The following is a 114,062-nucleotide window of genomic DNA, read 5'->3' on the forward strand; positions in this document are numbered from 1 at the left end:
GACTCTAATCAATTCTGGAGGAAATTCGCAGTGGCAGGTCAGTCTTCGACGCCCACGACAAGGCCTTCGACTTCTTCCGTGGCACCTGCACGCGCGGTATCTACGACAACATGAAGACGGCGGTGGAGGCCGTCTTTATCGGCAAGCAGCGGCTCTACAATCGCCGTTTCCTGGGGTCGGTTCCGGCTGGGGGCGGAATGACACTCTAAGCCGTTGCTTCCTTGGGCCAGAGATATTCGCCGGTCAGTAATATGTGTGCCCAACCCAGCGGAGAGGTATGCGCCAGCAATTCAGGCGGCACGTCGAGCCCTTCGTTCCGCCGCTCTGCGACGGCATGGCCGAGATGGACGGTATTCCAATAGACGACGATCGCGGTCAGGAGGTTGAGGCCAGCGATCCGGTAATGTTGTCCCTCTGCCGTGCGATCGCGGATTTCACCCTGGCGACCGATACGCAACGCATTCTTGAGGGCGTGGTGGGCCTCGCCCTTGTTGAGCCCGATCTGGGCGCGCCGCTGCATGTCCGTGTCGAGGATCCACTCTATAATGAAGAGTGTGCGTTCGATACGACCGACCTCCCGCAGCGCGACCGCGAGATCGTTTTGGCGCGGATAGGAGGCGAGCTTGCGCAGGAGTTGGCTGGGCCTGATCTTGCCGGCGGCCATAGTGGCAGCACAGCGGAAAAGGTCAGGCCAGTTGGCAACGATCAGTCCTTCGCGGATTTTACCGCCTACCAGCTTGCGCAATTCTTTGGGTGTCGCATCGGGATCGAACACGTACAGCCTCTTCGACGGCAGGTCCCGGATGCGCAGGACAAGGCGGTATCCGAGCATGCAGCTGGTCCCGAACAAGTGATCGGTAAAGCCGCCCGTGTCGGCATATTGCTCACGAACCTGACGGCCGGCATCGTTCATGAGCAGACCGTCAAGGATGTATGGAGCCTCGCTGACCGTCGCGGGAGCAGTCTGTGACGCGAACGGCGCGAACTGGTCGTTGACGTGAGTGTAAGCCTTGAGGCCGGGTTCGTTTCCATACTTGGCGTTGACCATGTTCATCGCCTCGCCCTGCCGAGCTGAAGGGAAAAACTGGCCATCGCTCGATGCGGTCATACCCATGCCCCAGAAGCGGGACATCGGCAGCTTTGCCTGCTGACCTGAGACCCGACTTCCCTCCAGTTTTCGGGAGAGTCTTGGGTTTTTAATCTGGCCTCATGCGGCCTGTTTTTCCATAGCCATTTTCATTGCGAACTCGCTAGGAGTGATATTGCCCAGCGATGAGTGGGGTCTGTTGTTGTTGTAATCCTCCTTCCATGCGGTGATTGCGGCGCGGGCTTGAGCAAGCGACGAGAACAGCGTCTCGTTCAGGCATTCGTCACGGAAGCTGCCGTTGAAGCTTTCAACGAAGCCGTTCTGCATCGGCTTGCCGGGGGCGATGTAGTGCCAGTCGACCTTTGTCTCCTGGCACCATTTGAGGATGGCCATGCTGGTCATCTCCGTCCCATTGTCCGAGACGATCGTCCTCGGTTTTCCGCGTCTGGCGATGAGACTATCCAGTTCACGGGCAAGCCTTGCGCCGGGCAGGGATGTATCAGGGATCAGGCACAGGCATTCGCGGGTGAAGTCGTCGACCACCGCCAGAACACGGAACCGGCGGCCGTCGGTGAAGGCATCGCTGATGAAGTCCAGGCTCCAGCGCTCATTGGGGCGTGAGGGTAGAGCCAGAGGACGCCTGGTTCCCAAGGCTCGCTTCCGGCCGCCGCGCTTGCGCACCGTCAGCTTCTCCTCCCGATAGAGACGCCGAAGCTTCTTCAGGCTCATGACGATCCCCTGCCGGTCGAGCATGATGTGGATACGCCGCCTGACGGTGATTGCTTTGCAATCACCTGACGGCCAATGGATAACCGAAGCGGCGACGCTTGGATGCCACCTTCTTCATCGCCTCCCGAATGGCCGCATCGTCCGGCCGCACGCTGCGATATCGCATGCTCGACCGATCCACCGATAGAACCTCGCACGCCCGACGCTGGCTCACTCCATGCTGTGCACAGACGTGAACCACCGCATTCCGCTTCACATCGGGCGTCACCATTTTTTTGCGGCGACATCCTTCAGGATCGCATTGTCCAGCATGGCCTCGGCGAGCAGCTTCTTCAGCTGGGAGTTCTCGTCCTCGAGCGCCTTCAGCTTGCGGGTATCCGACACGTCCATGCCGCCATACTTCGCCTTGTATTTGTAGAAGGTTGCATCCGAGATGCCGTGCTTGCGGCAGACATCAACCGTCTTCGCGCCGTTCGCCAAAGCTCACCCTGCTCCTTCAATATCCCGATGATCTGTTCTTCCGTGAACCGTGAACGCTTCATTCGTCCGTCTCCTTGATGTGACGGACTCTACCAAATTCTGGAGGAAGTTCAGGGGCTCAGGTCACGGGTCACTTCTCAGTGCAAATCAACAGGCACCCGACGATATCGGCCCTGATCCGTAGAAATTTCCCATCTTCAAGGAAGCTCTAACTGATCTGTCACTGATGGAAAGCCTCGATGTTGCATTTTTCCGGGGTCCCGCATACTACCTTGAGCNCGGGTCACTTCTCAGTGCAAATCAACAGGCACCCGACGATATCGGCCCTGATCCGTAGAAATTTCCCATCTTCAAGGAAGCTCTAACTGATCTGTCACTGATGGAAAGCCTCGATGTTGCATTTTTCCGGGGTCCCGCATACTACCTTGAGCACGAGGTTGTCTGGTCACTGGACAGCGCCAGAAATCTGCAGCAATGCCCTGATGGTTAATGGTATCAAAGAGAACATTGCTCCTTGAATCCTTTCATGGCTTTGAACGCCATGGGTCCGGCGAGTCGAGGATGAATAGGAGCATCTGAAGAGAGTATAAGAGGTTAAATGACCGAAGGTCGACCAGCGGATTTTACAATCTTTGCCCATGTCTTTTACCCTGACACATGGGAGGAAATGGTCAGTGACCTGGATGCAGTGATCCGACAGCCTTTTGACCTCGTCATTACGCGCCCCACGGGCTCCAGCGCAGTGGCGCGACCGCAGAGTGCATATCTTCGTTTTGTGACAGAAATCGAGGTCGAAAATCGGGGCCGGGATATCCTACCGTTTCTGACGGCCCTGAAGCACCCAACCGTCAAATCCTTCGATATCGGTTTGAAAATACATACCAAGCGGTCTCCCCATCGCCGAGATGGAAATGGGTGGAGACAGTTTCTGGTGGGGTCGTTGCTCGATACGGAAGACGACGGGTGCTTATCAGGCCAGAAGTTACTGGCTTGCGAACCTGCGATTGGTTTGATAGCGCCAAGGGCTCATCTCCTGCCCCTCGGTGGACGTACTGCGCTGAATGAGAAGACCATGATGCAAATTCTGCAACGAATTGAGAATTTGCATGCGTCGGAGAAAGGCGGAGTTGTGTCTCGGGAGTGTGACTTCCCTGACCTTGTCGAAGGTCGCCGCTTTTCCGCTGGAGCGATGTTCTGGTTTCGCCGAACAGCCATGAAAACGGTAACGGATATCGACTTTACCGATCTTTTCGTTCGTGAAAGTGGTCAACTCGACGGAACTGCCGCACACGCCTTCGAACGTATGTTTGCTGTCACCGTTGAGCGGGAAGGTATGATTGCGGCCGCAATGGAGAACGTCAGAGCGATCTTAGATCACCGCGATGCCTCGTTGTCACGGCGGGAACTGACCCAGCTTGTGAACGATAGCTTGGCGCATGACAATCCGTTTGTGCTGCCCTTGGCGGACTTCTGGCGCCGTCACCCCACCCTTTTGAAACTGGCGCACGGGATCTACACAAACCTGCCCCAAAGTTCGGTTCGGCTTTTACGGCGAAGCCTGGGGCGAGGATGGTAGCTCTGTCCGAGGTTCGAATTGCTTTCATCGTGACCGAGGACTGGTTCTTCGTGTCGCATTTTCTACCAATGCTGCGCGCGGCAAAGGAACTCGGCCTAGGAGTCGTTGTGATTACGCGTGTGGGCAAGCATCGACACCTGATCGAGAATCTCGGGGCTCGGGTCGTTCCGCTGGACATTGAGAGGGGGCACCTCGGTTTTCTGTCAATCGGCTCGTCGATCGTCCGGATTGCGAAGACGCTGAGGCACGAAGAAATCGATCTCGTCCACTGCATCGCTCTTCGTAGTGTTGTCACTGGAGGCATTGCGGCGATGCTGGGCGGGGTAAAAGGCAGAATCTTTGCGATCACCGGCGGGGGATTGCTGGCTGCGGATAAAAGCCCGAAGGCAGCCATAGGGCGTTTTGCTCTGCGATGCCTTTTCCGAATTACCCGCATGGGTGGGCGAAGCCACTTTCTGTTCGAAAACGTCACTGACCCGGAGACGTTCGGGCTGAAAGCAGCGGAGCCGGGCGTTACGGTTCTGGGCGGCGCTGGCGTGAATCCAGATTATTACACCCCGCTTCCCATGCCATCCGGCAACAGCCTCAAGCTTGCGATTGTCGGTCGGCTGGTGTGGTCGAAAGGTGTCGATCTAGCGGTGGAAGCCGTATCAATCGCTCGTGAGCGAGGTCACGATGTTACACTTTCGCTTTTCGGTCTTCCCGACCCATCCAATCCGCGGTCGCTTTCTGTCGAGGCGCTGGAAGCGTGGTCTCGTCTTCCCGGCATAAAGTGGCGAGGTTCGAGCAGCGATGTGCGGGAGGTCTGGGCAGAGCACGATATGTGCTGCATGCCGACACGCGGTGGAGAGGGCCTGCCCCGTTCCATTTTGGAAGCGGCGGCCTGCGGTCGACCGATCCTGACAACCAATGTGCCGGGCTGCCGTGACTTTGTCCGCCACGGTCGTGAAGGATGGCTGGCGCCAGTGGATGACGCTGCAGCGTTGGCAGAGCGGATTTGCGCGTTGGCGGGAGATAAGGCGAGCATCGTCGCAGCGGGTTCCCGTGCTCGGGAACGCGTAATCGAGGGATTTACAGAGGCCCGCGTGATGGGACAGGTTCAGGACGTCTATCGCGAACTGTGCAAAGCGATCGGCCGACCACTCTGATTAACGAAAATCTGCGCCGTCTTCTAGCTGCGGGAGCGCGTGCGTCACAGTTGGATGTCTAACTCGGACTTTGCGATCTTCATCAGATAGTGGCCATAAGCGCTCTTGCCGAGTTCGGTCGCGAGATCTTGCAGCTGCCTTTCGTCGATATAGCCCATGCGGTAGGCTATTTCTTCGGGGCAGGCTATCTTGAAGCCTTGCCGCTTTTCCAGCGTGCCGACGAAGTCGGCGGCCTCTAGAAGGCTGTCCGGCGTACCGGTATCCAACCAGGCATAACCTCGCCCCATAACTTCGACCGTCAGTTGGCCTCGCTCAAGATAGATGCGATTGACGTCGGTGATCTCCAACTCACCGCGTGGTGATGGCTTGAGGTTGGCCGCGATTTCAACCACCTGTTTGTCATAGAAATAAAGACCGGTGACTGCCCAACTGCTTTTTGGCTTTGCCGGTTTTTCCTCGATCGATAGTGCTTTCATGGTGCTGTCGAATTCGACGACGCCGTAGCGCTCGGGATCGCTGACGTGATAGGCGAAGACCCGTGCGCCGCTCACCGTGGAGGCACCAGCATGCAAAAGCTGCGGCAGGCCGTGGCCGTAATAGATGTTGTCGCCGAGAATCAATGCTGAGGGATTGGAGCCAACGAAATCGGCGCCGATGATGAAAGCTTGCGCAAGGCCATCAGGGCTCGGTTGAACCGCGTATTCGATGGATATGCCCCATTGGCTGCCGTCACCGAGCAGTCGCTTGAAGGCTTCGCTGTCATGCGGCGTGGTGATGATGAGGATTTCCTTTATCCCCGCCAGCATTAACGTTGTGAGGGGATAATAGATCATTGGCTTGTCGTAAACCGGCATCAACTGCTTGGAGACGGCCTTTGTGATCGGGTAAAGGCGTGTGCCTGAACCGCCTGCCAGAATGATACCCTTCATATCTTTTCCTTCCATGTGTGGGCAGCTCGAACAGGCCCTTGCCTAGAGCAGGCGATCCAATACGACATTTGTGGATTCCTTCCAGTCAGGCAGAACGATTCCATAGGCCTGTTTCAGTTTTTCGTTTGAAAGCCGTGAGTTGGCCGGGCGCTTTGCCGGTGTCGGGTAGTCTGCTGTCGTGATACGACCAACGGACACCGACTTGCCGCTCTTGTCCCGCAGAGCCGCAAAGATCGTCTCGGCGAAATCGGCCCAGGTCGCTTCGCCGCCGCCAGTCAAGTGGAACACTCCACGCAGCTTTGGATCAGGATCGTCACGCAGGCGCTTTGCTATGGCAATCACAGCATCGGCAATATCCAGCGCACTTGTCGGCGCTCCATGCTGATCGGCTACCACGTTGAGCGTATCGCGGGTTTCCGCCAGCCGCAGCATGGTTTTGACGAAGTTGTTGCCAAAAGGTGAATAGACCCAAGCGGTGCGCAGGATGGCATGGTTGGGATTGGCGGCAGCGACGCCTATTTCTCCTGCCAACTTCGAGCGGCCATAGACCGAAACCGGACCAGTCGCATCCGTCTCGACATAAACACCCTGCTTGTCGCCGGAAAATACATAATCGGTAGAAAGGTGTACGATAGGAATACCGAGTTCCCTGGCAACTTCAGCGATCGCCGTCGGCCCGGCAGCATTGACTGCGAAGGCAAGAGCCTCTTCGCTCTCTGCCTTATCGACTGCGGTGTAGGCGGCTGCGGAAACGATCGCATCCGGTCTGATGCCGGCGAGGACCGTGCGCATCGAGGCCAAATCGGTGAGATCCAGTTGCGGACGCCCAACCGCGACTATCTCGACGCCGGCGGCTGGACCACGTTCCAAAAGAGCCGAGACGACCTGCCCTTGTGTTCCCGTTACGGCAATGCGCATCACTCAGTCCTTTTTCAGCACACCCAGGCGTTCTCCCGAATAGACGCCTTTCCTCAACGGCTGCCACCACCATTCGTTTTCCAGATACCAGCGGACTGTCCGTTCGATGCCGCTTTCGAAATTCTCCTGTGCCTTCCAGCCCAGTTCCGTTTCCAGCTTGGTGGCATCGATTGCGTAGCGCGCATCGTGACCGGGCCGGTCGGTAACGAATGTGATAAGATCGCTGTGTGGCTTTGATTGAGGGCGCAATTCGTCCATCAAGGTGCATATGCGGCGCACCACCTCGATGTTGCGGCGCTCGTTGCGGCCGCCGACGTTGTATTTTTCGCCGGGACGCCCGCGTGATGCGATCAGGTCAAGCGCCCGCGCATGGTCATCAACGTAGAGCCAATCACGAATATTGGTTCCTTCGCCATAAACCGGCAGCTGCTTGCCCTCCATCGCGTTGAGGATGATTAGCGGGATCAGCTTTTCCGGAAAATGATAAGGTCCGTAGTTATTCGAGCAATTCGATATAATCACCGGCAAGCCGTAAGTCCGATACCAGGCGATTGCCAAATGGTCACTTGCCGCCTTTGAAGCCGAATAGGGCGAGGATGGATCGTAAGCCGTAACCTCCTCAAAGAGGCCTTCATCACCAAGTGAACCATAAACCTCATCCGTAGACACATGCAGGAAGCGGAACGCTTCCTTCCCGGCGGGCGGCAGGCTGTTCCAATAGTGACGGGCGGCCTCAAGGAGCGAAAACGTGCCCACTACATTGGTCTGAACGAACTCGCCCGCGCCGTTGATGGAACGATCGACGTGACTTTCCGCGGCCAGATGCATAATGCGGTCGGGTTGGAACGTGTCTATTGCCGAGCGCATCTTTGGGAAATCGCAGATATCGGCCTGTAGGAAACTGTAATTCGACGCGCCTTCAATCTCCTTAAGCGAAGCCAGATTGCCGGCGTAAGTCAACTTATCCACGTTCAGGATTTCCGCGCCAATGTTCTTGACCAGATGGCGCACGAGAGCGGAGCCGATAAAACCTGCTCCGCCGGTGACGAGAATACGCATGATCTACTCCGCTTGCAGCCGTAAGGCAGATGGTCAGAATGAAAAGAACGGCGGTAAGTCCGCAAGTTTCGGCTGCACCTTGTCCTTCTCCGACAAAACCGCATTGTCGAGGGGCAGCGGCCAATCGATGCCGATTGCAGGATCGTTCCACAGCAGGCCACGGTCGCTGACGGCGCTATAGGGCGCTGTTACCTTGTAAGAAATGATGCAATCCGGCACGAGTGTGGCAAAGCCATGGGCAAATCCCGCAGGGATCCACAGTTGTTCTCCATTTTCCTTGGAAAGCTCGATCCCGTACCACTTGCCATAGGTTGGCGAACCAACGCGGATATCGACGGCGACGTCGAAAATGCTGCCGGCGATGCAGCGAACCAGCTTGCCCTGCGCGAACGGATCGAGTTGAAAATGCAAACCGCGCACCGTACCAACCGCCGCGGAAAGTGATTCGTTTTCCTGAACGAATGTTACGTCCGCCACATTTTCGCGAAACCAGGCGTCCTTGAACACTTCCGAAAAATATCCGCGATGATCGCCCAATCTCGTCGGGGTGATCTTGGCCAAGCCGACCAAAGGCAAAAATTCAATCTTCATCACGTACCTGCATCTTTCCTCAGGTCCGTTCTAGTTGGCTGGCATCAGTTTGCAAGAGGCATCGGATGATTGCCCGGGAATCGCCATCCTAACCAGACACCGGCTCTGCCAGTTGTCGTTTGTTTGTCCTGGCTTCTGCAGTTCCATCGAGCAGTTGCTCAACGAGATCCCGTGCATTGGCGGCGCCGAGCACCATGGGCGATCCGTCGTTCCGCAGCAACGAATGTGCGGAGATGGCAGTTCCATCTCCAGGCGCGACCAGCCCGAATGTCCTTACCCCGCGCGCGGCGGCAATCCTGACCACGGAAGCAGTCAGACTTTCCGGGTCCTTTAGGGAATCGCCGGCCGTCAGCAGAAAATCTACGGTGCGCAGTATGCGATCATCCTCGGCCATGATGGGTTCGGCCTCGAGGGCGTATGGAATTATCTGGCGTTGGATCAGGGGCCGTGTGGAACCGGCAAGTGCATGCGGCGTCACCAGGACTCGTAAAAGAACATCCTCTCGGTGACGCAGTTCATCGATAACGGACAAAAGCTGTTCGGAACTCTCCGGGGCATCGAGCAACACCGCGACCTCTCCCGCATATGGAGTCTTTACATAACCTGGGCGAATCTTTGTTGTCGCATCGTCGATGAGGGTGGCCCAGGCCTTGCCGATGGCTCTGGGGGAATAGGTTGCGGCCAATATTGGCCGAGCAGCGGCGATTGCGGCGGCGCGTTCTTTTGCTCCATCCTTTCCAAGGAAACGACGCAGGCCCGCTTCCCAGTCGTCGAAGCCCACGGCTCCCGCCAAGGGCTCCATCGAAGCGAGACGGGTTGTCACCACTGGCACGCCATATTCAAGCGCAAGCACTGCCCGGTTCGCAGACTTCGTGACAGAGAAAGCGTCCATGCCGAATGGCAGCAGACATATGTCGGCCTCTTTGAGGCTGTCAAAAACAGCTTCCGTGGACCAATTTATATAACGCGTTGGGACGTCGATTTGAGCGATTGCGCTATCGAACAGATCCTTCTTGTTTGAGATAACCGTCAGTTCCAGCGGAATATCTTTGTTCACGGCTTCAAGAGCCGGAGCTGCAAGCAAAAGAGCCAACATGCCGAAATCGCTATGTGCCGCACCGTAATTTCCGAACCACACGACGGATTTCAGGTGGCCCTGGGTGGCGCTGTTTGCGCATGCAGACTTTAATTCGTCAACGGTTGCAGCCTGAGGGCCTTTGCTCGGCGGAGGAGGGGTTCTGCGGTCGAGTCGGGAAAGCCTCGTGCCGAAGAGCCTGAACGCGGTTGAGATTTTGCGTCTCAGGATCATCATCGCGTCTGCCGGATGGCGTGCTGCATGAGCCGCAAACCGAGAGCCGCGTTGCGCGATGGCGGCAGGCCGTTTCTCGGCGGGTTTTACCGCCTCCTCCTGAAGTCGCTTTGCTGCTGCGAAGCTGGTCCTTGTCTCAATCTGATCGGGAATGACGACGAAGCGCGCCCCCGGTCTCAATATTGGTCTTAAGGCTTCAGAGAGCGCCGGGCTCGGAACGACGATTGCATCAGCGAAAGCACCAATACCGGCGAAACGAAGGGCCGGGTGCAGATCGGGTGTTTTGGGGTAGTTCGCCACAATGATATTGTCGCACAGATCGATCAGTACCTTGACGCCCTGATCCTTGGCCAAGCCTGCCAACTTCACGCTGTCGCTGTCGAGAAGTTTGACGAAAACAATCGCATCGAGCCCTTTAAGGTGTGGAATTACCTCTTTCGAGGAGCGGTAGAATACGCTTTCTATGTCAAGTTCGCCTAAGGCAAGCGCAGGATAATAACAGCGGTAGCGCGTGCTCGCCACCATGTAGCTGAGCTGGGGGCTGACCCAGGCAACTCTGGCGCGGGGGAGATCTGTCATTAAAATCTCTCGACTTGATGGAAGTTACCAGCCAATAATCACAGACCTTGCGCGCATACAACAGCATAGCGCAACTTTTGAGTACGGTTCGCAATGGTTTCAAGATGTTGTCATGTTTATGACGAAATTGCCTGCGTTTCCCGAAAGACGTTATTTTCAGCAACGCCGACAGATGATGCCAGAGCAACGCTTCCGCTTTACACTGTAGATGGCAGCGGTTCGGCCCTAAGCGGCAGCCGCCTTCTCCGCCTCCAGCAAAATAGGGCAGGCGGATTTCCACACGCTCCAGTCTGCGTCTTCCAACATGCGAATTGGCCTGGCTTCAGAGCTGTTGATTGATCTCCGGCCTGTCATGGTATCTGGAGATGATTGCGGCGCGCTCCGTGGCAAGTCCAGCAAGCTTCAATACGCGCTCAAGCTGAGCGGCCATATGGTTGAGCCCGTGATGACTGATGAGCCGTTCGCGCGCGTTTGCAAGTGTTCGTTCTGCCAGCGCGCGGTCAGCAAGAACTTTCGGAAGTTCTTCGGTCCATTGCGTATCGCCAATCCGCACTGCTGCACCATTCTGACTGCAATCTTGATAGATTGGGTGATCCGAGACGATGGTCGGGATACCAGATGCTGAATATTCCACCCATTTCGTATCGGTCTTGGCCTCGTTGAACCGGCCGGGGCGCAGCGGGGCCAGTCCCCAATCCCAGCGCATGGCGGCAAGCTGACGCAAAAATCCGTCGTAATCGCCGACGGCGGGCAAGTGCTCGACGCGTGCACCGAAGGCACCTAGCTCCGGCGGAGGCTGCAACGAGCCGAAGACGGTGAAGTGCAGATCCGGATTGCTGGTAAGGGCTGCGACAACGCCAGGTAATGCAAGCTGGAGATCGGCGGCGTGACTCGACGACGCCATATAACCAAATCTGGGTCTGATCGAGCCAGCGGAGCCAAGCGTTGAAATCGGATCGCTTGCGCTAGCAATTTCTCCGACGAACAAGCGAGCAGAGATCTGTGCATGCTCACGCAGTTGTTCAGCCAGTCTTGCCGTCGAGAGGTATGCGGTATCTGCCCCCTTGAGCAAGGTTCGGATTGCCTGTTGGCGCGCCGGAGCGCCGTATTTCCTGGCTTTTTCGACGCCAGCCTCGGGCGGAACCTCGAAAAGGTTGTCATCGATATGATAAACAAGCGGCACGTTCTTATCGGCGCATATTTGCAGAAGCGTTTCGGCAAGCGAGCCGCCATAGCGGCTGACGAATATGAGATGTGGGGCCGCTTGCTGCCAGGCGTCGGCAAAAAGTTGTTGAGCCGTCCTTCCTGATTTCACAGCAAGACGTTCGTCTTCCTCCGTTACGACCACCATTCGCAGATCGCCAGCCGCTACCGCTGCTTGAGCTGGACGAAGAAGATTGATCTGAAGGGTTGCCCCCGCAGCGTCGGCAACTACCAGCAAGCGGAGCTTTGCCCTGTCGGGATCTTCCGGTCCCAGCAAACGCCCAACCGAACTGGATGATCGATAGCGTCGCTTGGCCATCGATATCAGTCGAGCAAACGAGTCCTCTATCCACTGTGCCATAGCTAGGTACTCTTATCACTCAGGTCGCATATCAAATTGCACCATCGCTCTATTCGAGCGTTGATGCTTTTGAAGCGGGGCGCGGCAATGCCTGTTTCTCTGCCGAACGGTCTCGGTCATTTCACTCGCTTCCCATATTGGGATCACGCCACAAGATCCAGCCAAAGTCCTTGTTGTTCGGAGATGTGCTCAGGAAAAAGTTTGAGAACAGCCCTTTCTCGATTGCGATCATAGCCAACTGGCGGAACGCGCTCGGAGTGTAATAGTGCGCGTGGATGGAATAATTTCGCGCGGCCAGATCCTCCGGGGTGTTATACGGAGCCGTATACTTGCACCATTTCTCGTATTTTGCCGACGTCAGCGCCCAAGCGCCTGCTTCATACTCCGAGAGCCAGTCCGTCGGTGTGCTCGCCGGTTGGCGCAAATCGAAACAGTAGCGCAGGTCAGGTACGACGCCCACGACAACACCTGTCGGTTTGAGCCTGTTCGACCAGTTTTCCAAAACCCCAAGCGGATTCATGAGGTGTTCGAAAACATGGTTTGAAAAAATGAAGTCGAGACTTCCCGTTTCGCAGCATTCGATGCGTTGAGCATCGCCAAGGATGTAACGAGACCACAATTCCTGCTTTTCGGGGGTAACTTCAATATGTTTACCGTAATTTCGCAGCCATTCGTCGATGGGCAGCGCTTCCAGATAGCGTACATCCACGTCGGCACTCGGCTTCACGAAGGGATTGCTTCCGGGGCCGACTTCAATGCCCGTGCCCCGGAGATAGCCGCGTGTCGCCGCACGCGGGTCGAAGACAGGGCCTGATTTCAATTCGAGAGGCTTATCGCTCGAATTGACGATCTCGAGATCGTATCCATCGGTGTAGCCGATCCAGCTTGGCCACGTGAGCAAAATGGCGCCTTTCGAATCAAGGCTCGCGACCGAATCCGCTCGGCGACCATCGGAGGAACAGACATTGATTTTTATAGGCGAGGGGGTGTTTTCGGCTCCCACGAGGCTCCAGCCAAAATCGCGCGGGAATGTTTCCATCACAGCGAACTCGTCAATCCGCTTCAACTTCAACCGCGCGCCGGGCTGTAGGGTCACACCGCAGAACCATTGTGGTTTATCATAGCGAAAGGGCTCGACGCTCCCGTCAAGGATCTCTACACATCGATCATTGCGTTTGACGATATCGAATAGATTCACACGAATACTCTGCTTCTAGGAGGGGATGGGCTGCTGCCCTATAGTCCATACCCCGTGTCGGTCTCCTCGCCAACACCGCCGCGCGGTGCTTCTTTAACGCAAACGTGGAACCTCACAGGCAAATCTGCCTCACCCGACCCAACGGCAACCCGATGAAGTCGTTTGGGCGGGAAAATATATAAAGATTTCACGCTTCAGCCACGCATGCACGTTTGCCACGGCGGGGAAGATCGAGACGGGCGAGGCTGGGGTTCCAAAGCCGAGGCACTGAAGAAGGCTGCTCTCCAGCGCCTCGTGCAAAGGGGCATTTAGCCCATGATGCGGCGTTTCAACGAACTCAAGGTTCCCAGGATGCCGCTGCTCGCCGCGTGGGCAACGGATGCGGCTGGCCCTTTTTCCTTCGCAAGCTTGGCCTCGTAGGCTTTCACGGCTGCCGCTCGCTCGCGCGCTGCCTCGTAGACCGCTTTATGCTTGACAAAGCCGGCAGCCGCGTCGATGGCCTCATAGCGCTTAACCTGTTCCGGCGTGATCGCCCGCACAGGGCCGGCTCCGGCATCCTTGATCTCCTGGATCACGGACGGGCGGATGTAGCCCAGATTGACCTCTTCCTCAATCTGGCTCAACTTCATCGAGCCATTCTCAAGCATGATGCGAACTTCTTCGAGGAAGAGGTAGCCGGTCGGGTTGTTGGCAAAAACCCAGGGCTGCGTGTTCATGTCCGTCCAGTGGATCAAGCCGGTCTTGTTGGGCTCGTAGTGCTCCAGGCTATTCCACTCGAACGGCACGCCGTAGTTGATCTCCGACTCATCCAGAATGCACATGTCGTAGAGCAGATCCTGATAGGTGTATTGCCCATCGAGGCCGGCAATTATCTTTACCGGATCCCAATCGGAAAGAGCTTCGCAATCGAGCAGCATCACAGAGCATTGTTTGACGCGCTTCTTGAGTGCGCCGGGCTTAGATTGGTTCTGTGCCTGATCCGGCAGTTCCTCTTGGATGATGACCTTGGCGCCGTTGAAGGGCAGGTTCCACAACTCCCGGAAGTCGCGGAAGACCAGCATGTCGGCATCAAGGTAGATGGCCCGGCCCTTGTATCCCATCAACTGCGGAATGGCGAAGCGCGTGAAGGAAAAGCCGGTACGCTTTCCTTGCCTTATATCCTTGGGATCAGGCAGCACCACGTCATGCATCGACCGCAGCTTGATATTCATGCTGGTGTGGCGCTTGATGGAATGCTCGAGAACAGGGACCGCGAGAAGCTGTGATCGGTCCGAGCCCACGAATATGTAGGCGGTGTCGCTGTCATTCTCGTTCGTCATGCCGAACTCCATTCTTGCCTGAAATAATTCCTCGCGCACGAGTAGCGCCGGACTCTAAGCACCTTTAGCGTCGTAAGCAAGCCATACGCTCGGCCGTTCACCGGGCTGAATACAGATTGATTGTCATGGATTTAGCATTTCGCAACTTGTTATGCGATGTCGCTCGAGCCGCCTGAGCCAAGGACCAGTCCGGATACCGGCTTGAGTAACAAGGCCTCATGCGGTACAGAGCGGTCGAAGGGAAACGGAAATGAATGTCTTGAAGAAGATTTTGAAGTCTTTCAGCGGTTCTTCCGCGAACCGTGTGAATGAGATGCCTGTCGCCCATGAGGTACAGGTGCCCGCCAAGGATGAGGCCCCGGCACCTGCCGCGCCTCAGAAGGTGGAGGAGAAGACGGTTTATCCGGCAGGCGAGGTTCCGATCCCTGGCGTCGACAATCTTCCTGACGACGAACTCGATCGCTTGAACAAGCTGCTGCCGTGGGCGGCTTTTGTTCTGGATAGCAAGGGGCGCCAGTTCGGTGTCGCGCATTCCGCGATCAAGCGCAACGTTCCGCAGGCAATGCCTGATCCGCGTATCGTCGAGCTTGATCGGCGCATTCCGTTGCGTGATCTGACCGTGTTTGAGATCGGCTGTTTCGAGGGTATTCATACCTCCGCGCTGGCAATGCGCGCCCGGCGTGTGCTGGCCTGTGACAGTCGCATCGAAAACGTTGTCAAGAGCATCGTCCGCTGTGCCATGTACGGAACGTCTGCGCACATCTTTCGCTGGGATGCTGAGGAAGCCTTGCCTGCCGGCGTTTCGGTCGATTGTGATGTGCTGCACCATGTGGGCGTTCTGTATCACCTGACGGACCCGGTCGGACATCTGAAGACGTTGTTGTCGCACGTGCGCAAGGGGGTCATGCTCGACACCCAGATCGCGCCAGAAGATGCAAAGGCGCTTACCTACGAATCCGGCGGACGGACATACCGATATCATCACTATCGCGAAGCGGGTCGTGAAGCGCCGTTTGCCGGCATGCTCGATCACGCCAAGTGGTTGTTCAAGGACGATTTGCTGGCGCTTTTGGCCGAGGCTGGCTTCGATTCCATCGATGTGGCCAATTTCGAGATACAGCGCAACGGTCCCCGTATCCTGATCTATGCAACTCGCAGCAGCAGTGGCAGCTGAGACGGTCGGAAAGCCGCTGGTAGCGGGCGCGCAGCTAAATTCAGGCAATGAGAAGGCCGCGAAAGCAATGATGCAAACCTTTGGCGAGATCTCGCGCAGCGCTCGGCTGGCGTGGGATCTTGCGCATCGCGACATAGCCAGCCGCTATGGCAATTCCATCGGCGGTCTTTTGTGGCTTGTAATCACCCCCGTGAGTTTCGCGGGGATTTACTGGATGGTTTTTGGCTATTTCCTGCAACTTAAGTGGCTCAACCCTGCAACGGGGGTGCAGGTTCCTTACATCGTGCCGCTTTTTGCTGGTTTGGCAACCTACCTGCTTATCAATGACGTTGTCATGTCGTCGTTGTCGACCTTCAGGATGAAGCGGGAATATGTCAGGAGGGCCGCGGTTCCCATATGGGTGCTGTGGCTTTCGACGCTGATGCGCGTTGCTGTCGGTTCGGTGGTGAATTTCGTGGTTCTGGCTGCCATGGCCTTTTTCACGGGGCTTATGTCGCTGAATTCTCTATTGGCGATTCCCCAGGCGTTCCTGCTGGTGGTGGTCGCCGCAAGCGCTCTTTCTCTCTTTCTTTCGCTGCTTGGCCCGTTTTTCAAGGATCTTGACGAGCTTTCGCGTATTCTTCTGCGCGTGCTGTTCTATACTTCGCCGGTTACGTATCCCCTTAGCGCGGTGCCCGAGCGTTTTTCTGGCTTTATGTGGGCCAACCCTTTGACTGTTCTCGTCGAAGCTATACGCAATTCGTTCGTTTTCGGATTGCCGCCAGCGCCTGTTTCTTATGTCGTGACGTTCGCTTCTTCCGTGGCACTTTTTGGGGCGGGAATTTGGCTTTATTCACGCCTGAGAGGACCGATCGTCGATGTCGTCTGATGTGCTTCTGCAAGCTCACGGTGTCTCCAAGACATATTCCATGTCATTGTCTCCTCGCGAGCGATTTTTCGAGGCGGTCTTTGGCTGGAGACCGAACAAGCCGCACCATGTGGTGCTGGAAGACGTGGACATCGAAGTTCGTCGGGGTGAGACGCTTGGCATCATGGGCCGCAACGGCGCGGGCAAGACCACGCTGCTCGGCATTCTTGGTAATGTAATCGAGCCGTCTGCCGGCACCATCACGCGCCATGGCCGCATCGCCGTCCTGCTTGCTGTAGGGGCCGGCTTCAATCCACAGTTTACCGGTCGTGAGAATGCCGAACTCTTTTGCAGCCTGATGGGTCTGAGCAACGCAGAAACCGCCGAGCGCATGAGTTCCATTATCGCGTTCGCCGATCTTGAAGACTACTTCGACATGCCGCTCAGAACCTACTCGTCAGGCATGATGGCGCGCCTCGGTTTCGCTTGTGCGATCCATGTCGATGCTGATGTTATCATTATTGATGAGACTTTGGCGGTCGGCGATGCCAATTTCCGTGTCAGATGCTATGAGCGTATCAAGCACATGCAGGATAGTGGCCAGACATTCCTTCTCGTCAGCCATAGCCCAAACCTGATCGCCAACTTCTGCACGCGGACGATTGTCATCGAGAAAGGCCGAAAGGTGTTCGACGGCTCTCCCCTGGATGGACTCAACACCTATAAGGATATTCGCGAAAATCTTGCGGCCGGGAAAAAGCCTGCCACGGGGGGTGTCAACGGCTCCGATCTCGTGGCGCCAAAGCTTCGACTTGAGAATGTTCGCTTCAACGAGGTTACGGGCGACAACGGTGTCAAACGTGGCATTTTGACCTGTGAACTGTTTGCTGAGGCCGATGTTGCAAATCCTGTCGTGAGTTTCGGCATCCGCAACCAGGAAGGGATCGTGATCTGCAGCTACGACAGCGAGCGTGACGCGAACCAACTGAAGCCGCTTTCGAGCGGTGAACGGCTGCCGCTGGTGCTGCAGTTCGACAATATCCTGCTCGCAGGAGCCTATTTTATCAGCGCGCGTGTAGCCGAACAGGTCGGTGACGTGACGCTTACCCTCGGGACCCATCACAACGTCGCCCGTTTTGACGTCGTAAGTAGAGGGACAAACTCGGGGCTGGTTAATCTCAACGCAACGCTGGCTACGGCCAGCGCTTCGCATAATGACGGTACGTCACAGGTAGCAATTGGATGACAACAACAAAAGATCCCGCCAAGACCCCGAAGCGGCCGCCGGTATACAGCGTCCGACAGGAACTTCCCCACAATCGGCCTTACGAACTCTATTATGCCGAGAAAGTACCTTTGCTTCAGGTCTTTGAGAAGGCTGCTCTGGCTTGGGACAACCGCTCGCGTTCGGGTATTCTGGGAAAGCTGGCGCGGTCGGCTGGCCTCGGGAGGCCGATGCAGGCCGCGGAATGCGGAGTTTACCGCGGGCATTCGCTGGTCGCATGTCTGCGGATTGCAAGGGATCTGCGCGTGCCGGTCAATTTTGTCGGGCTGGACAGCTTCGCAGGCTTGCCATCGCTGGTCGAAGAGGACCTGAAGGTCGCGCCCGAAAACGCGCCTTACCGGAAAAAGGTGCTCTTCGATGACACCTCGTTCGAGGCCGTTAGCGAACTCGTCAAATCCGCCGGTTTTGCTGGCAACGCCAAATTGATCCGCGGCTTTTTCGTGGATACTTTGCCGACGCTCGAGGAAGCCCGTTACGACTTCGTCAACATTGACTGTGATCTATACGCGCCGCATATCGAGTGCCTCGAATATTTTTATCCGAAGATGAACCCAGGCGGCATTATCTTCTTTGATGATTATCACTCTCACGATTTTCCGATGGCCAAGGACGCCATCGATAAATTTCTGGAGGATAAACCGGAAATTCTTCTGCACCTGCGGTTCGGACCAGAGGGTACCAACCATACCAAGTGCTACATCGAAAAGCTGTAGCAGGGGAAACATGGCCGCATGTCGGAAAGTGTGACTATTGATCCCACCGCTCGCATCGATGAACGCGCAGTCATCGATGCTGGCGGCGGTAGCGTAAAAATAGGACGCAAGACCACAGTCGCTTCCTTCGCAATGATCCTTGCGCATGGAGGTTCCATTGAGATTGGCGACTTTTGCAGCGTCAACCCGTTTTGCGTTTTATACGGCCATGGTGGTCTTAAAATCGGAAATTATGTGCGTATCGCCACGCATACCGTGATAATTCCGGCGAACCATGTTTTCGATGATCCCGACACCCCGATCACAAGCCAGGGATTGACCAAGCTCGGCGTCACGATCGAAGATGACGTTTGGATTGGTGCTGGTGCCCGTATCCTTGACGGTGTGACGATAGGAAAAGGCGCGGTTATCGGGGCAGGGGCCGTCGTGACAACGAACGTGCCGGAGCTGGCCATTTTTGCCGGCGTTCCCGCACGCAAAATCGGGGAACGTGGCGCGAACCGGTCGACGACCTGACGTGGTGCCGGTTTCTTGCGTCAATGGTAGCTGAGGCCGCAATCTCAGGGAGTGTTCGTGTGGCCGAAAACGACGGGCGAGTTGAGTTAGCAGACAAGGCGGCGAAGGTTTTACCTCGGCAACTGCGCATCGCGGTGGTGGCGCGGGATATAGACGGGGTAAATGAGCGGCTTATTCGGCGAGCGTTGTGGCCAGCGTCGATCTGGCAATCGGCTGGCTATAGGGTCGACATTCATCTGACGCCGCCGCCGCGAAAGCGGCTGAAGCGTTACGCCGCGCTTGTGATGATCGAGCCCTCACTTACAGACGAGTTGAACTGTTGCGACGAGGCAGTCAGGCTCGGCTTGGCGCTCGTTATCGATGTCGGTTTACCTGAAGCAATCCGTCTTTCCGGTCAGAGCCGGCTAGCCGCAATTTCTGCGACGACCCGTGATTGCCTGGCATTGGCAACGGTCATCACAGCGAGGTCTTCTGCAGCGGCGGAAGACCTCGCCAGCCTTGTGCCTGTCGACGTGGAAACGGTGGTGATTCCGGATCCATCTGAGGCTGCTACTCGGAAAGCCCGGTTGTTGGAGGTCTTCCGGGGTGAGCTTCGCGGAGCAAGGATACGAAGCCGCTTGTCGTCGGTGCCGCAGCAGTGGCTGTCGCCGCGAAGTCCGCTTGTTGCTCCATGGCGCATGTTCAATATGGCGCGCTCGATTCCGTTTTCCTGGTGGCTGACGCGCGTGCCCAGCGCAGTGGCAAGACGGATTTTGAGGCGATTTGGGTTGATCGCTGGTCGGGCGTCCGAAGCGTCATCCGAAGTAGAGGCAAAGCCGGCATCGAAGGCAGCGGACCATGGCGTTGTGGCCACGCCCGTCGCAGATGCCAGCCGTCAACTCACGCCGCATGTGGACCCGGCGACAAGTGCGCGGCAATGGATCGACGTTATGGAGCGCGCCCTACTGACCGCCGCGACAGGGCTAAAGCAGGCACCGCGGGTTAAAGTCCTATTTTTGCTGGACCTGATCCAGGATCTTGATGTGCTGTTGCCGATTGTGGAGCGGATGCGCACCGATCGCCGTTTCGCATTAACAGTTGCAGTCACAGACTGGCTGGACAAGGTTTCCCCGCGGGTATCGCGCGAACTGTTCGCTCGGTCGGTGATCCCGCTGGTGATTACCAAGAAGGACGCTATCGAGGGGTCGGAGCCTGACCTCGGCCGAATAAATGCTGTCGTCACGGCCTGTGAAACCAATCACCCCGCGCATCGCGTACCCCATGCGGTTGTGCGTCGCGCCAACAGTCGCGGCATTCCGACTTATACGCTCCAACACGGGCTGGAGAATGTCGGGCTTACCTATTTCGAGTCTTATCCCGATCACGAAGGTCCGATCGAAATGGCTTCCTCGACCATTCTGACCTGGGGGCCAGTCGAGAAGCTGCCGGCAGAGATGAACCCCATGATGCGGGTACGCTGTCTGGCTGTCGGGACGCCTAAGCCACCGCAGGCAACAAGGGTGGAGTTGCCTCTTCGGTCGCAGGGGATGGTCGTGGCAGTGTTCGAGAACCTGCATTGGGAGCGTTACACCGATATCTATCGCGGCGCCTTCATCCGGGATCTTTGCGAGGTCGCGGCCGCGCGCCCGGCCATAACGTTCCTTTTAAAGCCACATCACGCGGGCAAATACCTTGCCAAAAACAATCATCTGCTGGCGGATGCCCCGAGCAACATCGTTTTGGCCGATCCTTCGGTGCAGCCTTGGGAAGCCTACACAGCCAGCGCAATTATCGGCTCTGTCGATGCGGTTATCACAACGCCGTCCACGGTCGCTCTCGATGCTGCCCGAGCAGGTTGCGCCGTCGCGGTTGTTGGTTATGGAATGGCGCTGCCGGTTTATGAACCTTTGCCGGTTTTGACCGGCACTGGCAATTGGCTGAGTTTCATCGATGACGTTACCGCCAGGTCGATCGATTTGCAGTCTCGTCTGGAAGAATTTCGCATGCGACATGTTGTGGAGGGCGACGCCGTTGGTCGTATCCTTGATAAAATTCTCGCGGACGCCGGCCGCGTTAGCGAAGTGAAGCGGTCAGAACAAAAGGCATGATGAAGGTTCCCGATATGCCAACGTTACCCCGGCGCCTCCTTGCGGCTCTGCGCAGACGACTTGGCGAAAGCTCGAAGGCTCCCCCCCAGGCACATGCTGAAGGCCCGTTGACGTATGCCTATTGGGTAAGCCGCTACGCGACAATCGGTTCCTCCGAGCGCCGCCGTCTCGTTGATCTACAGCAGAAACTCGTCAGGCCGCCGCTGATGTCGGTGCTGATCGACGCGCAGAATGCCGGTCCCGAGCAAATCGAGCTGACCCTGCGTTCCATAAGTGAGCAAACCTATGATCGCTGGGAAGTAATCCTCGTCAATCTCCCTGCCGAATGCCGAATCCGGAAGGACGGGGTACAAGTCAAGATGTTTACGGCCAAGCGGTTCGATAGCGGGGTCGTTGAAAAGTTGCTGGAGATCGCCTCGGGTACGCTTCTCGTGCCGGTAACTGCAGGGGATCAGTTGTCCCCGGCAGCTTTGACGGTTTTCGCGCTTGGATTTGCGGAAACGCCCCATGCGGTCGCGCTCTACGCAGATGAGGATCGCATCGATTTAGCCGGGCGACACACCGATCCCTGGTTCAAGGGCGCCTGGAGTCCCGATCTAGTGTTGGCCCAAGCCTATACCGTAAGGTCATGCGCTTTGAACCGCGAGGTGGTTGAGGCTGCAGTCTCGCAAGTCATCGATTCATGCTCGTTGACAAGCGTAACCTATGCGATCTGGCTGTGGATTGCTGCACATGACGAGCTTTCGATCCGGCATCTGCCGTTCCCGCTTTATCATCAAAGGGCCGATGCGCCTCGCACGGAGCCTGCCGCCTTTGCTGATGTAGTCCGGACTTCACTTTTCGTGCGACAGCATGGCCTTGAAATTCGCAGCAATGACAACACGGGAGCCGGCTTCCGTCATGTTGTCTGGCCTACGCCGTCCCCTGCTCCACGAATATCCCTTTGTGTCCCGACACGCGATCGTGTGGAATTGCTCTCGAACTGCATCGAAGGGCTGCGTCACCGTACCGACTGGCCTGATCTCGAGATACTCATTGTTGATAATGGTAGTGTCGAGGCAGAAACCCTTGCCTATCTCGGCAGCCTTGTGAGCGACCCACGGGTAAAAGTGCTGCGTGATGATGGTCCGTTCAACTTCTCGCGGCTTAACAATCTTGGTGCTGCAGCCTCAACCGGCACGTTGTTCGGCCTCATCAATAACGACCTCGCCGTCAAGGAAGCCGGCTGGCTGCGTGAAATGGCAAGCCTTGCCGTGCGTCCGGATGTCGGTGCCGTCGGAGCGCTGTTGCACTATGGCAACGATACGGTTCAGCATGCTGGCGTCGTGATGGGAATCGGCGGTCTGGCTTCCCATATCCACAAGGGCCTACCCGCCGGGCAGCAGGGCTATCAGGGTCGCGTGGCGGTAACGCAGGATGTGACATGTGTCACCGCGGCGTGCCTTGTCACGCGGCGTGATGTTTACGACCGTCTCGGTGGACTGGATGAGGAGCGTTTCCCCGTTGCATATAATGATGTGGACTTCTGTCTGCGTGTGCGCAGCGCCGGGCTCAGGGTGATTTATACCCCACATGCCCTTTTATATCATCTGGAGTCTGCTTCTCGCGGGCGTGATGATGGAGGGGCGCGCCGGGCCCGGCTTGAGCTCGACAAGGCAGCCATGCGGGAAAGATGGGGAGAGAAACTCGCTGAAGATCCATTCTACAGTCCAAATCTCTCCAACAAGGCCACGGATTGCCGACCGGCATTTCCTCCACGTGTCTTGCCGCCATGGGCAGAGGCCTTCGGGGATCAGGGTGTTTGAGGTCCAAAAGAGCCCGGCTGCGGGATCTTTCGCAGCGGCATAACCTGGAGCGAATGGCGGTGGCGTAGTGTTCAGGCGCCTTGGGGCTGGACGTTTCCCACGGTCATGCCTGAGAGCTCGATGGTGTAGATGACTGTCTCTTCTTCCGGGGAAAGGTCGACACGGTCTCCGCGCCGTATTCCCGTCAGAGTGTCCATGGGAGCGGCAGGGAAGTGATCTTGTCCAACTCTGGCCATAACACGGCCTTCGAAGACGAGAATCATGTCGTCGCATTCGACGTCGATTGCCGCCGATTGCCTGATGACGTGCCTTTTCATGATGTGCGTGAAATAGCCGCGTCGGGTCATGACATTGAGGTCGGTGGTTTCGCCGGCGATCACTGTGGCCTCGATCGGTGTTTCGCCGGAGAAGGAATAGGGCGCGCTGTCGTGACCGAGGGTTATTTCGCTTCCGTTGGAATTCAGGAGGATGCCGTTTCCCTGCAAGACTGCGATCGTCCGGTCTATGCCTTCGAATTGCGAGAAAGGTCCGGGCCTGGCAACCGTCGCCATGCTGATCCGCCAGAGAAATTCCGGATGGATTTCTCGGTCCAGGTGGACGGCTATCTCTCTGGTCAATCCGCCGCCATTCTTCCAGGGAGTGACCGGAAGATCGTCGTAACGTAAAAGTCTCACCTGCACCTCCCGGTGTTGGGCAAAGGCCTTCCGGGGACGAAGGCCTTTGCCGGTTCATCAGTTTCCGAGAATACCGGGGAGACGAAGCCCCTTCTCGCGGGCGCAATCGGCTGCGATGTCATAGCCGGCGTCGGCATGGCGCATGACGCCGGTCGCCGGGTCGTTCCACAGAACACGCTCGAGGCGGCGGGCGGCATCATCGGTACCGTCGGCGCAGATGACCATGCCGGAGTGCTGAGAAAAGCCCATGCCGACGCCGCCGCCATGATGCAGCGAGACCCAGGTCGCACCGGACGCACAGTTCAAGAGCGCATTGAGCAGCGGCCAGTCTGATACGGCGTCGGAGCCGTCCTTCATCGCTTCCGTCTCCCGGTTCGGGGAGGCGACGGAGCCCGAATCGAGGTGGTCGCGGCCGATGACGATCGGCGCCTTGAGCTCGCCGTTGCGGACCATCTCGTTGAAGGCGAGACCCAGCTTGTGGCGATCGCCGAGGCCGACCCAGCAGATGCGGGCGGGCAGGCCCTGGAAGGCGATGCGTTCGCGCGCCATGTCCAGCCAGTTGTGCAGGTGCTTGTTGTCGGGAAGAAGTTCCTTCACCTTGGCATCGGTCTTATAGATGTCCTCCGGATCGCCGGAAAGCGCCGCCCAGCGGAAGGGCCCGATGCCGCGGCAGAAGAGCGGACGGATATAGGCCGGCACGAAGCCCGGAAAGGCGAAGGCGTTCTCGAAACCTTCCTCCTTGGCGACCTGGCGGATATTGTTGCCATAGTCGAGCGTGGGGATGCCCATGTTCCAGAAATCGACCATTGCCTGCACATGCACTTTCATGCTGGCACGCGCCGCCACTTCTACCGCCTTCGGGTCGCTTTCCTGCTTCGCCCGCCATTCGGCGACTGTCCAGCCGGACGGCAGATAGCCGTGGATCGGGTCGTGGGCGGACGTCTGGTCCGTGACGATATCGGGCTTCACGCCGCGGCGCACGAGTTCAGGGAAAATCTCTGCGGCATTGCCGAGCAGGCCGACGGATTTGGCTTCGCCGGCCTTGGTCCACTGGTCGATTAGTGCCAGCGCCTCGTCCAGCGTATGCGCCTTGGCATCGACGTAACGGGTGCGCAGGCGGAAATCGATGCGGGTCTCGTCGCATTCGACGGCAAGGCAGCAGGCTCCGGCCATGACGGCGGCGAGCGGCTGGGCGCCGCCCATGCCGCCGAGGCCGCCGGTCAGGATCCACTTGCCCTTGAGGTTGCCCCCATAATGCTGGCGGCCGGCCTCCACGAAGGTCTCGTAAGTGCCCTGCACGATGCCCTGGGTGCCGATATAGATCCAGGAGCCGGCGGTCATCTGGCCGTACATGGCGAGACCCTTCTTGTCCAACTCGTTGAAATGATCCCAGGTCGCCCAGTGAGGCACGAGGTTGGAATTGGCGATCAGCACCCGCGGCGCGTCTTTGTGGGTGCGAAATACGCCGACCGGCTTGCCGGACTGCACCAGCAGCGTCTCGTCTTCCTCCAGCGTCTTCAGCGTGGCGACGATGGTGTCGAAATCGTTCCAGGTGCGGGCCGCGCGTCCGATGCCGCCATAGACCACCAGCTCATGCGGGCGCTCGGCGACATCCGGATCGAGATTGTTCATCAGCATGCGCAGCGGTGCTTCGGTCATCCAGCTCTTGGCGTTCAGCTCCGTTCCGCGCGGGGCACGGACATCGCGGATGTTATGACGTGGGTTGGAAGTCATGCGGGTTCCCCTGTCGAATGATGGTTATCGTTTCAAGTCCGGCGCGATCTCTTCCATGCGCACCAGAATGTTTCTGAGGTAAGTTCGGAGACGTTCCGCCCTTGTCGCATCGTAAGCGAAGGGCGGCGCCTCGGTCTGAAGATGGGTCGATTGGGCAAGTTCCATCTGGATCGCGTGAACGCCATCCTCCGGCCTGCCGTAGTGCCGGGTGGTCCAGCCGCCCTTGAAGCGGCCGTTCAGGATGCTGCTGTGGTCGGTTGCCGCTGCGGTGATGTCGACGGCGATCTTCTCGATTTCCGGGGCGCAGGTGCGGCCCATGTCCGTGCCGATGTTGAAATCCGGTAGCCTTCCTTCGAAGAGAAAAGAGATGCGCGAGCGGATCGAGTGGCAATCATAGAGGATCGCCACCCCGTGAATGGCTTTAACCCGCTCGATCTCGGCCGTGAGAGCGGCATGGTAAGGCGCATGAAATTGCTCAAGCCGCCTCGCGATCTCGGCTTCATCCGGCGCTTCGCCGTCCTTCCAGATCGCCGTGCCGTCGAAATCCGTTTCCGGCACGAGGTCGGTCGTGTTCTGGCCGGGGTAAAGGCTGACGCCTTCCGGATCGCGGTTTGCATCGATGACATAGCGGTGGAATGTGGCCCGAACCGTCGTTGCCCGGGGTAGCAGGCCGGCATAGAGTTCGTGGATATGCCAATCGGTGTCGGCAAGAATCCTGCCGTTGTCGTTCAACCGTTCCCAAATGTCGGGCGGAACTTCGGTTCCGGTATGCGGAAAGCCGAGAATGACAGGGGAACTGCCTTGCTGGACCTCAAATACGTCCATATCAGCTCTCCAGGACCGGGAGGATATCGGCCGAGACGGAGGCATTCAATGCTCCGGTGGCGATGAGATCGCTCGCCGCCTTGAGATCGTCGGCCATGTAGCGATCAAGCTCAAGGGTCGGAATTGCCTCGCGGATCGTGGCGATCGCTTTTTCAAGTTCCGGGCTCGTTGCAAGCGGGGCCCGAAATTCCACACCCTGCGCTGCGGCCAGCGCCTCGATGCCGATAATGCCGAACAGGTTTTCAGTCATCTGCAGCAGCCGGCGGGCGCCGTGGCAGGCCATGGAAACGTGATCTTCCTGATTGGCCGAAGTCGGCGTGGAGTCGACCGAAGCCGGATGTGACATCTGCTTGTTTTCGCTCATCAGCGCTGCCGAAGTCACTTCAGCGATCATCAGGCCGGAGTTGAGGCCGGGTTTCTTGGCGAGGAAGGCCGGTAGGCCATAGGACAGCGCGGGATCGACGAGAAGGGCGACACGCCGCTGGGCAATCGCGCCGATTTCACAGACGGCAAGGGCGATCTGGTCGGCGGCAAAAGCCACCGGCTCGGCGTGGAAATTGCCGCCGGAAACCACCGAATTGTCCGAGAGCACCAAAGGGTTGTCGGTGACGGCGTTCGCTTCGATTTCCAGCGTGCGTGCCACCGAGCGCAGGAGATCGAGGCAGGCGCCGTCGACTTGCGGCTGGCAGCGGATGCAATAGGGATCCTGCACGCGTTCGTCGCCCTCGATATGGCTCCGGCGAATGACGGAATTATCGAGCAGGGCGCGAAGCGTTGCAGCTGTATCGATCTGTCCCTTATGCCCGCGAAGCGCATGGATGTCCGGATGGAATGGTGCGGAAGATCCCATGGCCGCATCGGTCGACATGGCACCGGTAATCAGCGCCGCCTGTGCCGCCCGGTGCGCCCGAAAGAGGCCGGCAAGCGCCAGCGCGGTTGAGGTCTGGGTGCCGTTGATCAGCGCCAGACCTTCCTTGGCGGCCAGTACGACCGGCTCCAGTCCCGCCCTTTCGAGGGCGGCGGCGCCGGAAAGCCGCTCGCTGCCGAAGAAGGCTTCGCCTTCACCCATCATCACGGCGGCCATATGAGCCAGTGGAGCAAGGTCGCCCGAGGCTCCGACGGAGCCTTTTTCCGGAATGACCGGTGTTACGCCTTTTTCCAGCATGGCCTCGATGAGGCGGATCAGTTCCAGCCGCACACCGGAGGCGCCGCGACCGAGCGAAACCAGCTTCAGCGCCAAGATCAGGCGAACGACGTTTTCCGGCAGGGGAGCGCCGATGCCGCAACAGTGGGAGAGGATCAGATTGCGCTGGAGTGTCGCCACGTCGGCGCTGTCGATCTTGATTGAAGCGAGCTTTCCGAAGCCTGTATTGATGCCATAGACGGGTGCATTGCCCTTGGCGATCTCGGCGATGCGGGCCGCGCCCCTGGCGATGTTGTCGTCGGCGGCGCGATCGAGTATCGCCGCTTCGCCATCCCAATAGACAGCGGCAAGCTGCGAGAGCGTTACGCGACCGGGAATGAGCGTGATGGTCATGCCTTGATCCTTTGTCCCTTGTAAACTCTTGCATGAAGCGGGTTGAAGCCGATGCGGTAGACAAGCTCGGCGGGGGTCTCGACATTCCAGATCGCGAAATCGGCGGATTTGCCGGCTTCGAGCGTGCCCGTTTCCTCCAGCAGCCCGAGGGCGCGGGCGCCCTCGCGGGTCGCGCCGGAGATGCATTCCTCGACGGTCAGGCCGAAGAGTGTCGCGGCCATGTTCATGGCCAGCAGGAGGGATGTCAGCGGAGAGGTGCCGGGATTGCTGTCGGTGGCGACGGCGATGCGCGTGCCGGCGTTGCGGAGGGACTGGAGCGGAGGCTTCTGCTTCTCTCTGATGGCGTAGAAGGCGCCAGGCAACAACACGGCGACGGTGCCGGCCTTCGCCATGGCCCTCGCGCCCTCGTCATCGAGATATTCGAGATGGTCGCAGGACAGTGCCCCGTAGGAGGCCGCCATCTTCGCTCCCCCCAGATTGGAGAGCTGTTCGGCATGCAGCTTGACGGGGAGGCCCAGCGACTTTGCCTTGTCGAATACGCGTCGCATTTCGTCCACCGAAAAGGCGATGCCTTCGCAAAAGCCGTCGACCGCGTCGACGAGACCCTCGGCGTGAGCCGCTTCCAGGCCCGGCAGAACGATCTCGGCGATGTAATCGCCGTTACGGCCCTTGTACTCAGCCGGCGTCGCATGGGCCGCCAGCCAGGAGGTGATGACGCGCACCGGGCGGATTTCCTGAAATCTGCGCGCAGCCCGCAGCATCTTCAGCTCTCCTTCGATGTTCAGGCCGTAACCGGATTTGACCTCGATGGTGGTCATCCCTTCCGCCAGCAGCGTGTCCAGACGCGGTAGCGCAGTCCTGACGAGACCTTCGACATCGAGCGCATTGGTGGCCTGGACGGAGGAGACGATGCCGCCGCCGGCCCGGGCAATCTCTTCATAGGTCGCTCCTTCAAGACGCATTTCGAATTCGCGCGCGCGGTTGCCGCCATAGACGATGTGGGTGTGGCAATCGACCAGGCCCGGAGTGATCCAGCGGCCGTCCAGGTCGTGCCGCGAAGCAGCGTTCCGTGCTTCCGGGGGCAAGTCGGCCATCTTTCCGACCCAGGCGATACGTCCGTCGCGAACCAGCAGCGCGCCGTCGTCGATGATGCCGAGGCCCGTTCCTGTGGGAGCGAGCGTTGCGATACGGGCGTTGGACCAGAGCGTTTCCCGCTCCAGGCGTTCGTCGTCCGATATGGAAGTATCGTTCCCGGTCATTTGCGTTGACCCTTTCATTTGTTGAAAACATGTATATACATAATAGGTCGATTGGCAAGGCCGAATTTGAAATCGGCGGCGGTGCCGGCAATAGTGGTCCGCGCAAACTGGAGATGACGCCCTTGATGACGATCCACGCAAAGTCCGCCTTCCTGGCCGATGGTTGGGCCAGCAATGTCAGGATCGACCTCGAGGGGTCCATCATTTCCGGGATCACGCCGGACGCGGACGCGCAGCCCGGAGACGACCGGCGGGATGTCGTGGTGCCGACGCTTGCCAACCTCCACAGCCACGCTTTCCAAAGGGCCATGGCGGGACTGGCGGAAACTCGCGGCCCGTCCGACGACAGTTTCTGGAGCTGGCGTACGACCATGTATCGCTTTGCGCTGTCCATGACGCCCGATCATGTCGAGGCCGTCGCTGCGCAGCTTTACATGGAGATGCTTGAGGCCGGTTATTCGCGCGTCGGCGAATTCCATTATTTGCACAATGACAGGGATGGCGCCCGATACGGAGACGTCGCGGAGATGGCCAGTCGTATCGCCGCCGCGTCGGCGGAGACGGGCATCGGTCTGACCCTGCTGCCGGTCTTTTATGCTCATTCGGGTTTCGGGGGGCAGCCGCCCATCGATGGCCAGCGGCGGTTCATCCATTCGCCTGAGAGTTTCGGCCGGCTGATTGAGCGATGCCGGGACATTGTTGCGTCGCTTCCCGGCGCGGTGCTCGGCATTGCCCCCCACAGTCTGAGGGCTGCAACGACGGAAGAGTTGCGTGCCGTGCTGCCGCTTGCCGGTGCGGGTCCCGTGCATATTCATGTCGCCGAGCAGGTGAAGGAGGTTGAGGACTGCCTTGCCTTCTCGGGGGCGAGACCGGTCGAATGGCTGCTCGACAACATGCCGGTAGACGACCGCTGGTGCCTCATCCACGCTACCCACATGACCGAAGATGAAACGAGGCGAATGGCGCAAAGCGGCGCGACCGCCGGCCTTTGCCCAATCACCGAGGCCAATCTCGGCGACGGCGTGTTCAATGCGCCGCTTTTCCTGGCCGAAGGCGGGCGATATGGCGTCGGCTCGGACTCGAACGTCCTGATCTCGGTCCCGGAAGAATTGCGCATCCTCGAATATTCCCAGCGGCTTGCCCGGCGCGCCCGCAATGTGGTCGCCGATCCCGGCGGGTCTACCGGCCGCAAGCTCTTCAACGAGGCCCGGCTCGGAGGCAACGCGGCCCTGCAATGTGACACCGGACTTCAGGTCGGCGCCGATGCGGATATCGTCGCATTGAATGCCTCTCTGGTGCCGCATGTCGGACGCGACCGGCTGCTCGATCACTGGATCTTCGCGGGCGGCGTGTCGGTGGATGCGGTCTGGGCAGCGGGACGAAAACTGGTCGAGGGCGGGCGGCATGCGAAACGAGAGGCGATCTCGGCGCGGTTCCGTGCGACCATGGCGGAACTCCTTCGCGACTGACGGAGCGGCGCGAGACAATATTTCCTTTCGATCGGGTCCCTTGCTGCGCTACATCAGCGCGAGAGCTACACAGAAAGCGACGAATCGTGGCGGACACCAACGGCAGGGAGCCCACCCTGCACCAGCGCATATTGAACGATATCGAAGGCAAGATCGTTTCCGGCGAATGGCCGCCGGGTCACAGGCTGCCGTTCGAGGTCGATCTTGCCGCACAATACGACTGTTCTCGCATGACGGTGAACAAGGTGATGACCCAGCTTGCCAAGGGCAGGCTGATTGAACGGCGCAAGAAGTCCGGCAGTTTCGTCACTCAGCCGCAGGCGCAATCGGCGGTCCTCGAAATCAACGATATCGAGGCGGAGGTCAGATCGCTGAACCTCCCCTATTCCTTCACGCTGAAACGCCGTGAGCTGCGCAAGGCGACGGATGCGGATGTCCGTCTGCTCGAGGTCGCGACCGGAACCAGGGTGCTGGCCATGACCTGCATTCACTTCGCCGGACCACGGCAGTTCTGCGTCGAAGAGCGATTGATTAACCTTGCCAATGTACCGGAAGCGGCGACAGCCGATTTCACCAGCACGGCACCGGGCCAATGGCTGATCGGTCAAGTACCCTGGAGTACGGCCGAACACCGGATCCGGGCGGTCTCCGCTGCCGCTGAAATGGCATCCATGCTGGGCATTTCGAAGGGAGCGGCCTGCCTCGTCGTCGAGCGACGCACCTGGAGCGGGCTTGGATCGATCACGCATGTGCGCCTTACCTATCCGGGAGACACGCACGCGCTCGTCGCCCGGTTCACTCCTGCTTCATAGCAAAGGCAATCTCAGCCGGCAGACCCGCTATTCTGTCGTGCGGCGAGGAAAATGATCGTTTTTCTCGCGGGGCGCAGCCGTTTCATGACGATTTCATGACGAAATTGGAAGAAGGCTGAAAAGTACCGTTAAGCGGCTGACACGGATAGCACCTACACACATCGCAAACAGCGCGGACAAGGTCCCGCCTCCTCTGTGTCTCAAGGTGCCGCCCCATGAAGATCGTTCAGATCAGCGATACGCATTTCAGCCCGTCCAAGCCGCATTTCAACGGCAACTGGGAGCCGGTCCGCCGTTGGATCGAGTCGGTGAAACCCGATCTCGTCGTACATACCGGCGACCTCACCATCGACGGCGCCGACAAGGAAGACGACATCGTCTTCTCGATGGCGCTGCTCGATGAACTCGATCTGCCGGTGCTTCTGGTGCCCGGCAATCATGATGTCGGCCACATGCCCGGCTCTCACCAGCCGATCAACGATGAGCGCATTGCCCGTTGGCGGTGCCTTGCCGGTCCCGACCGTTTCGCCAAGGATGTAGGCGGGTGGCGGCTGATCGGCATCAACAGCCTGCTCGTCGGCTCCGGCCATGCCGAAGAGGCGATGCAGCTCGACTGGCTGGCGGAACAGTTGGAGACACGCGATGGCCGCCGCGTGGCGATGTTTGCCCACAAGCCGTTGTTCGTCGACGATCCGGCCGAAGGCGATACAGGCTATTGGGGCGCGCGGCCGCTGGAACGCCAGCGGCTGATCGATCTCATTTCGGCGCATGATGTCGCGCTTTACGCCAGCGGCCATCTGCACTGGACGTGGCAGGGCGCGCTCAACGGCACGAAGCTTGTGTGGGCGCCGCCGACCTCGTTCATCCTCGACAAGCTCGAGCGTGAAATGCCGGGCGAACGCCTCGTAGGCGGTGTGGTGCATTATCTCGGCGACGAGGTTACGAGCGAGACCGTCGCTGTCGAGGGCACCATCGCCCATGTTCTCGACGATGTCATCGACGAGGTCTATCCGCGCAACATCACCGCGGTTCCGGTGGAGGCGGCCCAATGAGCGCCTTCAGCCTTCGCGGTATTGAAAAATCCTATGGCGGCAACAGCATCCTGAAGGGTGTCAGCCTCGAAGCCGAGGCTGGCGAGTTCATCGCGCTGGTGGGGCCGTCCGGCTGCGGCAAGAGCACGCTTCTGCGTATCGTTGCCGGTCTCGACCATGCCGATCGCGGCGAGATCGTGATCGGCGGTGCCGATGTGGCGCATAAGGCGGCCGGCGACCGCAACGTCGCCATGGTTTTCCAGTCCTACGCGCTCTATCCGCACCTGACCGCCGCGCAAAACATCGCCGTGCCACTCGCCATGCGTCGCCTGAGCACGGCCGGCCGTTTGCCTGTGATCGGCGGAATGATCGGCAGCCAGCGCCAGATCCGCGCTGATATCCAGCGTCAGGTCAACGAGATGGCGACGTCGCTCAAGATCGACCACCTGCTCGACCGCAAGCCGGGGCAGATGTCCGGCGGCCAGCGCCAGCGCGTGGCCCTTGCCCGCGCCATGGTGCGTCATCCCAGCGTTTTCCTGATGGACGAGCCGCTTTCCAACCTCGACGCGAACCTTCGCGTTCACGCTCGCGGCGAGATCGTCGAACTGCATCGCAAGGCCGGCGTGCCGACGCTTTACGTTACCCACGACCAGTCGGAAGCGCTTTCCATGGCGGATCGCGTAGCGGTGATGATCGGCGGCCGGATGCTCCAGCTCGATACGCCCCGCAACATCTATGACGATCCTGCCCATATCGAGGTCGCCCGTTTTCTGGGCCAGCCGCGCATCAACGTGATCTCCACCCGCGTCGATGACAGCGGGCTGGTTCAGGCTGGTGACATCCGGCTTGCCACGCGCAGCTATCTCATTGCGGGCGCACCGGTTTCCGTTGCCTTCCGGCCGGAATTCGTCCGGCTGACGGCAAGCGGCGAAGGCGGTTTGGCAGCGAGCGTCGAACGACTGGAATTCCTCGGTTCGGAAGTGGTGGTGTTCACCCGGCTTGCGGCGATGGAAACCGTCGTTGTCGCGAAGATATCGCCGGCCGAGGCCATCGGCCTGTCGGCCGGCCAACGTGTCGACCTGAAGATCGATCCCGCAGCATTGATGGTCTTCGATGAAAACGGCGCAAGGCTGCCGGCGGACGTCGCCTCGGTCTCCGGACACCGGGCGGAGGTGCTTCATGGCTAGCCTTGCTTTCGACGGGATCAAGGCTGCAACGGCACACTCTCCGGCAAAGGTCGCGCGGCGCCGGGAGGCGCGCATTGCACTTCTTCTGTCCGCACCGGCGCTCGTGCTGATGCTGCTTTTCATCATTCTGCCGACGATTGCGGTAATCTTTCTCGGCTTCACCGATTTCGAACTGGGCTACGGCAGCTTCCGTTTCGTCGGCTTCGAGAACTATGCCGACCTGATCGGCGACAGGACCTTCCGAAAGTCCCTGTGGAATACGATCGTCTATGCCGCCATCGTCGCCCCGACATCCATGGCGCTCGGCCTTGGCATCGCTCTGCTGATCGAGGCGGAAGGTTGGGGCAAGGGATTTTTCCGCACGGCCTATTTCCTGCCGGTCGCATCGCTGCTCGTCGCCATGGCGACCGTCTGGCAATATCTCTTCCACCCGACCATCGGCCCGATCAATGCCCTCCTCGGTCTTGTCGGCATCGCCGGGCCGAACTGGCTCGGCGCGTCCAGCACGGTGCTGACCAGCCTTGCGATCATCGGCATCTGGCAATCGACCGGTTTCAACATGGTGCTGTTTCTTGCCGGCCTCTCCGCGATCCCGCGCGAACTCTATCAGGCGGCGGAGATTGACGGCGCCCGTTCGACCTTCTCCCGTTTCGGACTCGTGACGTGGCCGATGCTCGGGCCGACCACGCTCTTCGTCACCACGATCAGCATCATCAACGCGGTCAAGGTGTTCGAGACGGTCAAGACCCTCACTGAAGGCGGCCCGAACAAGGCTTCCGAGGTCCTGCTTTTCACCATCTATCAGGAGGGCTTCGTCTATCTCCGGGTCGGCTATGCCTCGGCCATGACGGTGATCTTTCTCGCGATCCTCGTGTCGCTGATGTTCCTCCAGTACCGCGTCATGGACCGGAAGGTGCACTACGCATGACGAACGACACTCTCTCCCTCGGCCGCATCCTGCGACTTTCGGTTCTGACAATCGGAGCTATCGTCTTCCTCGCTCCCTACATCTTCATGATCTCCACGGCCGGCAAGGCGCAGAGCGATATCTTCTCGTCGTCGCTCTCGCTCATCCCGCAGACCTGGTTCTATGTGGAGAATTTCTCCAAAGCCCTCAGCCGCGTCTCCATGGTTAGCCTGCTTCTTAATGGCGTGGTCGTCTGTGGCCTGATCCTGATCGTGCAGGTGGTGGTCGCCATTCCCTGCGCCTATGCCATGGCAAAGCTCTCCTTCCGGGCAGCGCGGCTGATGATGGCGCTGGTCATGCTCGGCCTGCTGGTGCCGATTCATGCGACCGCGCTGCCGCTTTATGTCGCCTTCGACAGGATGTCGGTGCTGAACAGTTACTTCGCCCTTGTCGCGCCCTTTTCGATCTCCGTCTTCGCCATCTTTCTCTTCCTGCAGTTCTTTCGCGGCATTCCTGATGACCTGATCCATGCGGCGCGGCTCGACGGCATGTCGGAGACGGGCATTGTGATGAGGGTCATCGTGCCCAATGCCTGGCCGGCGATCACCGCCTTCTCGATCTTCTCGGTGGTGGCCCACTGGAACGACCTGTTCTGGCCGCTGATCGTAGTTACCAACCAGGCCTATGCGACGCCGCCGCTCGGACTTCTCTATTTCCGCGCCGCGGAAGCCGGCGACGACTACGGCGCGCTGATGGCCGCGACCCTCATCATCACTCTTCCCCTCGTTCTCGCCTTCCTGCTTGCGCAGAAGCGGTTCGTCGAGGGTATCACCATGACCGGTCTGAAAGGCTGATCGGTCCAACCCAGGAGCACAGCGATGACTCTCTTCAAAAAGGCGATTGCCGCGGCGGCCGTGACGCTGGCGACAATCGTTCCGGCCCATGCCGAAACGACGCTCAATGTTCACTATCCGATGCCGGGCTTCTTCAAGGACGTGATGGACACGATCTCGAAGAAATTCATGGAAGAAAACCCGGATATCAAGATCACCTTCGCCAATCCTTCCGCGACCTATGAGGAAGGTATCCAGACCATCATGCGTCAGGCCGGTACGGCGGAAATGCCCGACGTCACGTTCATCGGCCTCAATCGCCTGCGCATGGTCAATGAGCGCGACATCCCGGTCGATCTCGCTCCGTTCATCGCCAAGGACGGCAATATGGCCGAGCAGGGCTTTTCGGACAACATCCTGAAGCTCGCCCAGGTCAAGGGCAAGCAGGTCGGTCTCGCCTTCGCGACGTCTAACCCGATCATGTATTACAATGCCGACCTCGTTCGCAAAGTCGGTGGCAACCCGGATACCCCGCCGAAGACCTGGGACGAAGTGATTGCGCTTTCCTCCAAGATCAAGGCGCTCGGCGACGGCAATGAAGGCATCGATTTCCGCTGGCAGGGCGACGACTGGATGTTCTCCGCGCTGCTGTTCGGCGCCGGCGGCAAGATGCTGAACGATGACGAAAGCGCCGTCGCTTTCAACGGTCCGGAAGGCCAGAAGGCCATCGAACTGCTGGACCGCATGGTCAAGGAAGGCGGTCTGCCGGTCTTCACCAAGCAGGCCGGCGAGCAGGCCTTCGTGGCCGGCAAGGTCGGTTTTGCCTTCCAGACCACCGGCGCGCTGCGCAACACCATCAAGAACGTCGGCGACAAGTTCGACCTGCGCACCGCCCAGATCCCGCTGATCGATCCGGTGAACGGCAAACTGCCGACCGGTGGCAACGCCGCCGTCATGCTGACCCGCGACGCTGCCAAGCAGGATGCCGCCTGGAAGTTCATCAAGTTCGCCGCCGGCCCGTTCGGCGCCTCGGTTGTCGTGCCGGGCACCGGCTACGTGCCGAACAACGAACTTGCCGCCAAGTCTCCGGAATATCTCGGCAACTTCTACAAGGAGAATCCGCTCTTCGTCGCCGGCCTCTCGCAGATGCCGCGCATGATCCCGTGGTATGCCTTCCCTGGCTCCAACGGCGTGAAGGTTACCCAGACGATCGTCGAGAACCTGTCCCGCGTCGTCGAGCAGACGGCTTCGCCGAAGGAAGCACTCGACGATGCGGCTGCCGAAGTCGAAAGCCTGCTGCCGCGCAGCTAAGGCACATTCTTCACGAGGAACCGAAGAAGCGCCGCCCAAAAGGGCGGCGCTTCAGCTTGCAGGTCGGAAATAGAACGACGCGTCAGTCCAATCGACGCACGGTGCCGCCGGCATGCAGTTTGTAGCCGATCATCAGATGACGCGGCGTGGCGGCGTTGTCGGCGATATCGAGCAACAGCGAGGCGGCGGTCGCGCCCATGCTGGTATCGGGCATTTCGATTGTGGTGAGCGGCGGATCGACGAGGCGGCCGATGGCGATCCCGTCGAAGCCGACGACGGACATATCCTTCGGGACGGAAAGCCCCTCCTGCCTGATCGCGCTGATGACGCTGAGGGCGAGAAGATCGTTGGAGGCGATGATTGCCGTCGGTCGCTGGCGCTTCAGCGTGTCGGAAAGATCGAGTTCAGCATGGCCGGTCACGAAGGGGATCTGCAGCGCATCGAGCGCGGGCAGGCCGGCGGCTGCCATGGCCTCGCAATGACCGTCATACCGCAGCTTGGCCCGGTCGGACGCCTCGAAATGCCCGGAGACGAAGAGGATGCGCCGGTGGCCGTGTGCGATCAGATGTTCGGTGATTTCCTCTCCGGCGCGTCTGTTGTCGGTGGTCACGGCGGCCGGAAAGCGCGGCGTCGGCAGGTTGTTGAGCAGCACGGTCGGCGGCATGGCGAAGGGCAGGGCCAGTTCGCTCTTCAGCGGGTTGCACACCGTAAGAATAAGGCCAGTCGGCTTTTCGGAAAGGAGGTATTCAATGGCTTCCGCTTCGCGTGCGGGATCGTAGTCCGACTGCGCGATCAGCACGCCGATTCCGGAAACCCGCATGCGGTTCTGGATGCCGAGCAAGGACGCGGCAAAGACGGGATTGGTGATGCTCGGGACCAGCACGCCGATAGCTGAACGGCGGCGGATCATCGGGGCGGGGCGTTCCGTTCGACGATAGCCGAGGTCGGAGACCGCCTTGCGCACACGCCGCACCATGCTTTCGCTCACCGGGCCGCTGCGGTTCAGGACCCGGCTGACGGTGGCTGTCGAGCAGCCGGCTCTCGATGCGATGTCCTGAAGTGTCGACATTGGCCCTCGGCGTGATTTCGGAGTCCTTCAATCCCTGTCGGATCTGCCTGGCGATGACCCGATAGCGGGTCGTTGTGACATTGGTTTGAAGGTCATCACATGGGGTGACTGCCGCCGGCGGGTGTTTGCGACGGCAGACGGACCTGTCGCTCCGCAGCGAGGGTGGTCTTGCGAGCGTTCAGCGCTTTGAGGATCGCGCGCGTTGGATGCAGACAGCGCGCACCGGCTTCCGGCCGGATTGGCACGCGGGCCCGCGGCCGACCGCAGACCCGTTAAGGCGGGTGATGTCCCTAGGTCAAATTCCACGCCGGTCTCGGATCGGCGCACTTGCGCAGGAACGGCTGCGAAATCTTGATGATGCCCTGTCCCGAAACCCGCCGATTGATGTTGACCACCAGCGGGCGGGTCGCGATGCGAAGCGTCGTCGCATCGATGCCAACCGGCACCTGGAAAGGCGGGATCTTCAGCCAGCCTGCGAAACCCTCGGTGGCGAATGGCAAGTCCTGTGTCGTATAGTCGGCATTCTGTAGGCCACCGCGGGCAATGAAGACCTGAGCATTGGCGTTATTGTAGAATTCCATTTGCCAATAGACGGAGAGCCAGCCTTCCCAGGCGTTCAGTTCCACATGGATACCGGATTCCAGCCAATCCACGCCGGGTGTGATGGCGACCGCCGATAGCGTCAAGGCTGCGGTTCTGGCGATGCGCCATTCCTCGTGCCGGTTGCCTGTTGGAGTACCGCTCGGCGTGAAAGCGACTACCTGCTTTTTATAGTTCTCGGCGGCTTCGACCGAACATGTCGCGACACTGTCGCCGCTGGCGCGGGATATCGAGAGCGTGCTGACGCGGGTGCCCGAGGCACCGGTGCCTCCCGCCGGACTTGAGGATGCAAAAGCCGCGTCGCTCCAGAGATTGGAGCTTGCGAGCACCGCCGTCTCCGAGAGATCCATATGGTCGCCGGCTTGCACCATGTCCTGCAGGATCGGCAGGAGGACGTCTGCCATCCGTTCCGCGCCCTTGGGATTGGGATGAAGGACATCGCCGCCGAACAGGGTCGTGTCGAAGTCCGGATAATTAAAGCCAGCATGGGTGAGGTCGCAGACACGCACGCCTTCGCGCGTCGCCTGCGCCTTGATCCATTCGTTAACGCCGGCAACGATCGATGCCTTTTCGGATCCCTCCGGCCATGGGCCGCGATCGGTGATGGTCTGGATCACGGTCCAGATGCCCTGATTGCGCAGCAGGCTCAGTTGCCTGTCGAGGCGCTCGATCATCTTTCGGGGAGAATCCACGCCGGCGCCGCTCGATATGTCGTTCGTGCCGATATCGAGATACACGATACCCGGCCGCAGGGAGGCGACATAGGGTGTGCGTCCGAGCGTTCCGGGTGCATTGCCCTCGCGGACGACATGATCGCCGCCGCGCCCCTGGAAAGCGCCGGTGATAAAGTTGTCCTGGCCCAGGTTGTTGGTCAGATCGGGCCAGGCGTCGAGGTTGAAGCGATTGTCGCGCAGCCTGATCCAGGGGAGCACGCCGCGCACGATGCTTGTGGCCACGTCTTTTGGCAGGCCGCCTGCAACGATCGCCCACCCGCCGCGCTGAATGAACGAATGGCCGAAGCCCACGACCTTTGCGCCGGTCGCCAATGGCAGCGCCGGGAGAGGGCGACGGACATTGATGACAAAGGATTGGCGGATACTGTGTTCCCCGGCGGTGGCCGTGATCGTGATCCGTGGAAACGGAACCGCGTCATGATCCAGTGCAGTCGAACCGGTCACGAGGGCATTCCCGGACAAAGCAAACATGCCTCCGGCATCTTCCTCAAGCGTAAAGCTCCAGGGAGCCGCGGTCGTGTTTTCCACGGAGATCGTCGCAACAGGCGAGGCGGCAGGGCTGTCGTCATCGATTGTCTGCCCAGAAAGGACGATAAGGGGCCGGCTGCCCGCAAGAGCATGCCCCGTCAATCCAAGCCCGATCCCGATCATGGCCGCACCTCCCCGGAGAACGGTGCGGCGGGTGGCCGGAAGCGAGGATTTCGGTGCATGCTTCGGTTCATGGCAATTTCCTTCGTGAAGAACTGCCTTGAAGCCTAGCCGGGTTTGGGACGAGGGGGACGCGAGGCCCCTTCCGGACTGCCGGTTTCGCATCGTTTTCTCCTCTACTCCGTTGTTTTGCCTTGCATGGCGGATGCCCCGCTAGGGCGTTGTTTTCCCCGGTTTGCAACCATTTCCCGCGAGGTAACGAGACAGGATCGGCGCCATGACCGTGCCGGCCTTTTCCGGCTGTGGGTGAAGTCCGTCGGGGATCGCTTCCTCGCGGTCTGCCTCGGACAAGGCGTTCCAGGCCGGCCTGAAGTCGACGAAGCCCATGCCGCGGCTTTCAGCTTCCTCGCGATGGGCGTCGATATAGGAGGAGAGAAATGGCCGCATCCAGCCGCGCAGACCTGAAACGGGGTTCATCGCCATGACCACGATCCGCGCCTGGGGTGCTCCCGCGCGCAGTCCGTCAAGAATTGCCGCGATATTGGACCGGCTGGTCGAGACGCTCATCCAGCGGTTGATGGCTGCGTCGTTGGCATAGAATTCCACGAGAACGATATCAGGCTTTTCCTCGGTCACGCGGGCGATCTGGCCGAGCGCCCAGTCGGTGGTGGAGCCCGCCAGCGCGACCGTCTTCACCGTGACCGGCTCCTGCAGGCAAGCGGAAAGCTCTTCCCCGAGCATTTCCGGCCAGCCGCCTCGGGACGTGAGGGAAGTACCAAGCGCGACGATTTTCAATGCCGAGGGCTCCTCCTCAGAGATACCAGTTGAGGGTTGCGACAGGAGCAGCGTGGCGCATAAAAGCGAGAGCGTCGTTTTTTTCGAAATCAATCGACTCTCCAAAATTGCTGCCGGGTATTACCCCTTGAACTTTACCGCAGTCTCGGTTCCGTTGCCGGTCCGATCACGGACGCAGCTTTTACTGGCTGAGCTGTTGGTCTTCCGCGGGCGACGGTCTGTCGACGGTAGGAGAATGCAAAAGAAGCAAGTACCAGCATGAGCGGCGTGGTCGTCGAACTGATGGCATTGTCGGTGCTGCAGTAGACAAAGAAGCTCAGGCACATGAGAAGAAAAGCGAAGTTGCGCCCTGTGGCTGGCCGCAGCCATATGGCCAGGCACATGATGGCGAGGAGGGCAAAGATGGCCGTCGCGCCAACGTATCCGGTCTCCACGGTTATACGAAGATATTCGTTATGGGCCGCCATCGTGCGTGCAAGAAATGCGACATCGCCGGGAATAACGAGAATCTGGTGCCCAAGCCCGATGCCGAAATAGGGGTAGGCATCGACAACGCGTTGTAACGCTTCCCATATCAGGTCGCGGCCACTGAGGGATTCGCTTCCAAAACGTGTAAGAATGGAATCGCCAAACAGAAGCACGAAACCCGCTGCCGCCGGTATGACTGCACCCACCGATGCCGCACGCATGAGAAAACTGCGATTTACCATGATGAAATAGACATATCCGCAAATCGCAACGGCGAGAGCAAGCGGCATGCGAGCGGCAGAGAGAACGAGAATAATCAGGTTCACAAACGCCAGCGGAAGATAGACCTTCTTGTTCAAGAAGGCCGCTCCAAGCATGGCTGCCACAGAACCCAGGTAGCCGGCGGTTCCCAGGCCTGCGGGAATACTGGTGCCCTGCAGTCGGGGTGCTCCAAGAAAGTCGACGTAGAAGAGCGGCCTGATGCCAGCCACCTGGTACAGGCTGCCGACGACGATCATCATGACCGGAAGCGCGGCGAGGAGGCGGACGATCGTGTCGCGATCCTTCTTGGTTGGTTCTCCGGCCAGCAACAGGAATGTCGCGCTCAGACTGAAGGCCGATCGCATATAGCGATTGAAGCTCAAGTTGTAATAGGAAGACAGCAGCGCAGATATCAGCGTCATCAGCAGCATGAGCGCGATCAGCACGAGAATGTCCCAACGGATCTTGCGCGTTAGCAGGAAAACGGCACCCAGAACGAAAAGCATCATCTTCTCGACGGGATTGGAATCGATGTGGACAATGTTTCCTACGCCGATTCCGACGAAAATCACGAAGAACGTCAGTGCGTAGCGAAACAGCATCGAACACAAATCTCCTTCCGCTCAACGGCGTGCAAACTCATCGGGTTTATCTGGCCCCTCAGGGGGAAGGCGCCGGATCTTCCTCCGTTTACGTCATGCAATTTAACGGATCAGGCTCTGCTTCAGAGCTGAGCTCTGACCTTGTCCAGTCTCTCCGACAGATTGTCCACGGCTGCATTGAGAAAGCGATCCTCGCTCAGGAATGTCGGTCCCTTTGCCGCGGCGCTCATGGCTGCTGCTGCGCGATCAATATACCTTTCCTCCATCCTCGGCAGCAGCATTTTCCGGGGTGCGGACCTGAGCCACGGCGAGACTGCAAGCTTATGGACGCGAAGGCCCCACCGGAATTTCCGTGCTGCGCTTTCAGAATTACGACGCTCCTCTGCCTTGCTGTATATCGAAACAACGTCCGATCCCGGATGGAAAGCGAAGGATTGATGTTTTCCAGCCGCGACAGAGAAAAAGTTACGGGAGGCCTCGACCGGATTGCTGCTCGGAAGGTTGACCGGCATATAAGGCAAATTCAGGGACATGGTCCAATCCAGCCATTTAAACGTGCTGGTATTCGGTGATACGGACACGGGGACCCACGGCACTCTCATGGCATCCGCAACAATTGCCGCATGCATGGCGTCTGCGATGACCAGCTTTGCCCTTCGGATCCTTTCCAGTGTTTCGATACTGTCGGAGCGCGGGCTTACATATTCAATTCCTGCACGCTGGCAAACGGCCTCCCAATCTCCATAGTGGAGTGCCGAGTGGTGCGGCATGAATATGGTGCCATTTCGCTCCACTTCCGGCAGTGGCGCGAACTCGGGCAGCCTTCTGAGCAACATCGCGCCGTCGCATACGGCGGTTTCCGGCGCAAGCCTGAGGAGTTGCGCAGTAAGCGGGCCGCGTACGCAGGCGATATTCCAGTTCTTTCCACCGAATCCGGTTGGCAACGGGCCGTAACCCACGCCGCTGCCGAATACAGTCCACTTGCGGTCGGCAAACGGTTGCATCAGAGGCCCGATAATGGTGCCTATACCGGCAAAGAGACTTGAATCGTCCTCATCCCATACACCCGGAAGCAACCGCTCCCAGATCCATTCGTTGAGGTCGTCCCCAAAGTTCTTCTGCGGATCCTGGTAGTAGAAGACCTTCATTTCGTACCCTTTGCGATTCAAGCTCTTTGTTTTATTTTTTGGGAGATTGCCGTAACTATCACTCCCGGATTGGATATTGCTAGGAAAATTGCCCCCTTATAATCTCTGGATTTGTAATATTTTCTCATCAAGATTAGACTTATTTCCCTGGATGCCTTGTTTTTTATTTTTGATATTGTATCTTTTTGATTGATTGTTAATTTTTCTTTGTATTTTTTTTCAAAAATATTGTATACATTTATGGCTTGGAACATTTTGTCCCCGGTTTTTGATGTTCCTGAATTCAAGCCTGATGTCGTTCCATATGGCAGTGTATATCTGTAGAACGCGTCTGGAATTAACATTCCTCTGGCGCCGTTCGCTATTATTTCAGAATAAAAAAGAAAATCCTCAGCAAATCTGAATTCTGTATTGTATCTTATTTTTCTTTCTTTCACGAAATCCGCGCGGAACATCGGCTTTAGCAGGCCGCTGGTGAATCCGTTTCCCCATCCCTTTAGTTCCTGCTGCAAATGAGCATCAAGGTCCCACCGTGATTTTGCTGCATCTAGTGGAAATGCCGTGCGGGTTACTTGTCGTGCCTGCGCATCATAAAATAGCTGATTGTCTGCAATGAAATCCAAGCCTTCTGCTTCCGCTATGGTTAGAAGCTCAGAGAGCCTTCCCGGTTCGTAAAGATCGTCCGCATCCAGAAGGGCGATCCACTCCCCGCGCGCGGCATCGATGGCCGCATTGCGCGCTGCCGCTGGCCCCTGGTTCTTGGAAAGTTGAATGACCCGAACCCGGCTGTCCTGATCGCTGATACCGGTTACGACCTCAACCGTATTGTCGCTTGATTGATCGTCAACGATGACAAGTTCCAGGTCAACGCCCTCCTGATTCAAGGCGCTTTCGATTGCTTCGGTCACAAAGCCTGCCGCATTATAGACCGGCATGATGACGCTGATGCGTGGGCTGGAATTGCTTTCTTTCATCATCCTATCCCTTGTGCGGTCGTCATTTTTCAGCAGATCCGTGGGCAGTTGCCGAATTTCGGTTCTGGGAACATTGCTTCTCCGGCAATCAGGAAAGCGTGCCGAAAAACTCATCCCTTTGCTTGCTGCCGAGGAACCGGAGCCGTGTCAGGTTTCTCAGCACGTTGCGGGGGTGTTTCAGCGCTTCCATGCTCAGGAAATACTTCTGCAGGAGGCTGGGTGCGTTGCTGTGGGAACCTTTGTGGGCCACGCGATAGACAGCACCGCGGAACGGCAATGCTTTCAGCGGCTTGCCCTTTTTTGCCAGAAGCCCTTCGATGCGCACATGGCTCCCGAGCATGTCCTTGATCCAATCCACGGAAGCCGCTTCGAAGCTCTCCGGTATCCCGTAAGCCTCGGAGCTGATAATCAGCGATGTTCCGCAAAGATGGTTGAAATGGTTGTAACCAAGCAGCAGCTTGCCGCCGTCGTCCCAGATATAGCCCTTGTTGATGGTCCAGCCGTTTTCATTCGGGTGCTCTGATACGTACTGCACGATCCGGGAGCTGACGAAGTCGTCGTCATCGACAATCATGAAGAACTTGCTGTCTGGTGCGTCCAGCATGCCGGACAATACACGGCGTCCCTTGTCGAAGCGGAAGGCATCGAGAAAGTCGTCCTGTGTGGCATTTCCGCGTTCGTGAATGTCGTTCGGTGGAAAGGTGACGCGGGTCACGGAAAATTTGTCCGGCAGGGGGGGCAGATCGGCACCCTCGTTTGCAACGATGATGCCCCTCCAGTCGGGATTGGTCTGGTTGGAGATCGAAGCCACGGTCTGGGCAAGATTCTTCTTGAGCAGGCCCCAGTCGCGGGCATTTTTCTGGTGCCTGACGGGAATGATGAATGTGAGAAGGCTCATGGCTGGTTCTCCGTTCCGGTCAGGTCTGGTTGGCGGCCGCCTGCGCTTTCGCCCAGGCCACACCGTCGTCGAGGGATGTCGCGCGGTAGGAAAGATCGGTCCCACCGGAAAATGCATTCATGAAACGCTGGATCTTCCCGTAGCTGTTGTCGAGAACGGCATGGGGGCGACCGATGAGAAGCGAGCAGATATGAACATGAAGCCTGTCGGTGACGATAGCGCGACCGCGGGAAATCTGACGAATGCCGCGATTGAAACGATTCTGCGCCGCCGCATCGAGCTTGCGGAACGCGAGTTCGGATGGACGGAGCCGCAGCAGGGCCGATGCGGCGCCGAGAGCCTTGGCGATGCGCACTTTGCGTCTTGATTCCGTGATCCAGTCTTCCTTCGGGATCTCCGGATAGATGGAATAATCGACGGTGCCGACCTGCTCCTTGTCCTGCCGAAGCATTGCCAGAACCGGAAACTGTGGAGCATCGGGTGTTACCTCGCCAATGCAAAAGGCCATATCCGGGCAAAGCTGCACCCGGCAGTCGAAATGTTTCTGAGAAAAATGCAGGGATTCTTCGTCGCGGACGAGCAGGACGAAGTTCTTATGCCGTCCGATAGCGCGCGCGCTTTCAAGGATACGCTGCTCGGATTTATAGTGAATGGACTGAGGGAACTGGATGATCTGGCGATCCGGAAACATATCCAGAATCCGTTCCCTGAAGTCCTGGTGGGAAACCCAGATATCGCCGAAGTTTCCGCCGCCATGGATGAAGATCGGACCGGTGGGCGCCACCCTCTTGAGTTCGCTCTCGGAAAAATCCTCGATGCGCGAGACATAGGACGGGATCTTGCCGTGCCTGTTTTTCAGGTAGGCGATCTCGCCAAGCCAGATGGCAGAGTCCCCGCAATTCTTGATGTCGGGAAAATCAAGGATGGCAAGCGGCTCGTCGGGCCTGATGAATTCCTTCAGGCAATCGTCGGTCTTATCCTGCAGCTTTCTGATCAGTTCCGATCGCGATAGGCTTGGCATAATCTCTCCATCTTCTGAATTGGCACAGGGGAACCGCGTCGGTTCAGCCCCGACCGCGCAGTTTCGTTAGAATCTTGACGACCAGTTTCTGTATCTCCGTTTCCGGTCCGGTGGGGCGTTTCGCCAGAATCCACAGGAGAAATGTCGAACCGCAATAAATCACGCCGCCAAGAGCAATGAGAGCGGCAAGCTGGATGATCCTTTCATAGAGGCCATCCACCGGTCCCCACATATCGAGCACTGCATACACGCCTGCCGCCATGAGCGCGGAACTGAAGAGCGCACGGAAATTCGCCGCGAGTTGGACAAGGACCGACACGCCCACGAATTTCTTCACGATAAACATATTGATTACCGCACTGAGGAGGCCGGTGAAAACGCGGCAGATGACCAGACCCTGCAGTCCGTAAAGCAGCAATCCCGCGGCAATGATCGGAACGCGGATGATGAGCATCTGCGTATCGCGGATGAATAATGTGCGTGTCTTGCCGAGCGCCATGCCCAGCGGCTGTACTAGCGATCCGAGCGTTTGCAATGCGTAGACCGAGGCGAGGGCCTGAATGATGGGGACGATATCTATCCATCGTTCCCCGAGAGCGAGCCGGACCAGCGGATCGCCAACAACGGCAAAACCAATGCCGGCCGGAAGTGCGATAGCGGCAAGCATGGCCTGCGCACGCTGGTAGGCATTGGCCAGCCGCTGGGGGTCATTTCGGACATTCGAAAAGCCCGGATAGATCGTGGCCGTCAGGGGGGCGGTCGTCTCTCTGGTTGGCATCATCGCCAGCGTGCTGCCGAGCGAGTAGTAGCCAAGCGCCGAGCTGTCCAGGTATTTTCCGGTGAGCAGGTAGTCGAAACGCCAGTTCAGCGTGTTGACGATCTGGCCGGCGGTCAGCCACACCGAGAAGGAAACGAACTCCCGCATATGTCGGAACGTTATTCTCGGGCGGAAGGGGAGAACCATATAGGAGGTAATCACGTTGGTCGCCTGCATTACCAGTGTGCCCACCACGAGCGCCCAATAGCTCTGATAGATGACTGCGACGGCGACGGTCGCCACAAAGCCGGCGATCTTCTGCACGACGTTCAGCACAAATTCCTGCCAGAAGATCAGGTCGCGCTGCAGCATGAAACGCTTTGGATTGGCAAGGCCGTTAATCAGCAGGCTAAGGCTGAGCGCCAGCATGACGTCGAAAAGCCGCGGATCGTTGTAGATGACCGATGACGGATATGCGATGCCGGCAAAGACAAGGCACAACAGCAGACCACGGGTCGCGCCGAGCGTCCAGGCGGCGCTGAAATGGGATTCCTGCGGATTTTCGTGACGTATCAGAGCCTGACTGAGCGAAAGGTCCGTCACGGTGGTCACAATCGCCAGCATTGTGGTCGCAAGCGCGACGATACCGAAATCGGAGGGCAACAGGTACCAGGCGAGAATGATCGTGCTCAGGCTCGATAGCCCGTTCACGATGGCTCGTGAAAGGCTGATCAGGAGGCTGCCTTTCATCAGGCGGTCGGCAACATTACTCATCGCTTACTCGACAATTGATACCAATCGAATTGCTGGACAGGCTTCAAAGCCCGCGTTCCTGCAGCCTGCGGCGGACGAAGTTCTTCACCATGAAAACCAGCGTAGGATCGCCAAGCAGCAGCCCGGTCGCCTTCTTCAGATCTTTCGCTGAAAGCGCCTGCCTGAAGTCTTTCCACCGTGCGTGCTTGATGATGACCTTCTTGCGAGTTTCCAACGCCTTGACCGAGGCCGGTGTGAGCCGGCTGCCAAGTCTGGCGATCAGCTCATCGGACATGGCGGCCAGATTCTGGAGAGAGCTCCCGGACCGTGTCAGCGAATTGGGGCGTCGGAAATAGATGTAGCCGGCATAGCTCGTGCCGTAAAATTTAGGATTGAGGGTGACGAAATCCGAATAGAGCAGAAAGTCTTCCCCGACCCGGCAGTCTTCCTGATAGCGAAGCTTGTTGCGGATCAGATAGTCGCGGCGGAACATCGGCTTCAAATAGCCGGAATTCATAAAGGCGACGGGGACGGTTTCGCGGAAAAACAGTTCCTGGGAGATCGGGATCGGATTGCTTCCCTTCAGAAACCCGAAAGCATCGAAGACATGGCGGTCGTCGCCGAAGTTTCGAACACTCTGATTGTCGACGACGGCGTCCGCGTCCGTTTTGCGGGCCAGATCGAGGAGAACCTCCAGCCTGTCCTCCTTATAAAGATCGTCAGCGTCGAGCAAAGTGATCCACTCGCCGGTCGCGATGTCGATGGCCTTGTTGCGAGCGGCCGAGGGACCTGCATTCCGGTCCAACAGGATCGGGACGACCCTTTGATCCTTCTCGCTGATCGCAAGGATAATCTCTCGCGATCTGTCCCTGGATGCATCGTCAATGACAATGCACTCCACGTCCGTGTGGGTCTGATTAAGCACGGAATGGATGGCTTTCGCCACGAAGTCCTCGCCGTTATGGCACGGAATGATAACGGATACTTTCATCGGGCCTCTTCGCATTTGAAGGGAATACGGATTTCAGTCATCCTCGTTCACCCGGTCCTTCAGGCGTCCGAACTTCAGGGTTTCAATGCCGCTGCGAATGACTTGCGCCGGATTGCCGGCGACAGCGCTGTTGGGCGGAACGTCCTTGGTTACCACGGCTCCGGACCCGATGACGCAGTTGTCGCCGATCGTCACGCCGGGCAGAATGATACTGCGGGCACCAATGAAGCAGTTCTTGCCGATCCGCGTGTCCGTCTTGATGGCGCGTGTCATGTCATGCGTCAGAATGGCGGCATCAAAGGCGATGTACGTCAATTCCCCGATATGGATGCCGCGCGGATGCGTCTTGTCGAGGCGTGCGCTCAGGGACATGACCACTGTGGGGTGGATGTCCATGCCCCAAACCTTGGTCAGATAAAGGCGCTTGCAGCCGACCACGAAGCGCTGGAGTTTGATGAATTGGTTCAACGAACGAAGCATGGGAGACCTTATCGTTTAATGAACGGACGCATCGGCATCATCCGGCAAAGGCGCGGGTCAGGGCGGAGAAGTAGTCCTTCCAGGGCATTTGCCCGCGGGCGGCGAGCAGGCTTCCGACCAGAAGCTTACGGCCGAGCGCCTGAATTTCAGAAGGACGTGTGCGGACGTTCTTGGCGATCGCGCGCAGCGAACCTGGATAATATTTCGCCTTCAGAGCCTTGTTCGGATCCCGATGGCCGATGCAGCGCGCATCGACATAAGCCGCCTTGCGGGCCTCCTGAAAGGCGCGGATCGCATAGTCCGTGTCCTCTCCGCCCGAAAGGGCTGCGCCCACGCCGAGCTGTTCGTCGAAGCCGCCGATCCTTGCCGCGAGCGGGCCGCGCAGGAAGATGGTGTTCGACGATGCGAAGGAGATGACGGTCTGGAGGCGAGGCTGGGTTGCGGTGAAACTTGCAGCCGATCGCGGTTCCATGCCGTAGCGGCAGAACCAGAAATCGAGCGAAGGGTCGGTCGAGAAGGCCCTGTGGATGGTGTCGAGCGTATCCTCGGGATACCAGCAGTCGTCGTCGGGGAAAGCTACGATGCCGTTGAGTGCGAGGCGGCCCCTGGCGTCCTCCCCCGTCAGCAGCATGTTGCGGGCCGCCGAAAGCGATCGGCGATCCGGAAGGAAGGATATCTGCGCCCATGATGGGCCGGATGCGATGAAGTTCTCTGCAGCTCCCGCGTCGCAGCGTTGCAGCAGGAGGAAGAGGGTAAGGTCCACGGCGGGATTGCGCTTCCGGAAGGCTTCGATGGAAGCGATCATTCGCGCAATATCGTCGCTGCGGCCCGATTGCATATCCGTGGTCGAGAACAGGGTTACCGGCAGCGCTGTACGGGTCTCACTCATGGGCACGGTTCCTGCAACTCGAATACGCTGTTGTTCCGGGAAGCCCGCGAAGAGTTCGCGGCATAGATCGTCCGGCGGAAGCTTGAGCGGCTGCCCGCAACTTTCGCCTTCATGCACGGCGATGGATCAGGCCGATAGTGGCGGTCGTCAGGAGCGACCGGCCAATTCTGGAGGAAAGCTCGCAAGCTGCCGAAGGCCAATAGAACAACGCACCCGCTATCTTTCGTTTCAGGCTGGCGCATGTATCTTGGCATGGGCATTGTTGCTGGCTGCAACGTGTTTCCGTTCAAGTTTCTCAGCCCCAGATTGCTTTTCAGCTATGGCTATTTTGCGGGTCCGCGCGACTTCTCTTGCAATTTCGCAGTCATTATTCATTCAAAACGAAGGCCTCCGGAAAAGCCATTGGTTCCGTTTTGCACTCCAACTGGTAATACTATAGTCCGAGCCGCAGCGGATCATCAACCCCGATTTGCCGCACTGCACAATAAACCTGACGCGGCCGGCGCGAACATCCCGGTATCGGCCACTTTGGAGGGTCGCCCGCCCGATATCGCTGCGGTAGCAATCCGCCTAACCCAGCATGTTGGACGAAGAGTGCCACCGCCAGGCCGTGCTGATGATGTCCTCGAGGGAGGAGTGGGGCTCCCAGCCGAGAACTTCACGCGCCTTTTCGTTGTTGGCAACGAGCGCCGGCGAGTCGCCTTCGCGGCGATCGACATAATCGACGGGGAAGCTCCGCCCCGAGACGTCTTCGATCGTCTGCAGCAGTTCCTTTACCGTTGTGCCGGTTCCGGTGCCGAGGTTGAGGGCCACGGAAGGCCCGCCGTCGAGCAGGTATTGCAGTGCCCGTACATGGGCGTCGGCAAGGTCCAGCACGTGAATGTAGTCGCGTACGCAGGTGCCGTCGCGTGTTTCGTAATCGCTTCCGAACACCTTGAAGCCTGCCCGACGACCGAGCGCGGCTTCGATCGCAAGCGGGATGGCATGGGTTTCCGGCGTGTGCCATTCGCCGATCCGACCTTCCGGATCGGCGCCGGCCGCATTGAAATACCTGAGAACCGCGGAACGCAGGCCGACATAGCTGTCATAATCAGAAAGCGCCTGTTCGATGATCCACTTGGTGCGGCCATAGGGGTTGATCGGTTGCTGGCGGTGGGTCTCGTCCATCGGAACTTGTTCCGGCAGGCCATAGGTCGCGCAGGTCGAAGAGAAAACGAAGGCTTTGACGCCAGCGGCCTGTGCCGCCGACAGAAGAGTCAGGGAGCCGATGACGTTGTTTTCGTAGAAGGATGGCGGGTCCTTGACGCTTTCGCCGACCTCGATCAGGGCGGCGAAATGCATGATAGCCGCGGGCTGATATTTTCTAAGCACTTCGTCGAGCCTTGCGCGGTCGCGGATGTCGCCTTTTTCGAGGGGACCCCATTTGACGAATTCCGCATGTCCGTTCGAAAGGTTGTCGTAGACAACAGGAAGAAAGCCTTTTTGGGAGAGTTGCAGGCAGGTATGCGAGCCGATGTAACCAGCGCCGCCGACGACCAGAACAGGCGTTTCCGTCATAAATAACCGGGCTCCGTTGCAGTGCACACTTTTCTAGGGACTGTATCGGGAAAAGACAAGCCGGCAGTTTCCCGCCGGTTTTGCTTTCGACGCTTTGGTCGGATGCCGAATAGAGTGACGACAGGCCGCCCGTCGGCACCTGTCGCCCGTTTCCCGTTCAGAAATCCGTGTCGGCGCCCGGAACTTCGGCGCTGTCGCGCCCACCAATGATGATCGACCTTTTGCCCACATGGTTGGCCGGGCCGACGAGGCCCTCCTGTTCCATGCGTTCGACCAGCGAGGCCGCCTTGTTATAGCCGATCGAAAGGCGACGCTGGATGTAGGATGTCGAGCACTTCTTGTCGCGCAGGACCACCTTGACCGCTTTTTCATAGAGGTCGCTTGCGTCCTCCTCGCCCATGGCCGATTTGTCGAAGACGGCACCGCCGTCGTCCGCCGTCTCTTCGACCTCATCGGCATCTTCGGTTACGGTGCCGAGATATTCGGGGCGGCCCTGTGTTTTCAGGTGAGCCACGACTTTCTCGACCTCCTCGTCCGACACGAAGGGGCCGTGGACGCGGGCGATGCGTCCGCCACCCATCATGTGCAGCATGTCGCCCTGACCGAGCAGGTGTTCGGCACCCTGTTCGCCGAGAATGGTGCGGCTGTCGATCTTCGAGGTCACCTGGAAGGAGATGCGGGTCGGGAAATTTGCCTTGATGGTGCCGGTGATGACGTCGACCGAGGGACGCTGGGTCGCCATGATGAGATGGATGCCGGCGGCACGCGCCATCTGGGCGAGGCGCTGGATCGCACCTTCGATTTCCTTGCCGGCGACCATCATCAGGTCCGCCATCTCGTCGACGATGACGACGATGTATGGCATCGCGGCGAGATCCATTTCCTCCTGCTCGTAGACGGGTTCGCCCGTCGAACGGTCGAAACCGGTCTGGACGCTGCAGAGGATCGTCTCGCCCTTGGCGCGGGCCGAGGCGGCGCGCGCATTATAGCCGTCGATGTTGCGGACGCCGAGCCGCGACATCTTGCGGTAACGGTCTTCCATTTCGCGCACGGCCCATTTCAGCGCCATGACAGCCTTCTTCGGATCGGTCACGACAGGCGTCAGCAGATGCGGAATGCCGTCATAGACAGAGAGTTCCAGCATCTTGGGATCGACCATGATGAGGCGGCATTCTTCCGGGCGCAGGCGATAAAGCAGCGACAGGATCATGGTGTTGATGGCGACGGATTTACCCGAACCGGTGGTGCCGGCGACCAGAAGGTGGGGCATCTTGGCGAGTTCGGCGATCACAGGCTCGCCGCCGATGGTTTTGCCGAGCGCCATGGCGAGTTTGAAACGGGTTTCCGTGTAATCGCGGGACTCGATCAGTTCGCGCAGATAGACGGTTTCGCGAACGGGGTTCGGCAGTTCGATGCCGATGACATTGCGGCCGGGAACGACTGCGACGCGCGCCGAGAGGGCCGACATGGAGCGGGCGATATCGTCGGAAAGACCGATGACGCGGGAGGATTTCACGCCTGGGGCCGGTTCGAATTCGTAGAGTGTCACGACCGGGCCGGGGCGGACGTCGATGATCTCGCCCTTGATGCCGAAATCTTCAAGGACGCTTTCCAGGAGGCCGGCGCTCTGCTCCAGCGCTTCGGGAGTCATGGTCGTCGTCTCCTGGAACCGGGGCTCCTGCAGAAGATCGATCGGCGGGAATTCGTATTCGCCCTCGGCAAGCGTCGACAACCGACGGAAGACCGGCTGGCTCGGCTGCTGCATGGGAACGGCTTCCACGGCCGTGCTCTCGGCCGGTGCATCCATCGCCGTTTCCTGACGGATTGCGGCTTCGGCGGCCTCTTCGCCGGTGGCGCAGGGTGTCGCGGCCGGATCGGCTTCACGCAGCCCGACTTCGCGATAGAGCGCGATGACCGACCAGTCCGGCGCCTGGAACGTCGGCAACGCTACGCCTGGCTGATTGGGGGCGGGTTGGGGGACGAGGCTCTGCGCCCTGACGACGGTTGCCTTCACGACTGGAGGCGTACGCGCCGGTGCAACTGCCATATGGTTCGGCTGCGCGACTTTGACGGGGCCCGGGGTTGGTGGCGCGACGCTGACCGGGCCAGCGCGAGGCGGTTCGATATCGTCTGCACTGCCGTCGAGGTTCATCGCCTCCCAGAAAATGTGATCCGAGAGATAGGCGGCATAGGCTGGCAGGGCCGGGGCGGCTGTGGACGGCAATGCGACACCTTTGCCAGGCTCCTGCGGCGCTATCGGAATGTTCGGCTGCGGCGGCGTGGCAATGACGGTGCCCGGTTTGGGCTCATGCATCGCGGGAGCCGGCGCTGTCGCCGGACGTCCGGCTGCCGGAGTGGCGACTTGCTGCAGACCGGCCGATGCCGCCTCTTCCTGCTGGCGGGCGAGTTCGCGCCGGAGTTTGTAGGTGAGGGCGCGTGCGCCGGTGGCATCCGGCGGCTGGGGCAGCATGACGGAGAGCCCCGCGCGGCGTTCTTCACGAGGGGCGACAGGCTGTGGCGACGCTGCCTGCACGGTTACAGGCGCTGGCGATGCCGGGATGACGACCGGAACCGATGCTGGCGTCGGCTCCGGAGCGGCCGCCGTCGGCACGGCGCTTTCCCTTGTTGTGCGACGTCCCAGGGCATTTTCGGGTGTCCGGGTGAAACGCACATTGGGGGCCATGGCAAAAGCGCTCTGCCAGATCGGCATTTCGGAACGCCCTTCGATCTCGCTGGCAGCGAGTTCGTCAGTGTGGCGGCCGTTTACTCTTGCGGGCAGCTTTTCCTCTGGCGCGGCCTCGATGCGACCGGCTGCGGACGGAGCCGGTTCGCGGGCCTTTTCTTCCCCTATGTTATTGTCGGAATTTAAGAAATTGGAGCGGGGGAGATGCATGGTAACCTGTACACTCGTTATACGCGGACAATTAACATCTCTTCTCAATAGAAAATAAACGTTAACCAGCCCTTGCCGAGGCAGGGGCCAGCTCCCCTTCCGGGACGCGCCGGGATGCTGCAAGTCATGATTTTCCGAGCAGCTTCAAGGCATCCCGCCCCGCTAAATTTTTTGTGGAATCCGCTTTTGAAGGCTTGTCGTCGCGCTGCGTGGATCAGCCGGCTCAATCCAGCCTGAATGCTCCGAGGTGGAACGTCCGGTCAAGCGCTAAGCGACGTTGCCGGCCGCTTGGGGGCGCAGTTGCACGATGTCCTGGTCGATCAGCGCCAGCGCGTGATCGAGATGACCTTCGAAAACCAGGGCTCCCTCGTCAAATGCCACCGAGATCTCCGGCATGCCGGAAAACCGGACGATATGGGATTGAGACAAACCTTCCTCTATCCCCTGGCGCAACAGATCGTAATAGCGCGTGCCGGGGCCGGTGATGGTGATCGGCATGTGTTCATAGAGGCTTAGAAGCCGCGACAGGCCGTTGCCGAGCGCAAGGCCTGCCTGCCGGAAGGCATGCACGCTGCCGCGGTCGCCGCGGTGGGCAAGAGCTGCGATCTTGTCCACTTCCGAAAGGGGAACGAACTTTGCCGGCAGGGTATCCGTCGGCACCTCGAAGGCGGTCCGCAAAATGGCGTAGAAACCGGCATAGGCCTCAATGCAGCCCCGGCCTCCACATCGACACAGCGCGCCGTTCGCCTGGTGCAGCATATGCCCGAAATTCGGAGAGATGACATTATAGCTGCCGCTCGGCGATTGGGTCGCGACGCCCAGCCCTATGCTGTGGCCGAGGGACAGGGCGGCAAGTGCACGTGGGCCCGTTTGTCCCGACCTTTTGGCACGGCTCGCCAAAGCGCCTGCGACGAGTTGGGTTTCATTGGCGAGCAGGACCCGCCCACTCCAGTCCGCCGCAAGCAGTGACCCGAAATCGATCCGTTCCGTTCCGAGCACTGGCGACCAGAGCAACAGCGGCCGTTCGGTGTCGACAAGGCCCTTGCTGCTGATGGAGATGGCCAGCACGGAAGACTGGGCGAGGTCCGCGCGGGTTACAGTTTTTTCCAGGCCGGACCTCAGAGCCATTGAGAAAGCCAAAGCGCCGCCCGATGTAACCCGGGACTCGGAGAATCGGTCGATCAGCCGGGCGGAATAATCCACGAGCGAATATTCCAGCGCATCCGAAGAAATGCTGACAACGATGAGGTAGCCGCAATTACGGCGCGGTTCGAACAATACGCGCGGACGTCCTCGTCCGCCAACGGGTTGATGCTCGGATTTCACCAGGATCTCGGCGCGCTCGAGTTCCGCCGTGATGGCGGAGACGGTGGCGGAGGAGAGGCCGGTTGCCGCAGACAGTTCAGTATGGGCGAGCCGGCCGCCGCGCCTCAGCGCTGAAAGCACGAGCGCGCTGTTTTGCCGACGGATGATTTCCGTGCTGCTGGATTTCGTCGGAAACATGGACCTCCGTTCCTGCCAGTCCCGGATCTTGGAGGCGTGGCGAATATCCGCCACAACAACCGAAGGCATCCGCCTGTCAACCTGAAAAGCCGATGAGCCGCTTTTCCGCCGTTTGTGACCTGTGCAGGCCTGGTGTTGTCGGCGTCATTTCAGCGGAAATTGCCGTGTTGACAGTCCCGATGATCTCTGACATCTATTTTCTCGACTGTCGAGAAAAATATTGGAGGCTCGACGGCGCAATCGTGGCAGCCGGCGGGAGCAGTGGATGCATCCGGTCGCCAACATCGGGAGGACATCATGAAGTCTATTTTCAAGCTGATGGCAGGGGCTGCCATCATTGTTTCCTTGCACTCCGCCGCAGCCATGGCTGCGGATGTCGTTGTCGGCGTTTCCTGGTCGAACTTTCAGGAAGAACGCTGGAAGACCGACGAGGCCGCAATCAAGAAGGCTCTCGAGGCCGCCGGGGCGAAATACATTTCCGCTGACGCGCAGTCTTCGGCCGCCAAGCAGCTCACCGACGTCGAATCGCTGATCTCCCAGGGCGCCAATGCGCTGATCGTGCTTGCCCAGGATTCCGACGCCATCGGGCCCGCCATCGAGAAGGCTACCGCGGAAGGTATTCCGGTGGTCGGTTATGACCGTCTGATCGAGAATCCGGATGCCTTCTACATCACCTTCGACAACAAGGAAGTGGGCCGCCTGCAGGCGCGCGAGGTGTTCAAGGTGAAGCCCGAGGGCAATTACGTCTTCATCAAGGGCTCGTCTTCCGATCCGAACGCCGACTTCCTCTTCGCAGGTCAGCAGGAAGTGCTGAAGGAAGCAATCGACGCCGGCAAGATCAAGAATGTCGGTGAAGCCTATACGGATGGCTGGAAGCCGGAAATCGCCCAGAAGAACATGGAGCAGTTCCTGACTGCGGCTGACAACAAGGTCGATGCAGTCGTCGCTTCGAACGACGGCACGGCCGGCGGCGCGATCGCTGCTCTGGAGGCTCAGGGTCTTGCCGGTTCCGTGCCGGTTTCCGGCCAGGACGCCGACAAGGCTGCCTTGAACCGTGTTGCGCTCGGCACGCAGACCGTTTCGGTGTGGAAAGACAGCCGCGAGCTTGGCAAGAATGCCGCCGAGATCGCGCTTCTTCTGGCGAGTGGCAAGACCATGGATGATGTGCCTGGTGTCATGACCTTCAACGGCGGTCCGAAGGGCGTCGCGATGAAGTCCGTCTTCCTTGCCCCGCTTCCGATCACCAAGGACAACCTCAATGTCGTGATCGACGCCGGCTGGATCAGCAAGGCGGAAGCCTGCCAGGGCGTCAAGGCTGGTTCCGTCGCTGCCTGCAACTAAGCAGGCGGGCCTATCAGTCCGGAATGCCGCAGCGGGGTTCCCGTTGCGGCATTCGTCGCGCGATCAGTAGACTATGAGGCAGGTTTTGCCAGCAATGAATGAAGAGTGGAGGGGCGGCAACGCAATGGCCGGCATGATGCAGACCACAACATCCAAGAATGCGGGAGTGTCCAGCGGTGTGGCGATCGCCTCGTTCTTCAGGGCGACCGAAATCGACACACGCCTTCTCGGCATGGTCGGAGCTCTTCTCATCATCTGGGTGGGCTTCGAGATATTGACCGGCGGATTGTTCCTGACGCCCCGCAACCTTTGGAACCTTTCGGTGCAGACTTCATCGGTGGCGGTGATGGCGACCGGAATGGTTCTGGTCATCGTCACCCGTAACATCGACCTTTCCGTCGGTTCCATTCTCGGCTTTACCGGGATGATTATGGGCGTGCTGCAAGCCAAGCTTTTGCCCGGCATCCTCGGCTTCGATCATCCTGCCACATGGGTTCTGGCGCTGGCCGGAGGCATCGTGGTCGGCGGGCTGATCGGCATGTTCCACGGCGCGATCATAGCCTTCCTCAACGTACCGTCCTTCATCGTCACGCTCGGGGGGCTGCTGGTCTGGCGCGGTGCGACATGGTTTGTCACCAGCGGTCAGACGGTTGCACCCATGGATGCCAATTTCCGCCTGATGGGCGGCGGCACGGAAGGCTCCATCGGCTGGACCGCAAGCTGGGTCGTCGGTGTCATCGCCTGTATCGGTATCGTCGCCGGCATCATTCATTCGCGCCACCAGCGTAAGCGCTTCGGTTTTCCGCAAAGACCGCTCTGGGCGGAGTATTTTCTTTCGGCGCTCGGCTGCTTCATCGTTCTCGGCGCTGTCGCCGTCGCAAACAATTATTTCTGGCCGACGAATATCGCCCGTCGCTATGCCGACGCCAACGGCATTGCTTGGCCCGATGGTGGGCTGCTGATTTCCCACGGCGTTGCGGTTCCGGTTCTGATCGCCCTCGGTGTCGGTCTCATCATGACTTTCGTCGCCACCCGTCTGCGGTTCGGACGCTATGTTTTTGCGATCGGCGGCAATCCGGAAGCGGCTGAACTCGCCGGCATCAAGACCCGTTGGGTCACCGTCCGCATTTTCGCGATCATGGGCATTCTCTGCGCCATTGCCGCAGCGATCTCGACCGCCCGCCTCAACGCCGCGACCAATGCGCAAGGCGAACTCGACGAACTCTACACCATCGCTGCAGCCGTGATCGGCGGCACGTCCCTTGCCGGCGGCACCGGCACCATAGCCGGGGCAATGCTGGGGGCGCTGGTGATGCAGTCGCTTCAGTCCGGAATGGTGCTCCTCGGCATCGATACCCCCTTCCAGCGCATTGTCGTCGGCGTCGTCCTTGTTGTCGCCGTCTGGCTCGACACCGTCTATCGCGCCCGCGCAAAGTAATCAGGAGTTTCCATCATGACGGAGCAACGCACGCCCCTCGTGGAAATGAAGGACATTTCCATCTCCTTCGGTGGCATTCATGCCGTCGACAGGGCTTCTGTCGATCTCTATCCCGGTGAAGTCGTGGCCCTTCTCGGCCATAACGGCGCAGGCAAATCGACGCTGATCAAGATCCTCTCCGGCGCCTACAGACGTGATAGCGGCGATATCCTGATCAACGGCGAGCCGGCCGATATCCGCAATCCGCGTGACGCCAAGGCCTATGGGATCGAGACGATCTACCAGACGCTTGCTGTTGCAGATAACGTGGATGCCGCCGCCAATCTCTATCTCGGTCGAGAACTGAAGACGCCCTGGGGCACGCTCGACGACGTTGCCATGGAGGCGAAGGCCCGAGAGGTAATGGGACGGCTCAATCCCAACTTCCGCCGCTTCAAGGAACCGGTAAAGGCGCTTTCCGGCGGCCAGCGGCAATCGGTTGCGATCGCGCGAGCGATCCTGTTCGATGCCCGCATCCTCATCATGGACGAGCCGACCGCAGCGCTTGGGCCCCAGGAGACCGCACAGGTCGGGGATCTCATCCGTCAGCTGAAGTCGGAGGGTATCGGCATCTTCCTCATCAGCCACGACATCCACGATGTCTTCGATCTCGCCGACCGGGTCTTTGTCATGAAGAATGGTCAGGTGGTCGGACATGCGCGTACGCAGGATGTGACCAAGGACGAAGTGCTCGGCATGATTATCATGGGCAAGTGCCCGCCCGGCGCGATTCCGGGACCGGGAGCGATGCGGGGCTGACGGCGCATCTCCGGCGCAGAGGCGCCGGAGACCGGCCATGCCGGTCATCCCTCCGACTCGATGCCGGCGAAGAGGTCGTCATCGAGATGTACGAAGCCGTTGTCCTTCTGCCGTGATCTGAGGACGTTCGGCGTGCAGCCGAAGGTCTGCCGGAAACGCCTGCCGAAATGGCTGGAATTGGCGAACCCGACTTCAAGGGCGATATCGATCAGCGGTTTCGAGGTCTGAAGGACGAGGCTTCGCGCGCGTCGCATCCGCAGTCTTGCATAAACCGCGCCTGGCGACATCTTGAGCCGTCGGTGGAAGAGCCGTTCCATCTGTCGACGCGAAAGGTTCATCGATTTCGCCACATCGTCCATCGAAACGGGCTTGTCGAGATTGTTCTCCATGAAGATCAGCGCAAGGCGCATCTTGGAGTCCTTGTGCTCGGTCGACAGTGGATTGCGCGGCTGGATTTCACGCCCCTCGCGCCGGCGCTCGATCTGCAGGATCTGAAGGGCGTTCTTTTCCGCCGTATTGCCGATATGCCGGCGTACGAGGCTTGCGGCAAGATCCGCCACCGCGCTTCCCCCCGCGCAGGTGATGATGTCACGATCCTCGACGTAAAGCTGGTTGCTGACCAGTCTGTGATCGGGGAAACGGTCGAGATAATCGTGGTGATGCAGCCAGCTCACGCAGGCAGTCCGGTTCTTCATCAGGCCGGCCTTGGCCAGAATGAAGCTGCCGGTGCAGACACCGATGACCTTGACCTTTTCGCTGATCGCCCGTTTCAGATAGCGTTCCATCTCCGCATCGATCGGGTCCTCGACATTCAGCAGTCCCCCGACGACGGCCAGATAATCGAATTCTCTCGGAGCCGGCAGTCCGGTTCCCGGTGCTATCTGCACACCGCAGCTCGAGCGGATGAAATGGCCATGGGCGCTTAAGATCTGCCAGTCGCAGTGTTTCCGCGTCGAGCGATCTTCGTCATCGCTCGCCAGCCGCAAGGTGTCGACGAAAAGCGCAAAGGCGCTGAGTGTGAAGCTCTTGCTCAAAATGAAGCCGACCTTGAGAGGCGGGCGCGGCTTGGCGGGTTCGGAACTGGACATGTTGGATCTGCAAAGCTTCCCGCTATCGGCACGGCAATGTCGGCGACGTGTCCCGTGACGGGCGCCGGTCGCAGTCATCTCCGTTATTCAAGGGAAGCATTGGCTCGCAGAACATGAAATATGTCAATGCCTACCAGCGGCGGCATCTGTTCGCGGTGCGGCTATCGATTTTCAGGCCGGGGCTTCGGTTTGCTGGATGCGGTTGCGCAGCAAGGCCCGGTAACGCGCCTGGCTGCCCTTCAGATGCTGGCGCATGGCAAGCCGGGCGGCTTCCTCATCGCCTTCCATGATGGCGCTGACGATCCGTTCGTGCTCGGCATGGATGCCGCGAAGATAATCGTCGGAAACGGTCTCCTGCCCTGTCGCCCGGAGCGAACGCCGGGGAATGACGTTCGGACCCAGCATCGTCAGGAATTCGCGAAAGCGTGGATTGTTGGTCGCATCAGCGATGGCAAGATGCAGTTCGAAGTCAGCTTCTCCTGTCGGGAGGCCCTGACGGGCGAGGCGGTCGATTTCGCGGAAGCGTTCAACGATCCTTTCCTCCTGGGATGGGGAGCGTCGTTGCGCGGCAAGGCCCGCGGCCTCCACCTCGACCGCGGTGCGGAGTTCCAGAAGTTCGATGACGGAGGAAATGCGCACGAAATCGATGTTCTGGAACGGTACCTCCAGTTCGGGCACCGGTTCGAGGACGAAGACACCTGCTCCCTGGCGAGGTTCAACCAGTCGGTCGGCGCGCAGAGCGGCGATCGCCTCGCGAACGACCGTGCGGCTGACCCCGAACTCGCGGGTGAGTTGGGCTTCGCTCGGCAGGCGTTCACCCGGCTTGTAGGCGCCCGCCTCGATCTGCTGCTTCAGGGCATCGCGAAGCGTGACGACCAGATTCCGGCTTTTCGTTGCGACGCTAATGGGTGGCACTCCTCTGTCTTCGTTCACAATGCCTATCATACCTGTGGTGAAATCTCAGGGATATCCCGAATGCATCGCGGGATTTCCCCCGAAGCCCTGCTTGGAGCGCATCGCGATCCTTCAGGTTCGCTCCCTATCCTTCAAATCTTCATTTCACCGCATGTCGTCACCGCAGGACCGCTCAACGCTTTTTCGCGACCTGTTTCAGGAAGCCAAGCGTGGCCTTATTCGTCCTCCGGGAATATTGGGTCCTGCGTGAAGAGCCCGCCTTGCCAGCGGGCGGCCGGATCGTCTGGGCCGGGGCGCTCGCAAGCGGCTTCGATCTTCGAACGGAAGATTTCGGCATTGTCTTTCGGCTTCCAGCCGAGAAAGCCGGCGGTGGAATTGTCCCACCAGCCTGCATCGTTGTTCGATGCGCCCCAGATGACGGGGCAGCCGAGTTTCGGCGCGCGGAATACGGCCTCGATCAGCGAGACGAAATCATCGTAGGAAAACCAAGTGGAAAGCATGCGGTGGTTGACCGGTTCGGCCACGCAGGACCCGATGCGCACGAGCGCCGTCTCCTGCCCGAACTTCTCATGGTACATCTGCGCCAGAGACTCACCGAAACATTTCGATACGCCGTAGAGCCCGTCCGGACGATAGGGATGGTCCACCGACAACCGTTCGGTCTGTGGATAGAATCCGATGGTGTGATTGGAACTTGCAAAGACGATGCGCGGCATCCGATGCGCGCGGGCGGCCTCGTAGAGATTGTAAAGGCCGACGATGTTGCCAGCGACGATCTGCGAGAACTTGCGCTCTACCGAGACGCCGCCGAGATGGACGATCCCGTCGCAATCCTCGACCAGGGCACGCACTGCCTTGGCATCGGCAAGATCGCACTGGACGATTTCCTCGTTCTTCCGGGCCGCCCCGATCGGGGCGATATCGGATAGGCGCAGGATCGTTGCCATGGGTGCGAGCCTTTCCCGCATCACACGGCCCAGTGCACCCGCCGCGCCGGTAATCAGAAGTCTCTTCACTGTCTTCTCCCTCCGGAATTCCTCAAGTCGTCATACATGCTCTTCGCTGACGCTGTGCGTCAAGCTTGGAGACAGTGCGGCCTCCTTCGCATGCATCTTCCGTAATGGGATTCGATACCCCGTCGGGAGGAAGCACGTCTTGCCCACGGCGCTTGACAGCATTCAACATGTCATACAAAACTGTCAACATATATTATGTTAACTCGCTCTCCCCGGGTGGCGGGATTTATCAAGAAGGAGGTTCGCGCATGCTGAACGTGGAAACGAGGCACGCCGTTCACGCTGATCACGCGAGATCGCTCGATACAGAGGGCCTTCGCCGGCACTTCCTGGCCCAGGGTCTGTTTGTGGAAGGTGAGATACGGCTGATCTATACGCATTACGATCGATTTGTCATGGGAGGCGCCGTGCCGTCCGGCACGCCACTCGTGCTCGATCATGTCGAGGAGACAAAAACGCCGGGCTTTCTCGACCGACGGGAGATGGGAATCGTCAACATCGGTGCTGAGGGCAGCGTGCGCGCCGGCAACGAAAGCTGGTCGCTGAACCGAGGTGACGTACTTTATCTCGGCATGGGTGCCGGGCCGGTTACCTTCGAAGGCGCCGGGCGCTTCTACATCGTCTCGGCCCCGGCGCATCGCAGCCTGCCCAACCGGCTCGTCACGCTGGCCGACAGCAAGGAGGTCAGGCTTGGGGCTGTCGAGACTTCCAACAAACGCACCATCAATCAGTTCATTCATCCCCTGGTCATGGAAAGCTGCCAACTGGTGCTGGGATATACCACGCTGGAGGATGGCTCGGTCTGGAACACCATGCCTGCGCATGTGCACGACCGCCGCATGGAGGCCTATCTCTATTTCGGCATGGATGAGACGTCGCGGGTTCTGCATCTGATGGGCGAGCCGCAACAAACGAGGCATCTCTTCATCGCCAACGAGGAGGGCGCGATCTCGCCGCCGTGGTCCATCCATGCGGGAGCCGGCATTGGCAGCTATACCTTCATCTGGGCCATGGCCGGCGACAATGTCGATTATACCGATATGGACTTCATCCAGCCGGGAGATCTTCGATGAGTATGTTTTCGCTTGCCGGCCGTCATGCGTTGATTACCGGCGCCAATACCGGCATCGGTCAGGCGATCGCCATTGCCGTTGCTTCGGCCGGCGCCTCCGTGACCTGCGCGGGGCGCTCCTCTTCGGCGCAGACGGTCTCCATGATCGCCGGCGCGGGCGGAGAGGCAAGGGAGCTGGCGCTCGATCTTTCCGATCCCATGGCGGCAAGAGATGCTTTTGCCGAAAGCGCTTACGATCTCCTCATCAACAATGCCGGCATCATTCGTCGTGCCGATGCAGTCGATTTCTCCGAGGATGACTGGGACGCGGTGATGGACGTGAACCTGAAGGCCGTCTTCTTCACCTCGCAAGCCTTTGCGCGGGCTCTCATGTCCAGAAACGCAAGCGGAAAGATCGTCAACATCGCATCCCTGCTGTCGTTTCAGGGCGGCATTCGCGTTGCCTCCTATACGGCCGCCAAGCACGGCGTGGCAGGCATCACCAAGCTGCTGGCAAACGAATGGGCGTCCCGCGGCATCAACGTGAATGCGATAGCGCCCGGTTACATCGCCACGAATAACACGGAAGCGCTGCGGGCCGACGAGGAGCGCAACGCGGCGATCCTCGCACGCATTCCGGCCGGACGCTGGGGGCGGGCGGAGGATATTGCGGGTACTGCCGTCTATCTTTGTTCGCCGGCAGCCGATTATGTTCATGGCGCCATTCTTAACGTCGATGGCGGTTGGCTCGCGCGCTGACGGCGTATCAGACCGCCTCGCGCCGGGCGAGACGGGCCGCCTGTTCCGGCTCGTCCAGATGCAGCAAGGTGCCGTCGCGACTGCGGCGTACCTTCTCGATGTGATCGCGTGGACTCATCCCGACGATGCGCTTGAACATGCGGGAGAAATAATAGGGATCGGCATAGCCGACTTCGGCCGCGGCCGCGGAGACGTTGATGCCGGTCTCCAGCAGGTGCATGGCCCGTTCCATGCGCTGGAGCTCCTGATATTTTCGGGGCGTACGACCGACCCGTTTCTGAAATTCCCGCAGGAAATAATCGCGATTGTAGGGAGCGGAGGCCACAGCGGTCTCGGCGATGTCGGGGTCGAGCGGCGCTGCTGCGATCTGCGAGGCAACCTTCATGACCGCCAGGTCCATCGCATCGCTGCCCTCCGGCTGGTAGGTTGCGGTGTCGCGCCAGTTCTCGAAGGCGTCCTCCACATGGGAGATCAGGAGATACATGAAGAGGTGATGCTGGGCGAGTGTGACCGAGCTTGGCGGAGCGCTCTGTCGGTAGTGCCTTACCAGCGGTTCCAGCAGAGGCCAGCGGGAGAGCCTGACCTTCGGTCTCAGTTTCATCTGAGCGAGAAGATCGTGGCGGCCATAAATGTCGAGCGTAAAATGCTGCGCGATACCGATATAGGTCTGCCGGCCTTCGTTCCAGCCAATGAAGCGGCTGTTGCGCGGAATGAGCATCGACTCGCCGGGGGAAAGAGAAAAGCGCTCGCCGTCGATCAGATATTCTCCGCGACCCTCGAGGCATATGAGAAGGTCGTCCACGGGGTTTTCCTTGTCGATGCGCCACGTCCGCGAATGCTGCATTCGAATGGTGGCGCGTGTCAGGGTCAGGGTCAGCGCGCCGGGCGGAATACTCGACAGAATTCCACCTTCGATTTCGTCCATCTTTTTCCCCGCCTTTGTCAATTCTGTCATTCACGGTCTTTTCATAGGATAACACGAAAGCTGGTTGATAAAACCGGATGGGACGGAGGAAACGTGCATATAAGGGCATCCGCATTCCTTGCCGAACAGGCACGGAAGCGGTTGGACTTCGGCTCTGGGAGGAGAGAATTTTGTACATTACCGTAGTATCTCACGGTGCCGGGAGGCAGCCGTGAACCGCCAACGCGTGCTCGGGCTCGCTTATCTTTCGCCGTATATCGCGGGTCTCCTCGTTTTCACGGCGATCCCGTTCATGGCGTCGTTCTATATGAGCTTCACGGACTACAACCTGATGAGCGCGCCGCGCTGGACGGGTTTGAAGAACTATGTGGAGCTCTTCACCGGGGACAGAACCTTTCGCCGTTCGCTTTCGGTGACGCTGATCTATGTTTTCCTGACGGTGCCGCTGAAGCTCGCCTTCGCGCTCTTCGTCGCATACATCCTGAATTACCGGCTGAAGTTCATCAACTTCTTCCGGACTGCATTCTATGTCCCCTCCATTCTGGGAGGCTCGATCGCGATTGCCGTGCTGTGGCGTTACGTCTTCGCGACCAACGGGCTCGTCAACATGCTGCTGGCGGCGCTGGGCTTTGAGCCGGTCAACTGGTTCGGCGATCCGCAGAATGCGCTTTTCACGATCACGCTGCTCAGATGCTGGCAGTTCGGCTCGGCCATGGTGATATTCCTTGCCGCTCTACAGTCGATCGACAAGTCGCTCTACGAGGCGGCGGCGATCGACGGGGCCTCTAAGTTCCATAGCTTCATCTTCATCACCATCCCCCTCATCACACCGGTCATCTTCTTCAACCTTGTGATGCAGATGGTCCAGGCTTTTCAGGAGTTCAACGGTCCCTACATCATCACCGGCGGCGGTCCGTTGAAGTCGACCTATCTTCTCCCGCTCTACATTTACGACGAAGCTTTCCGCCGCTTCAACATGGGTTACGCCTCGGCGATCGCCTGGGTGCTTTTCCTGATTATCATGCTGCTGACCCTCGCTGCCTTCTGGTCGTCGAAGAAATGGGTCTTCTATGCCGGCGACAAGAGGAGTTGAGCCATGGACATGCATGCAGCGGCCTCTTCTCCGGCACAGGCTCGTTCTTCCGGCGACATGGTAAGGCGTCGCGAACGAATGCAAGGATTTTCCGCCGCCGCCCGCTATCTGCTGCTGTTCGTGGTCGGGCTTGTTATGCTCTATCCGCTGATCTGGCTGGTCGGCGCATCGTTTAAAACGAATGCGGAGATCTTTTCGAGTCCGGGTTTCTGGCCGGAAAACCCGACCGTCGACGGTTACGTGAAGGGTTGGCAAACATCCACGCCCTACACGTTCGGCCGTTTTTTCCTGAACAGTTTCCTGATCGTGCTCCCGAAGATGGCGGGTACCGCGATTTCCTGCACGTTGGTTGCCTATGGCTTCGCGCGCTTCGACTTTCCGGGTAAGAAAATCCTGTTCGGCTCCGTCATCGCGATCCTGCTCCTGCCGAATGTGGTGACGCGCATTCCGCAGTATATTCTCTTTCGCGATCTCGGCTGGCTCGACAGTTTTCTGCCGCTGTGGGTGCCTTCCGCGCTGGCGGGCGATGCATTCTTCGTCTTCATGCTCGTGCAATTCCTCCGTTCGATCCCTCGGGATACGGAAGAGGCCGCGCGCGTCGACGGGGCGAATTCCATTCAGACGCTCGTCTATGTCGTCGTGCCGATGCTCGCGCCGGCGCTGATTTCGGTCTGCCTGTTCCAGTTCATGTGGACGATGAACGATTTTCTCGGACCGCTGATCTATCTCTCCTCGGTCGACAAATACCCGGTGAGCCTTGCGCTCAAGCTGTCGATCGACACAACCGAAGCCTTTGATTGGAACCAGATCCTGGCGATGTCCGTGCTGACGCTGACGCCCGCGCTGGTCGTGTTCTTCATGGCTCAAAAGTATTTCATCGAAGGGATCTCCGCCGGCGGGATCAAGGGATAATCATGGCACGCGTTCAACTGAAAAATCTCGAGAAGGTCTATGGCGGCTTCAAGGCGGTGCACGGGATCGACCTCGATGTGGCGGAAGGCGAGTTCATGGTGCTGGTCGGTCCGTCCGGCTGCGCGAAGTCGACCACGCTGCGCATGATCGCCGGTCTCGAGGATATCTCTGGCGGCGAGATCCGCATTGGCGATCGGGTGGTCAACGAACTGCCGCCCGGTAAGCGGTCAATTGCCATGGTGTTCCAGAACTATGCGCTTTATCCGCACATGAAGGTCCGCGGCAATCTCGCCTTCGGCCTGAGGCTCGCCGGCAAATCCAAGGCGGAGATCGCGGTGGCCACCGAAGAAGTGGCGAGGATCCTTGAGATCGAACCTTTGCTCGACCGGCTGCCCAAGCAGCTTTCCGGGGGGCAGGCCCAGCGCGTGGCGCTCGGACGCGCCCTCATCAAGAAGCCGAGTGTGTTTCTTTTCGACGAGCCTCTCTCCAATCTCGACGCCAAGCTGCGCGCGTCGATGCGGGTGCGCATCACCGATCTGCACCGGCGGCTTAAGGCAGACGGTCTTGCTTCGACCGTGGTCTACGTCACCCATGACCAGACGGAAGCGATGACCATGGGCGACCGCATCTGCGTCATGCAGGCGGGCCGCATCATGCAGGTGGCAACACCGAAGGAGCTTTACAGCCGACCCGCCAATCTTTTTGTCGCGGGCTTCATCGGCAGTCCCGAGATGAACCTGTTGGAAGGGCGGCTCGATGGCGACGGGTTCCATGGTGAGGGACAGACGCTGCCGATCGGGCCATCGCTTTCTGCCCGCATGAGCGCGCGCCCCCAGGATGCGGTGCTTGGCTTTCGTCCGCAGCATCTGAAGATCGTCTCCGGGGATGGCGTGCCGGCCTTCGATACGCGGCTGACCAACGTCGAATTCATGGGGCACGAAGTCTACCTGCATGTCTCGCTCGGCGGCCGGCAGCTTGTTGCCGTCGTCGGAGCCGACGAGTTCGAGGCGACAAGCCGCGCTGACGACCGCATCCGGATGAGGCCCGATGCGGAGTGGATGTATGTGTTCGACCGTGGGAGCGGTCAGAACGTTTCGCTGGGCGCAAATGCCTGACCTTGAGGGAGGAAGACATGAAACGACTGATGACGACAGCGGCCCTGATTGCCGCAACGGCGCTTTCAGGCACTGCGCGTGCCGAAAACCTTCGTATGTCCTGGTGGGGAGGGGAGAGCCGCCACGTGGCAACGCAGAAGGCGCTGGAAGCCTGCGGGGCGAAACACGGCCATAAGATTGCCGCTGAATTCACCGGTTTCGACGGTTACCTCGAAAAGCTTACGACCCAGATGGCGGGTGGAACGGAGGCGGACATCATTCAGGTCAACTGGCCGTGGTTGCCGCTCTTCTCGCGTGATGGAACCGGTTTTGCCGATCTCAAGAGCCTTTCGGCGCTGGACCTTGGCCAATGGTCCCCTGAGGCGTTGGCAACCACGACCATCGGCGGCAAGATCAATGGTATCCCGGTTTCGACGACCGGCCGGGTCTTTTTCTTCAATACGACGACATTCGACAAGATCGGCGTCGCAGTGCCGAAGTCGTGGGACGAACTGATGGCCGTCTCTCCCGTCATCAAGGAAAAGCTCGGAGCCGATGCCTTTCCCTTCAACGCGGTCAAGGAAACCGCGCAGCTTCTGGTGACGCTCGCTGTCGTCCAGAAGACCGGCAAGGATATGGTCGATCCGTCGATCAACCGGGTCGCCTGGACGCCGCAAGAACTGGCCGCCGGCATCGAATTCTACGGGCAGTTCGTCAAGACGGGGACGGTGCAGTCCATCGAAAAGGAAGCGGGCGAGGGCAGCGTCAACCTCTTTGAAAAGCCGGCATGGGCAGACGGCAGGATTGCCGGGTCCTATGAATGGGATTCGACCTATTCGAAATATGCCGATCCCCTGAAAGACGGGCAGAAGCTCGAACCGCGGCCGATGATCCGTTTCGCCGATGCTGTGACGGACGGGGTTTATCGGCGTCCCTCCATGGTGTTTTCCATCTCACGGAATTCCAAGCATCCCGAGGCTGCCGCACAGATCCTCAACTGCCTGCTGAACGAGCCCGAGGGTATCGCAGCGCTTGGCGACAGCCGCGGCCTGCCCGCTTCCCGGATCGCGGCGGAGATGCTCGCCAAAGCCGGCAAGGTCGATGCCAATGTTAAGGCGGCGAACGATATCGTCATCGCCGCGAGTGGCCCTTCGGTCTCGCCCTTCAACGAGCATCCGCAGGTGCGTTCCAACTTCATCGATACGCTGGAGGAGTATGGCTACGGCATGTTGTCCGCCGACGAGGCCGCCACGCAGATCATCGACGGCACGAACGACGTGCTGAAGACTTTCGATTAACCCTGGCCGCCCGGCGGAATGCCCCGCCGGGCATCAATGGAACATGACCATGCTGAATGCCATCGCGGTCTCCGCGCGGGACGCTGCCGTTCGTCTTCAGTGGCCCGGCGCCCGCTATCATCTCGAAACACCGGTTCCCTGGCGGTTGACGGCGCCCGGCACGGCGACCGCGGCGCGTGAAGGCCTTGCGGAGAAAGTGGTGCTGGTGCTTCACGATCTCGATCCGGCCACAGACTGGCGGCTTGAGGTGGCAGGGTTTCCACCGCTCACGTTCCGTACGAGAGATTGCGGAGGATTGTTCCGGCCGTCCGGGCTCGTTGCCGATGAAGGGCACGCTGCCGCGGGGAATGCTCGTATCCTTGCGGAAGCCGTGGCGAAATTGCCGGAAAACGGAACGATCGAGCTCGGGCAGGGCCGCTTTTTCTCCATGCCGCTGGCGTTGCGGTCAATGATGGTGTTCAGGCTTGCCGAGGGATCGCAACTGCTTGCTCCATCCTCTCGTCTAGGCTGGCCGATCCTGCCCGCGCGGGATGCGGCCGGACATATGCTCGGCTCCTGGGAAGGCCTGCCCGAGGCGTGTTTTGCCGCACCCGTTCATGCCATCGGTGCGCGAGAACTTACGATCGCCGGACCGGGCCTCCTCGATGGTGGCGGTGATCGGGGCGACTGGTGGACATGGCCCAAGGGGACCCGGGATGGCGCGCGCCGGCCCCGCGGCCTGCATCTGGTAAATTGCGAGGCTGTCCTGCTGCTCGGCTTTTCCATCCGCAACGCACCCTCCTGGACCATTCATCCGCAGGGATGCAGCCGTCTGACGGCCGTCGGACTTCACATCATGGCGCCGCATGACAGTCCCAACACGGACGGCTTCGATCCCGAAATGTGTGAGGACGTGCTGCTGGAGGGCATCCGCTTCTCGGTCGGTGACGATTGTATCGCCATCAAGGCTGGCAAGCGAGGCCCGGACGGCAACGACGATCATCTTCGTCCGACCCGCGGAGTTGTGGTGCGGCATTGCCTGATGGAGCGCGGGCATGGCGGCGTGGTCATCGGTTCGGAGATGAGCGGCGGTGTCGAAAATGTCACGGTCGATGCCTGCGAAATGGTCGGTACGGACCGAGGGCTTCGGCTGAAAACCCGGCGGGGCCGGGGCGGTTTTGTCCGCAATATTGTTTTTCATAACGTGGCCATGCGTGATGTCGAAACGGCCATCTCCGCAAATGCCTTCTATCACTGCGATGCGGATGGCAGGGACGACTGGGTGCAAAGCCGCAGAACAGCGACTGTCGGAGCCGGGACGCCGCATATCCGGGGAATAGAGATCCGCGACGTCGCGATATCCGGCCTCTCCCACGCCGCCGCGGTTTTCCTCGGACTGCCCGAGGCGCCGCTTGCCGAGATTCGAATCGACAACCTGCATGTTGAAAGTTTCCGCGAGGAGGCGACCCCGACACCGCCGGTCATGGCCGAACATATCCGGCCGATGCGGCATGAGGGTGTCCTTGCTGAAAACGCCGATGTGACCCTTGGGCATGTCGTCGGCGTCGAAATGTCTCCCCTTTCCATCACAGCCACGCCTCTGGCCGAGCGTTCGACGGAGCCATCATGAGCGTATTCGACTATTTCGACCGTTATTGCCGCCGCTATCGGCACTACAAGGGCGGCGCGTGGTGCTACGAGGATGGCTGCATCTATCGCGGTCTGGTCCTGTTGCATGAGGCGACAGGCGAGGACCGCTGGCTGGATCATCTTCTGCGTCTGACACAGTCGCAGATTTCGGCGGATGGCGGATTGGCCGGCTATTCGCCGGATGAGTTCAACATCGACAACGTCATGGCCGGGCGCTGCCTTTTTCACCTCGATGCGGTGACCGGAGACCCCCGCTATATGGTTGCCGCCCGTAGTCTTGCAGGCCAGCTTTCGAGACATCCGCGGATCTCTGCCGGCAACTACTGGCACAAGAAGGTCTATCCCCATCAGGTCTGGCTGGATGGACTCTACATGGCCCTGCCTTTCCAGATCGAATACGGTCAGCGCATGGGGGACGCAGGCCTGATTGAAGATGCGATCAGGCAGTTGCTCTCGGCCCTTGCACTGACACGATCCGGCATTTTCTACGTGCACGGCTATGACGATGCCCGCCAGCAGCCCTGGGCCGACCGGACCACGGGGCGCTCGCCTGCCGTATGGGCCCGTGCCATCGGATGGCTGGCGATGGCGCTCGTCGATTCCTCTGCGTTGACGGCTGATCCGCGTCTTGCTCCGCCGACATCATCGCTCATGGCGGCAATAGCCCGGGAGGCCGAAGCTTCCGGGCTGTGGAAGCAGGTGCTTTGCGTGCCGGATCTTTCCGGCAACTACGAGGAAAGTTCTGCTTCCGCCATGCTGGGTTACGCCCTTCTCTTCGCCGGTCGGCAGGGGCTTGGAGATTTCGCGCCGGCGGGCAGAAAAGCCTATGATCGCCTCATCGCGGAGCGATTGTATGCTGACGCTGAAGGAGAAATACGTTTCGGAGGGATTTGTCGGGTCGCCGGCCTCGGGAGCTGGAGCGGCGGGCCTTATCGAGACGGCACGCCCGCCTATTATCTCACGGAGGATGTGGTGACGGATGATGCAAAAGGCGTCGGTCCCCTGATGATGGCTGCGGCGGAAGCGTTGCTCGGCTGAGGGATCGCCGGAGGAGATGGAAATCGTTCGGGCCGGCGCGCGACGCGCCGGCTTTCGGCATTCTGGCGAGGGCTTTTCTCTCCTGCGTACCTGATGATTTTTCCAACTTATAATATATGTTTGTTGACATGTCGGTGGAGATGTCCTTAACTCCGCCAAGACTGAAATTTCCGAAGGATGTGCGAAACATGGACCCCACCGCGCTGAAGGCTGCTCTCGGCTCCGGACTTCTTTCCTTTCCCGTCACGCATTTCGATGCCGGCGGGGAATTTGCTGCCGAGAGCTATCGGCGGCATGTCGCCTGGCTTGCAGGCTATGAAGCGCCGGTTCTGTTCGCTGCCGGAGGCACCGGCGAATTCTTCTCGCTGCGTCCGGATGAAATCCCGACGGTCGTTGCGGCAGCCAAGGAAGCATCCGGAAAGACAGCGATCGTGTCCGGATGCGGTTATGGCACGGAAGTGGCGGTGGAGATTGCCCGCTCGGTCGAGAAGGTCGGGGCCGATGGCGTGCTTCTTCTTCCGCACTATCTGATCGATGCCCCGCAGGAAGGGCTTTACGCGCATGTGAAGCGGATCTGCGATTGTGTCGGCTTCGGCGTCATGGTCTATAACCGCGACAACGCGGTTCTGCACGCCGATACGATTGCCCGGCTATGCGATGCCTGTCCGAATCTCGTCGGTTTCAAGGATGGTACCGGGGATATCGCACTTGTCAGACAAATTACGGCGAAGATGGGCGACCGGTTGACCTATCTCGGTGGCATGCCGACGGCGGAACTCTATGCCGAAGCCTATCTCGGGGCCGGGTTCACCACCTATTCGTCGGCGGTATTCAACTTCGTGCCTGGCCTTTCCGTGGAGTTCTACAAGGCATTGCGGGCGGGCGAACGTTCGACCTGCGAGCGCATCCTCAATGAATTCTTCTATCCATTCATGGCGATCCGCAATCGCGGCAAGGGTTATGCTGTCTCGGCGATCAAGGCCGGCGTGCGCCTTCAGGGATTTGCCGCGGGAGCGGTGCGTCCGCCGCTGAAGGATCTCAGCGAGGAAGAGGTTTCCATGCTCTGCGCGCTGATCGCTCCGCATCTGCGCAAGGCAGCCTGACCATGAAGATCGCCGAGGTCCGCACACATCTTCTGGAGCATAAGCTGGCGGTGCCGTTCCAGAGTGCATCGATGCGTTTCGACCGGCGTGTGCACATCCTCGTTGAAATTGTCTGCGACGACGGCACCGTGGGGTGGGGCGAATGCCTCGGGCCAGCGCGGCCCAATGCGGCCGTCGTTGCCGCCTACGCGCCCTGGCTGGTGGGCGCCAATCCGCTGGAGACCGAAAAGCTCTGGGCTGTCCTTTATAATGCGCTGCGGGACCAGGGGCAACGTGGGCTTGCCGTCACGGCGCTGTCGGGGATCGATATCGCGCTGTGGGACATCAAGGGCAAACATCTCGGCCAGCCGGTTTCCATGCTGCTTGGCGGTCGTTTCCGCGAAACGGTGCGGGCCTATGCCACCGGCAGCTTCAAGCGCGACGGGGTCGATCGCGCGGAAGACAACGCTTCCGACATCGCGCTCTACCGCTCGCAAGGCTTTCATGCCTCCAAGATCAAGGTTGGCTTCGGCATCGAGGAGGACCTGCGTGTCATCAGGGCGGCGCGGGAGGCGGCAGGGTCGGAGATGCGGCTGATGGCCGATGCCAACCACGGCTACGGCGTGCTGGAGGCGGTTGAATTCGGCCGCCGTGCCGCGGAATACGGCCTCGACTGGTTCGAGGAACCGGTGGTGCCGGAGCAACTCGCCGCCTATCGCGAGGTACGCGCCCGGCAGCCGTTGCCGGTCGCCGGTGGCGAAACCTGGCATAGCCGCTGGGGCATGAAGGAGCCGATCGAGACCCGTTCCATCGATATCGTGCAGCCGGACCTCGCTGGCGTTGGTGGGTTTACGGAGGCAAAGCGGGTGGCCGATCTTGCTGCTCTTCATGGCGTGCGGGTCGTACCGCATGTCTGGGGAACGGCGGTTCATATCGCCGCGGCGCTGCAGTTCATCGCGGCAATGGTGCCTGATCCCGTGCGTGTCAATCCGGTCGGGCCGATCCTTGAATTCGACCGAACCGACAATCCTTTCCGGCAAGCGGTGGTGAAAGCTCCCATCGAACATCAGAACGGGGTCGTCGCGATTCCGAACGGGCCGGGCCTGGGGATCGAGATCAATCGCGATGCACTCTCCGAATTCCGCATGAGGGACGGCTGATGACGCTGGTGCGCACGCTCACGGGACGAGAACCGCAGATTACCCTGCCCAGGGGAGCCGTCGATACGCAGATGCATGCCTATATGCCGGGGTTCGAGCCGCGCGCAGGTGGGCCGGGTTTGCCGATCGGGGCTCTTCCGACGCCTGCGGAATACCGGCGCGTCATGACCTGGCTTGGCATCGACAGGGTGATCGTTACGCAAGGCAACGCGCATCAGCGTGACAATGCCAACCTTCTCGCCTGCGTTGAGGCCCTGGGAGATATCGCCTGGGGGGTCGGCGTCGCCGATGGGCAGACCAGCGAAACGGAACTCGACCGGCTCGCCGCGTCGCGCGTGGTCGGATTGCGCATCATGGACCTGCCGGGCGGCGCCATCGGCCTTTCGAAGCTGGAGGAGGTCGATGCGATCGCGGCAAGCCGCAACTGGATGGTCGCCGTCCAGTTCGATGGCAGCAACATTCTCGAATACGAGGCGCGGCTTTCGAAGATCAGGTCGCGCTGGGTCCTCGACCATCACGGCAAGTTCTTCTGCGGAGTGACCGTGGACAGTGCCCAGGTGGCGGCCGCCCGGCGTCTGATCGACCGGGGAAACTGCTGGTTCAAGTTCGCCGGAGCTTACGAATCCTCGAAGAGCGGTGGCCCCGATTACGCCGATGTGGCGGCGGTTGCACGCATGATGGCGGAACATGCGCCCGAGCGGATCGTCTGGGGTACGAACTGGCCGCACAATCTGGCGCGCGAACAGGCCGATTATCCTGACGATGCGGCGCTGACAGATACCGTCCTTGGCTGGATGGCCGACGAACCTGCCCGGCAACTTGCCTTGGTGGATAATCCGGAGGCGCTGTTTGCGCTTCCGGCATTCAGTGACGGGAGCGACTGACGATCCTGGCTGCTGCTCGCCGCGACGGGAGGTTGCGGGGCGGCGATTTTCAGAAAAGAGGAGGAGGAAGACATGAAGACTGCCGCAATGCTCAGCTTTGCCATGGGCCTGACCCTTGGCGCCGGCGCGCTTTTCGCACAGGAAGTGACGCTGCGATCAGCAGATATCCATCCGGATGGCTATCCGACCGTGGAAGCGGTCAAATATATGGGCGAACTCGTTTCCCAACGCACCAACGGCCGCATCAAGATCGAGGTCATGAACAATGCGGCGCTCGGCAGCGAGAAGGACACGATCGAACAGACCCGTTTCGGCGTGATCGACATGAACCGTGTCAACAGCGCTCCGTTCAACAACCTGGTTCCGGAAACCGTTGTCTTCGGGCTTCCGTTCCTTTTCCGGGATGTCGATCACATGCACAAGGTGGTCGACGGGCCGATCGGCGATGAAGTGCTTGCGGCATTTGAACCGCATGGGCTGATCGGACTTGCTTTCTACGATTCGGGCGCGCGGTCTTTCTACACCACCAAGAAGCCTATCGAGAAACTCGCTGACCTCAAGGGCATGAAGATCCGCGTGCAGCAGTCGGATCTGTGGATTGCGATGATGGAAGCCTTCGGAGCCAATCCCACCCCCATGCCGTTCGGGGAGGTCTATTCCTCGCTGGAAACCGGCGTGGTCGACGGAGCGGAAAACAACTGGCCATCCTACGAATCGTCGCGCCATTTTGAAGTCGCCAAGAACTACACGCTGACCGATCACTCACTGACGCCGGAGATCCTGGTCATTTCCAAGATGAGCTGGGACAAGCTTTCTCCGGACGACCAGAAGGTGATCCGCGCGGCGGCGAAGGAGTCGGTCGGGAAAATGCGCGAACTCTGGCAGGCGCGCGAAAAGGCCTCCGAGGAAAAGGTGAAGGCGGCCGGCGTCAAGATCATCAAGGTCAACAAGGAGGAGTTCGTCACGGCGATGCAGCCGGTCTACGAACGTTTCGTCACCGATCCCAAGATGAAGGACCTCGTCGAGCGCGTACGCGCAGTCAAGTAACAAACAAGCCGACGGCCGGCCGCCTCGAAAACGTGGCGGCCGTTTTCGTCTATCGGGAAGGAGCGGCCCGTGGTCGCCGGGTCTTGGAGGAACATCATGGTGCGCTTTATGAAGGCCATTCGGCCGGGTCTCGGCAGTCTCAGCCTGTTGTGCCTTTATCTGGCCGGGGCCGGAATGATCGCGATGACGCTGATTATCGGCTGGCAGATCTTCGCCCGTTACGTGCTCAATAACACGCCGAGTTGGTCGGAGCCGCTGTCGTTGCAGCTCATGTCATGGTTCATTCTGCTCGGGGCTGCGGTCGGGGTGCGGGAAAGCGTCCATCTCGGTCTGGATTTTGTCCGCCATGGCGCATCGCGGATGGTGCAGAGGGCGATGGATCTTGTCAGCCTCGGCCTGATCGTCGCTTTCGGGCTGGCCATGAGCTATTACGGAACGCTGCTGGCGATAGGGACATGGACAGCACGCATTCCGGTGCTCGGATGGCCGGGTGGGGTCGATTTCTTCCCGCTGATCGCCGGCGGCCTGTTGATCGCCCTTTTTGCCCTGGAGCGTTTCGTCGACGTCTTCATCGGCGAAGAGATTGCCGCCACCATCGCCGTGCAGGAGGCCGTGTGATGGCCTATACCATTCTCTTCGGTAGCTTCACGGTCCTGATGATGATCGGCATGCCGATCGCATTCTGCCTCGGCATCTCGTCTCTCGCCACCGCGCTCTATCTCGGCCTGCCGCCGATCGTCGTCTTCCAGCAGATGAATTCGGGCATGAATGTCTTCGCCATGATGGCCATTCCCTTCTTCATCTTCGCCGGCGACCTCATGGTCCGGGGCGGCATCGCCAATCGCCTTATTCGTTTTGCTGCCGGTATTGTCGGTCACCTGCGCGGCGGGCTGGGGCAGGTCAACATCGTGGCTTCCACCCTGTTCGGCGGCATTTCCGGCTCGGCGGTGGCCGATGCGTCGGCTGTCGGCGGCCTGATGATCCCGCAAATGGCGGCGCGCGGCTATGACCGCGGCTATGCTGTGAACGTCACGGTCAATGCCGCGATCATAGCGCTGATGATCCCGCCATCGCACAACATGATACTCTATTCGATTTCCGCAGGCGGCAATGTTTCGGTGGCGGACCTTTTCACCGCGGGTATCGTGCCGGGCATCCTTCTTGCCGCCGCGCTGATGGTGACCGCCTATGTGGTTGCACGGCGGCGCGGCTATCCTTCCGAGCCTTTTCCCGGTTTCCGCAAGCTTGGCTACTACCTGCTTGCCTCGCTGCCCGGACTGCTGCTGATCGGCATCATCTTCGGCGGTGTGCGTTCAGGCGTCTTCACGGCGACGGAAAGCTCCTGCATTGCGGTGCTCTATGCCTTTGCCGTTGCCGTTGCCGTTTATCGCGAACTCGACTGGAAAGGCTTCGTCGAGGCGGTGCTGCAGGCGGTGCGCACAACGGCGATGGTGCTGCTCGTCATCGGCACGGCCGCCGCTTTCGGCTGGCTCATGGCGTTCCTGCAAGTGCAGCAAGGCATGGTCGCGACAATCAGTGCGATTTCCGAAAATCCGATCGTCGTGCTCCTCCTGATTAACATCATCCTGCTCTTGCTCGGGACTTTCATGGACATGGCGCCGCTGGTCATCATCACCACGCCCGTGCTTCTGCCGGTGGTCAAGGCGTTCGGCATCGATCCGGTGCATTTCGGCGTGGTGATGATCCTCAATGCCGGTATCGGCCTCAATACGCCGCCTGTTGGGACCGTGCTCTTCGTCGGATGCGCCGTCGGTGGGATATCGATCCGCGAGGCCATGCGAACCATCTGGCCGTTCTTCGGCGCGAGCATCGCTGTCCTGATGCTGGTGACGTACGTTCCGGCTCTGTCGCTCTGGCTGCCATCGCTCTTCCACTGAACGGCGGACCCGCCGACAACGAGCCTTCCGGACCGAACCGTTTGGCCCGGGAGGCGGCTTGAAATGTGTTGCGGGGCGGATATGGTCCGATCCGAAAATCGCGGGCGACGGCGAAGGGCAATTTCATCCCGCGCGCGTATTTTCTCCGGCGATACGGTCCGATCACACTTTTCAAGACGCATTCCATGATGTTCGGCATGCCCTACGGAGATCTTCTCCTTCTCATCCTTGCCCTGCTTGCTGCCGGTGCCCTGACCGGGGTGTTGGCCGGACTTTTCGGCGTCGGCGGCGGTACGGTCATCGTCCCGATCCTCTACGAACTTTTCCGAATCCTGGAGGTGCCGGAGGCGGTTCGCATGCAGCTTTGCATCGGCACCTCGCTTGCGGTCATCATCCCGACTTCGTTCCGATCCTTCCTCACGCACAAGCGCAAGGGCGCCGTCGATCTCTTGGTGCTTCGTATCTGGGCGACACCGATCGTTCTGGGCGTGCTCGCCGGCAGCGTGATTGCGCGCTATGCCTCGCCGGAAATCTTCAAGGCCGTCTTCGTGGCGGTCGCTGGCTTCTCGGCGATACGTCTGCTGTTCGGCCGGGATAGCTGGCGTCTGGGCGACGATCTGCCCGGCAGCCTGCCGATGAAGATCTATGGCGTGGTGATTGGCGTGCTGTCGTCCCTGATGGGCATTGGCGGCGGGCAGCTTTCCACCATGTTCCTCACCTTCTATCGCCGCCCCATCCATCAGGCTGTCGCCACTTCAGCGGGTGTCGGCATGCTGGTGTCGGTGCCCGGCGCGCTCGGTTACATGTATGCCGGTTGGGGTCGCGCCGCAGAGTATCCCGATGTCATGGCGCTGCAATTTCCACTCTCCATCGGCTTCGTCTCGCTGATCGGCGCGGCACTCTTCATCCCGACCAGCGTGCTGTGCGCCTCGATCGGCGCGACGCTTGCGCATGCGCTTTCCCGTCGCAAGCTGGAGATTGCCTTCGGCCTGTTTCTTCTGGCGGTCAGTGTCCGCTTCCTCGTGACCCTGTAAGGGAGTTTCCAGCGTTCTTACGGATTGTCGGTTGCGGGCTTTGAATTTTGGCCGGCAACGAGCCGGGGGATGGCGGCGACGAGCGCCTTCGCCGCCATCGATTGCGGATTGCCGATCACGGCATCGGCCGGTCCCGTCTCCACGATACAGCCCTCATGCATGACCGCGATCCGGTGCGACACCGCCTTGAGAACGGCTAGATCATGGGAGACGAAGAGATAGGCGACGCCACGCTCCCGCTGCAGTTCGACGAGGAGTTCGAGGATGCGCCGTCTTATCGAGGCGTCCAGCGCGGAAACCGCCTCATCGAGGACAATCAGCGACGGACGAGGCGCCAGGGCGCGTGCGATTGCCACGCGCTGGCGCTGGCCACCGGAAAGTTCGCGGATCGAACGCACGGCATAGGAGGCCGGCAGGCCGACGCGTTCAAGCAGGGCTGCAATCTCGCGCGGCCGCCCGGCACGGTCGACAATGCCGTGAATGCGCAGTGGATCGTCCAGCACCGACGCGACGGTAGCGCGCGGATTGAAGGCGCCAAGCACATCCTGAAACACCATCTGCATGCTTCGCCGACGTTGCCGGAGACGGGATCCGGGCAATGCGAGCCAGTCCTCACCGGCAAAGCGTACCTCTCCGCCGTCGGCTGCGAGAAGCCTCAGCAATAGACGGGCGAGCGTCGATTTTCCGCTGCCTGAGGCACCGGCGAGACCGAGCGTCTGGCCTTCTGTCAGAGTGAAGGACACGCCGTCGAGAGCCGTCACGTTGCGGCCATGGGACATGTAGCTCTTCGCCAATTCCTGGACGGTCAGCAGGGTCATGGCGGCGGGCTCCCGCTGAGAAGGGACGGAGACGCCAGATCGAGATGGTTTGCGATCAGGCTTCGGGCGTATGCTGTCTGCGGACGATCGAGCACGGTTCGGGTCACGCCGCGCTCCACCAGATGTCCGTTCTCGAAGATGGCGACGCGATCGGCAAAGCCCGAGGCGAGCGCCAGATCGTGGGTTATGAAGAGCAATGTCATCCCGTTTTCGCGAACGAGCTCATCAAGCAGCGAAACGATTTCAGCCTGCACCACCATGTCCAACGCGCTGGTCGCTTCGTCCGCGATCAGAAAGGATGGGCGGGCGGCGATCGCCGCGGCGATTGCGATGCGTTGGCGTTGCCCGCCGGAAAACTGATGCGGATAGGCGTCGAGCGCCCTTTCCGGCAGGGGGATACGGACCTGGTTCAACAGATCCAGCGCTTTGTCGAGGGCTTTCTTCCACCCAAAGCCGAGATGCCGGCGGGCGCCCTCAGCGATCTGCTCGCCAATGGTCAGGACCGGGTTGAGGCTCGCCGTTGGGTCCTGGAACACGAAGCCTATGTCCCGACCGGGCAGCGGAGGCGTGTTGCGGGACGGCCAGCTGATTTTTCCCTCCATGCGCGCGCCTTCTGGCAACAACCCGGCAACCGCGCGGGCAAGCGTGCTCTTTCCGGAACCGCTTTCGCCGATGATCGCCAACCGCTCGCCGGCGATCACGTCGAGATCAACACCATGAAGAGCGGTCGCCTGCCCGCCATTTTTCCCATAGGTGACGAAAAGCTTTCGGACCGCGCAGATGATTTCGTTCATGACGTGCCCACCTTCCGCCCATTCAGCGCCTTGTCGAGCCCCTCTCCAACCAGATAGACGGCGATCACCGTGACGACGAGGGCGAACCCCGGAATGATCGACAGCCAGGGCGAGGAGCGCAGCACATTCCGGCCTTCGGCGATCATCGATCCCCAGGTCACCCTGTTCGGGTCGCCGAGCTCCAGAAAGGAGAGGGCCGCCTCGGTGAGGATCGCCGCCGCAACGATGACTGCGGAGAGGGCGAGCACCGGCGGCAGGACATTGGGCAGGATTTCCTTCAGCGCGATTTCGACGGGGTGCATGCCGATGACGCGGGCCGAGGCGACATAATCCTGTTCACGGGCCGAAAGAACCTGGGCGCGTGTCAGCCGCGCGGGATCCGCCCAGGCGCCGAGCGCGATGGCCAATATGACAATTGGCATCGAGGCTCCCATGACGCTGACGAAGGCAAGCGCCAGCAGAAAACCGGGAACGATCTGGAAGGCGTCGACAACGCGCATGAGGGCTTCGTCGACGAGCCCGCCGGCAAATCCAGCGGCAAGGCCGATACAGAGCCCGAGGACGAGAGATGCGGCAGCGGCAGCCAGCCCCACGGCTAGAGAGGTCCGTGCTCCATGCAGCAGTCCGGAGAACACGTCGCGGCCGAGCCTGTCCGTGCCGAGGGGAAAGGCGGGGTCGGTGAAGGGCGTGATGAGGGCGCGTCCGGCGATGCGCAGCGGATCTCCCGGTGCGAGCACCGGGGCCAGCGATGCGACTGCGGCCAGCAGGATCAGAAGGACGAGGCCGATTGCACCTTCGGGCGTTGCCATCAGTCTTCTCGCCAGTCTCATGGCGCCGTCTCCGAAGCGCCGACCCGTGGGTCGAGCCATGCGTAGAGCGTGTCGATCACCAGGTTGATGAGGATCACGAGAACGGCGGAAACCAGAATGATGCCCATCAGCAGGGGGGCGTCACGACCGCTGACGGCTTCCTGTGCCAACCGCCCGAAGCCAGGTATGGCGAAAATGCTCTCGATCACCACGCTGCCACCCAGCATGGCCGCCGACCGGAGGCCGAACATGGTGACGAGCGGTAACAGGGCGTTCCTTGCCACATGGTGCAGCACGATCCGTGCCCGGGAAAGACCACGGGCGCGGGCGAAAAGCACGAAATCGAGCCTCCAGACTTCCGCCATGCCGGCTCGCATGACGCGCAGGAAAAGAGCAAGATAGATCAGCGCGAGGGTGGCGACGGGAAGAACGAGATGGGTTGCGATGTCGGCGACGCGCGCAAGGCCGGTGCGGCCCGAGGCGATGGTTTCGATGCCCGAAGTCGGCAGCCAGCGAAGCTCGACCGAAAATACGATGCTCAGCATAAGGCCGAGCCAGAAGCTCGGGATGGCATAAAGAACCAGCGAGACGGTGGAAAACAGCCTGTCACGCAGGCTGCCTGGCCGCGCGCCGGCGAGAATGCCAAGCGCCGAGCCCAGCCCGAAAGAAAGCGCGGTGGCACTGCCCATCAGAAGCAGAGTGTTCGGGAGCCGCTCTATGAGGAGGTCTAACACCGGGCGATTGAAGGCAACCGACCAGCCGAGATCGAAGCGGGCGAGCGAGGAAAGATAGAGCCAGAGCCGGGCGATGACCGACTGGTCGAGGCCATAGCTCTGCCGGAGCGATTGCACGAGCGAAGGATCGCCGCCGCCGATCGAGACGAGATAGGCGTCAACCGCATCGCCCGAAGCGGATTCGAGCAGGAAAAACGTCAGCAGGACAATGACCAGCAGTACCGGAATGCTGCTGATCGCACGACGTTGGATCAATTGGATTGCACGCTTCACGCCGGGCTTGGCCTTGCTAGATCGATGGGATGAACAACGCTATCCTATCGTCCCGGGGAACGGAATCCAATTTCGGGAAGCGGCGCGAGGTTCGACAGACTGCGGGAAAGCGCCGTGCATTCAAACCCATGCACGGCGATCCACATCGTCACGATTGAAGCGCCGTATCCGCCCAGTTGGAAACAGCCCAGCGCGGATTGCTCGCAACGTTGAGAACCGTGTCGCGGGCGACGGTGATGAAGCCCCATTCCGCGACATTGATGAGCGGCAGGTCGGCGGCGACGCGCTCCTGGAACGTGCGGTAAAGTGCAGTACGGGCATCGGCATCGACCGTCTCGGTTGCCTTCTCGATGATGCCGTCCAGTTCGGCGTCGGCATATCCGCCCTGATTGGAGAAGGGAACACCTGCGGGAATGCCGGATTGGACGAGGATCGTGGTCGAGATCGCCGGGTCGCCTCGGAACACAGGGGGTGCTACGGCCAGATCGAAGTCATGATCCGTGTAGACCGCTTTCTGGTGGGCGGCAGAGTCAGCGTTCACCAGCTCGGCGTCGATGCCGATTGCGGCGAGTGCCTGGCGCAGATAATCGCCGAACTGCCGGGTCTCGTTGAAATAGGGCGCAGGTCTGAGCTTCAGCGAAAAGCGCGTGCCGTTTGCGGCGCGCGGATAGCCGGCCTCATCCAGCAGGGTATTGGCTTTGCCGACGTCGAAATCATAGGTCTGAACATCCGCGGTGTAGAACTCCGGAGCGTTCTTCGGAACCGGCCCCGTGGACGCAGCGGCATAGCCGAGAAAGATGGTGTCGACGACGAATTTCCGGTCGATGGCATGGGCGATTGCCTGCCGGACCTTGAGATCGGCAAGTTCCTTGCGGCGATGGTTGATCTCGACGACGAGCTGGTAGGTCAGCGCTTCGTAACCCTTGGTGATGACCTTGATGCCGGCAACCCTGGAGATGCGGTCGAGGTCGGCGAGCGGCACGGCGGAAAAGGCGGCAAGCTGGATTTCCTCGGCTTCCAGGGCGGAAGCGGCGGCGGCGCGATCCGGCAGCACGCGGAAGATCACCTCGTCGAGCTTGGGCTCGCCCTTGTTCCAGTAATCAGCATTGCGCTCCAGCCGATAGTATTCACCCGGCTTGTGCTCGGCGAAACGGAAGGGACCGGTGCCGACGGGGCTGGTGTTGGTAGGGTTCGCGGCGATGTCGGTTCCCTCGTAAAGGTGCTTCGGCACCACGCTGCTGACCACGGGCAGAGCGTTGCGGATCAGTTGCAGCGGCGTGGGTTTGGAAAAGCGGAAGACAGCCGTCAACTCGTCCGGTGTTTCGACCGTGTCGAGATTGGCGAACACAAGGCGGCCGAGGTTCTGCAAAGTCTTCCAGACATTCAGCGCCGAGAATGCTACGTCGGCGGAGGTAAAGGGCTTGCCGTCATGCCATTTCACGCCTTCCCGCAGTTTGAAGGTAACGCTGCGGCCTTCATCGGAGCCTGCCCACGACACGGCAAGCCGCGGAGCCAACCCGTTCTCTCCATCATACGAGGCTTCCGCCAGCGGCTCGATCACTTTGCTGGAGATGAAGAACACACCATTTGACGCCACGATGGCGGGGTTCAGATTCTTGGGCTCCGAATCGGCGGCGACGATCAATCGCCCGCCGCTTTGCGCATCCTGGCCAAAGGAAAAGGAGGGCAGGGCGGTTGAAGCGAGCAGCCAGCCCGCCCCTTTCACCAGGGAACGACGCGAAACGGCGAAATGGGTCATCTATCTTTCCAGGTCGAATTGCGATGTCGCCATAGTGACCTCAAAAGATGACTTCCAGAAGCCATGGAAATCCTGCGGATCGCTCGGCGGTGGCAAATCATTGTAAGGAGCGCGCCGGCAAAGGAAAGCCCGTTCATCGCAGCAGCATGTTCGACAAGGTTCTGTGCAGTTCGGCGCGGTAACTGTCGTCGTCGCGGGCCGCTTCGGTGAAACGGGCGAGGTAGGGCCGTGTTGCGGCGGTCATCGCCATGGCGCTCGTGAAAGCATAAAACAAGAAATCGGGATCGCCGGCATGGGCCTGCCCACGCGCTTGAGCCACCCGGATACGGGCGACGAACAGGCCGCGCATCCTTGTGCCGATCTTTTCGAAGGCGTATTCGAAACGCTCGTCGCGGTCGGCGAATTCCTTGAGCATGAACATGGCGAGTTCGGGGCGGTCGCAGAGAAGATCGGTGAGGACTGCGATGGCTTTGGGAAGGGCGTCTTCGGCATCGGGTTCCGGAAGATGCCGCATGCGCTCGCAGAGATCTTCGGCAACACCGTCGATGGCGGCCTTCCAGAGCCCGTGCTTGGATCCGTAGAGACGTCCGACATAGGCGACATCGACGTCCGCAGCCTCCGCGATAAGACGCAGGCTGGTGCCTTCATAACCATGCCTGGCGAAGGCGAAGGTCGCCTTTTCCACGATTGTTGCTGCCTTCGGCTCCTGTCCCAGCGGCGGGCGCCCCCGGCGACGTGGCTCCTTCATCCGGCTACTCCTCGTTTCCCGGCGGTGGCGGCCCCGGGTCTGGCTGCGACCGAAGTTGACGGCCTCTGCTATTCCGCTTCGGCCGTTACGGGAGAGGCCGGCGTGTCGGGCGTCAGCCGGAACCAGGCGACGTAGAGAGCTGGCAGGAAAATGAGCGTCAGCAGCGTGCCGACGATAATCCCGCCCATCATCGCATAGGCCATAGGCCCCCAGAACACCTCGCGGGCAATCGGGATGAGGCCGAGACTTGCGGCAGCCGCTGTCAAAAGGATCGGCCGCGTTCGATGCTGGGTCGCTTCCAACACGGCCTCCCAGGGCGCCTTGCCCTCTGCCCTGAGTTCCTCGATCTGGACCACAAGGATTACCGAATTCCGGATCAGGATGCCGATCAGCGCGAGAACCCCGAGGATCGCTACGAAACCCATCGGGGCGCCGCTCGGCAACAAGGCGGCGACAACACCGATCAGTGCAAGCGGCGCGACGGAGAAGACCAGGAACAACCGCGAGAAGCTTTGCAACTGCACCATCAGGATGGTCGCCATCGCGAGCAACATATAGGGCACGACGGCTGCGATCGGTTCTTGGCTTTCAGCGCTCGATTCCACGGTGCCGCCGACTTCCAGCGTAAAGCCTGCCGGCAGCGTCTTGCGGAATTCGTCGACATCGCCGGTAAGCTGTTCTACGACGGTGGCGGGCTGCATGGCGTCGAGAATGCCCGCCTTCACCGAGATCGTCGGAACGCGGTCGCGCCGCCAGATGACCGGCTGCTCGGTTTCGTAGCGGAAGTTGGCAACGGCGGCAAGCGGCACGGAGGTTCCGTTGGAACCGGTAAGCTGCAGATCCTCCAGCGTGTCGATCGAACTGCGCTCCTGCGGGTTGGCCCGGGCTATCACATCCACGAGGTAGACATCGTCATTGATCTGCGTGACGGAGGTGCCGCCGACGACACCGTTCAGCACGGTGGCGATATCCTTGGAGGAGACGCCGAGCAGGCGGGCCTTGTCCTGCAAGACATTGACGCGGAGCACGCGGGCGGGTTCCATCCAATCGTAGACCACGTCGCCGATATGCGGGTTGCGGGCCATGATGCCGGCCAACTCCTGCGCCTTGAGCTTCAGGGTTTCGATATCCTCGCTGGAAATGCGGTACTGGACGGGCCGGCCAACGGGCGGGCCGATATCGAGCAGCTTCACATAGGCGTCCGTCGCCGGGAATGTCTTCTTCAGGTAGTCCTGAAACTGGCGTTTCAGCCTGTCGCGTGCTTCCAGATCCTTGGTAATGATGATGGTCTGGCCGAAGGCCGGGTCCGGGGGCTGGACGTCGAAAGCGAGGACGAAGCGCACCGCGCCCTGGCCGACATAGCTTGAATAGCGCACGACATCAGGGTTGCCGGCAAGCTGTTCCTTTTCGAAGCGTTCAATTTCCGCATTGGTTTCGGTAATCGAGACGTTTTGCGGCAGGGACCAGTCGACAATGAGTTCGACGCGGTCGGAAGAGGGGAAGAACTGCTGCTGCACGAATTGCATGCCGTAGATCGACAGGCCGAAAATAGCAACGGTGATGCCGATGGTCGTAAAGCGCCAGTGCATGCTCAGATGCAGGAAATCTTCGAACATGCGTCCGAAAAAGCCCTTCTTGTGTTCGTGCTTCTTCAGCTTCTCCGAGAGGATGGTGGCGCCGAGAAGCGGCGTGAACAGCACGGCAACGATCCATGAGGTGAGGAGCGAGACGGCAAGCACCACGAAGAGGGTGAAGGTAAACTCACCGGCCGCGCTGCTGTTGAGGCCGATCGGTATGAAGCCTGCGACGGTGACGAGCGTGCCCGTCAGCATCGGGAAGGCGGTCGAGGTATAGACGTAGGTTGCCGCCTTTTTCATGGGGTCGCCGATTTCGAGACGGGCGACCATCATCTCGACGGCGATCATCGCGTCGTCCACCAAAAGGCCAAGCGCGATGATGAGCGCGCCGAGCGAAATGCGCTGCAGCGAGATCTCGAGCAGCGACATGACCAGAAAGGTGATCGCCAGCGTCAGCGGGATCGAGAGTGCCACCACGAAGCCGGCGCGGAGGCCGAGCGAGACGAAGCTGACGACAAGCACGATCACCACCGCTTCGAACAGTGCCTGGGTGAAGCCGGAAACAGCTTCCTCCACCACTTGCGGCTGGTCGGAGACGAGATGGACGCCGACACCGACCGGCAGTTTCGCCTCGATATCGTGCATTTCCGCCTTCAGGGCCTCTCCGAATTCGAGAAGGTTGGCACCCTGCTTCATGCCGATCGCAAGTCCGATCGCCGGCTGACCGTTGAAGCGGAAGAGATCGCTCGGCGGATCGGTATAGCCGCGGCGGATAGTGGCGATGTCGCTCAGGCGGAAGAAGCGGTCATTGACGCGAAGATTGACTTCCCTGAGGCTTTCCTCGCTCGAGAACTGGCCACCGACGCGAACGCTGATGCGCTCGGGGCCAGACTGGATGACGCCGGATGGTGCCGTCGCGTTTTGGGCTTGCAGCGTCGAAAGCACGGCCGTCTGATCGAGACCCAGGGACGCCAGCTGCCGGGTCGAGAATTCGAGGAAGATGACTTCATCGCGGGCGCCGACGAGATCGACCTTGCCGATATTGTCCACAGCGAGAATGCGGGTTCGCGCTTCCTCGACATAATCGCGCAGCTGCCGTTCGCTCAGCCCGTCGGCGGTGAAGGCGTAAATGTTGCCGAAGACATCGCCGAAGTCGTCGTTGAATTGCGGTCCGAGCACGCCGGACGGGAACTCGCCCTGGATGTCGGCCATCATGTTGCGGACCTTCTGCCAGATCTGCGGCACATTGCGGGCCTTGGTCGTCGGCTTCAGTTCGACGAAGATCAGGGTGGAGCCGGCGCGGGTGATCGATTTGGTATAGTCGAGGCTGTCGAGTTCCTCCAGCTTGCGCTCGATGCGCTCCGTCACCTGCTTGGTGGTGTCGGAGACGGAAGCGCCCGGCCATTGCGCCGAGATCGTCATCGTCTTGATGGTGAAGGACGGGTCTTCCTCACGGCCGATTTCCACGAAGGATAAGGCGCCCGCCAGCATGAAGATAATCATCAGGTACCAGACAAGCGAACGATGCTTGAGGGCCCAGTCCGAAAGGTTGAAGGACTTCATGGTGCATTTCCTTCCGGAACGATGATTTTCTGACGGTCCTGCAGCGTATGCACGCCGGCGATTGCGACGCGGGAGCCTGGCTGAAGGCCGGACGCGACGGTGAAGATTCCGTCCTCGCGATGGGCGACTTCGATCTCCTGCTTCACGGCAATGCTGTCCTTCTCGTCAATCAGCCAGACATAGGTCTTGCCGTCCTGTTCCAGCAGGGCGGTGACCGGAAGGGTGAGCGCCGGGGTGCTGTCGTGCTCGAGGGCGGCTCGCACGGTGGTTCCGAGGCGAAAGGACGCCGGCGGATCGATCAGCGCGATGCGGACACGCAAGGTCCGCGTGATCGCGTCCGCCTCGGGGGCGACTTCGCGCACGCTGCCTGCAACGACGGCGTTGGGGTCCATTTGCAGCGAGATCCGGAACTTCGTTCCGATGGCGATGGGGCCGCGTTCGACGGGAATATCGACGACGGCATCCCGGAGATCGGGACGTGCGATGGTCACGACCGCATCGCCTGGCTCGACAATCTGCCCGACCTCGGCGGCCGTGGCCGTCACGACGGCATCGAAGGTCGCCTCGACCTGAGCGTAGGACAGCTGTTCCTCCGCCTTTGCCAGTGCTGCCTGCGCGCGGCTCACCGTCGCTTCGGCTGCGATTGCTGCCTGATCGGCGCTTTCGACCGTGGACTGGGTTGACGCCTGGGTCGTCAGCAGAGCCCGCTGGCGCTCGGCGGCGGCTTGCGCATTGGTGAGTTGGGCAAGCGCGCTTCCGACTTCGGCCGAGGCGGAACGAACGGCAAGCTCCAGTGCTGTCGGATCGATGGCGGCCAGACGCTCTCCACGGGCAACCGTGTCGCCGACATCGACATCGCGGGAAATGAGGCGACCGATGATGCGGAAACCGATATCCGTCTTCACTTGCGGTTCGACCGTTCCGGCATATTCCTCGGTGCGGGCGGGTTTCAGTTCGGCGACGGCTGTCAGCACCGGCCGGGGCGATGCTGCTTCCGTGGTCTCCTCGCTGCCGTTGCAGCCTGAAAGCGCGAGCGTCGCCAATACGAGAAAGCCTGCCGTCCGGATGAAGCCTGTCATTGGGTTACCTCCGGAAGAACGGTTACGGTCTGGCCGTTGCGCAAGAGCTTCGTGCCCTCGCTGACGACGATGGTGCCGGGTTCCAGCCCGTCGGATACGAGCACGCGGCCCTTTTCGTAGAGGAAAATGTGGATCCTGCGCCGTTCAACGGTATTGGTGTTCGGATCGAGAACCCATACGGCGGGTTCGCCCGCCTCGGTGGCAAGCGCGGTCCAGGGAAGCACGATGACTTCCACCTGCTGCAGCGTGCCGGTGCCGGTTACCGCGGCGCCGAGCGTCATGGCCGCGGGCGTGTCCGTGAGTCCAACCTTCACCCGCACCGTCCCGGTCGCCGGATCGACGGTCGGCGAGATCTCCCGTATCTTGCCGGTCGTCGTCACCTTCGGGTCGCTGACCAACGAGATGGTCATCTGGTCGGATGTCCGCGCGTCGGCGTTGATGAACGGGGTTTCATAGAAACGGAAGATGGCGTCCCGCTGCCCATTATGGGCAAGGCGGAAAACGGTCTGCGCCGTCTGGGTCAGCTGGCCGATCTCGCCCCGGCGTTCCACGATGACCCCGTCGGCTTCCGCTTTCAGCAGTGTGTAGCCCAGCGCTTCCCTGGCGTTGGCGAGCGCTGCGCGGGCGCCTTCGGCAGCATTGATCGCGCTGTTATAGGCGGCATCCGCCGCATCGAAATCGCTGCGGGTGGTGAAGCCCTTGGTCAGCAGTTCCTGTTGGCGGCGGAGCGTCGCCTCCCGCTGGGAAACCAGCGATTCCGCCGAACGCAGCGTCGCTTCGGCAGAGGCGAGGTCGGCCTGCTGTTCTTCCGCGTCCAGCCGCGCTAGTACGTCACCGGCCTTCACATGGCTTCCGACGTCGGCATTGCGCTCGATAATGCGGCCGCTGACCCGGAAGGAAAGATCGCTCATCGTGCGTGCGCTGATTTCGCCCGTCAGCGTAATCGTTCGCGCATAAGGCGTCTTTTCCGCGACGATCGTGCGGACGAAGGTTTCCGCCCTAGGCGTTTCCGTCTTCTCGTCGCCGCAGCCGGCAAGTGCGAGCGGCATTGCGAGCACGATGAGGGCTTGCCAATGTCGCCAGCTGCCGGATGTCTGCTTTCTGGACCAAGGATGCGCAGGCGGGCGTCGACGAGGGAAAGGTAGCATCCGTTTCCTGCTCCGGTTGGCGGTTTTGGAATGCAGCCCATTTTGGCGGGGCTGTGCAAGTTGAATTTAATCAATGAGTGTTGATTAAATTCTTCCAACCGGAATGCAAGCGGAATTTCCGGTCAGGCGCCGGCAGCGCTGAAGGCCGTATCCTTTGCCCTGGCAACCCAGGCTGCACCTTCCCGGGCGTGATGGAAACCGTTCGAAAGCGGAGCCGCAGGATAGATCTTCTGTAGTCTGTCGATCGCTTCCCAGACTTCCATGCCGCCATCGAGAACGGCCCGATAAAGAGTGGCCACGGCAACCATGTCGCAATCCTGGGGTGACAGCCGGAAACCGGAAATGCCGGCCGCTGCCAGTTCCTTGAGTTCGCCAAGCAATGCCTGGCAGGTATGGGAGACCGTCTGGACGCCGTTGAGGGCCAAGAAGGACTGCCGGTCGAGCGTCTTCACCGGCAGGCCGTCCGGGTCTTCGCCGCAGACGAACTGGCAATTGTCCTTGATATGCCCCTTGGCGCGGGCATGGGCACAGCGCGCCGAGATTGCCAGAGGCATGCGGCCGAAGGCGAAAACTTCCAGGGCGATATCCGGGGTCTCCGCCGCAATTGTCCGTACCGAGGAAAAGGGCAGTTCGGGCGGCAGACAGATGCTGGACGCGCCGCGGGCGGCAAGAAGTCTGGCCGTGGCGGCGTTGTAGACATTGACCAGCGGGCCGATCGAATGGGGTTTGCCATTCAGCAGGCCGAGCGCGGAGAGATCGTTCGCCTCTATCGGATACTCGCTTTCGGCGACCATGTCGCGGACCTGGCGGCTTTCGCGCTCCAGCGTCACAAGCGCCAGGGTCGAGAGCACGACGGTCTTTCCTGCCGCTTCCAGTCGCTCGGTCACCTCCGCAAGATGCGGCTCAATGAAATGCTGGCGCTTGGAACAGACGGTTTCGCCGATCACCACTCGTTCGACGGGAGCTTCGTCCGCGATGCGGAAGTGGAAGTCGCGCCATTTGGGACCATCCCAGAGATAATAGACGGGACCCATGGTCAGGGAAGGGGTGGCATGGGGCATGGTCATCTCCAGCGCTTCTCGTAGGCGCCCGACGTAGTTTTCTGGCCTTCGCTCAGGGCGCTGAGGCGCGAGAGCAATGCCGCCCGGTTGGCCGGATCGGCGGCAAGCGCCTTCTTCAGCGTTGCGACGACCTCGGCGACATAGGCTTTGCCGCGCTGACGTCCCTCGATCTTGAGCGCGCTGACGCCGGCCGCCTTCAAGGCCTCGATCTCGCCCATGACGTCGAGCGAGACTGGATCCTCGAAGGCGTAGGCATGGGTTTCGGCAATGTCGAAGCGGCCCTTGCAGAGCGTCGGGTAACCTGCGGCCTCGCCGAGCGGGAAACGGTTGATGGTGTAATCACCGAGTTCCGAAACGAGATCGTTGCCTTCGTTGCGATAGCGGACATGGCTCGCCGGAGAGCAGACGCCGTTCATGTTCGGCGATTTTCCGGTCGCATAGGAGGAAAGCGAGCAACGGCCTTCCGCCATCACGCAGAGTCCTCCGAAAACGAAGACTTCGATTTCGCAGCGGATCTGCTTCGCTATGCGGGCGATGTCGTTGATCGTCAGTGTTCGGGGCAGCACCACCCGCTTGGCATTGAAGGCATCGATGAGGAAGTTGATCGCATCGGCATTCGATGCGGACGCCTGCACGGAGACGTGCAGCCGCTGTTCCGGGTAGCGTTCCGCCACATGGGCCATGAGGCCGAAATCGGCAAGGATCAGGGCATCGGCGCCGAGCGCCACCGCGTCGGCCGCCGCCCGATACCAGACATCTTCGTCGCCGGCGCGCATGAAGGTGTTGAGGGCGACAAAGGTCTGGGTGCCGCGCCGTCTGGCATACACGATCGCCTCGCGCAGTTCCTCGCGGCTGAAGTTGAGGCCCGGGAAGTTTCGTGCATTGGTTTCGTCGCGGAAGCCGCAATAGACGGCATCGGCACCGGCATCGACGGCTTCGCGAAAAGCGGCGGGGGTGCCGGCGGGGCAGATCAGTTCCATGGGTTATTCTCCCCGGCAAGCGCCCGGCGGCGGATTTCGTTACCCAAGCGGCTGAAGATCGGCCCCAGCGGTCCGGCCATGGCGGAGAGATCGCGAGGCAGGTCGATGTTGCAGTCATCGAGTGCATTCCTCATGGCCAGCATCGCTTCCATGTCGCCGGTGACGACCAGATCACGGGAAAAGAACAGCGCATCGGCGTCGCAGCGTCCCTCGAGCAAGGCGAGCAACAGGAAAAGGGGGCCGCCAACGGATGCATCGGCTTGCGGCGCTGATGACTTGCGCTTGACTGTTATGGATGGCCTTGCGGGATCGACGATGAAGGCAAGCGGCAGGTCGGAAGGCAGGAAGGCGAAGCGCTTCGCCTTGTGCTCACCCAGCCGTTCGAACAGGTTCGGATGCTCCTTGAGCATCCGTCTGAACAGCATTCCCGTCGCTCGCTCGATGACAGGCAGGGGCATGAGGTCGAGCGGCGTTGCTAGCGTTGGCGGAAATTTCATGGGCCTCGGTCTTTCAGGACAGCTATCGCGCCGAAAACTAACCGCTGCGACGGGCAAGCGGTTTGAGCTAGCGCAAAGACGAGGAGATTTTGGCAGGCCACACAGTCGGAATGACAAACGCCCCTTCGCCGCCCCGCCGTTACGACAGCCTGCAGCACTTTACCGCCGAACTCGAGCGAACCGGCAGGCTGAAGCGGATTTCCCGCCCGGTCTCGCTGCTGCACGAGATTACCGAGATCCATCGTCGCGTGCTGGCGGCGGAGGGGCCGGCGCTACTTTTCGAGAAGCCGGTGAATGCCGCGGGCGAGACCGTGGCGATGCCGCTGCTTGCCAATCTCTTCGGAACCCGCGAACGCATCGAATGGGGGTTCGGCCTTACCGGGGGGCGTATCGGCGATCTCGCCTCTCTTCTCGGAGAATTGCGGGAACCGCGTCCGCCAGCCTCGCTCAGGGAAGCGCTCGGCAAGCTGCCGTTGGTGCATTCGGCGCTTTCTCTCGGGGTTCGCCGGGTGACGCGGGCGGCTTGCCAGGAGGTCGTCCGGCGCGGCGATGACGTCGATCTCGGTCGGCTTCCGGTTCAATGGTGCTGGCCGGGGGAGCCGGCGCCGCTCGTCAGTTGGCCGCTGGTCATCACCTGCGCTCCCGATGATCCCGCAGACATCAATGTCGGTATCTATCGTATGCAGGTGCTTGGCAAGGACCGCCTCATCATGCGCTGGCTTGCCCATCGCGGAGGAGCAAAGCATCATCGCCAATGGCAGAGACTCGGCCGCAACATGCCGGTTGCCGTTGTGATCGGTAGTGATCCCGCCACCATTCTTTCGGCGGTGATGCCGCTTCCGGAAGGCATGAGTGAACTCGGATTCGCCGGTCTTCTTAGGAAAAGACGAAGCAGGGTGGTGAAGGCTGTCAGCCAGCCGCTTTGCGTCCCGGCCAATGCCGAGATCGTGCTGGAGGGAACGGTTTCCGCCACGGAGATCGCGGAAGAGGGGCCCTATGGCGATCACACGGGCTATTACAATTCCGTCGAACGTTTCCCCGTGATGACAATCTCGGCTATCACGACGCGGAGGGCGCCTGTCTATCTGTCGACCTATACCGGTCGCCCGCCTGACGAGCCTTCGAAGCTCGGCGAGGCGATGAACGAGCTTTTCATCCCGCTGGTGAAGAAGCAGTTTCCGGAAATTCTGGATCTCTGGTTGCCGCCGGAGGCCTGTTCCTACCGGGCGATCGTGGTTTCGATCGACAAACGCTATCCGGGGCAGGCAAAGCGCGTGATGATGGGGCTGTGGTCGATGCTGCCGCAATTCAGCTACACCAAGCTCATCATCGCCGTCGATCCCGATGTCGATGTGCGCAACTGGGCCGATGTGGTCTGGGCGCTTTCCACTCGCTTCGACGCCGGTCGCGACGTCACGCTCATCAACGATACGCCGATCGACTACCTCGATTTCGCCTCGCCGAAGCCCGGCCTCGGGGCCAAGCTCGGCCTCGACGCCACGGTCAAGGTCGGGCCGGAGTCGGACCGCGAATGGGGCCGTGTCCTGAAGATGACGCCTGACGTCGGCGAGAAGATCGACGCCATCTGGCATGAACTCGGACTTGGAGACATGGTGTGACGGATATCCGCAGGGTGGTGCTCGGGGTCTCCGGCGCTTCGGGGGCGGCGCTTGCGCTCAGGATCGGCGAGAGGCTAGCGGCGCTTTCGGGGGTCGAACTGCATCTCGTCGTCACGCGATCGGCGCTCAGGACCTTCGGTCACGAACTGGGCGCGGATGCCATCGGCCGGCTGGTGGGGCTTGCAGCCCGTTATCACAAGATCGACGACGTGGGCGCCTCCATCGCCAGCGGATCGTTTCGCACCGAAGGCATGATTGTCGCGCCGTGTTCCATGAAGAGCCTTGCCGGAATTGCGACGGGGCTTGCCGACAATCTGCTGGTCAGGGCGGCCGATGTGCATCTGAAGGAACGGCGACGTCTTGTTCTTCTCGCGCGGGAAACGCCACTGCATCTTGGCCATCTGCGCAACATGACCGCCGTGACTGAAATGGGCGCAATCGTGATGCCGCCGGTGCCGGCCTTCTATCGCCGCCCGCTGACGGTGGACGATGTCGTCGATCACATTGCTGCGCGCGCCATCGATCTCCTGCAGTTGACAGACCAGCCGCTGGCGGTCGAATGGCAGGGAGAACAAGGCGGCTCTCAATAGGAAAGGGCTGTCAGCGGATCGGCGCCGAAGAGTGCTGCGTGGCCGCCGGTGAGGAGCCAGAGCGTGATGACGGCGGTAACCGCCAGCGCGAGGGTGAATGGCCCGTCGATGCGAAACTTCGTCCTGCCCGTGAGGATGCCCGCAAGGGGCACCATCGGATAGCGCGCGGCAAGCGCCGGCCAGCCGGCGTCGAGCCTCCGGCGGGCGCGTCGGTCCAGAATGAAAAGTCCAGCTACGGAGAACAGGCCGAGACCGCCGAACAGGACGAGCGAGCGGAGGTCTCCGTTGACTATGAGGTGGCCGAAAGACCACAGCATGAAGCCCCATTGCACAGGATGCCGGGTGATCTGGACGATCGCGCCGGGCTCGTCGCCGTGGCGGAAGCTGATCGAGAAGGGATTGGGGGAGAGAAGGCCGGCTATGACCAGAAGGAGACCGAGCGGGGAAAGCATCAGCGTCAGCCTCGCCTGCCAGCCGGCCGGGGCCCAAAGCTCGATGTAATCGGTGTTCAGCGCGGCGTGGAAAAGCCAGGCGAGCACCAGTATCGACACCAGGGAATAGAGGCCGAGATAGGTCTCGCGCCCGAGCAGGGCGATGGCGCCTGCGCGAACCGGCGGCAGAGCCGGGATCGAATGCAGCGCCAGAAAGGCGGCAAGCGCCATCACAAGCTGGTTCACATCAGGATCTCCCGCCCCTCCGCCTCGGCGGCGCACAATGCCTCGATCATCAGCTTTTCGGCGGCCACGTGTCTGCGGACGCATTCGAAGAAGCCGCGCAGCATGTAGCCTACCGTGTCGAAAGACAGGCGGCAACGACCTTCGATCACGGCCTTCAGCGTCAGGGAAATCTCCTCGGCGGCAAGCCCGTCGCAGCGATGCTCGCCTTTCAGCCGCTCGATCATCATCGCCGCGAAGCAGGAGCCGGCGCTGCGATCGAAATCGGGAAACAGCACCTTCTCCTCGAGTTGCTGCGTCTGTTTGAGCAGCGGCGCGACCGTCTGCGCCACCTCGTTGCAGAGATCCTCGTTGATGTCGAAAGGCAGCGAGTCCGCGATGTCCTCAAGCTTGATGCAAAGGGCGAGCAGAGCTTCGTGGTTCCTGTCGAGGGCCGCGAGATCCTGTGCGTTGAGCGGGAATTCCGTCGTCATGTCCTCCTCCTCATTGTCCGACGAACAGGATGGCTGCGATGACAACCGAGGCAGCCACGGCGGAAATCGTTCCGCCGCGCTGCAATACGCCCATCCTGTGCAGGGTGATGGCGAAGCCGACGATAACAGGTGTGACGACGGCAAGTCCGATCTGTGCGTCTGTCATGAGCAATCTCCTTTGATGCCACAGCCTAAGCCGGTCAACCGTCGGCTTCTTTGTGTTTGCTCAAAGAGACCGGCGATGTTGCCGGCTAAGAGAGCGCAATGAACGCAACCGCCAAATCATTGAACCTATCCGTGGCAAGCGCATCCGAAGAGGAGGGCGATACGCTCCTTCTCTGGGTGCTTGTCTGGAGCGAACTTGTCGCCTTCGGCATCTTGATTGCCGGGTTCCTCGTGATGTCGCTACTGGAGCCGGAGCATTTCTCGGCGGCCAGGCAATATCTCAATCCGGGTCTTGCAGCAATCAACACCATCATCCTCCTGACAAGCGGCTGGCAGGCCGCAATGGCCGCGCGCCGGGGAGCTTCCGTCGCGGAGGTTCGCCGCTCACTGGTTTGCGCGGCCGGTCTCGGCCTTGTCTTCACGGCGGTCAAGCTCGCCGAATATGCCGGCGAGATCGTTCATGCCGCGGAGGGTGGGCTGAGCGGTTTCTTCGAGATCTATTTTCTCGTTACAGGTTTCCATCTACTGCATGTGGTCTTCGGCTCGGTCATCCTCCTCATCGTCGCCTGGCGGCCTCAGCGGCAGAATGTGATCCTGATAACCACGCTCTGGCACGCGATCGATCTTGTCTGGATCGTCATGTTCCCGATCCTCTACCTGGCATGAGATGATGACCGACGCTTCCACGGGAAAACTGTTCGGCACCTTCGCGACACTGGTGGTGCTCGCTTCGGGTGGGGCCACGCTTGCGGCCCTGAGCGGCGGGCTCCTGGTGCCGGTCGCCGCCGTGTTGTTGATTGCTGCGGTCAAGGCCCGTTTCGTCATCCTCGACTTCATGGGGCTGCGATCCGAGAAGCGCGGCATGCGTCTGGCGCTTCTATCCTGGCCGGCTCTTTTCCTGCTGGTCGCATTCGCACGGTCGGTTGCGATTGCCTTTTTGGGCGCTGCCTGAGCGGATCGTTCGCTTGTTTGCAAAAGCGCAAAGAAGGCTTTCTCCCTGGCGCTAGAAGGGGAGCGTCCCGCAGCCTGTGCGTCCTGATCATCGCGCGGGCTGCGGGCGGGGATTTCACCAGGCCGGCGGCGCTCCTGTCCGCGGGCAAAGAAAGGACCAGGGGATGGCAGAGCGCCTGACCAAGACAGGGGCCCGCAATGTCTTTTACGGCGGGTCCATCTTCTTCTTCGCGATCTTCGTGGGGCTTACGGCCCACAGTCACTACTATATGCGGACGAGCTCGACGGACGAAACGACGCTGACAGACAGCGTCGCGCGCGGCAAGCACGTCTGGGAGCAGAACTCCTGCATCAATTGTCACACTCTGCTGGGCGAGGGCGCCTATTTCGCACCGGAACTCGGCAATGTCTGGAAGCGCTGGGGCGGCGAAAGCGATCCCGAAGGCGCCCGAGAGACGCTGAAATCATGGATGGCGGCCCAGCCCTCCGGCGTCGAGGGACGGCGGCAGATGCCGCAGTTCAACCTGACGGAGCAGGAACTTAACGATCTCGCCGACTTCCTCGAATGGACGAGCCGGATCAAGACGCAGAACTGGCCGCCGAACGAGGCAGGCTGAGAAACGTCGACCCAAGGAGAACCCAACCATGAAATACCAAACCCAGAAGGTCGCGATGCTGTATTTCTACGGCGCCCTCGGCCTTTTCCTCGCCCAGGTCCTGTTCGGCGTGCTTGCCGGCACGATCTATGTTCTGCCGAATACGCTCTCCGAGCTCCTGCCCTTCAATATCGTCAGGATGATCCATACCAATGCGCTGATCGTCTGGCTATTGATGGGCTTCATGGGCGCCACCTATTATCTCCTGCCGGAAGAGGCGGAGACGGAGCTCTACAGTCCGAAGCTCGCCATCGCGCAGTTCTGGCTCTTCCTGGTTGCGGCTGCAATCGCCGTGGTCGGATATCTCTTTCATATCCATGAGGGACGCGAGTTTCTCGAGCAGCCCTTCGCGATCAAGGTCGGCATCGTGGTCGTCTGCCTGATGTTCCTGTTCAACATCACGCTGACGGTGCTTAAAGGTCGCAAGACGGTCGTCACCAATATCCTGATCTTCGGTCTCTGGGGTGTGGCGATCTTCTTCCTCTTCGCCTTCTACAATCCGGCAAACCTCGCGCTCGACAAGATGTATTGGTGGTACGTCGTCCACCTGTGGGTCGAGGGCGTATGGGAGCTCATCATGGCCTCCGTGCTTGCCTTCCTGATGATTAAGCTGAACGGCATCGACCGGGAAGTGGTCGAGAAGTGGCTCTATGTCATCGTTGGTCTGGCGCTGTTCTCCGGCATTCTCGGCACAGGGCACCATTACTACTGGATCGGCGCGCCGGGTTACTGGCAGTGGATCGGTTCGCTGTTCTCCACCCTTGAAGTTGCCCCGTTCTTCACCATGGTCATCTTCACCTTCGTCATGACCTGGAAGGCCGGCCGCAAGCATCCGAACCGGGCCGCCCTGCTCTGGTCCATCGGCTGCTCGGTCATGGCGTTCTTCGGCGCCGGCGTCTGGGGCTTCCTGCACACGCTGTCGTCGGTGAACTACTACACCCACGGCACGCAGGTCACGGCAGCACACGGTCATCTCGCCTTCTTCGGCGCCTATGTGATGCTGAACCTTGCCGTCATGGCCTACGCGGTCCCCGAGATCCGCGGACGCCGGCCCTATAACCAGTGGCTTTCGATCGCGAGCTTCTGGGCCATGTGCACCGCGATGTCGGTCATGACCTTCGCGCTGACCTTTGCGGGCGTGCTGCAGGTGCATTTGCAGCGGGTTCTCGGCGAAAGCTACATGGCCGTGCAGGATCAGCTTGCGCTGTTCTACTGGATCCGCCTCGGCTCTGGCGTCGTCGTCCTCGTCTCCGCGCTGATGTTCATCTGGTCGATCCTGGTGCCCGGCAAGGAGCGCGAGCCCGCCTTTGGCGGTGTCGCGGAGCCGGCTGAGTAACGAAAACGGCCGTCTTCTCCTTTCAGGGGAGGCGGCCGCATCAAACGTCCTTGCCCGAAAGGAAAACACCCCATGAACCTGATGCTGACCAACCCGCCTGCGCCTGATATTCCGGCCTATTCGCCTGCCGGGAACGAATGTGCGCTTTTCGAGACCGCCTGGACGCGCCAGCTGCCGCTGCTGCTCAAGGGGCCGACCGGATGCGGCAAGACCCGTTTCGTCAGCCACATGGCGGCCCGACTCGGCCTGCCGCTTTCGACGGTTTCCTGCCATGACGACCTTGCCGCCGCCGACCTGACCGGCCGCTACCTGCTCAAGGGCGGCGATACGGTGTGGGTGGACGGGCCGCTGACACGCGCCGTGCGCGAGGGCGGGATCTGCTATCTGGACGAGGTGGTGGAAGCCCGCAAGGACGTGGCCGTCGTGCTCCATCCTCTCACCGACGACCGTCGCATCCTGCCCCTGGAACGGACCGGCGAACAACTTGAAGCGCCGCCCGCCTTCATGCTCGTCGTCTCCTATAATCCGGGCTACCAGAATCTCCTGAAGACGCTGAAGCCCTCCACGCGCCAGCGCTTCGTTGCCATCGAATTCGATTTTCTGCCGAAGGATCGTGAGATCGAGATCGTTTCTTCCGAAAGCGGACTCTCCGCCGGCGAGGTTGCGCCTCTGGTCGAACTGGCACGGCGGTTGAGGGCGCTCAAGGGTCATGACCTGGAGGAGGGCGTCTCGACCCGTCTCCTCGTTTATTGCGCCAGCCTGATCGATGCCGGCCTTTCGCCGCGCGATGCTGTCCGATCGACCATGATCGAGCCGTTGACGGACGAGCCGGAGGTGCGGGCCGCGCTGATCGAACTTTCGCAGGCGGTCATCCGCTAAGGGAGTGCAGTATGCTGGATTTCCTCGAACTCGAAGAAACCGTGGGGCGCGCCTGGCACAATGTTGCCGGCAACACGCGGACGTGGCCCCGCTATCCGCGGGCTGCCGTTTCCCTTGAGGAAATCCAGCCGATGCTGGCCGTCTGTTTCCGCGGTTTCGGCGGCGAGCATACCGTGCAGGTGGCGCCGGCCCGCGGACGCACTTCCGCCCACCGGTTAAAGTTTCGTCAGCGGTTGGGTCTCGGAGAGGAAAAACTCGTGCAGCCCGGCCGTGACCATGCGACGCTGATGCTGCCGCCGGTAATCGACCTGATGCCCGACGCCGGCCTGAACCGCGATCTCTATCTCTGGCTTGCCGCCGCAATGGCGGTGATGCCGCTAGAGCCGGTGCCGGTGGGCGATCCGCTAAAGCGGGACCTTGCCATACTGGAGCGGGCGGAGAAGACCACGGAGTGTGTCATTGCGGTTTTCCCGGGGATGTCCGACCGCTATGCCCGTCTGTGCCTGGCCCTTCTCGCTGAACGCCGGCGAGGAAAACTGCCCCGCGTCGAGCAGATGCTGGAGGCACGCATCATCGATCTCCTGCGCAAGGGCGCGGGCCTTGCGGCCTTGCATCCACCGGCGATCCTGCCGGCCAAGGCGCCGCCCGGATACCTGCCGATGCTGCCGGTTCCGCTCTGGCCGGATGCCTTGCTGCGCGAAGAGGGCGCTCCGCGTGAGACCCAGGATCGCCCAGCGGCGGGCAGCGACAGGCAAGCGACTGCCGCCGGGCGCCACATCGCCACCCGTGAAAAGACCGATGGGCGTGACAAGGATCGCAGCCCGTTCATCCTCAACCGTTTCGAAAAGATCCTGGCCATGGCGGAGATGGTCAATGTCGACCGACCCGGCGACGACAGCGACGATCACGACGCGACTGCGGCGGAGGAACTGGACGACATGACGCTCGGTGAGCGGAACGGGCGGCCATCCGCCCGCTTCCGCTTCGATCTTGATCTGCCGCCGGAGGCGCTCGACCGTACGCCTCTGACGACCGAGCTTACCTATCCGGAATGGGACTACAGGCAGGGCGTCTATCTCAAGGATTATTGCCGGGTGCTTGCCGCGCCGGCGCCCGAAGAGGGCGAGTCGCTCGAAGAGAATGCGGCGATGAAGAGCCTGATGCGCCGGGTGCGGCGTCAGTTCGAGGTGTTGCGCCCGAAACACGAGATGCTGCGCGCCCAGCTCGATGGCGTCGATCTCGATCTCGATGCCGTGGTGCGCAGCCGCAGCGATCTTGCCGCCGGCGGCGAGGGCAGCGATCGCATCCATCTGATGAGCCGGCCGCAGGCGCACGATCTCGCTGTGACGCTGCTCGTCGATGTCTCCCTGTCGACGGATGCATGGTTCGATGACAGGCGCGTACTGGATGTCGAAAAGGAGGCTCTTCTGGTGCTTGCCAATGGCCTTGCCGCCTGCGGCGACAATCATTCGATCCTGACTTTCACCTCCCGGCGCAGATCGTGGGTTCGTATCGAGAGCGTGAAAGACTTCGGCGAGAAGATGGGGCCGGCAGTTGAGCGGCGCATTGGAGCGTTGAAGCCGGGATATTATACCCGGATCGGCGCGGCCATCCGCCATGCCTCTGCCAGGCTCGCCGACCAGCCCAATCGCAGGCAGCTGTTGCTGGTGCTGACAGACGGCAAGCCGAACGATGTCGATCACTATGAGGGTCGTTTCGCGCTCGAGGATAGCCGCCGCGCGGTCATGGAGGCCAGACGCAAGGGCATCCGGGTTTTCGGCGTGACCGTCGACCGGGATGCCAAATCCTACGTGCCGGCGATCTTCGGTCAGCACGGCTATGCGATCGTCTCCAACATCGCGAAACTGCCGGCAGCCTTGCCGGCGATCTATCGCGGCCTCGCCGGTTGAGGCGGCGGTGAGGCGCGGAAAAGGCCCGGCATCGGGGTGTTGCCGGGCCTTTTCGTATTTTCGAGTATTTTCCTGATCGATATCGATCGACCGTGACAGATCAGGCCGCCCTGGAATGGGTGCGGCCGGTTTCTCCGAGATAGGCGTCGAAGCTCGCGGCCACCACGCGGATCACGAAGCGATGGTCGTTGCTTACGCTCAGCACACCGTCCCGCATCCCGATGATGCCGTCGCTCGCCAGCCGCTCAAGCATGGCATTCCCTTCCGTCAGCAGTGCGGGGTCAAAACCGTGACGCCTGGCGAGACCGTCGAGATCGGCTTCGAAATCGCACATAAGCCGCTCGATCACGGCCGCCCGGAGGCGATCCTCGTCCGTCATCCGATAACCCTTGGATGTGGCAAGCTGACCGGATGCGATGCGTTGCGCATATTGGCCGATGGCGACTTCGTTCTGAATGTAGCCTTCCGCCGTCCTGCCGATGGCCGAAGCGCCGAAGCCGATCAGGGTCCGGCAAGCGTCGGTGGTGTAACCCTGGAAGTTGCGATGCAATCTTCCGTCTTGCGCGGCGAGGCTGAGTTCGTCCTGCGGCAGCGCGAAATGATCGAGCCCGATCCGCCTATAGCCGGCCGCGACCAGTGTCCCGGCGATTGCCTCGGCCTGGGCATGGCGTTCTGTCGTGTCGGGCAAGGCCTTCTCGTCGATCAGTCGCTGGTGCTTCTTGAACGAGGGAATATGGGCATAGCCGAACACCGCGAAACGATCCGGCCGCATGGCTATGGCCGTCTTCGTGGTCTGGATGCAGGACGTGACGGTCTGGTGGGGCAGGCCGTAGATCAGGTCGAAATTGATGCTGCCGATACCGTATCCGCGAAGTCCATCCGTTGCTTTCGCAGTCTGTTCGGCGGTCTGTATGCGATTGATGGCCTTTTGTACGACCGGATCGAAGCTCTGCACGCCGAGGCTGGCGCGGGTGACACCGGCCTCCCCGAGCGCGCCGATCATGGCTTGCGTGAGGGTGCGGGGATCGATTTCGACGGCGATGTCGACATCCGGCATGACGTCGAACGTCTTCTGTATGAACGCAGAGAGATCCAGGAATTCCTCCGGTTTCATGATGGTGGGGGTGCCGCCGCCGAAATGGATGTTGCGTACCTTGAGCGGCTTGCCGGCTGTCCTTGCGACGATGGCTATCTCACGTTTCAGCACGTCGAGATAGTCCAGGATCGGTTCGTCCTTCTGCGTGATCGAGGTGTGACAGCCGCAATACCAGCACATCGACCGGCAGAAGGGGATGTGGAGGTAAAGGGAAACTGCCTCCCCGGAGGGTATCTGTTTCAGCCAGTCGCCATAGGTGCCGGCGCCGATCGAGGAGGAAAAGCGGGGCGCGGTCGGATAGCTGGTGTAGCGGGGCAGGCGGGCTTCGCCGTATTTTTCGACGATATCAAGGGACATGGGGCGGCTCTCCGTTCGTAACTGTCCGGAGCCTAGATCGCGGTCTCCTTTTGCTCTTTGCCAAATCCCAAGCAACGGAACGAAAGCCCGTCGACGTTCTCGATGTTATTTGCGCGGCGACAAGTTCTCCCTTCGTCCTTCGGTCTAGTTTCGACAGGCAGGCCGGGCCCGGGCCGCAACAATCGAAGACCTGTCGGGCCGAAGAAGGACAAGACCGACCCATGAGCCAAACCATGCAAGAAAAGCCGCTGATCGACGTCCGCACCGTACCGCCGGTCGAGCGGCATCCCCGTATCTTCGGAATGCTCAACGCGCTGCTTCCGGGCGGATCGATGCTGATTACCAGCGATCACGATCCGCGGCCGCTGCACTACCAGCTCGAAATGCATTTCTCCGGCATGTTCGGGTGGGAATATCTGGAAGAGGGGCCGGAGGTCTGGCGCGTCGAGATCGAGCGCTTGCAAAACAGCGGCTGCGACTGCTGCTGCGGCTCGGATCATTGAGACGCGGGGCGTTGCGGTATTCCTGAGTGAGGTGATCGACATGCCGGGAGCAAGCCTTTCCCGCTGGACCATGAGCTACTTTGCCGCCGCCTGCCTTTTCCTGCTTGCGGGAGAAGGCCTGTTGGCCGCCGGTTATGGCAATCCGGTTGCCGGTATTTCCGGCGGCGATGTGCTGGCCGTCGTTCACCTGATTACCGCCGGCTGGCTCGGTCTCCTGATGTCGGGAGCCCTGTTGCAGTTTGTACCGGTGCTTGCGGCAAAGCCGCTGCGGGCGGGGAGGCTGGCGCTTCCATCCCTCGTTGCGATCCTTGCCGGCGAAGTCGGGCTGGTGTCCGGCTTTGCGCTTCTCGCCTCCGGCGTCACGCTGTCGGACCACCTCCTGGCTTGCGGCGGTATCCTTCTCGCGACGGGTTTCCTCGGCGTCGCGACAATGGTGCTGCGTACGTTTTTCGATGCACGGCCCTTGCCACTTGCAGGACGTTTCGTGGCGCTCAGCATCGTCGGGCTTGTGGGCACCGTTTGTCTCGGTGTCTTCATGGCACTCGGGCTCTCCTCCCTGTTGCCCGGCGACCTGCTTGCCCTGGTGTCCGACATGCTGCCAGTGCATGCAGCCTTCGGGCTCGGTGGCTGGCTTACCCTTTCAGCGCTCGGTGTAAGTTACAAGCTCTTGCCGATGTTCCTGCTTGCCGGCGAACCCGAAGGCCGTCGACCGAACCTGGTTTTTCTGGGTGGAGCTTCCGTGCTGACGCTGCTTCTCCTGCTGGTATTGCTGACCTTCCGTGGCAATAGCGCGGTGTTCACCGCTGCGCTCGCCTGTTTCGTCGCGGCCGTCAGCCTCATCCTCTACGGATTTGATCTCCTGGCGATCGTAAGGACGCGGCGGCGGCGCGATATGGAATTGAACAGTCTTGCCAGCCTTGCGGCTTTCGCCTGGCTTTTCGTGGCGTTCGTCTGGCTGGTGGTCGCGTCCCTGTCCGGACGGATCGGGGATCATGTTGAGGCTATCATCTATCTCGCGGGTTTCGGCTGGCTGAGCGGCCTCGGTCTGGCTCAGCTCTACAAGATCGTGCCGTTTCTCACCTGGCTCGAATGCTACGGTCCGGTGCTCGGCCGTGTGCCGACGCCGCGGGTTCAGGATATCGTGCGCGAGCGGCGCGCCCGGATGTGGTTCGTGGCTTTCCATGCCGGAGTGGCGGTTGCCACGCTTGCTCTTTCTCTCGGGATCGCGTTCCTGTTTCGCGTCGGCGTCTTTTTGCAGTTCTGCGCTACTTTCGCCTTGGTTATCGAGTTTCTGCGCGCCAGACGTCTGGTCGATGTCGCTCCCGGCCTGCGCTTGCCGAAAGGTACTATGCGTCCCTATCTCTTTCTGCCATCCCCCGACCTCAGGAGGTAACGATGACACGATCATACAAAGAACTCGACGTACGCCCTATCCTGCGCAATGGCGGCGAGCCGTTTCAGGCTATCATGGAAGCGGTGCATTCGCTGGCGCCCGGCGAAGGCCTGAGGTTGTTCGCGACCTTCAAGCCTGAACCCTTGTTCCGCGTCATGGGCAAGCGGGGCTTCGGTCATGAGGCTACCGAGATCGGCGGAGGCGACTGGCAGGTGCTCTTCACACCGGAGGCCGGTGGGCCCGCCGATATTTCCGCGTCGGCCAGCGGCAATGATGCGACGGCTTGGGCCGACCCGGTCTTTCACCTCGATCTCACCGATCTCGATCCGCCTGAGCCGATGACGCGCATCCTCGCCAAGATCGAACTCATGGACCCGGGCGAAGTGCTCTTTGCGCTGCTTGCGCGCGAGCCCGTCTTCCTCATGCCGGAACTCGAGAAACGGGGGCATCAGTGGGTCGGCAATTTCGATGAAACCGGCAGCGCCTATCGCATGCTGATACGTGTCGGCGAAGCCCGGGAGTGACGGATGTGAACGACGATGCCGCGAATTTTCTCTTAGCACGCATATACGATGCCCTGAGTGGTATTCTCGATCCCGAGATTGGCGGCAATATCGTCGATCTCGGCCTCATCTACGACGTGGTCGTCGAAGGAGACGGCGCGGTTGCCGTGGTCATGACGACGACCTCGCGGGGGTGTCCGGCGGCCGGTTTCCTGAAAGACGCGGTGGAGGCCAGCATCGTTGCCGTTGATGGCGTGGCGCGGGTCGCCGTCGAACTGGTCTATGAACCGCGGTGGACGCCCGAACGTATCCGCACTCCCGCCCTCCGGGGAGCGGGCCGGCATTGATCTTTGCGGATCGGCAGCCCGCAAACGAAAGCGCCCGGTCCGAGAACCGGGCGTTTTCGTTTATCCAGTTTCCGTCAGGTGCGCCGGACCCGGGCGAGCATCGGACCGTATTCGACGACGAAGAGGCCGAAGGCCACCAGCCATGCCAGGCCGGCAAGCCCGTAGAGCGTCATGGCCTGAGCGGGCAGAAGATCGGCAGCTGGACGCAGAAGTGCCGCCAGAAGGATTGCGGCATAGGAGAGATTGGTGAGCGGCGATGACGTCAACTGCCGGCCGGTGTGGCCGCGTGTGGCGCGGGTCATGACCGCCAGCATCATCGCTGCCATGGCGCCGACCGTCATCACGTGCATGATGCCCGCATCGCCGAGGCCTATCCTGTCGCCAAGCGCGATTGCCACAAATCCGAGCGGCAGAAAGGCATAGGCGACATGCAGGATGAAGAGCAGTTTCTCCGGCCATACAGCCAGGCCGCGCCAACGCCGCAGCCGTGCTGCATGGGCGATGCCGGCGACAGCGGCGAGCACGAGCGTTGCCGGCTGCTCGGGCTTAAGGCTCCAGCAGAAGAGCGCCAATGCGCCGACCGCGATGACTGCGGTATCGAAGCGGCCATAGGGCGCCGGAAAGCGTGTCTCGCCCCTCTGGTTCAGCCAGTTGCGGCTGAAACTCGGGATGATACGCCCGCCGATAATCATGATGAGCACGAGATAGGCTGAAACCGCCAGCCTTTCGACGGTGCCGCCATGTTCTCCGGCCAGGGTATTCAGATGAAAGCCGATATTGGCCAGCGACAGCACGGTCAGGATACCCAGGACCTTCAGATCCTTCCACTTGCGTCCCGCGACGATTTCCCGGGCGCAGATGAAGAGCAGGACGGGCAGGAACAGGCTTTCGATGGCGACGGAAGGCACGAGCCCGATCAGGTCGGGGGCGAGCATCAGCAGGCGTCCCGCCGCCCAGAGCAAAAACAGGCCGGCGAGGGGTCGGCCCGACACCGGCAGGCGGCCAGTCCAATTGGGAACCGCCGTCAGGAGAAAGCCGGCGACCACCGCGGAGGAAAAGCCGAACAACATCTCATGGGCGTGCCAGTGATGGGCGCTGTAGGAGCCTCCGACCTCGACGATGCCGGCGAGCGCGGCGATCCAGAGGATCATGGCCGCTATCGCAACGATCGCGGCACCAAAGAAGAAGGGGCGAAAGCCATAGGAAAACAGAACCGGGCCTGTTCGGGAAAGGCCGCGTGGAATGCCGCCGGCCGGGCGGCTCGTCTGTTGGCTGTTGCTCATGACGGATCTCCGATTGCTTGATAAATCGCAATCGTTTTAAGAAGAAACCCTCCTTCGATCTTTGTGCATTCGCAAGCAAAGCCCGACCTGCCCTCTTCTGATCTTTGTCATTTTGCGCCCTGCCAAAATGACGCAGGTAAAATGTCGGCCGGAAGAAGTTTGTTCTGGCACAAATTAGATTTCGCGATCGGGAGTAGAACTCTTGTCACCGGACGATATCCGCTCCGCTCTACCACAAGGAGACATTCCGATGACTGAGCAGTTTCAGGTAACCCGCCGCACGATTCTGGCCGGCGCGGCCTTTGCCGGCGCCCTGGCGCCGATCATCAAGACTTCCGAGGCTCGTGCCGAAGGAGGTGGCATCAAGACCAATGCGGCCGCAACCGCCGCCGACATCGCAAAGCTTCCCCGCGAGAAGGTCGAACTCGTCAAGCCTCCGTTCGTCCATGCCCACACGCAGAAGGCCGAGGGCGGTCCGAAGGTCGTCGAATTCACCCTGACCATCAAGGAACAGAAGATGATCCTCGACGATGCGGGCACGGAAGTGCACGCCATGACCTTCGACGGTTCGGTTCCCGGCCCGCTCATGGTCGTTCACGAGGGCGATTATGTCGAACTGACACTGGTCAACCCCGAAACCAATACCCTGCAGCACAACATCGACTTCCATGCGGCAACCGGTGCTCTGGGCGGCGGCGCGTTGACGCTGGTCAATCCCGGTGAGAAGACGGTTCTGCGCTTCAAGGCGACCAAGGCCGGCGTCTTCGTCTATCACTGCGCACCTCCCGGCATGGTTCCGTGGCACGTCACCTCGGGCATGAACGGCGCCATCATGGTGCTGCCGCGCGACGGTCTGAAGGACGGCAAGGGCAATGACCTGACCTACGACAAGATCTACTATGTCGGCGAACAGGACTTCTACATCCCGAAGGACGAGAACGGCAACTTCAAGAAATACGAGAGCGCCGGCGATGCCTATGCCGATACGCTGGAAGTCATGCGGTCGCTTACTCCAAGCCATATCGTCTTCAACGGTGCCGTCGGCGCGCTGACCGGCCAGAACGCCATGAAGGCCGAGGTTGGCGACCGTGTCCTGATCGTCCATTCGCAGGCCAACCGCGATACCCGTCCGCACCTGATCGGCGGACATGGCGACTATGTCTGGGCAACCGGCAAGTTCCACAACGTGCCAGAAACCGACCAGGAAACCTGGTTCATTCCGGGTGGTGCGGCAGGCGCAGCCTTCTACACCTTCCATCAGCCGGGCGTTTATGCCTACGTCAACCACAACCTGATCGAAGCCTTCGAGCTTGGCGCGGCTGCGCATTTCACGGTCACCGGCGAATGGAACGACGATCTGATGACTTCGGTCATGGCTCCGAGCGCCAGCTGAATGCAAAGGGTCCGCGTCCGCCACGGGCGGGCGCGGATCTCCTCTTTCCCGCCGCGACCTTGAGGAGGTCGTCATGCTGTCTGTCCGCACAAATCATTCCGTTTCCGCCCTTTCCCTGATGCTGCCCGGTATCCTGTTGTTGGGTCTTGCCGGAACCCTTGCATTGCGCACCGGCGTTCTGCCGCAGCCCGGCGTAGCGCTCGTGGCCACGCCGGAGACGATCGTCGTTGAACCGCGGACTTTCCGCTACCGCCAGGCGGGTGAATTCTTCAAGGCCGGATTTGCGGTCGATGCTCCGATGCTGGAGGTGGCGCCGGGAGAGCCGCTGACGATCACGAAATACCAGATCTCGGCCGCCGACTATGACCGCTGTGTCGCGGACGGGGCCTGCCCGGCACGGGAATCGACGATACCGTCCTTGCCGGACATGCCCGCAACCGGCGTTAGCTATGACGACGCGGAGGCTTATGCTACTTGGCTCAGCCGGCACGACAACGCCGTCTGGTCGCTGCCGAGCGATGAACAACTGGCCTTTGCCGCCGGTTCGAAATTTCCGGACGACGCGCTTGGCGTCGATCCGGACAGCAAGAACCCGGCACTCAGATGGCTAGCAGATTACCAGCGGGAGGCTGCCCGCAAGGCATCGCGGGAGCCGGCGCCGCAACCGTTCGGTCATTTCGGCGAAAACGAATACGGTCTCGCCGATTTCGGCGGCAATGTCTGGGAGTGGACGACAACCTGCAATCGGCGTGTCAATCTCGGAACCTCCGGTGAGGTCGTCGAGGAGGTCGAGAGCTGCGGTATCTATGTCGCCTCCGGCAAGCATCGTGCGCCGCTCAGCGCCTTCGTGCGGGAGCCGAAAGGCGGTGGCTGTTCGGTCGGAACGCCTCCCGATAATGTCGGTTTTCGCCTGGTGCGGGACGACCGTTGGTTCGCCCGGCTCTTTTTTGCCTTCCGTCAAACCTCTCTCTAGTCTAAACAAACCGGCGGATACGTCATTCGAACGGACCGGGCGGGCGAACATATGTTTGTCCTTGCAGGGTCCGATTCCGGAGGAAAGGAATACGGCGGTGAAGATCGATCGGGCCGTCGTCAAATCGCTTCCATTGTTCGACCGCATGAGTGACGAGGAGCTGGACCGCTTGCTCTCGCATGCGACGTCACGTCGTGTGCCGCAGGGTGAAGCCGTTTTCGAACAGGGGCAACCGGCCGTCAGCTTCTTTCTTCTTCTCCATGGACGCCTGAAGGTCACCCAGGTGACCGAGGACGGACAGCAGATCATCGTGCGGGTGGTGCATCCTGGCGACCTCTTCGGTTTCGCCAAGGCCTTGCAGCGCATGGACTATCCGGGCACCGCCATCGCAGCGGCAGAAAGCGTGACGCTTTGCTGGCCGACCGATCTCTGGCCCAGTTTCGTCGAACATAATCCTCGGCTTGCCGTGACCGCAATGCAGACCATCGGGCAGCGGCTGGAAGAAGCCCATACGCGCATAAGGGAGATGTCGACCCAGGAGGTGGAGCGTCGCGTCGCCCATGCTGTGTTGCGGCTGGCGCGCAAGGCAGGCCGCAAGGAAGAGGGTGGCATCCGGATCGATTTCCCGATTTCCCGGCAGGACATTGCAGAGATGACCGGAACGACGCTGCATACCGTATCGCGCATCCTGAGCGCCTGGGAGGCGCGGGGCTACGTGGAAGGCGGCCGGCAGAAACTGCTTGTCATCGACCCTGCGGGACTTGCTGAACTGGCCGACGGGACCCGGGAATAGTCTGTTCGGCGTTCCGGTCGCATTCCCTGGAAATTGCGCTTTGCAATTTGTGCGGCGACAAAGAAGACGCCGACTGGCCGGCGTATCTCCTTGATTAACGGACCCGAGGGGTCCTGTTTTCAAGGAGACAAGACAATGACCATGATGATGAAGCGCCTCGTTGCTGCTGGTGCGATCTTCGCTGCCCTCGCCGGTTCCGCCGCTGCCGCCGACTACGAGGTTCACATGCTGAACAAGGGCAAGGACGGCGCCATGGTGTTCGAGCCGGCGGGCCTCAAGATCGCCGTCGGCGACACCGTCACCTTCATCCCGACCGACAAGGGCCACAACGCCGAGAGCATCAAGGGCATGATCCCGGACGGCGCCGCCGAGTTCAAGGGCAAGATGAGCGAAACCATCAAGGTGACCTTCGACGTGCCCGGCGTCTATGGCATCAAGTGCGCGCCGCATGTCGGCATGGGCATGGTCGGAGTGGTCGTGGTCAACGACGCGAGCGCGAACCTCGATGCCTTCAAGGCCGTGAAGCTGCCGAAGAAGGCGCAGGAACGCATCGAGGCCGCGCTCGCCAGCGCGCAGTGAAACTCCATCTCTTTCCGGGTGTCATGGCCCGCCCCTGTCGGGGCGGGTCATTTGTCTTTTGCAGTCAGACGATCCAGTTGAAGGCCGAGGCCGCGCCATAGATCAGGCCACCCGATGTCCCGAGTGCAATTGCTGCAAGCAGAATGCCAAGGAGTGTCGCCAGACCATCCCGTTCCATCAATCCCATGGAGATGACGACCAGGGCGACTACCGGCAGGAAGTTGCCGAAAGGAATGGGAAGCGCGACAGCTACCGCAAGCAGGAAGACTGGCACGCCCAGCAGGGTTTGGGCGGTGTGCCCGGTCAGCGCCCGCAGGCGGCCGCGTTGCAGAATGATTTCCACCTTGCGCACGAGTGGCGTCGTATATCGAACGACGAGCATGATCGTCGCAGCCGAAAGTTTCCGCCTGCCCAGCATCTCGGGAAGCCAGATACGCCTCTTTCCGGCGATGATCTGCAGGGAGACGATGGCAAGGCAGGTTCCGAAGAACATGCCGAAAGGGCCGGGGACCGGCGTGAGGGCCGGCAGCGACAGTATAAGTATGGCGAAGGCGATGCTGGTGCGGCCCAATGCCTCCAGCAGATCGGTCAGTGACAGGGCTCCCGCCCGGTTCGCCATTTCGGCAACAGCCTCAAGTTGGGCGGAAGCCGTTCCCTGGCGTTGTTGGCGACATGGGTTTTCCAAGCGGTCCTCGTTCTTTTCATCTGGTGACGATAAGCTGTCTCTTCGGCTGATCTAAGAACGCGCCTCGCCAAAGCAAGGTTCGGCACAAAAAGACCTTTATTGCTGCATTTTGAACCGAGGCCGTCACTCCTTACCAAACCGATAGGACTTTGGGGTCTGCAGTGATCTCTGTTGCTATGCGGAGAATGCCTCCATCAATTCCGGGCAGGTGGATGCCACAGGTCGATGGATAGAAAGCCGCGGACGTGTAGACGAAGGTCACTGTGCCATCCTGAACGGTAATATTCCTCAGTTCATAATCGCTGTCTCTCAGAAACAAATGGACCTTTGAAAACGACAAGCCATTGCGGTCGGCGTACTCGCTCACGGCCTTCTTGCTGCCGATCCCGCTTCGCGCCTGTTCGCACGTCATCCGAGTCGAATTGGTGGTGCCGCCTGCCGGCTGGAACATGATGTAAACCAGGAGAAAATTCGCGAGGAGGGAAGCCGCCAATATTGCGTTTCTGAACATCGAAATTCAACTTTAAGTTGTCAAAAAATTCTTGTAGTTCAGTTCTTACGGTCGATTCAACAGGCTCAATTGAGCAAGACCCTTGCAGTGATGCCGACGAAGGTCAAGCGATGCAGGTTTTTACAAGAGTTTGCGCGATTGATGCAGAGAAGTTTTGGGGCGTTCGAGAAATTCCCGCTAGGCGATACCCCTCGTAACGGATGCTGTGAAGGGTATCGCTATTGATAGTTCTAACGAACCAATGCGGGCGTCAGCGGCCGGCATCAGGCCGGCTCTTTCACCTTGCCGTCAGATGTTTTCGGCGACCGCCTGTCGATCGTGCTGTAGTTCCTCTTCCCGTTCCTTGCGGTTGTAGCGGATGGAGGACCAGAGCGAGATGCCGATCAGCCCCGCGCCGCCGAGGCCGGTGATGACTTCGGGGATATGAACCAGCGTCTGGCAATACATGATTACCGAGAGGATGAGGATGGCGTAAAAGGCACCGTGCTCCAGGTATCGGTATTCGGCGAGCGTTCCCTTATCGACCAGCATGATGGTCATCGAGCGCACGTACATCGCGCCGATACCGAGACCGATCGCAATCACGAACAGGTTCTGACTGAGTGCGAAGGCACCGATAACGCCGTCGAAGGAGAAACTGGCGTCCAGCACTTCGAGATAGATGAAGGCGCCGAGGCCACCCTTCGCCGCTTCCGACATGGCCTTTTGCGAGTGATCCAGAAGTCCGCCGATCACCTCGACGACGAGGAAGGTGAGAAGCCCGTAGATCGCCGAATAGACGAAAGTGTTGGCTTCCTCGCCTTCGAGCAGGTTCGAAAAGAGCAGGATCAGCAGAAGCACGAAGGCAATCTCGATGCCCTTGATCGAGGCGGAGCGCGCCATGTGCTTCTCAAGGAAGACGATCCAGTGCACCTCCTTTTCGTGGTCGAAGAAGTAGGTGAGGCCGACCATCATCAGGAAGGTACCGCCGAAGGCAGCAATCGGCAGATGCGCCTCGGTCATGATCCTCGCATATTCCCCCGGTTCCCGGGCCGCCAGGAAGAGCGCCTCGATCGGCCCGATGCCGGCGGCTATCACCACGATCAGCAGCGGGAAGACGATACGCATGCCGAAGACGGCGATGACGATACCCCAGGTCAGGAAGCGATGCTGCCAGACCGGCGTCATGTCCTTGAGTTTGTTGGCGTTGACGATGGCGTTGTCGAAGGAAAGCGAGATTTCGAGAACTGCGAGCACTGCGCAGATAAAGAAGACGGTTGCCATGCCGCCAAGCGTTCCGGTGGACTGCCATCCAACCCAGCCACCGAGAAGAAGGCCAATAGCGGTCACGATGAAGGCCCATTTGAAATAGGAAAGCGTCGGCTGTCCGGTCGAGGGTGTGCTCATTGGCGTGCCTCCGAACGGTTGAAAGCGAAAGGATGCGGGAAATGATCGTGCATGGCGACGCATGCACGCGGGATAGGCATGATCTGAAGAGTCATGTTTTTGAATCCGCCGGCTCATCTTGCTGGCGGTACCGA

At 60.3% G+C, this 114,062-nt stretch carries 102 protein-coding genes and 2 pseudogenes; 50 read left to right on the forward strand and 54 right to left on the reverse strand.

The annotated features are described in order from the left end of the window. Positions 1 to 205: 205 nt before the first annotated feature. Positions 206 to 1,159 (reverse strand): annotated as a pseudogene (locus tag J5N58_RS18485) (Tn3 family transposase); the annotation flags it as partial. Positions 1,160 to 1,207: 48 nt separating this feature from the next. Continuing rightward, a pseudogene (locus tag J5N58_RS18490) lies at positions 1,208 to 2,358 on the reverse strand (IS3 family transposase). 536 nt (positions 2,359 to 2,894) lie between these two features. Here J5N58_RS18490 and J5N58_RS18495 point away from each other — a divergent pair. Together J5N58_RS18495 and J5N58_RS18500 are read left to right on the forward strand one after the other, a co-directional pair. Then, the gene (locus J5N58_RS18495) at positions 2,895 to 3,872 is read left to right on the forward strand and encodes a rhamnan synthesis F family protein (RefSeq protein WP_113443045.1); all 978 of its coding nucleotides are present in this window, start codon (positions 2,895 to 2,897) and stop codon (positions 3,870 to 3,872) included. Next, the gene (locus J5N58_RS18500) at positions 3,866 to 5,020 is read left to right on the forward strand and encodes a glycosyltransferase family 4 protein (RefSeq protein WP_113443044.1); all 1,155 of its coding nucleotides are present in this window, start codon (positions 3,866 to 3,868) and stop codon (positions 5,018 to 5,020) included. The genes J5N58_RS18495 and J5N58_RS18500 overlap by 7 nt, the downstream gene beginning before the upstream one ends. A 44-nt stretch (positions 5,021 to 5,064) precedes the next feature. On the opposite strand, the gene rfbA is transcribed toward J5N58_RS18500, so the two are convergent. The 8 genes from rfbA to J5N58_RS18540 form a co-directional block, all read right to left on the reverse strand. Further along, positions 5,065 to 5,949, reverse strand: coding sequence for a glucose-1-phosphate thymidylyltransferase RfbA (rfbA, locus tag J5N58_RS18505; RefSeq protein WP_113443043.1), 885 nt, complete (start codon positions 5,947 to 5,949; stop codon positions 5,065 to 5,067). Positions 5,950 to 5,991: 42 nt separating this feature from the next. Next, positions 5,992 to 6,867 (reverse strand): dTDP-4-dehydrorhamnose reductase, encoded by an 876-nt coding sequence (gene rfbD / locus J5N58_RS18510; RefSeq protein WP_113443042.1) that lies wholly within the window; start codon positions 6,865 to 6,867, stop codon positions 5,992 to 5,994. A gap of 3 nt (positions 6,868 to 6,870) precedes the next feature. Continuing rightward, complete coding sequence (gene rfbB, locus J5N58_RS18515; RefSeq protein ID WP_113443041.1) at positions 6,871 to 7,926, reverse strand: dTDP-glucose 4,6-dehydratase; 1,056 nt, start codon at positions 7,924 to 7,926, stop codon at positions 6,871 to 6,873. Positions 7,927 to 7,959: 33 nt separating this feature from the next. After that, positions 7,960 to 8,517, reverse strand: coding sequence for a dTDP-4-dehydrorhamnose 3,5-epimerase (gene rfbC, locus J5N58_RS18520; protein ID WP_113443040.1), 558 nt, complete (start codon positions 8,515 to 8,517; stop codon positions 7,960 to 7,962). A gap of 88 nt (positions 8,518 to 8,605) precedes the next feature. After that, positions 8,606 to 10,405: a hypothetical protein gene (locus tag J5N58_RS18525; RefSeq protein ID WP_112829437.1), complete on the reverse strand. Its 1,800-nt coding sequence runs from the start codon at positions 10,403 to 10,405 to the stop codon at positions 8,606 to 8,608. 322 nt (positions 10,406 to 10,727) lie between these two features. Beyond that, complete coding sequence (locus J5N58_RS18530; protein WP_244712178.1) at positions 10,728 to 11,969, reverse strand: glycosyltransferase family protein; 1,242 nt, start codon at positions 11,967 to 11,969, stop codon at positions 10,728 to 10,730. A gap of 121 nt (positions 11,970 to 12,090) precedes the next feature. Then, on the reverse strand, positions 12,091 to 13,167 hold the full coding sequence (locus tag J5N58_RS18535) for a methyltransferase domain-containing protein (RefSeq protein ID WP_112829439.1): 1,077 nt from the start codon (positions 13,165 to 13,167) through the stop codon (positions 12,091 to 12,093). A gap of 308 nt (positions 13,168 to 13,475) precedes the next feature. Beyond that, a complete protein-coding gene (locus tag J5N58_RS18540) occupies positions 13,476 to 14,498 on the reverse strand; it encodes a glycosyltransferase (RefSeq protein WP_244712180.1) in 1,023 nt (340 codons plus the stop codon). A 238-nt stretch (positions 14,499 to 14,736) separates the two neighbouring features. On the opposite strand from J5N58_RS18540, the gene J5N58_RS18545 reads away from it, so the two are divergent. The 7 genes from J5N58_RS18545 to J5N58_RS18575 are packed head-to-tail and all read left to right on the forward strand — an operon-like array spanning position 14,737 to position 22,913. After that, positions 14,737 to 15,660 carry a class I SAM-dependent methyltransferase gene (locus J5N58_RS18545; RefSeq protein WP_244712182.1) on the forward strand — a complete coding sequence of 308 codons (924 nt, stop codon included), beginning with the start codon at positions 14,737 to 14,739 and terminating at the stop codon, positions 15,658 to 15,660. Continuing rightward, positions 15,650 to 16,528 (forward strand): ABC transporter permease, encoded by an 879-nt coding sequence (locus J5N58_RS18550; protein WP_244712185.1) that lies wholly within the window; start codon positions 15,650 to 15,652, stop codon positions 16,526 to 16,528. The genes J5N58_RS18545 and J5N58_RS18550 overlap by 11 nt, the downstream gene beginning before the upstream one ends. Further along, the gene (locus J5N58_RS18555) at positions 16,518 to 17,753 is read left to right on the forward strand and encodes an ABC transporter ATP-binding protein (RefSeq protein WP_112829442.1); all 1,236 of its coding nucleotides are present in this window, start codon (positions 16,518 to 16,520) and stop codon (positions 17,751 to 17,753) included. Before J5N58_RS18550 ends, J5N58_RS18555 begins: the two co-directional genes overlap by 11 nt. Further along, the gene (locus J5N58_RS18560) at positions 17,750 to 18,505 is read left to right on the forward strand and encodes a TylF/MycF/NovP-related O-methyltransferase (RefSeq protein ID WP_244712187.1); all 756 of its coding nucleotides are present in this window, start codon (positions 17,750 to 17,752) and stop codon (positions 18,503 to 18,505) included. Before J5N58_RS18555 ends, J5N58_RS18560 begins: the two co-directional genes overlap by 4 nt. Positions 18,506 to 18,523: 18 nt before the next feature. After that, a complete protein-coding gene (locus J5N58_RS18565; RefSeq protein ID WP_112829443.1) occupies positions 18,524 to 19,021 on the forward strand; it encodes an acyltransferase in 498 nt (165 codons plus the stop codon). Positions 19,022 to 19,080: 59 nt separating this feature from the next. Further along, positions 19,081 to 21,108 carry a hypothetical protein gene (locus tag J5N58_RS18570; RefSeq protein WP_244712189.1) on the forward strand — a complete coding sequence of 676 codons (2,028 nt, stop codon included), beginning with the start codon at positions 19,081 to 19,083 and terminating at the stop codon, positions 21,106 to 21,108. Beyond that, positions 21,105 to 22,913 (forward strand): glycosyltransferase family 2 protein, encoded by a 1,809-nt coding sequence (locus J5N58_RS18575; RefSeq protein WP_112829444.1) that lies wholly within the window; start codon positions 21,105 to 21,107, stop codon positions 22,911 to 22,913. Before J5N58_RS18570 ends, J5N58_RS18575 begins: the two co-directional genes overlap by 4 nt. 71 nt (positions 22,914 to 22,984) lie before the next feature. On the opposite strand, the gene J5N58_RS18580 is transcribed toward J5N58_RS18575, so the two are convergent. Genes J5N58_RS18580 through hutI form a run of 5 tightly spaced genes read right to left on the reverse strand, consistent with a single transcriptional unit; the run spans position 22,985 to position 28,942 of the window. Then, positions 22,985 to 23,587, reverse strand: coding sequence for a HutD/Ves family protein (locus tag J5N58_RS18580; RefSeq protein ID WP_162757390.1), 603 nt, complete (start codon positions 23,585 to 23,587; stop codon positions 22,985 to 22,987). A gap of 57 nt (positions 23,588 to 23,644) precedes the next feature. Next, positions 23,645 to 25,321 carry a urocanate hydratase gene (gene hutU, locus J5N58_RS18585; RefSeq protein ID WP_113448630.1) on the reverse strand — a complete coding sequence of 559 codons (1,677 nt, stop codon included), beginning with the start codon at positions 25,319 to 25,321 and terminating at the stop codon, positions 23,645 to 23,647. A 24-nt stretch (positions 25,322 to 25,345) separates the two neighbouring features. After that, positions 25,346 to 26,146: an N-formylglutamate deformylase gene (hutG, locus tag J5N58_RS18590; protein WP_244712191.1), complete on the reverse strand. Its 801-nt coding sequence runs from the start codon at positions 26,144 to 26,146 to the stop codon at positions 25,346 to 25,348. Between the two features lies 1 nt (position 26,147). Next, positions 26,148 to 27,683, reverse strand: a complete 1,536-nt coding sequence (gene hutH / locus J5N58_RS18595; RefSeq protein WP_112829448.1) for a histidine ammonia-lyase — start codon at positions 27,681 to 27,683, stop codon at positions 26,148 to 26,150. Continuing rightward, positions 27,680 to 28,942, reverse strand: a complete 1,263-nt coding sequence (gene hutI, locus J5N58_RS18600; RefSeq protein ID WP_113443035.1) for an imidazolonepropionase — start codon at positions 28,940 to 28,942, stop codon at positions 27,680 to 27,682. The genes hutH and hutI overlap by 4 nt, the downstream gene beginning before the upstream one ends. Positions 28,943 to 29,064: 122 nt before the next feature. On the opposite strand from hutI, the gene J5N58_RS18605 reads away from it, so the two are divergent. The 7 genes from J5N58_RS18605 (at position 29,065) to J5N58_RS18635 (ending at position 36,492) form a co-directional block, all read left to right on the forward strand. Further along, positions 29,065 to 30,411, forward strand: a complete 1,347-nt coding sequence (locus J5N58_RS18605; protein WP_113443052.1) for a formimidoylglutamate deiminase — start codon at positions 29,065 to 29,067, stop codon at positions 30,409 to 30,411. A gap of 86 nt (positions 30,412 to 30,497) precedes the next feature. Continuing rightward, positions 30,498 to 31,223 carry a histidine utilization transcriptional repressor HutC gene (hutC, locus tag J5N58_RS18610; protein ID WP_244712194.1) on the forward strand — a complete coding sequence of 242 codons (726 nt, stop codon included), beginning with the start codon at positions 30,498 to 30,500 and terminating at the stop codon, positions 31,221 to 31,223. Positions 31,224 to 31,438: 215 nt separating this feature from the next. Beyond that, positions 31,439 to 32,275: a metallophosphoesterase family protein gene (locus J5N58_RS18615; protein ID WP_113443033.1), complete on the forward strand. Its 837-nt coding sequence runs from the start codon at positions 31,439 to 31,441 to the stop codon at positions 32,273 to 32,275. After that, a complete protein-coding gene (locus J5N58_RS18620) occupies positions 32,272 to 33,441 on the forward strand; it encodes an ABC transporter ATP-binding protein (RefSeq protein ID WP_113339394.1) in 1,170 nt (389 codons plus the stop codon). Before J5N58_RS18615 ends, J5N58_RS18620 begins: the two co-directional genes overlap by 4 nt. Beyond that, on the forward strand, positions 33,434 to 34,369 hold the full coding sequence (locus tag J5N58_RS18625) for a carbohydrate ABC transporter permease (RefSeq protein ID WP_244712197.1): 936 nt from the start codon (positions 33,434 to 33,436) through the stop codon (positions 34,367 to 34,369). The genes J5N58_RS18620 and J5N58_RS18625 overlap by 8 nt, the downstream gene beginning before the upstream one ends. Next, positions 34,366 to 35,202 (forward strand): carbohydrate ABC transporter permease, encoded by an 837-nt coding sequence (locus J5N58_RS18630; RefSeq protein WP_113339392.1) that lies wholly within the window; start codon positions 34,366 to 34,368, stop codon positions 35,200 to 35,202. The genes J5N58_RS18625 and J5N58_RS18630 overlap by 4 nt, the downstream gene beginning before the upstream one ends. Positions 35,203 to 35,226: 24 nt before the next feature. Then, entirely contained in the window at positions 35,227 to 36,492 is a 1,266-nt protein-coding gene (locus tag J5N58_RS18635) for an ABC transporter substrate-binding protein (RefSeq protein WP_113443031.1), read from the forward strand. An 82-nt stretch (positions 36,493 to 36,574) separates the two neighbouring features. Here J5N58_RS18635 and J5N58_RS18640 read toward each other — a convergent pair whose 3' ends face one another. The 15 genes from J5N58_RS18640 to J5N58_RS18710 all read right to left on the reverse strand — a co-directional run bounded on the left by J5N58_RS18640 (position 36,575) and on the right by J5N58_RS18710 (position 55,533). After that, complete coding sequence (locus tag J5N58_RS18640; protein WP_113339390.1) at positions 36,575 to 37,561, reverse strand: substrate-binding domain-containing protein; 987 nt, start codon at positions 37,559 to 37,561, stop codon at positions 36,575 to 36,577. A 290-nt stretch (positions 37,562 to 37,851) separates the two neighbouring features. Then, positions 37,852 to 39,546: an SGNH/GDSL hydrolase family protein gene (locus tag J5N58_RS18645; RefSeq protein WP_162757389.1), complete on the reverse strand. Its 1,695-nt coding sequence runs from the start codon at positions 39,544 to 39,546 to the stop codon at positions 37,852 to 37,854. Positions 39,547 to 39,756: 210 nt separating this feature from the next. Further along, the gene (locus J5N58_RS18650) at positions 39,757 to 40,431 is read right to left on the reverse strand and encodes an SGNH/GDSL hydrolase family protein (RefSeq protein ID WP_244712200.1); all 675 of its coding nucleotides are present in this window, start codon (positions 40,429 to 40,431) and stop codon (positions 39,757 to 39,759) included. A 41-nt stretch (positions 40,432 to 40,472) separates the two neighbouring features. After that, the gene (locus tag J5N58_RS18655) at positions 40,473 to 41,669 is read right to left on the reverse strand and encodes an O-antigen ligase family protein (protein ID WP_112829458.1); all 1,197 of its coding nucleotides are present in this window, start codon (positions 41,667 to 41,669) and stop codon (positions 40,473 to 40,475) included. Positions 41,670 to 41,791: 122 nt separating this feature from the next. Then, positions 41,792 to 42,817: a polysaccharide pyruvyl transferase family protein gene (locus tag J5N58_RS18660; RefSeq protein ID WP_112829459.1), complete on the reverse strand. Its 1,026-nt coding sequence runs from the start codon at positions 42,815 to 42,817 to the stop codon at positions 41,792 to 41,794. Between the two features lie 17 nt (positions 42,818 to 42,834). Further along, positions 42,835 to 43,905 (reverse strand): glycosyltransferase family 2 protein, encoded by a 1,071-nt coding sequence (locus J5N58_RS18665; protein ID WP_112829460.1) that lies wholly within the window; start codon positions 43,903 to 43,905, stop codon positions 42,835 to 42,837. Continuing rightward, entirely contained in the window at positions 43,880 to 44,689 is an 810-nt protein-coding gene (locus J5N58_RS18670) for a galactosyl transferase (RefSeq protein ID WP_112829461.1), read from the reverse strand. The genes J5N58_RS18665 and J5N58_RS18670 overlap by 26 nt, the downstream gene beginning before the upstream one ends. Before the next feature lie 19 nt (positions 44,690 to 44,708). Then, entirely contained in the window at positions 44,709 to 45,710 is a 1,002-nt protein-coding gene (locus J5N58_RS18675) for a polysaccharide pyruvyl transferase family protein (RefSeq protein ID WP_112829462.1), read from the reverse strand. Between the two features lie 43 nt (positions 45,711 to 45,753). Beyond that, on the reverse strand, positions 45,754 to 47,241 hold the full coding sequence (locus J5N58_RS18680; protein WP_112829463.1) for a lipopolysaccharide biosynthesis protein: 1,488 nt from the start codon (positions 47,239 to 47,241) through the stop codon (positions 45,754 to 45,756). 43 nt (positions 47,242 to 47,284) lie between these two features. Then, the gene (locus tag J5N58_RS18685) at positions 47,285 to 48,211 is read right to left on the reverse strand and encodes a glycosyltransferase family 2 protein (protein WP_162708265.1); all 927 of its coding nucleotides are present in this window, start codon (positions 48,209 to 48,211) and stop codon (positions 47,285 to 47,287) included. 33 nt (positions 48,212 to 48,244) lie between these two features. Beyond that, positions 48,245 to 48,691 (reverse strand): acyltransferase, encoded by a 447-nt coding sequence (locus J5N58_RS18690; protein ID WP_112829465.1) that lies wholly within the window; start codon positions 48,689 to 48,691, stop codon positions 48,245 to 48,247. A 37-nt stretch (positions 48,692 to 48,728) separates the two neighbouring features. Next, positions 48,729 to 49,580: a glycosyltransferase family 2 protein gene (locus J5N58_RS18695; RefSeq protein ID WP_112829466.1), complete on the reverse strand. Its 852-nt coding sequence runs from the start codon at positions 49,578 to 49,580 to the stop codon at positions 48,729 to 48,731. A 570-nt stretch (positions 49,581 to 50,150) separates the two neighbouring features. Then, the gene (gene galE / locus J5N58_RS18700; RefSeq protein WP_113424734.1) at positions 50,151 to 51,137 is read right to left on the reverse strand and encodes a UDP-glucose 4-epimerase GalE; all 987 of its coding nucleotides are present in this window, start codon (positions 51,135 to 51,137) and stop codon (positions 50,151 to 50,153) included. 157 nt (positions 51,138 to 51,294) lie between these two features. Then, positions 51,295 to 54,030 (reverse strand): DNA translocase FtsK, encoded by a 2,736-nt coding sequence (locus J5N58_RS18705; protein ID WP_244712202.1) that lies wholly within the window; start codon positions 54,028 to 54,030, stop codon positions 51,295 to 51,297. Between the two features lie 267 nt (positions 54,031 to 54,297). Next, positions 54,298 to 55,533 (reverse strand): ROK family transcriptional regulator, encoded by a 1,236-nt coding sequence (locus J5N58_RS18710; protein ID WP_112829570.1) that lies wholly within the window; start codon positions 55,531 to 55,533, stop codon positions 54,298 to 54,300. Positions 55,534 to 55,830: 297 nt separating this feature from the next. Between J5N58_RS18710 and xylF the strand changes: the two genes are divergently transcribed. From xylF to J5N58_RS18725, 3 genes are all read left to right on the forward strand, one after another. After that, on the forward strand, positions 55,831 to 56,874 hold the full coding sequence (gene xylF / locus J5N58_RS18715) for a D-xylose ABC transporter substrate-binding protein (protein WP_113339378.1): 1,044 nt from the start codon (positions 55,831 to 55,833) through the stop codon (positions 56,872 to 56,874). Between the two features lie 133 nt (positions 56,875 to 57,007). After that, positions 57,008 to 58,312 carry a sugar ABC transporter permease gene (locus J5N58_RS18720; RefSeq protein WP_425314477.1) on the forward strand — a complete coding sequence of 435 codons (1,305 nt, stop codon included), beginning with the start codon at positions 57,008 to 57,010 and terminating at the stop codon, positions 58,310 to 58,312. A gap of 15 nt (positions 58,313 to 58,327) precedes the next feature. Continuing rightward, positions 58,328 to 59,110: an ATP-binding cassette domain-containing protein gene (locus J5N58_RS18725; protein ID WP_112829471.1), complete on the forward strand. Its 783-nt coding sequence runs from the start codon at positions 58,328 to 58,330 to the stop codon at positions 59,108 to 59,110. A gap of 44 nt (positions 59,111 to 59,154) precedes the next feature. On the opposite strand, the gene J5N58_RS18730 is transcribed toward J5N58_RS18725, so the two are convergent. The 3 genes from J5N58_RS18730 to J5N58_RS18740 all read right to left on the reverse strand — a co-directional run bounded on the left by J5N58_RS18730 (position 59,155) and on the right by J5N58_RS18740 (position 62,129). Continuing rightward, positions 59,155 to 60,198 (reverse strand): GlxA family transcriptional regulator, encoded by a 1,044-nt coding sequence (locus tag J5N58_RS18730; RefSeq protein ID WP_112829472.1) that lies wholly within the window; start codon positions 60,196 to 60,198, stop codon positions 59,155 to 59,157. A 171-nt stretch (positions 60,199 to 60,369) separates the two neighbouring features. Then, positions 60,370 to 61,143 (reverse strand): FadR/GntR family transcriptional regulator, encoded by a 774-nt coding sequence (locus tag J5N58_RS18735; protein ID WP_113339376.1) that lies wholly within the window; start codon positions 61,141 to 61,143, stop codon positions 60,370 to 60,372. A 185-nt stretch (positions 61,144 to 61,328) separates the two neighbouring features. Next, positions 61,329 to 62,129, reverse strand: a complete 801-nt coding sequence (locus tag J5N58_RS18740; protein ID WP_113438461.1) for an NAD-dependent epimerase/dehydratase family protein — start codon at positions 62,127 to 62,129, stop codon at positions 61,329 to 61,331. Positions 62,130 to 62,377: 248 nt separating this feature from the next. Between J5N58_RS18740 and kduI the strand changes: the two genes are divergently transcribed. Next, the gene (kduI, locus tag J5N58_RS18745) at positions 62,378 to 63,202 is read left to right on the forward strand and encodes a 5-dehydro-4-deoxy-D-glucuronate isomerase (protein WP_113438460.1); all 825 of its coding nucleotides are present in this window, start codon (positions 62,378 to 62,380) and stop codon (positions 63,200 to 63,202) included. Continuing rightward, a complete protein-coding gene (gene kduD / locus J5N58_RS18750) occupies positions 63,199 to 63,939 on the forward strand; it encodes a 2-dehydro-3-deoxy-D-gluconate 5-dehydrogenase KduD (RefSeq protein WP_113339373.1) in 741 nt (246 codons plus the stop codon). The genes kduI and kduD overlap by 4 nt, the downstream gene beginning before the upstream one ends. Positions 63,940 to 63,946: 7 nt before the next feature. Here the strand turns inward: kduD and J5N58_RS18755 are convergent, their stop codons facing one another. Beyond that, the gene (locus tag J5N58_RS18755; protein WP_113339372.1) at positions 63,947 to 64,864 is read right to left on the reverse strand and encodes a helix-turn-helix domain-containing protein; all 918 of its coding nucleotides are present in this window, start codon (positions 64,862 to 64,864) and stop codon (positions 63,947 to 63,949) included. A 211-nt stretch (positions 64,865 to 65,075) separates the two neighbouring features. On the opposite strand from J5N58_RS18755, the gene J5N58_RS18760 reads away from it, so the two are divergent. The 13 genes from J5N58_RS18760 to J5N58_RS18820 all read left to right on the forward strand — a co-directional run bounded on the left by J5N58_RS18760 (position 65,076) and on the right by J5N58_RS18820 (position 79,033). Beyond that, on the forward strand, positions 65,076 to 65,957 hold the full coding sequence (locus J5N58_RS18760; protein ID WP_113339371.1) for a carbohydrate ABC transporter permease: 882 nt from the start codon (positions 65,076 to 65,078) through the stop codon (positions 65,955 to 65,957). A gap of 57 nt (positions 65,958 to 66,014) precedes the next feature. Next, positions 66,015 to 66,869, forward strand: coding sequence for a carbohydrate ABC transporter permease (locus J5N58_RS18765; RefSeq protein WP_112829571.1), 855 nt, complete (start codon positions 66,015 to 66,017; stop codon positions 66,867 to 66,869). Positions 66,870 to 66,871: 2 nt separating this feature from the next. Then, the gene (locus J5N58_RS18770) at positions 66,872 to 67,984 is read left to right on the forward strand and encodes an ABC transporter ATP-binding protein (protein WP_112829479.1); all 1,113 of its coding nucleotides are present in this window, start codon (positions 66,872 to 66,874) and stop codon (positions 67,982 to 67,984) included. Positions 67,985 to 68,001: 17 nt separating this feature from the next. Continuing rightward, a complete protein-coding gene (locus J5N58_RS18775) occupies positions 68,002 to 69,261 on the forward strand; it encodes an ABC transporter substrate-binding protein (RefSeq protein ID WP_244712209.1) in 1,260 nt (419 codons plus the stop codon). Positions 69,262 to 69,310: 49 nt separating this feature from the next. After that, complete coding sequence (gene pglA, locus J5N58_RS18780; RefSeq protein ID WP_342346009.1) at positions 69,311 to 70,870, forward strand: polygalacturonase PglA; 1,560 nt, start codon at positions 69,311 to 69,313, stop codon at positions 70,868 to 70,870. Beyond that, positions 70,867 to 71,928, forward strand: a complete 1,062-nt coding sequence (locus J5N58_RS18785; protein ID WP_112829482.1) for a glycoside hydrolase family 88/105 protein — start codon at positions 70,867 to 70,869, stop codon at positions 71,926 to 71,928. The genes pglA and J5N58_RS18785 overlap by 4 nt, the downstream gene beginning before the upstream one ends. Before the next feature lie 188 nt (positions 71,929 to 72,116). Continuing rightward, positions 72,117 to 73,031, forward strand: a complete 915-nt coding sequence (gene kdgD / locus J5N58_RS18790; RefSeq protein ID WP_112829483.1) for a 5-dehydro-4-deoxyglucarate dehydratase — start codon at positions 72,117 to 72,119, stop codon at positions 73,029 to 73,031. 2 nt (positions 73,032 to 73,033) lie between these two features. Then, positions 73,034 to 74,170, forward strand: coding sequence for a mandelate racemase/muconate lactonizing enzyme family protein (locus J5N58_RS18795; protein WP_112829484.1), 1,137 nt, complete (start codon positions 73,034 to 73,036; stop codon positions 74,168 to 74,170). Next, the gene (locus J5N58_RS18800; RefSeq protein WP_112829485.1) at positions 74,170 to 75,054 is read left to right on the forward strand and encodes an amidohydrolase family protein; all 885 of its coding nucleotides are present in this window, start codon (positions 74,170 to 74,172) and stop codon (positions 75,052 to 75,054) included. The genes J5N58_RS18795 and J5N58_RS18800 overlap by 1 nt, the downstream gene beginning before the upstream one ends. A 72-nt stretch (positions 75,055 to 75,126) precedes the next feature. Continuing rightward, the gene (locus J5N58_RS18805) at positions 75,127 to 76,101 is read left to right on the forward strand and encodes a TRAP transporter substrate-binding protein (protein ID WP_112829486.1); all 975 of its coding nucleotides are present in this window, start codon (positions 75,127 to 75,129) and stop codon (positions 76,099 to 76,101) included. A gap of 96 nt (positions 76,102 to 76,197) precedes the next feature. Beyond that, positions 76,198 to 76,719, forward strand: a complete 522-nt coding sequence (locus J5N58_RS18810; RefSeq protein WP_112829487.1) for a TRAP transporter small permease — start codon at positions 76,198 to 76,200, stop codon at positions 76,717 to 76,719. Beyond that, positions 76,719 to 77,999 carry a TRAP transporter large permease gene (locus J5N58_RS18815; protein WP_112829488.1) on the forward strand — a complete coding sequence of 427 codons (1,281 nt, stop codon included), beginning with the start codon at positions 76,719 to 76,721 and terminating at the stop codon, positions 77,997 to 77,999. Before J5N58_RS18810 ends, J5N58_RS18815 begins: the two co-directional genes overlap by 1 nt. A 185-nt stretch (positions 78,000 to 78,184) precedes the next feature. Beyond that, complete coding sequence (locus J5N58_RS18820; RefSeq protein WP_112829572.1) at positions 78,185 to 79,033, forward strand: sulfite exporter TauE/SafE family protein; 849 nt, start codon at positions 78,185 to 78,187, stop codon at positions 79,031 to 79,033. Positions 79,034 to 79,050: 17 nt separating this feature from the next. On the opposite strand, the gene J5N58_RS18825 is transcribed toward J5N58_RS18820, so the two are convergent. The 12 genes from J5N58_RS18825 to ubiT form a co-directional block, all read right to left on the reverse strand. After that, positions 79,051 to 79,851: an ABC transporter ATP-binding protein gene (locus J5N58_RS18825; protein ID WP_112829489.1), complete on the reverse strand. Its 801-nt coding sequence runs from the start codon at positions 79,849 to 79,851 to the stop codon at positions 79,051 to 79,053. Next, positions 79,848 to 80,645, reverse strand: coding sequence for an ABC transporter ATP-binding protein (locus J5N58_RS18830; RefSeq protein ID WP_244712212.1), 798 nt, complete (start codon positions 80,643 to 80,645; stop codon positions 79,848 to 79,850). Before J5N58_RS18830 ends, J5N58_RS18825 begins: the two co-directional genes overlap by 4 nt. Then, on the reverse strand, positions 80,642 to 81,475 hold the full coding sequence (locus tag J5N58_RS18835) for an ABC transporter permease (protein ID WP_244712214.1): 834 nt from the start codon (positions 81,473 to 81,475) through the stop codon (positions 80,642 to 80,644). The genes J5N58_RS18830 and J5N58_RS18835 overlap by 4 nt, the downstream gene beginning before the upstream one ends. Continuing rightward, a complete protein-coding gene (locus J5N58_RS18840) occupies positions 81,472 to 82,461 on the reverse strand; it encodes an ABC transporter permease (protein ID WP_244712216.1) in 990 nt (329 codons plus the stop codon). The genes J5N58_RS18835 and J5N58_RS18840 overlap by 4 nt, the downstream gene beginning before the upstream one ends. Before the next feature lie 148 nt (positions 82,462 to 82,609). Continuing rightward, a complete protein-coding gene (locus J5N58_RS18845) occupies positions 82,610 to 84,220 on the reverse strand; it encodes an ABC transporter substrate-binding protein (RefSeq protein ID WP_244712218.1) in 1,611 nt (536 codons plus the stop codon). Between the two features lie 133 nt (positions 84,221 to 84,353). Next, the gene (locus J5N58_RS18850) at positions 84,354 to 84,968 is read right to left on the reverse strand and encodes a TetR/AcrR family transcriptional regulator (protein ID WP_113443017.1); all 615 of its coding nucleotides are present in this window, start codon (positions 84,966 to 84,968) and stop codon (positions 84,354 to 84,356) included. A 68-nt stretch (positions 84,969 to 85,036) separates the two neighbouring features. Beyond that, a complete protein-coding gene (locus J5N58_RS18855; protein ID WP_244712220.1) occupies positions 85,037 to 88,108 on the reverse strand; it encodes an efflux RND transporter permease subunit in 3,072 nt (1,023 codons plus the stop codon). After that, positions 88,105 to 89,187: an efflux RND transporter periplasmic adaptor subunit gene (locus J5N58_RS18860; protein WP_113443015.1), complete on the reverse strand. Its 1,083-nt coding sequence runs from the start codon at positions 89,185 to 89,187 to the stop codon at positions 88,105 to 88,107. The genes J5N58_RS18855 and J5N58_RS18860 overlap by 4 nt, the downstream gene beginning before the upstream one ends. Next, on the reverse strand, positions 89,184 to 90,236 hold the full coding sequence (locus J5N58_RS18865; protein ID WP_244712356.1) for an efflux RND transporter periplasmic adaptor subunit: 1,053 nt from the start codon (positions 90,234 to 90,236) through the stop codon (positions 89,184 to 89,186). Before J5N58_RS18865 ends, J5N58_RS18860 begins: the two co-directional genes overlap by 4 nt. Positions 90,237 to 90,457: 221 nt before the next feature. Beyond that, the gene (ubiV, locus tag J5N58_RS18870) at positions 90,458 to 91,396 is read right to left on the reverse strand and encodes a ubiquinone anaerobic biosynthesis protein UbiV (protein WP_244712222.1); all 939 of its coding nucleotides are present in this window, start codon (positions 91,394 to 91,396) and stop codon (positions 90,458 to 90,460) included. A 2-nt stretch (positions 91,397 to 91,398) separates the two neighbouring features. Beyond that, positions 91,399 to 92,376 carry a ubiquinone anaerobic biosynthesis protein UbiU gene (ubiU, locus tag J5N58_RS18875; RefSeq protein WP_112829498.1) on the reverse strand — a complete coding sequence of 326 codons (978 nt, stop codon included), beginning with the start codon at positions 92,374 to 92,376 and terminating at the stop codon, positions 91,399 to 91,401. Then, positions 92,367 to 92,873: a ubiquinone anaerobic biosynthesis accessory factor UbiT gene (gene ubiT / locus J5N58_RS18880; protein ID WP_112829499.1), complete on the reverse strand. Its 507-nt coding sequence runs from the start codon at positions 92,871 to 92,873 to the stop codon at positions 92,367 to 92,369. The genes ubiU and ubiT overlap by 10 nt, the downstream gene beginning before the upstream one ends. 110 nt (positions 92,874 to 92,983) lie before the next feature. Between ubiT and J5N58_RS18885 the strand changes: the two genes are divergently transcribed. Then, positions 92,984 to 94,492 carry a UbiD family decarboxylase gene (locus tag J5N58_RS18885; RefSeq protein ID WP_244712224.1) on the forward strand — a complete coding sequence of 503 codons (1,509 nt, stop codon included), beginning with the start codon at positions 92,984 to 92,986 and terminating at the stop codon, positions 94,490 to 94,492. Next, positions 94,489 to 95,082: a UbiX family flavin prenyltransferase gene (locus J5N58_RS18890; RefSeq protein WP_244712226.1), complete on the forward strand. Its 594-nt coding sequence runs from the start codon at positions 94,489 to 94,491 to the stop codon at positions 95,080 to 95,082. Before J5N58_RS18885 ends, J5N58_RS18890 begins: the two co-directional genes overlap by 4 nt. Here the strand turns inward: J5N58_RS18890 and J5N58_RS18895 are convergent. The 3 genes from J5N58_RS18895 to J5N58_RS18905 are packed head-to-tail and all read right to left on the reverse strand — an operon-like array spanning position 95,076 to position 96,395. Further along, positions 95,076 to 95,759, reverse strand: coding sequence for an NnrU family protein (locus J5N58_RS18895; protein WP_244712227.1), 684 nt, complete (start codon positions 95,757 to 95,759; stop codon positions 95,076 to 95,078). The genes J5N58_RS18890 and J5N58_RS18895 overlap by 7 nt on opposite strands. Beyond that, entirely contained in the window at positions 95,756 to 96,229 is a 474-nt protein-coding gene (locus J5N58_RS18900; protein ID WP_113443008.1) for a hemerythrin domain-containing protein, read from the reverse strand. Before J5N58_RS18900 ends, J5N58_RS18895 begins: the two co-directional genes overlap by 4 nt. 10 nt (positions 96,230 to 96,239) lie before the next feature. Continuing rightward, complete coding sequence (locus J5N58_RS18905; RefSeq protein ID WP_244712229.1) at positions 96,240 to 96,395, reverse strand: hypothetical protein; 156 nt, start codon at positions 96,393 to 96,395, stop codon at positions 96,240 to 96,242. A gap of 98 nt (positions 96,396 to 96,493) precedes the next feature. On the opposite strand from J5N58_RS18905, the gene J5N58_RS18910 reads away from it, so the two are divergent. From J5N58_RS18910 to J5N58_RS18935, 6 genes are all read left to right on the forward strand, one after another. Then, entirely contained in the window at positions 96,494 to 97,060 is a 567-nt protein-coding gene (locus tag J5N58_RS18910; protein WP_244712232.1) for a cytochrome c oxidase subunit 3, read from the forward strand. A gap of 4 nt (positions 97,061 to 97,064) precedes the next feature. Beyond that, a complete protein-coding gene (locus J5N58_RS18915) occupies positions 97,065 to 97,346 on the forward strand; it encodes a cytochrome C oxidase subunit IV family protein (protein ID WP_112829575.1) in 282 nt (93 codons plus the stop codon). A gap of 163 nt (positions 97,347 to 97,509) precedes the next feature. Continuing rightward, positions 97,510 to 97,962 carry a c-type cytochrome gene (locus tag J5N58_RS18920; RefSeq protein WP_112829504.1) on the forward strand — a complete coding sequence of 151 codons (453 nt, stop codon included), beginning with the start codon at positions 97,510 to 97,512 and terminating at the stop codon, positions 97,960 to 97,962. Between the two features lie 28 nt (positions 97,963 to 97,990). Beyond that, on the forward strand, positions 97,991 to 99,337 hold the full coding sequence (locus J5N58_RS18925; RefSeq protein WP_244712234.1) for a nitric-oxide reductase large subunit: 1,347 nt from the start codon (positions 97,991 to 97,993) through the stop codon (positions 99,335 to 99,337). Positions 99,338 to 99,409: 72 nt separating this feature from the next. Then, positions 99,410 to 100,216 (forward strand): CbbQ/NirQ/NorQ/GpvN family protein, encoded by an 807-nt coding sequence (locus J5N58_RS18930; RefSeq protein ID WP_244712237.1) that lies wholly within the window; start codon positions 99,410 to 99,412, stop codon positions 100,214 to 100,216. A gap of 11 nt (positions 100,217 to 100,227) precedes the next feature. Continuing rightward, complete coding sequence (locus J5N58_RS18935) at positions 100,228 to 102,126, forward strand: nitric oxide reductase activation protein NorD (protein ID WP_244712239.1); 1,899 nt, start codon at positions 100,228 to 100,230, stop codon at positions 102,124 to 102,126. Positions 102,127 to 102,226: 100 nt separating this feature from the next. Here J5N58_RS18935 and hemN read toward each other — a convergent pair whose 3' ends face one another. Then, positions 102,227 to 103,579, reverse strand: a complete 1,353-nt coding sequence (gene hemN / locus J5N58_RS18940) for an oxygen-independent coproporphyrinogen III oxidase (RefSeq protein WP_113443002.1) — start codon at positions 103,577 to 103,579, stop codon at positions 102,227 to 102,229. A gap of 221 nt (positions 103,580 to 103,800) precedes the next feature. Here hemN and J5N58_RS18945 point away from each other — a divergent pair, with 221 nt between their 5' ends. The 4 genes from J5N58_RS18945 to J5N58_RS18960 are packed head-to-tail and all read left to right on the forward strand — an operon-like array spanning position 103,801 to position 106,325. Next, a complete protein-coding gene (locus J5N58_RS18945; RefSeq protein WP_113443001.1) occupies positions 103,801 to 104,082 on the forward strand; it encodes a DUF2249 domain-containing protein in 282 nt (93 codons plus the stop codon). 40 nt (positions 104,083 to 104,122) lie between these two features. Then, entirely contained in the window at positions 104,123 to 105,475 is a 1,353-nt protein-coding gene (locus J5N58_RS18950; protein WP_113443049.1) for a hypothetical protein, read from the forward strand. Between the two features lie 2 nt (positions 105,476 to 105,477). Continuing rightward, positions 105,478 to 105,999 (forward strand): DUF2249 domain-containing protein, encoded by a 522-nt coding sequence (locus J5N58_RS18955; protein WP_113339343.1) that lies wholly within the window; start codon positions 105,478 to 105,480, stop codon positions 105,997 to 105,999. A gap of 5 nt (positions 106,000 to 106,004) precedes the next feature. Further along, complete coding sequence (locus J5N58_RS18960; protein ID WP_113438855.1) at positions 106,005 to 106,325, forward strand: iron-sulfur cluster assembly protein; 321 nt, start codon at positions 106,005 to 106,007, stop codon at positions 106,323 to 106,325. 74 nt (positions 106,326 to 106,399) lie between these two features. On the opposite strand, the gene J5N58_RS18965 is transcribed toward J5N58_RS18960, so the two are convergent. Further along, positions 106,400 to 107,608, reverse strand: a complete 1,209-nt coding sequence (locus J5N58_RS18965) for an NnrS family protein (protein WP_113443000.1) — start codon at positions 107,606 to 107,608, stop codon at positions 106,400 to 106,402. A gap of 250 nt (positions 107,609 to 107,858) precedes the next feature. On the opposite strand from J5N58_RS18965, the gene nirK reads away from it, so the two are divergent. From nirK to J5N58_RS18985, 4 genes are all read left to right on the forward strand, one after another. Next, entirely contained in the window at positions 107,859 to 109,001 is a 1,143-nt protein-coding gene (gene nirK, locus J5N58_RS18970) for a copper-containing nitrite reductase (protein WP_112829512.1), read from the forward strand. A gap of 73 nt (positions 109,002 to 109,074) precedes the next feature. Next, positions 109,075 to 109,974 carry an SUMF1/EgtB/PvdO family nonheme iron enzyme gene (locus J5N58_RS18975; RefSeq protein WP_112829513.1) on the forward strand — a complete coding sequence of 300 codons (900 nt, stop codon included), beginning with the start codon at positions 109,075 to 109,077 and terminating at the stop codon, positions 109,972 to 109,974. Between the two features lie 97 nt (positions 109,975 to 110,071). Beyond that, complete coding sequence (locus J5N58_RS18980; RefSeq protein WP_112829578.1) at positions 110,072 to 110,767, forward strand: Crp/Fnr family transcriptional regulator; 696 nt, start codon at positions 110,072 to 110,074, stop codon at positions 110,765 to 110,767. A gap of 135 nt (positions 110,768 to 110,902) precedes the next feature. Then, positions 110,903 to 111,346 carry a pseudoazurin gene (locus J5N58_RS18985; RefSeq protein WP_244712241.1) on the forward strand — a complete coding sequence of 148 codons (444 nt, stop codon included), beginning with the start codon at positions 110,903 to 110,905 and terminating at the stop codon, positions 111,344 to 111,346. Between the two features lie 64 nt (positions 111,347 to 111,410). On the opposite strand, the gene J5N58_RS18990 is transcribed toward J5N58_RS18985, so the two are convergent. The 3 genes from J5N58_RS18990 to J5N58_RS19000 form a co-directional block, all read right to left on the reverse strand. Next, positions 111,411 to 112,031 carry an exopolysaccharide biosynthesis protein gene (locus J5N58_RS18990; protein WP_244712243.1) on the reverse strand — a complete coding sequence of 207 codons (621 nt, stop codon included), beginning with the start codon at positions 112,029 to 112,031 and terminating at the stop codon, positions 111,411 to 111,413. A gap of 130 nt (positions 112,032 to 112,161) precedes the next feature. Then, the gene (locus J5N58_RS18995; protein WP_244712246.1) at positions 112,162 to 112,524 is read right to left on the reverse strand and encodes a hypothetical protein; all 363 of its coding nucleotides are present in this window, start codon (positions 112,522 to 112,524) and stop codon (positions 112,162 to 112,164) included. 306 nt (positions 112,525 to 112,830) lie between these two features. Then, a complete protein-coding gene (locus J5N58_RS19000; protein ID WP_112829517.1) occupies positions 112,831 to 113,928 on the reverse strand; it encodes a DUF475 domain-containing protein in 1,098 nt (365 codons plus the stop codon). Between the last annotated feature and the right edge of the window lie 134 nt (positions 113,929 to 114,062).

It is taken from the genome of Paenirhizobium cremeum (assembly GCF_022884085.1).
GTDB lineage: Bacteria > Pseudomonadota > Alphaproteobacteria > Rhizobiales > Rhizobiaceae > Allorhizobium > Allorhizobium cremeum.

What these genes read in the sequence shown, in the direction of transcription:
- J5N58_RS18920 (WP_112829504.1), top strand. Translation starts at nt 97,510, where the DNA reads ATGGCAGAGCGCCTGACCAAGACAGGGGCCCGCAATGTCTTTTACGGC.
- J5N58_RS18755 (WP_113339372.1), bottom strand. Translation starts at nt 64,864, where the DNA reads ATGGACGAAATCGAAGGTGGAATTCTGTCGAGTATTCCGCCCGGCGCG.
- nirK (WP_112829512.1), top strand. Translation starts at nt 107,859, where the DNA reads ATGACTGAGCAGTTTCAGGTAACCCGCCGCACGATTCTGGCCGGCGCG.
- J5N58_RS18795 (WP_112829484.1), top strand. Translation starts at nt 73,034, where the DNA reads ATGAAGATCGCCGAGGTCCGCACACATCTTCTGGAGCATAAGCTGGCG.
- J5N58_RS18810 (WP_112829487.1), top strand. Translation starts at nt 76,198, where the DNA reads ATGGTGCGCTTTATGAAGGCCATTCGGCCGGGTCTCGGCAGTCTCAGC.
- J5N58_RS18690 (WP_112829465.1), bottom strand. Translation starts at nt 48,691, where the DNA reads ATGCTTCGTTCGTTGAACCAATTCATCAAACTCCAGCGCTTCGTGGTC.
- J5N58_RS18770 (WP_112829479.1), top strand. Translation starts at nt 66,872, where the DNA reads ATGGCACGCGTTCAACTGAAAAATCTCGAGAAGGTCTATGGCGGCTTC.
- J5N58_RS18530 (WP_244712178.1), bottom strand. Translation starts at nt 11,969, where the DNA reads ATGGCACAGTGGATAGAGGACTCGTTTGCTCGACTGATATCGATGGCC.
- J5N58_RS18855 (WP_244712220.1), bottom strand. Translation starts at nt 88,108, where the DNA reads ATGAAGTCCTTCAACCTTTCGGACTGGGCCCTCAAGCATCGTTCGCTT.
- J5N58_RS18655 (WP_112829458.1), bottom strand. Translation starts at nt 41,669, where the DNA reads ATGCTGTTTCGCTACGCACTGACGTTCTTCGTGATTTTCGTCGGAATC.
- J5N58_RS18950 (WP_113443049.1), top strand. Translation starts at nt 104,123, where the DNA reads ATGCCGGGAGCAAGCCTTTCCCGCTGGACCATGAGCTACTTTGCCGCC.
- J5N58_RS18730 (WP_112829472.1), bottom strand. Translation starts at nt 60,198, where the DNA reads ATGTCCAGTTCCGAACCCGCCAAGCCGCGCCCGCCTCTCAAGGTCGGC.
- J5N58_RS18930 (WP_244712237.1), top strand. Translation starts at nt 99,410, where the DNA reads ATGAACCTGATGCTGACCAACCCGCCTGCGCCTGATATTCCGGCCTAT.
- J5N58_RS18615 (WP_113443033.1), top strand. Translation starts at nt 31,439, where the DNA reads ATGAAGATCGTTCAGATCAGCGATACGCATTTCAGCCCGTCCAAGCCG.
- J5N58_RS18735 (WP_113339376.1), bottom strand. Translation starts at nt 61,143, where the DNA reads ATGATAGGCATTGTGAACGAAGACAGAGGAGTGCCACCCATTAGCGTC.
- J5N58_RS18695 (WP_112829466.1), bottom strand. Translation starts at nt 49,580, where the DNA reads ATGAGTGAGACCCGTACAGCGCTGCCGGTAACCCTGTTCTCGACCACG.
- J5N58_RS18775 (WP_244712209.1), top strand. Translation starts at nt 68,002, where the DNA reads ATGAAACGACTGATGACGACAGCGGCCCTGATTGCCGCAACGGCGCTT.
- J5N58_RS18985 (WP_244712241.1), top strand. Translation starts at nt 110,903, where the DNA reads ATGACCATGATGATGAAGCGCCTCGTTGCTGCTGGTGCGATCTTCGCT.
- J5N58_RS18625 (WP_244712197.1), top strand. Translation starts at nt 33,434, where the DNA reads ATGGCTAGCCTTGCTTTCGACGGGATCAAGGCTGCAACGGCACACTCT.
- J5N58_RS18825 (WP_112829489.1), bottom strand. Translation starts at nt 79,851, where the DNA reads ATGACCCTGCTGACCGTCCAGGAATTGGCGAAGAGCTACATGTCCCAT.
- J5N58_RS18900 (WP_113443008.1), bottom strand. Translation starts at nt 96,229, where the DNA reads ATGACGACGGAATTCCCGCTCAACGCACAGGATCTCGCGGCCCTCGAC.
- rfbA (WP_113443043.1), bottom strand. Translation starts at nt 5,949, where the DNA reads ATGAAGGGTATCATTCTGGCAGGCGGTTCAGGCACACGCCTTTACCCG.
- J5N58_RS18525 (WP_112829437.1), bottom strand. Translation starts at nt 10,405, where the DNA reads ATGACAGATCTCCCCCGCGCCAGAGTTGCCTGGGTCAGCCCCCAGCTC.
- rfbC (WP_113443040.1), bottom strand. Translation starts at nt 8,517, where the DNA reads ATGAAGATTGAATTTTTGCCTTTGGTCGGCTTGGCCAAGATCACCCCG.
- J5N58_RS18620 (WP_113339394.1), top strand. Translation starts at nt 32,272, where the DNA reads ATGAGCGCCTTCAGCCTTCGCGGTATTGAAAAATCCTATGGCGGCAAC.
- J5N58_RS18555 (WP_112829442.1), top strand. Translation starts at nt 16,518, where the DNA reads ATGTCGTCTGATGTGCTTCTGCAAGCTCACGGTGTCTCCAAGACATAT.
- ubiT (WP_112829499.1), bottom strand. Translation starts at nt 92,873, where the DNA reads ATGAAATTTCCGCCAACGCTAGCAACGCCGCTCGACCTCATGCCCCTG.
- J5N58_RS18500 (WP_113443044.1), top strand. Translation starts at nt 3,866, where the DNA reads ATGGTAGCTCTGTCCGAGGTTCGAATTGCTTTCATCGTGACCGAGGAC.
- J5N58_RS18645 (WP_162757389.1), bottom strand. Translation starts at nt 39,546, where the DNA reads ATGATCGGGATCGGGCTTGGATTGACGGGGCATGCTCTTGCGGGCAGC.
- J5N58_RS18910 (WP_244712232.1), top strand. Translation starts at nt 96,494, where the DNA reads ATGAACGCAACCGCCAAATCATTGAACCTATCCGTGGCAAGCGCATCC.
- galE (WP_113424734.1), bottom strand. Translation starts at nt 51,137, where the DNA reads ATGACGGAAACGCCTGTTCTGGTCGTCGGCGGCGCTGGTTACATCGGC.
- rfbD (WP_113443042.1), bottom strand. Translation starts at nt 6,867, where the DNA reads ATGCGCATTGCCGTAACGGGAACACAAGGGCAGGTCGTCTCGGCTCTT.
- J5N58_RS18725 (WP_112829471.1), top strand. Translation starts at nt 58,328, where the DNA reads ATGACGGAGCAACGCACGCCCCTCGTGGAAATGAAGGACATTTCCATC.
- J5N58_RS18675 (WP_112829462.1), bottom strand. Translation starts at nt 45,710, where the DNA reads ATGCCAAGCCTATCGCGATCGGAACTGATCAGAAAGCTGCAGGATAAG.
- xylF (WP_113339378.1), top strand. Translation starts at nt 55,831, where the DNA reads ATGAAGTCTATTTTCAAGCTGATGGCAGGGGCTGCCATCATTGTTTCC.
- J5N58_RS18945 (WP_113443001.1), top strand. Translation starts at nt 103,801, where the DNA reads ATGAGCCAAACCATGCAAGAAAAGCCGCTGATCGACGTCCGCACCGTA.
- J5N58_RS18565 (WP_112829443.1), top strand. Translation starts at nt 18,524, where the DNA reads ATGTCGGAAAGTGTGACTATTGATCCCACCGCTCGCATCGATGAACGC.
- J5N58_RS18540 (WP_244712180.1), bottom strand. Translation starts at nt 14,498, where the DNA reads ATGGAGTTCGGCATGACGAACGAGAATGACAGCGACACCGCCTACATA.
- J5N58_RS18915 (WP_112829575.1), top strand. Translation starts at nt 97,065, where the DNA reads ATGACCGACGCTTCCACGGGAAAACTGTTCGGCACCTTCGCGACACTG.
- hutI (WP_113443035.1), bottom strand. Translation starts at nt 28,942, where the DNA reads ATGACCGGGAACGATACTTCCATATCGGACGACGAACGCCTGGAGCGG.
- J5N58_RS18720 (WP_425314477.1), top strand. Translation starts at nt 57,008, where the DNA reads ATGATGCAGACCACAACATCCAAGAATGCGGGAGTGTCCAGCGGTGTG.
- J5N58_RS18885 (WP_244712224.1), top strand. Translation starts at nt 92,984, where the DNA reads ATGACAAACGCCCCTTCGCCGCCCCGCCGTTACGACAGCCTGCAGCAC.
- J5N58_RS19000 (WP_112829517.1), bottom strand. Translation starts at nt 113,928, where the DNA reads ATGAGCACACCCTCGACCGGACAGCCGACGCTTTCCTATTTCAAATGG.
- hutG (WP_244712191.1), bottom strand. Translation starts at nt 26,146, where the DNA reads ATGGACGTATTTGAGGTCCAGCAAGGCAGTTCCCCTGTCATTCTCGGC.
- kduI (WP_113438460.1), top strand. Translation starts at nt 62,378, where the DNA reads ATGCTGAACGTGGAAACGAGGCACGCCGTTCACGCTGATCACGCGAGA.
- J5N58_RS18710 (WP_112829570.1), bottom strand. Translation starts at nt 55,533, where the DNA reads ATGTTTCCGACGAAATCCAGCAGCACGGAAATCATCCGTCGGCAAAAC.
- J5N58_RS18640 (WP_113339390.1), bottom strand. Translation starts at nt 37,561, where the DNA reads ATGTCGACACTTCAGGACATCGCATCGAGAGCCGGCTGCTCGACAGCC.
- J5N58_RS18865 (WP_244712356.1), bottom strand. Translation starts at nt 90,236, where the DNA reads ATGCCGCTCGCACTTGCCGGCTGCGGCGACGAGAAGACGGAAACGCCT.
- J5N58_RS18860 (WP_113443015.1), bottom strand. Translation starts at nt 89,187, where the DNA reads ATGACAGGCTTCATCCGGACGGCAGGCTTTCTCGTATTGGCGACGCTC.
- J5N58_RS18495 (WP_113443045.1), top strand. Translation starts at nt 2,895, where the DNA reads ATGACCGAAGGTCGACCAGCGGATTTTACAATCTTTGCCCATGTCTTT.
- J5N58_RS18815 (WP_112829488.1), top strand. Translation starts at nt 76,719, where the DNA reads ATGGCCTATACCATTCTCTTCGGTAGCTTCACGGTCCTGATGATGATC.
- J5N58_RS18925 (WP_244712234.1), top strand. Translation starts at nt 97,991, where the DNA reads ATGAAATACCAAACCCAGAAGGTCGCGATGCTGTATTTCTACGGCGCC.
- kduD (WP_113339373.1), top strand. Translation starts at nt 63,199, where the DNA reads ATGAGTATGTTTTCGCTTGCCGGCCGTCATGCGTTGATTACCGGCGCC.
- J5N58_RS18800 (WP_112829485.1), top strand. Translation starts at nt 74,170, where the DNA reads ATGACGCTGGTGCGCACGCTCACGGGACGAGAACCGCAGATTACCCTG.
- J5N58_RS18975 (WP_112829513.1), top strand. Translation starts at nt 109,075, where the DNA reads ATGCTGTCTGTCCGCACAAATCATTCCGTTTCCGCCCTTTCCCTGATG.
- J5N58_RS18765 (WP_112829571.1), top strand. Translation starts at nt 66,015, where the DNA reads ATGGTAAGGCGTCGCGAACGAATGCAAGGATTTTCCGCCGCCGCCCGC.
- J5N58_RS18935 (WP_244712239.1), top strand. Translation starts at nt 100,228, where the DNA reads ATGCTGGATTTCCTCGAACTCGAAGAAACCGTGGGGCGCGCCTGGCAC.
- J5N58_RS18665 (WP_112829460.1), bottom strand. Translation starts at nt 43,905, where the DNA reads ATGAGTTTTTCGGCACGCTTTCCTGATTGCCGGAGAAGCAATGTTCCC.
- J5N58_RS18845 (WP_244712218.1), bottom strand. Translation starts at nt 84,220, where the DNA reads ATGACCCATTTCGCCGTTTCGCGTCGTTCCCTGGTGAAAGGGGCGGGC.
- kdgD (WP_112829483.1), top strand. Translation starts at nt 72,117, where the DNA reads ATGGACCCCACCGCGCTGAAGGCTGCTCTCGGCTCCGGACTTCTTTCC.
- J5N58_RS18965 (WP_113443000.1), bottom strand. Translation starts at nt 107,608, where the DNA reads ATGAGCAACAGCCAACAGACGAGCCGCCCGGCCGGCGGCATTCCACGC.
- J5N58_RS18575 (WP_112829444.1), top strand. Translation starts at nt 21,105, where the DNA reads ATGATGAAGGTTCCCGATATGCCAACGTTACCCCGGCGCCTCCTTGCG.
- J5N58_RS18630 (WP_113339392.1), top strand. Translation starts at nt 34,366, where the DNA reads ATGACGAACGACACTCTCTCCCTCGGCCGCATCCTGCGACTTTCGGTT.
- J5N58_RS18680 (WP_112829463.1), bottom strand. Translation starts at nt 47,241, where the DNA reads ATGAGTAATGTTGCCGACCGCCTGATGAAAGGCAGCCTCCTGATCAGC.
- J5N58_RS18685 (WP_162708265.1), bottom strand. Translation starts at nt 48,211, where the DNA reads ATGAAAGTATCCGTTATCATTCCGTGCCATAACGGCGAGGACTTCGTG.
- J5N58_RS18955 (WP_113339343.1), top strand. Translation starts at nt 105,478, where the DNA reads ATGACACGATCATACAAAGAACTCGACGTACGCCCTATCCTGCGCAAT.
- J5N58_RS18545 (WP_244712182.1), top strand. Translation starts at nt 14,737, where the DNA reads ATGAATGTCTTGAAGAAGATTTTGAAGTCTTTCAGCGGTTCTTCCGCG.
- J5N58_RS18660 (WP_112829459.1), bottom strand. Translation starts at nt 42,817, where the DNA reads ATGAAGGTCTTCTACTACCAGGATCCGCAGAAGAACTTTGGGGACGAC.
- hemN (WP_113443002.1), bottom strand. Translation starts at nt 103,579, where the DNA reads ATGTCCCTTGATATCGTCGAAAAATACGGCGAAGCCCGCCTGCCCCGC.
- hutU (WP_113448630.1), bottom strand. Translation starts at nt 25,321, where the DNA reads ATGACTTCCAACCCACGTCATAACATCCGCGATGTCCGTGCCCCGCGC.
- J5N58_RS18805 (WP_112829486.1), top strand. Translation starts at nt 75,127, where the DNA reads ATGAAGACTGCCGCAATGCTCAGCTTTGCCATGGGCCTGACCCTTGGC.
- J5N58_RS18670 (WP_112829461.1), bottom strand. Translation starts at nt 44,689, where the DNA reads ATGAGCCTTCTCACATTCATCATTCCCGTCAGGCACCAGAAAAATGCC.
- J5N58_RS18820 (WP_112829572.1), top strand. Translation starts at nt 78,185, where the DNA reads ATGATGTTCGGCATGCCCTACGGAGATCTTCTCCTTCTCATCCTTGCC.
- rfbB (WP_113443041.1), bottom strand. Translation starts at nt 7,926, where the DNA reads ATGCGTATTCTCGTCACCGGCGGAGCAGGTTTTATCGGCTCCGCTCTC.
- J5N58_RS18560 (WP_244712187.1), top strand. Translation starts at nt 17,750, where the DNA reads ATGACAACAACAAAAGATCCCGCCAAGACCCCGAAGCGGCCGCCGGTA.
- J5N58_RS18850 (WP_113443017.1), bottom strand. Translation starts at nt 84,968, where the DNA reads ATGAAGGAGCCACGTCGCCGGGGGCGCCCGCCGCTGGGACAGGAGCCG.
- J5N58_RS18835 (WP_244712214.1), bottom strand. Translation starts at nt 81,475, where the DNA reads ATGAGACTGGCGAGAAGACTGATGGCAACGCCCGAAGGTGCAATCGGC.
- ubiU (WP_112829498.1), bottom strand. Translation starts at nt 92,376, where the DNA reads ATGGAACTGATCTGCCCCGCCGGCACCCCCGCCGCTTTTCGCGAAGCC.
- J5N58_RS18905 (WP_244712229.1), bottom strand. Translation starts at nt 96,395, where the DNA reads ATGACAGACGCACAGATCGGACTTGCCGTCGTCACACCTGTTATCGTC.
- ubiV (WP_244712222.1), bottom strand. Translation starts at nt 91,396, where the DNA reads ATGCCCCATGCCACCCCTTCCCTGACCATGGGTCCCGTCTATTATCTC.
- hutH (WP_112829448.1), bottom strand. Translation starts at nt 27,683, where the DNA reads ATGACCATCACGCTCATTCCCGGTCGCGTAACGCTCTCGCAGCTTGCC.
- J5N58_RS18785 (WP_112829482.1), top strand. Translation starts at nt 70,867, where the DNA reads ATGAGCGTATTCGACTATTTCGACCGTTATTGCCGCCGCTATCGGCAC.
- pglA (WP_342346009.1), top strand. Translation starts at nt 69,311, where the DNA reads ATGCTGAATGCCATCGCGGTCTCCGCGCGGGACGCTGCCGTTCGTCTT.
- J5N58_RS18635 (WP_113443031.1), top strand. Translation starts at nt 35,227, where the DNA reads ATGACTCTCTTCAAAAAGGCGATTGCCGCGGCGGCCGTGACGCTGGCG.
- J5N58_RS18705 (WP_244712202.1), bottom strand. Translation starts at nt 54,030, where the DNA reads ATGCATCTCCCCCGCTCCAATTTCTTAAATTCCGACAATAACATAGGG.
- J5N58_RS18830 (WP_244712212.1), bottom strand. Translation starts at nt 80,645, where the DNA reads ATGAACGAAATCATCTGCGCGGTCCGAAAGCTTTTCGTCACCTATGGG.